Consider the following 115343-nt stretch of genomic DNA (forward strand, 5'->3'; position numbering starts at 1 on the left):
TGCAGGGCATGGCAGGACGGTTGAACAGCTTTGCCGGCTTCCTGCTTCTCGTCTTCATCTTCCTGATGCTGGGCCTTTTGGAAGTGGACGACTTCAACAAGCGTCTCACCTCTCCCCGCGCCCAGCCCTATGGCAAGACGATCCTGCTCTGCAACCGCATCATCGGCGCCAAACTGCGGCGCTATATGCTGGTGCGCACCTTCGCCAGTGTCCTCACGGGCCTCATCGTCTGGTTGTTTGCGCTGGGTGCAGGTCTGGAACTGGCGACTGCCTGGGGCGCTATCGCCTTCTCCTTCAACTATATTCCGGTGCTGGGTCCGCTCTTTGCGACGACCTTGCCGACGCTGTTCGCCATCGTGCAGTTCGACTCCTGGCAATTCGCCCTGGTGGTGTTTCTCAGCCTCAATGTCATCCAGTTCGTGATCGGCAGTTATCTGGAACCCCGACTGGCCGGTGCATCACTGTCAATCTCGCCATTCGCGGTCATATTCGCCGTGTTTTTCTGGAGCTTCATGTGGGGCATTGCAGGCGCGTTCATCGGCGTTCCGATCCTGATCGCCGTCATTGTCTTTTGCGCAGCATCGCCCTCTACCACGTGGATTGCCGCGCTGATGTCGAACGAAGAGCCGCTTCTCTGGGACGAGCCGTCCGACGACCTGACCGAAAATCCGAAAGCATCGGCTGAAACAGGACCAAGTTGAACGTGCCTAAACAGCATTCGATGCTATTGTAATTTACCATTCCGGTAACTGAGGAGGAACCGTTATGTTTCGGCTGGGACAAAAATATCAATCCTTCGTCCATGGCTCCGGCTGCTCCTGCTTCAGCCCGGCCTTGCAACAGGTCTCCCGCCGGTTGGACAGTTTTTCACGTCGCTCCTTCCTTACCGGGCTGGGGGCAACCGCCATCGCTGCCGCCACCCCGAGGAAACTCCACGCCCAGACGACCAGTGCATCACCCAAGGTTCTGTTTCGGCAGGTCAGCCTGTTTGACGGCAAGTCGGACAGCCTGCGCGCCGATGTCCAGATACTCGTCGAAGGCAACAAGATCGTCGCGGTGGACACCACGAACAGCACCCCTCCTGAAGGCGCAGCAGTGGTGAATTGCGGCGGGCGCGTTCTGATGCCGGGCCTGATCGACGCGCATTGGCACACTCTCTATGCAGCCGTTCCTTTGAATGTGCTTTTGACCGGCGATCCCGCAGGCATATTCGCCTCGTCCACGGCCGAAGCCGAACGCACACTTGAGCGCGGCTTTACAACGGTGCGCGACATGGGCGGGCCAGTTTTCACATTCAAACAGGCGATTGATAACGGCATTATTCCGGGGCCGCGCATTTATCCCTCCGGCGCGATGATCACCACGACGGGTGGACATGGCGATCTTAGAATGCCTTTCGAGGTTCCACGCGGCGGAAACGAACTCAGCCTCGGCGAAAAGATCGGCGGCGCGGCCATCGTGGACGATGCGGGCAGCCTCAAGATGCGGGTGCGCGAGCAATTGATGCAAGGCGCGTCGCAGATCAAGCTGGTCGGCGGCGGCGGTGTTTCATCACCGCGCAGCCCGCTCGATATGTCCACTTTCGACGAAAGCGAAATCCGCGCCGCCAATGACGTGGCGCGCGACTGGAACACCTATATGACAGTGCACGCCTATGCGCCGCATACCGTGCAGCGCTCGCTGAATGTCGGTGTGGGTTGTATTGAACATGCGCATTTGATGGATGATGAAACCGCGCGGATGTTTGTCGACAAGAATGTCTGGCTCAGCACGCAGCCGTTCATGAGCGCGGCTGATACGGGGACCCTGACCGGCCCTTCAGCCGAAAGGGCCGAGCAACTATTTGCCGCGACGCCGCATATGTACGAACTCATTCGCAAACACGGGATCAAGACCGCCTGGGGTTCGGACATTTTGTTTTCACCCCAGCTGGCTCCGCGGCAGAGTTTCATGCTCACCCATCTCAGCCAGTGGTATTCCAATGCCGAGGCGCTGCGCATGGCAACGTCCGGCAATGCGGCGCTCCTCACCCTTTCCAACCTGCGCAACCCCTATCCGGGCAAGCTGGGCGTGATTGAAAAGGACGCGCTTGCAGATATTCTGGTTTTGAACGCCAATCCGCTTGAAGATATCCACGTGCTGGAAAAGCCCGCCGAAAGTTTGGCTGTTATCATGAAGGATGGGCGCATCCAAAAGAACACGCTCTGACGGGTGGTAGACAAACCATCACTGGTGCATGAAACAAGGGCGATGTCTGGGCTCTGCTTTTCGCGCTTCAAGCCACGACCAATGGCGATTATTTAGACGAATGCCTATTTTATAATCATATCTGCCGTCAGCGCCTGTTGAATCGCCTCCTTCCTTGGCGCCCTTCATTGACTTGCGGAATCTCGCTTCGAGTTTTGACCATTTAATAAATTTCGTCTTTTCAAAGCCTTACCCCCTAGCCCCGGTCAAAAATCGCCCGCACTGTGAAACTGGCATGACGTTTGCATATAAACAGGCAGAAGCAGGGAAGAGCATATTGATGGTGGCTGCCCCTACTGAGTTGGTTCAATACCCATCATAAAAGAGACTAGGCGATGACAAAGTATAAGCTCGAGTACATTTGGCTTGACGGTTACACTCCGACACCGAACCTGCGTGGCAAGACACAGGTCAAGGAATTCGATGCGTTCCCGACGCTCGAGCAACTGCCGCTCTGGGGCTTTGACGGTTCGTCGACGATGCAGGCCGAAGGCCGCAGCTCCGATTGCGTTCTGAAGCCAGTCGCCATCTATCCGGATCCGGCCCGTACGAACGGCGTGCTTGTAATGTGCGAAGTCATGATGCCCGATGGCGTCACGCCGCATCCATCGAACAGCCGCGCAACCGTTCTTGAAGACGACGACGCGTGGTTTGGCTTCGAACAGGAATATTTCCTCTATAAGAATGGTCGTCCGTTGGGCTTCCCCGAACAGGGCTTCCCTGCCCCGCAGGGCCCGTATTACTGTGGCGTCGGCTCCAGCAATGTCGGCCCGGTCGCTCGAAAGATCGTTGAGGAACATCTCGACCTGTGCCTTGCTGCCGGCATCAACCACGAAGGCATCAATGCCGAGGTGGCCAAGGGTCAGTGGGAATTCCAGATTTTCGGCAAGGGTTCCAAGAACGCCGCTGACCAGATCTGGATGGCGCGCTATCTGCTGCTTCGCCTTTGCGAACAGTATGAAATCGATATCGAATTCCATTGCAAGCCGCTGGGCGACACCGACTGGAACGGCTCGGGCATGCATTGCAACTTCTCGACCAAGTTCATGCGCGAAGTCGGCGGCAAGGATTATTTCGAAGCGCTGATGGCGCAATTCGACAAGAACCTGCAGGACCACATCGACGTTTATGGCCCGGACAACCATCTGCGTCTGACCGGCAAGCACGAGACGGCTCCGTGGAACAAGTTCTCCTACGGCGTTGCCGACCGTGGCGCTTCGATCCGCGTGCCGCATTCGTTCGTCAAGAATGGCTATAAGGGCTATCTTGAAGATCGCCGCCCGAACTCACAGGGCTGCCCATACCAGATCGCCTCCCAGGTGCTGAAGACCATTTCCGAAGTTCCGACCTCGGAAGATGAAGCGCTAGCCGCTTAATTTTTAGGCAGACAGTGCTCGAATTGATTGGCCGGGGCGCAAACCCCGGCCATTTTTTTAAAGCCCGAACATCGCAATCGCTCTATCGCAGGTGATGTACCGCCTGCAATCCATAGACCGGCGTATCGATGCCTTCCATGCGGGCTTTCAATTGCAGCGATAAATATTGCGAATAATGCCGCGATTGATGCAGATTGCCCCCATGGAACCACAGCGCTTCCTGCTGCGTCGGCTTCCACATATTGCGCTGTTCGCCTTCCCATGGACCCGGATCCTTGGGCGTTTCCGACCCAAGACCCCAAACCTTGCCGACCTTATTCGCCGTTTCCTGATTGATGATATCCGCGACCCAGCCATTCATCGAACCGTAGCCCGTCGCATAGACGATCAGATCGGCAGGCAGTTCGGTTCCATTGGCAAGCCGTACGGAATTTTCGGTGATTTCCTCGATCTGTCCCGATGCCAGCTTGATCTTGCCGTCGATGATGAGTTGCGAAGCGCCGATATCGATATAATAGCCGGAGCCGCGCCGCAGATATTTGAGGAACAGGCCCGAACCGTCCGAGCCGAAATCGAGCTGGAAGCCAACCTTTTCAAGCGCAGCATAAAAATCAGCATCAATCTCGCGGATCTTGTCATAGATCGGCTTCTGGAACTCATGCATGATGCGATAAGGCAGCGAGGCGAAAATCAAGTCGGCCTTGGCGGTGGTTACGCCGTTTTGCACCGCCTCTTCCGAGTAAAGCGCGCCGAGCCCATGCTTCATCAGGGGTTCCGAGCGCACAATATGTGTCGATGACCGCTGCACCATGGTGACATCCACACCCGCCTCGCAAAGGGCTGCGCAAATATCATGCGCCGAATTGTTCGACCCGATGACGACGACCTTCTTGCCCTTGTAACCGTCTGGCCCCGGGTGGCGGGATGAATGCTGCTGTTCGCCCTTGAAGCGTTCCTGGCCTTTGACGTTTGGAATATTCGCCTTGCCCGACATGCCGGTTGCGAAAACCAGCTGCTTTGGGCGCAGGATAATTTCCTCGCCGTCGCGGTCCACGACGACCGACCATTCCTTCTTGTCTTCGTTCCATTTCGCGGACTTGACCGTGGAACGCGTCCAGTAATTCAGCTCCATCACTTTGGTATAGAATTCCAGCCAGTCGCCAATCTTGTCCTTAGGCGCAAAAACCGGCCAGTTTTTCGGAAAGTCAATATAGGGTAGGTGGTCATACCAGACCGGATCGTGCAGGCAGAGCGACTTGTAGCGCTTGCGCCATGAATCGCCCGGCCGTTCGTTGCGTTCCACGATGATCGTCGGCACACCAAGCTGGCGCAGGCGCGCGCCGAGCGCAATGCCGCCCTGCCCGCCGCCGATCACCAGCACATAGGGCTGCTTTTCATAACCGAGCGTGCGGGCTTCCTCCTCGCGCTCTTCCTTCCAGGTCTTGGCGCCAAGGTCGTGGCCATGCTTCGCGCCCAGCGGTCGGGTGAAGCCTGTTTTTTCCTCATGACCCTTCAATTCCGACATGACGGTGAGAAGGGTCCATATCTTGCCACCCTTCAGCCGAATGAGACCGTAGCCGCGCGCAACCTCCGTCTCGAAGGATATCCAGCTTTCGGTGACGCCATCGGCTTCCGTCGCTGTTTCACCGGCGGCCACCAGCCATTTGGTCGGCTTCACCAGCTGCAATTGCGATTGCAGCATGTCATGCACCTGATCGTGCCCTTCCACTGTCTTAATGTTCCAGGTGAAGGCAACCAGATCGCGCCAATAACAATCATCGGCAAACATCGAAACCGCTTCGTCGATCCGCCCGCCTTCCAGCGCTGCGCCGAACTTGTCGAGAAGGGCCTGCACGCGCACTGTCGGTGTTTTCTCAAGCATTGCAATTTCCTCCCATGGATGTGGATAGCGGACTTCTCCCAAGGCCCGTCAGGGAAGGATATGCAAGCGGCGTGCCAGATGGCTTGCAATCGCCAATATATTGTTTTTGCTTTATTTTATTGGAAATAAAAATCGTAGCCGCAACCGATGCAACAGCTATCGTGCAACAGGTGTTGCACCTGTTGCAGCATTAATGTGTCGGCTTCAGGCGGCGGTGAATCGTAGAACGATTGACGCCTAGTTTTCGCGCCAGCGCGGAAATATTGTTGCCGCACTCGTCAAGCTGACGGCGCAAAACCTGCTGATCGGCGCGGCCATTTTCCGCTGCTGTCATGGCGTGAAAATGTTCAGGCAGGCAGTCGGTGGTAATTGTGGCGCCTGTTGCAACCGCCGCTGCAACACGCAACGTATTGTCCAGCTCGCGCAGATTTCCCGGCCAGCCATAGGCGGCAAGCGCCTTTCGCGCAGCGCGATCAATCTTGATCGTCTCGCCCTCTTCTTCGCCAATACGGCGCAAAAGATGATCGACCAGATTGTCGAAATCCTGTCTCTGTCGCAGCGACGGCAGGGTCAGCGTTGCGGCATTGAGCCGATAGAGCAGATCTTCGCGAAAACGGCCTTCGGCGGCAAGCGCAGCCAGATCGCGGTGCGACGCCGACAAAAGCCGGAACCTGACCGGCTTCGGTTTCAGCGCGCCTACCGGCTGGATTTCGTTTTCAGAAAGCACCCGCAGCAACCGGCTTTGAAGGGCGAGCGGCATGTCGCCAATCTCGTCCAGAAACAACGTGCCGCCATTAGCCGCCTCGATAAGCCCGGTCTTCCCCTTCTGCATCGCGCCGGTGAAAGCGCCGGGGACATAGCCAAACAATTCGGATTCGATCAGCTGTTCAGGTATGGCCGCACAATTGACCGCAACGAAAGGACCGGGCTTGGCGGTGCTGTCATGGATGGCTCGCGCCAGATATTCCTTGCCGCTGCCGGTTTCACCCTTGATGAGGATCGGCAGACGACGATCCGCCAGTTTGGCGGCACGGGCCTGTAGTGCCTCCATGGCCGGGTCGCCAAAGCTCAACTGGCGCAGCGCCGCAGGCAGCCGAACCGATGCGCTGCTGGTGGCAGGCGCGCGAAAACTGCTAACCGGCGCAATGGCGCTCGCAAAAAGCGCCAGACCATTGCGCGCCCGGAGCAGGCGCTCGCCATTGGGCCGTCCGCGCATCAGGGCGGGAAGCTGGTCGATATCGATATCGAAGACGCTGGAGATGGGTTTCCCGATGAAGTGCTTCGTCGAGACCGTGCTGAGATTCATGCCGCGCGCAACAGCGCCGAAACCACCATGCGTCATGCCGGTAATCACGCCGTTGCCATCAATCGTCATTGCGGCATCAGGATCAACGTCCAGAAAATCCGGCAATCGCGCCAGACGCAGAACCCAATCCTCGCGCGCCCGGGTCATCAGATTGGCAAGCTCGATCCGCCGCGCCGTCGAAGCGACCAGATGCAGCGCCAGCTGCTGGCTGGCCTTCGCGGTCGGCGAGCGCAATTGCGAAATATCGAGCACCGCCGACAGATCGCCGAACGTATCGAAAATGGGCGCTGCTGTGCAGGTCAGGCCGATATGGGAGGCGTCGAAATGGTCGTCCTGATGGATGATCACCGGCTTGCCGGAAACCATGCAGGCCCCGACGGCGCAGGTTCCCGCCCTGTCTTCCGACCATTCTGATCCGAGATAAAGTCCCGCCTTGCGCAGCTGGTTGTCGAAAGTGGGGTCGCCCATGAACTCGACGGTAACGCCACGCGCATCCGACAGCAGCAGAACATAGCTTTGATCGGCAACCTGTCTGAACAGCGCTTCGAGGCCGGTGCGCCCGATGCGGATAAGTTCTTCCGACTGCTCGCGATGTTCCCGCAGCAGTGTGTCGGGTACAATATAGGCTTCCTGCGTTTGAGCAGGATTCAACCGATAATCATTGAGGCAGCGCAGCCAGGATTGAATGACAGGGCGATCACGATCCGAGGCCCCGCCCATGGCGACGCGCTCAATCTCCTTGATGTGCGACAGTGTCGACACCATGACCATCCTCCTCCTCCTGAATGCTGGCACAAGACGGGAAGGCGTTCAAGCGAATAGAGCGTCAACCGATGGACGCCGCATTCGGTTCGATTCCGATCAGGTGGAAAGCAAGTAAGCGGGCAAGGTTCAGGCGGGGCCAAGCATGATGTTGGTCTCGCTTTTGCTGACGCCCTGAAGCGAGCGGATCGTCGAAATCACCTCGTTGAGTTCCGAAATCGTCGCCACTTCCAGCTCGGCAATCACATCCCACATGCCATTGGTGTTGAACAGACCGGTCAGCCCCGGCACGCGCTTGATCGCGCTGATTGTCGATTTGAGCGATGAGCCTGACATTTCGATCAGCATGAAAGCCCTGATCTGGTCCTTGCCGATATCGTCGCGCACACGGACCGTAAAGCCCTTGATGTCGCCATTGGCCACCATGCGGTCGAGCCGCTTCTGGGCCGTCGCACGCGCCACACCAAGAAGCTCGGCCAGCTGCGGCACCGATGCGCGGCCGTTGATGCGCAATTCCGTAATCAGTCTCTTGTCAAGCTCGTCCATACTCCCCTCTTTCTTTTTCGTAATCATCCCTGCCTATATCGGCAGTAATTTATAAAAATAATCACTTTATGTTCTTTTTTGTCAATCTGATTGCAGATATTCATTTTCGGCAAGGGGATTGCCCAGGTGGTTTCCAGACGTCGATCGCGATGGAAACACATGACCAATCCCGGCTTGGACCGGTCACAAGGTCACGAAAACAAGCGAATGCACATGGCGATTTCACGGTCCCGCTATCCGGGGCTTCAAATGGGGAACTGACCTACATGAATACCGCGAAATTTTTCTCCACGGCGCTTCTGGCGCTCGGTCTTACCTTTTCCATGAATGCGGCCAAGGCCGACGATCTGGAAAAGATCCAGAAGGCCGGCAAGATGTCCATTGCCCTGTCCGGCGTTTTCCCTCCTTTCAGCTTTGTGGATGAATCCAACAAGGTCGTCGGCTTCGACGTCGATGTCGGCTCTGAAATCGCACACCGTCTGAAGGTCGAGCCGGAAATCGTCACCACGGCATGGGACGGCATCATCGCCGGTCTGGTCACGGGGCGCTACGACACCATCGTCGGTTCGATGGGCATCACCGAAGAACGCAAGAAGGCCATTGCCTTTGTCGGCCCTTACTACCGTTCGGGTCTGGCGCTGTTCGTCCGCAAGGACGACGCTGCCACCTCGCTCAAGGAATTTGAAGGCAAGACCATCGGCGTGACGCTTGGCGAAACCTCTGAAAAGTGGGTCCGCGAACAGGGCAAATACGACGTTCGCACCTATAAGGGCCTGCCGGAAATGCTGCTCGACCTCGGCTCGGGCCGCATTGATGCGGTTGTCGCCGACGACGTGCCGGTTCTGGTCGCCATCACGAAAAGCAATGCGCCGATCAAGCAGGTCAAGGACGACCAGCTGCCGCGCTACGACATCGGCATTGCCGTGCGCAAGAACAATCCGGAACTTGCTGCCGCCATGCAGAAGGCTCTGGACGACATGATGGCCGACGGCACCTACAAGGCCATTTCCGAAAAGTGGATTGGTGCGGATATCCGCTAATCCCCCTCCCGAAGCGGGCTGCGTCATAGCAGCCCGCCGCCGACCCTTCCACGGGGAAGAAAGGTTGAAGGATGGATATCGCACTTATCGAGCGGATTTTTCCCTTCATTGTTCAGTCTGCCTGGGTCACCGTCCAGCTGACTATCGTATCGCTGCTGATCGGTCTGGTCGTCGCAGCCGTTCTGGTCATTGCCCGCTTTTCACGATTCAAGCCGTTCCGCTGGTTCGCCACAGGCTATGTCAGCATCATGCGCGGCACGCCGCTGCTGGTTCAGCTTTTCCTGGTCTTCTTCGGCGGCCCACAATTCGGTCTGGAATTCAGCCCGTTCATGGCCGGTGTGATCACCATGGGCTTCAACATCGGAGCCTATATGTCGGAAGGCATACGCGGTGCCATTCTGGCCGTGGACAAGGGCCAGAACGAAGCAGCCCGCAGCATCGGCTTTGGACGCTTCAACACGATGCGGCTTTTCATTCTGCCGCAGGCGGCACCCTTGATGATCCGTTCGCTCGGAGTCAACACGATCATCCTCACCAAGAGCACCGCGCTTGTCTCGACAATCGGGGTTGTTGAACTGACCTATACCGCACAGCGTTTCGTGACATCGACATACAAGCCCTTCGAAGTCTTCACCGTTGCCGGTATCGCCTACATCGTCATCATAGCCATCATTTCGATGATCGTTCGCGGCATTGAGACCTTCTTCAACGCTGACAGGAGGGCCGAAGCATGAGTCTCGATTTCACGGTCGTACCTTCCTATCTGGAGCTCCTCTTCATCGGTCTGCTCTGGACAGTGCTGATTACGGTTCTCGCAGGCGTCATCAGCGTGGTGCTGGGCGTTGTGATCGCTCTGGTGACGCTGCATGCGCCGAAGATCATAAGCCTGCCGGTGCGCGGCATCGTGTTCCTGTTCATGGGAACGCCGCTGCTGCTCCAGCTCTACCTTCTCTATTATGGCCTGTCGCAGATCGGCATCATGGTTCCGGCCTTCTGGACCGGCGTGTTCGGCCTTGGCATGCATTATGCCGCCTATAATGCCGATATTTTCCGCGCCTCGCTGCAAGCTGTGGACAATGGCCAGATGGAAGCGGCCCGGTCGCTTGGCTTCAGCCGGGGCATGGCGCTACGCTATTTCATCATTCCGCAGGCGATCCTGACCGCGCTGCCGCAGGTGGGCAATAACAGCATCATCCTGCTCAAGGATACCGCCGTGCTCTCGGTCCTCGGCATCACAGAACTGGTTTTGAATGCGCAGCGCGCCATCAGCGAAACCTATAGACCCTTCGAATTCTATTTCGTCGCCGCCGTGCTCTATTACGCCGTCAATCTTCTGATGGAATGGGCATTGAGCAAAGCGGCCAAGAAAGCGGATGCTATCCGATGAACACACAGACACCCATGATCGAATTGCGCCAGATCAGGAAATCCTATGGCGACCATGAAGTTCTCAAGGGCATCGACCTGACGGTTGCGCGGGGGAAGATCGTCTCCATCATCGGCCCCAGCGGGTCGGGAAAAAGCACGCTTCTACGCTCCATCAACATGCTGGAAGAAACCTCGGGCGGTGAAATCTGGCTCGATGGCAATCAGGTGAACAAGCCGCTCAAGGGCCACGCCTTCGAAAAACACATCAACCATATCCGTCAGGAAATGGGCATGGTTTTCCAGCAATTTAACCTGTTCCCGCATCTTACGGTTCTGCAAAACATCATGATCGGGCCAATGCGGCTCAAGCATTTGCCGCGCGCCGAAGCGCTTGACCGCGCCAACGCTCTGCTGGCCAAGGTCGGGCTGGTGGACAAGGGCAATGCCTATCCGGCCCGCCTGTCGGGCGGCCAGAAGCAGCGTGTGGCGATTGCACGCGCACTCGCCATGCAGCCCAAGGTCATGCTGTTCGACGAGGCCACATCGGCACTCGACCCAGAGCTGGTGGAAGAGGTCAATCAGGTGATGAAGCAGCTCGCCAGCGAGCACATGACGATGCTGATCGTGACCCACGAAATGCGCTTCGCCGCTGAAGTATCCGACCATGTGATGTTCATGGATGGCGGCGTGGTGGTCGAGCAGGGTCCGCCGGACCAGATGTTGTCCAATCCGAAAGAGGAACGGACCCGCGCTTTCCTGCGAAAGCATCTTTCGCACTAGAGCGCGTTTCGATCTGATTGGTTCAGATCGGCGCTCTAATTCTTTGTTTTAACGCGCATCTTTCCCGAAAACCGTTTCACACTTTTCGGGATGTGCTCTGAATACGGAGACTACTCAATGACTGCGAATGTTTCAAACGGCCTGCAAGGCGCCGTAACGATGGCGCACAACCATATCGATGCGCAGCATGTCGAAGAGCTGGCTCTTCGCATGGTCAGCTGGCGCAGCGAAACGGGTACGCCCGGCGAGGCGGAATTTTCTGGCCGCTTTGTCGAATTGCTCAAGGAAATTCCCTATTTCCAGCAGAACCCGGCAAATATCCGCACGGTTGCCAGCCATGGCGATCCGCTGACCCACAATGTGGTGGCACTCGTTCGTGGCAAGGGTCGCGAGACGGTGGCGCTTGCCGGTCATTTCGACACGGTTGCGACCGATAATTATCACGAGTTGAAGTCGCTCTCCTGCGACAGCGTCAATCTGAAAGATGCGCTGATCAAGGACCTCGGCAAGCGCTCACGCTCGCAGCAGGAAGAGCGCGCGCTGGAAGACCTCCTGAGCGGCGACTTCCTCCCCGGTCGTGGTCTGCTGGATATGAAGAGCGGTATTGCCGCCGGTATTGCCTGCCTTGAGCGCTTTGCGGCAGACCCCGACCGCAGCGGCAATATGATCCTGATCGTCACACCGGACGAAGAGCGCGAGAGCCGCGGCATGCGGTCGATGCGCAATGCGCTACCGGAGATTGCGCGGGACTTCGACCTCGATATTTCGTCGGCTATCAATCTCGATGTAACCTCCGATCAGGGTGATGGCAGCGAAGGCCGCGCCGTCTATGCTGGAACCATCGGCAAGCTCCTGCCTTTTGCGCTCGTCATCGGTTGCAGCTCCCATGCCAGCTACCCCTATGAGGGTGTCAGCGCGCAGGCCATGGCGGCAGGCATTCTCACCCGCTTTGAAGGCAATGCCGATCTTGCCGACCGCGACGACAACGATATTTCCCCGCCGCCCATCTGTCTTGAGGCAAAGGATTTGCGCGACGGCTATGAAGTCACGACGCCGGAACGTTTCTGGATCGCGCTCAACTGGCTCTATCACGGCATGACCGCTGAAGAGCTGTTCAAACGCTTTCAGGATGAAGTGCGCACGGGAGCCGTCGATGCGGTCGCACGCTTCGCAGCACAGGCCGAAGCCTATGGCAAGCTGGTCGGCAAGCGTGCCGGGGCGACCCCGCCTGAACCGAAGCTTTTGACCTTCACAGAGCTGCGCGCCATGGCGGCTGAGATTGCAGGCGACGACTTTGAACGTCTCTATGACGAACAGGAACAGCGCCTTTCCGGCATCGATAACCCGCTTTCCGTCAGCCGCCAGCTGACCGAATGGCTGGTGGGCGTTGCCCATCTCGCCGGACCGGCGATTGTCGTCGGCTTTGCCGGGCTGCACTATCCGGCGAGCCATCTTGACGACACCAAAACCAATGACCGCCTTTTCAGAGAGGCCATTGACGAAACGATCAAGGTCTTTGCGGCCTTCCCCGATCAGAGCCTTGTCTGGAAGCCGCATTTCCAGGGCATTTCCGATATGAGTTTTCTCGGTCAGGCAACGCTTGGACAGGATATCGTGTCGCAGAACACGCCGGTGTCGCGCCTCGTCGATCACCCAGCCGCCAACGCACTGCGTTTCCCGGTGGTCAATATCGGCCCATGGGGCCGCGAGTTCCACCAGAAGCTGGAGCGCGTCCACGCGCCCTACGCCTTCGAGGTTCTGCCGCAGATCGTTTCGATGATCGCCGAAAAATTCCTCGCGGCAAAGACTGGAAACAGCGCCCGCTGAATAAAGGTTCACTCCCATGACCAATGAAAAGCTGAATATCGTTCCCTTTGTCAGCGTCGATCACATGATGAAGCTGGTTCTGACGGTGGGTGTCGAAACCTTCCTCAAGGAACTGGCCGTGGTGATCGAAGAAGATTTTCGCCGCTGGGAACAGTTCGACAAGACGCCGCGCGTCGCCTCCCATTCCAAGGAAGGCGTCATCGAGCTGATGCCGACCAGCGACGGCACGCTTTATGGCTTCAAATATGTAAACGGCCATCCGAAGAACACTCGCGCGGGCCGTCAGACCGTGACGGCCTTTGGTGTCCTTTCCGATGTGGACAGCGGCTATCCGCTGCTTCTGACCGAGATGACCATTCTGACCGCCTTGCGCACCGCCGCCACCTCGGCAGTGGCCGCCAAGCATCTCGCCCGACCGGATTCCAAAACGCTGACGATCATCGGCAACGGCGCGCAGAGCGAATTTCAGGCGCTGGCCTTCAAGGCGCTGCTCGGCATCGACAATCTTCGCCTGTTCGACATCGACCGCTCGGCGAGCGAGCGTTGCGCCGCCAATCTGGCCGACAAGGGCTTTTCGGTCACGATCTGCGCATCGTCGCAGGAGGCCGTCGAAGGTGCGGATATCATCACCACCGTCACCGCCGACAAGCAATATGCCACCATTTTGAGCGACAACATGGTCGGCCCCGGCGTGCATATCAATGCGGTCGGCGGTGATTGCCCCGGCAAGACCGAGCTGAACAAGGAAATTCTCCTGCGCTCGGATATTTTTGTCGAGTATCCGCCGCAGACCCGCATCGAAGGCGAAATCCAGCAATTGCCGGAGGATTATCCGGTCAAGGAATTGTGGGAAGTCATCGCCGGTAAGGCTCAGGGCAGAACATCGGATCGGGCGATCACGCTGTTCGACAGCGTCGGCTTTGCAACCGAAGATTTTTCGGCTCTGCGCTATGTCTTCAGCAAGCTGGAAGAAACCGGTCTCTACGCTGAACTGGACATGCTTGCAGACCCCGATGAGCCGCGCGACCTTTACGGTATGCTGCTCAGATGCGAGCAGGCATTGGAAGCCGCATAAGACTTTGCCGGGATAGTTCGGCCCAACACGTGCTGTTGGGCCTGTTGTTGACGCTGCAATGTGATATCACCATCGGCATGTAACAGTGCCGGTATAGTTGGATATCCATGATCGTCTGAACGATGCAGCAATTGGCCAGAAAAATATCTGCGGAAATAGGCTGGGGTATTCCAAGCTCGATCATCCTGCATTTGTTGCTGGCCTTTGTTCTGCTCGTCCGCCTGCCGCAATTGCCGACAACGCCGGAACAAAGCGTCAAGGTAGAACTTGTTCCACCGCCCCCACCCGCCGAAGAAACGCCGAAACAGGACCAGAGCCAGCCAGTCCCGGCTGAGCAGCAGGCACAGGCCCAGAAGCTTGCCTTTGAATCCGCTTCCAGCGACCCGAAAGACGATACGCCGGAGCAATCAGACGTTCCGCCCGCAGCAGTCGAGACGAAGGAAGAGCAGCAGCCGGAAGAGGCGCAGCCCGATGCCCAGTCCGCAACTGCGCAGGACGCATACTTGGCCGCAGCCCCGGCTGTTGAGAACCCGCCTGTTCCCCAGCCAAAACCCAACCAGCAAAAGCCAGCCGCCAAGGCCGCATCGGAAGAGCCGGGGAAAAACTTCAAACAGGCGCGCAGACTTTATTCAAAGGACGCCCTGTCCGACCCGCGTGTGAAACAGGCGCTCGGCAAGCTGTCGCCGACCGATCGTGTCATCCAGATTTGCAGTATCGAAGCGCTGGAACAAATCCGCCATCAGCAACCGGGCGCTTTCCCCGACATGCTGGCGCGTGCTGGCGGTTCGGTTTCAAGCACCGGCCTGACGGTCAGCAACGGTGCGTTTCGCAGCCGCGCCCAATGGTATGGCGTGGACTTCAAATGCCAGGTCAATGCCGAGGCCATGTCGATCCAGTCGTTCAGCTATGCCATCGGCCATGCCATCCCTGAAAGCGAATGGGGCGAACGGCAACTGCCGAGAGACTAGAGCCGTTCCAGCATAAGTGCGTAGCGGCTGGAAATGCCCTAATAGACTTCCGGAACATACATTTCAGACGGGGTTTGGTGACGCACATAATCGTCATGACGCACGCGTTCGGGCAATTGAATGGCTGACTTCGGCACATCCTCGTAGGGTATCTGGGACAGGAGATGCGCGATGCAGTTGAGGCGCGCCTTCTTCTTGTCGACGGCCTCGACGACCCACCATGGTGCTTCCGCAATATGGGTGCGATGCAGCATTTCTTCCTTGGCCTTGGTGTAATCTTCCCAATGCACGCGGCTTTCGAGGTCCATCGGCGAAAGCTTCCACTGCTTCAGCGGATCGTGGATACGCATGTTGAAGCGGAATTCCTGCTCCTCGTCGGTGATCGAGAACCAGTATTTGATGAGAATGATCCCGGAGTGCACCAGCATGCGTTCAAACTCGGGAACGGAGCGGAAAAACTCTTCCAGTTCGTCCTTGGTGCAAAAGCCCATCACGCGCTCGACACCGGCGCGATTATACCAGGAGCGGTCAAACAAAACCATTTCACCAGCGGTCGGCAAATGCGGCACGTAGCGCTGGAAATACCACTGATTGCGCTCGCGTTCGGTCGGTGCGGGGAGCGCGACGACACGGCAGACGCGTGGATTGAGGCGCTGGGTCACGCGCTTGATCGCGCCGCCCTTGCCTGCCGAATCGCGGCCTTCGAACAGCACCACGACCTTGAGCTTCTTGTGCTGTACCCAGTCCTGAAGCTTCACCAGCTCATGCTGGAGACGAAACAATTCGCGGAAGTAAACGCGGCGTTCAAGCGTCTGCTCGGCGGGGCCGGACATGCCTTCGGCGACCAACGCGTCAAGGCGCTCTTCCTCGATCTGCATTTCCAGCTCTTCATCAAAACTATCGGCGATTTCCGCCTTGATACGGTCCAGATGGCTGTTCTCGAACATGTTCACACCATAAGCTGAAGATTATCCCCCGGAGCAGCGACTCCGCATAATTACACGGAATACTAGAAGTCCCTCATGACGGTTTCGTGACGTAATCTGGTCGGCAAGTGTTAACAAAAGCAATCGCGAGCGGTGTTGCGGGCTTTGCAATTTTTGCGGGCAAGATGGATAGAAATATTTTGACGCCTACGTAAAAAAATAAGCTTTCGTTGAAACCCGTTTGATAGCATTCTCCCGCAGATGCGAACCAGCGGGATCGTTCAATGATTGCAAAACCTTCCTACCGTTTCCTCCGCTCTGGACGAAGCGTCATATTCGGAACCAAGGCTGCTTTTGCATTCTGCATGTCGGCAATGACCTTTCTCGTTCCAGCCCATGCCGATTCGCGCAATGTGGTTCCGGTTGCGGTGATGAAGGTCGCGGCAAGCGATTATCAGCCCAAATTGACGCTTTCCGGCGCGATCGAAGCCCGTTCGCTGGTCAACACCTCTTTCCGGCTTAGCGGGCAGGTTGTGGAGCGCAAGACCGAGATCGGCCAGCATGTTGATCAGGGAGAGCTGATCGCCCGTATTGACGACGCCGAACAACAGGCAAATTTGCATGTCGCATTGGCCTCGAAGGATGCAGCGGAAGCACAGCTCGTGCAGGCGGATGCCAATTTCAAACGCCAGAAGGCGCTGCTCGCTCAAGGCTTCACGACCCGCAGCACCTATGATCAGGCGAACCAGACCCTGCAAACCGCGCAAAGTGCGCTTTCGAGCGCCGAAAGCCAGCTGAGCGACGCGCGCGATCAGCTGTCCTATACCGAGCTGCGCGCGCCGGTTTCCGGTGTTGTGACAGCGCGCAACATCGAGGCGGGTCAGGTGATACAAGCCGCCCAGACGGCATTTTCCATTGCCGAAGACGGACCCCGCGATGCTGTCTTCGACGTACAGGAAACGCTGGTCAATCATGCCAAGGACGGCATGGGCGTGACGATCTCGCTGCTGTCGGACGCCACAGTGGTTGCCGAAGGACAAATTCGTGAAATCTCCCCCGTCGTCGACGCCCAGACCGGGACGGTCCGGGTCAAGGTCGGCATCGCCAAAACCCCGTCGCAAATGGCGCTGGGCGCAACCGTTACCGGAACAGTGCATATGGACAGCCGCCAGGTGATCGTTTTGCCATGGAGCGCCATGACCTCCGATGCCGGACGCGCCGCCGTGTGGCGTGTGGATGGCGACACCCATGTTGCAACGCTGGTGCCAATCACCGTGCTTTCCTATGAGAAGGAACGGGTGATCGTTGATAGCGGCCTCAATGTCGGTGAACTGATCGTCACGAAAGGCGCACAGATGCTGCGGTCGGGCGAGCCGACCGAAATCATGCAGACGCAGGAAGGGGCGGTTGCGCAATGACGCGAGATATCCGAAAGCCCGTTGCCCTCCCCCTGATGCACGTCGCGGTGCTGATGACGACGCTTGTTCTCGCAGCCTGCGGCAAGAGCGATGAAGGCGACGCCAAGGCCGAACCCATACGCCCGGTTCTCTACATGGTTGTTGAACCACGACCCGCCACGCAGGCCGGGTTTGCCGGTACGATTGAGCCGCGCTACTCGACCGACCTCGCCTTCCGCGTACTCGGGCGCATCATCAGCCGTCCGGTACAGGTGGGCGATCTGGTGCAGAAGGGCGAGACCGTCGCAACGCTCGACCCAGCGACGCTCGATCTGGCGATCCAGTCGGCCAAGGCCGATCTCGCAAGCGCTGAGGCGCAATTTGCCAATGCTTCTGCCAGCGAGGAAAGGCAGCGCATTTTGCTGCAAGGCAACAATGTATCCCAGGCTGATTACGACGCCGCCAGACAGGCGCGCGATAGTGCCGACGCCAATCTGGAAAAGGCCCGCGCCGGGCTGAAAAAGGCGCAGGACCAGCGTAGTTACGCCGTGCTGCGCCCCGACTATAACGGTGTCATCTCGGCAACCAATGCCGAGGTTGGACAGGTGGTCGCCGCCGGTCAGGCCGTGATGACGGTGGCGCGCCCCGACATTCGTGAAGCGGTGGTCGATATTCCAGACAGCATGACCCAGTATTTTGCACCGGGCGCGGCCTTCAATGTGCAGCTTCAGGCTGATCCGTCGGTGACGGGAACCGGCACTGTGCGGGAAGTTGCGCCGCAGGCGGATGCGCAGACACGCAGCCGCCGGGTGAGGATTGCCCTCGACAATCCGCCCGAAGGCTTCCGTCTGGGCGCGACCATTCGGGCGGCGCTGGCCACGCCGGAGAAAAATCTGGTGCGGCTGCCGATCCAGGCGCTGCGCGAAGAAAACGGCAAGACAAGCATCTGGATTATCGACCCCGACAAGCAGACCGTCTCGCTGCACGATGTTGAGGTCATCGCGCGACAGGGCGGCAATTTCGTCGCCGGTGGCGTCGATGTCGGCAGCTATGTGGCGATTGCCGGCGTACATGAGTTGAAAGAAGGACAGAAAGTCCGTCTGGACCAGAAAGGAACTGGCCTGTGAAAAAGGGATTCAATCTGTCCGACTGGGCTTTGAACCACAGATCGCTGGTCTGGTATTTCATGCTCGTGTTCCTGGTCGCGGGCTTCGTATCCTATCTCGATCTCGGTCGCGAAGAAGATCCGGAATTCACCGTCAAGACGATGGTGGTGCAGGCCAACTGGCCGGGCGCGTCCGTTGAAGAAACGCTCAATCAGGTGACCGACCGCATCGAGAAGAAGCTCGAGGAACTTGATACGCTCGATTACACGCGCAGCGTCACCACTGCGGGCCAGTCGGTCGTCTTCGTCTTCCTCAAGGACACGGTGCGTAAACGACAGGTCACCGACGCCTGGAACGAAGTCCGCCATATGCTGGACGACATCAAGCCGGACCTGCCGAGCGGCGTTTACGGGCCTTATTACAACGATAAGTTCGGCGATGTTTTCGGCAATATCTTCGCCTTCACCGCCGACGGCCTGTCGATGCGGCAGTTGCGGGACTATGCCGAAGACGTACGCGCAAAGATTTTGACGCTGCCCAATGCCGGTAAGGTCGAGCTGATCGGCGCGCAGGACGAGGCGATCTATCTCGAATTTTCGACGCGGCAAGTAGCAGCACTTGGTCTCGACCAGCAGGCCGTGCTTCAGGCCTTGCAGGACCAGAACGCGATCACGCCATCCGGCGTCGTTCAGGCGGGGCCGGAACGCATCAGCGTTCGCGTCAGCGGCCAGTTCAATTCCGAAGCCGATCTGCGCGCCGTCAATCTGCGCGTCAATGACCGGTTCTTCCGCCTGTCCGATGTCGCGACCATCACGCGCGGCTATATCGATCCGCCAACATCCATCTTCCGCGTCAATGGCGCCGATTCCATCGGGCTTGGCATCGGTATGAAGCCGAACGGCAATCTGCTCGAATTTGGCGCTGCGCTCGACAAGATGATGCAGCAGGTGACGGCGGAACTCCCCGTCGGTGTCAAGGTGATGAAGGTCGCCGACCAGCCGCATGTCGTGAAGGAAGCCGTGTCCGGCTTTACAAGCGCGCTGTTTGAAGCTGTGGTCATCGTGCTTGCGGTCAGCTTTGTGAGCCTTGGCCTGCGCGCCGGTTTCGTGGTGTCGCTCTCGATCCCGCTTGTGCTTGCCATCACCTTCCTGTCGATGTCGCTTCTCGATATTTCGCTGCAACGCGTGTCGCTCGGCGCACTCATCATCGCGCTCGGCCTTCTGGTGGACGATGCCATGATTGCGGTCGAAATGATGGTGGCGCGGCTGGAGTTCGGCGATCCGATCAACAAGGCCGCCACTTACGTCTATTCGCATACGGCTTTTCCGATGCTGACGGGCACGCTTGTGACCATTGCAGGCTTTATTCCCATCGGCCTCAATTCCAGCCAGGCGGGTGAATATACCTTCACGCTCTTCGTGGTGATCGCGGTCTCGCTGGTGGTTTCATGGATTGTCGCGGTGCTGTTTGCACCGCTGCTCGGCGTCACCTTCCTGCCCAAGAAAATGAAGCCCCATGCGGAAAAGCGCAGCCGCTTCTTTGAGGCCTTTTCCAAGGCGCTGTTGCTGGCGATGCGCTATCGCTGGGTGACCATCATCACCACGATCCTTCTGTTCGCCGTGTCCGTTTTCGGGATGCGCTTCATCGAACAGCAGTTCTTCCCGCAATCGGATCGTCCCGAACTGGTTCTCGACTGGACCTTGCCGCAGAACAGCTCCATCGCCGAAACGCGCGCGCAGATGGAGCGTTTCGAAGAAACAATGCTGAAAGGCAATCCCGATATCGAGCATTGGAGCACCTATGTCGGGCAAAGTGCGATCCGCTTCATTCTTTCCTTCGACGTGCAGCCGAACAATCCCTATTTCGGCCAGATGGTGATCGTCGCCAAGGACGTCGAAGCACGTGACCGCTTGAAGGCCAAGTTCGATGAGGTCTTCCGCAAGGATTATGTCGGCACCGACGTCTATGTGAAATTCCTGGAGCTTGGACCGCCGGTCGGCCGCCCTGTGCAATACCGCATTTCCGGCCCCGATATTCAGAAACTGCGCGGTCTGGCGCAGGATTTTGCTGGTATTCTCAGTGCCGACCAACGGCTGGGCGTGGTCAATTACAACTGGAACGAACCCGGTCGCGTGATCCGTGTCGATGTCATGCAGGACAAGGCCCGCAAGCTTGGCATTTCGTCCAAGGATATTGCCACGACGCTGAATGGCGTCGTCGGCGGCATTACCATCACGCAGGTGCGGGATTCGATCTATCTGATCGATGTCGTCGTGCGCGCGCAAAAGCATGAGCGCGATTCCATCGACACCTTGCAGAGCCTGCAAATTGCGACCGGCAACGGCACCTCGGTGCCGCTCGCGTCCATCGCCAATTTCCGTTACGAGCTTGAGCAGCCCGTCATCTACAGGCGGTCGCGCATCCCGACGATCACGGTGGCGGCAGGCATCATCGACAAGACGATGCCGGATACGATCGTGAAAGACCTCGGCCCCGCGATCAAGGCTTTCGCCGACAAGCTACCGGCTGGCTATTATATCCAGACGGCTGGTACGGTTGAGGAAAGCGGCAAGAGCCAGGGACCGATTGCCGCCGTCGTTCCGCTGATGCTGTTCGTGATGGCGACCGTGCTGATGCTGCAATTGCAGAGTTTTCAGCGCCTGTTCCTCGTCGTTGCGGTTGCGCCGCTTGGATTGATCGGTGTGGTTGCCGCACTTTTACCAAGCGGCAAGCCGCTTGGTTTCGTCGCCATTCTGGGCGTGCTGGCGCTGATCGGCATCCTGATCCGAAACTCGGTCATCCTGATCGTGCAGATCGAGGAACATATCACCGAAGGCATGAAACCATGGGATGCGGTGATGATCGCCAGCCAGCATCGTATGCGCCCGATTGCACTGACGGCGGCGGCGGCAAGCCTTGCGCTTATCCCCATCGCGCGTGAAGTGTTCTGGGGGCCGATGGCCTATGCGATGATGGGCGGCATCATTGCAGGCACGGCGATCACGCTCCTGTTCCTGCCAGCGCTTTATGTGGCCTGGTTCCGCATCAAGGAGCCGGACTCAGAAGAAACGCCCGCGCCACAACATTGATATTGCAACGAAATCACTCTGGAGCGGGCTTCCGCTCCAGACTGCAACCACGCCTCACAAAATTTTTATACGCCGCCCTTGAACGGGACAAAAACATACACATTTGAAGAAGGCAGCGCCGGGCCCCTCTGGTCATGGTATTCCGCTATGGCGATGTCGGGGCTGCTCCACTTGTTCAAATGGAGATGGTCCGGCGATGGATTCGCTTATTTTAGCCCTTTCGGGCGATTTTCTCGGCACACCTGTCTATTTCTGGGCGGCATTCATCACAATCGTCGTGGGTTTGCTGGTTTTCGATCTCGGCATTCTGCATCGTGACGAACATGAAATCGGCGCCCAGGAGAGCCTGCTTCTTTATGGCTTCTATGTCCTGATCGCTCTGGCTTTCGGCGGCTGGGTCTGGTGGGAACGCGGCGCACAGGCGGGTCTGGAATTCTATACCGGCTATCTGATCGAGCAGAGCCTCGCGATGGACAATATGTTCGTCATCGCAACGATCTTCGGCTTTCTCGCCATCCCCCGCCTTTACCAGCACCGCGTGCTTTTCTGGGGTATTCTAGGCGTCATCGCCTTCCGCGCAGTTCTGATCGGACTGGGCGCGGCGCTGGTGCATGAGTTCAACTGGATCCTGTTCCTGTTCGGCGCTTTCCTCGTCTTCACCGGCTTCAAGATGTTCCGCCATCAGGATGAGACGCCCGATATCGAGCAGAACGCGGTTTTCAAGTTCCTGCGCAAGCGCTTCAACATCACCAGCGAAGTGCATGGACGCCATTTCACCATTAAGAAGCCACACCCGAAAACCGGCAAGCTCGTCACCTGGCTGACGCCGCTCGCGGTCGCTCTGATCATGGTTGAAACCGTCGACCTGATCTTTGCTGTCGACTCCGTCCCCGCCGTGTTTGCCGTCACGCAGGATACGTTTATCGTCTACACCTCCAACATCTTCGCCGTGCTTGGCCTGCGTGCGCTCTATTTCGCACTCGCCGCCGCCATGAACCGCTTCCGTTATCTTCAGATATCGCTGGCGATCATTCTGGTGCTGATCGGTATCAAGATTTTCCTGGTGCCGCTGGGTGTGCATATCAACACGCTGCTGTCGCTGGTGGTTACACTCGGCATTCTTGCAAGCGGTGTCCTCTACTCGCTTTACAAGACCCGCAACGAGCCGGATATGAGCGTCGAAGAGCTGGTCGCGCAACAGCATAAGGAAGGCTGATCGCAAGCTCCCTTTCCTCAAGACAAAGCTCCCGGACTTCTTCAAGTCCGGGGGTTTTCATTTCGGGCAGAGGATCAGGCTGCGAGATAGTTTTTCAGGAAGGCGCGCGTCCGATCCTGCTGCGGGTTGCGCAGCACGTCTGCGGGTGCACCTTCTTCAACCACAACGCCGCCATCCATGAAGACGATCCTGTCGGCAACCTCACCGGCAAAGCGCATTTCATGCGTCACGATCAGCATCGTCATGTGTTCAGCGGCAAGCTGCTTCATGACGGCATTCACTTCATCGACCAGTTCCGGATCGAGCGCCGAGGTCGCCTCGTCGAAAAGCATCACTTTCGGCTGCATGGCTAAGGCGCGTGCAATGGCGACGCGCTGTTTCTGGCCACCGGACAGGCGCGACGGGTAGACGTCCACCTTGCTGGCGAGCCCCACCTTGTTGAGCAGTTCCAACGCCAGTTCGCGGGCCGCCGATTTGGACATGCCCTTCAGCTTTGTCGGTCCCAGGGTGATGTTTTCCAGCACCGTCAAATGCGGAAACAGATTGAAGTGCTGAAACACCATGCCCATCTGCTGACGCACGGAATTGATGTGCTTTTCAAAAGCCTGCCCGTTGAGCGGCTGGTTGACCTGCACCCCGTCGAGCCAGACCTCGCCGCCATTCAGCGTCTCCAGATGATTGATGGAGCGCAGCAACGTGCTCTTGCCTGAACCGCTCGGGCCGATGATCGCAATGATCTGGCCGCGCGATACCGAAAGATTTATCCCTTTCAGAACCTCCAGCGCGCCATAGGCTTTGCGGGCGCCCTTCACTTCAACCATAGGCTTCAAGGCGCTCATCGCGTAACCTCCACTTTTCTTTCGATATGCCGCAGTCCCGCTTCCATGACGAGATTGACCACGTAATAAAGTGCGGCGGCAGTTAGATAGAACTCAAACGGGCTATAGGTTTCACTGATGGCGATCTGCGCGCTGTGAACCAGTTCGGCGATGCCGATGATCGACACCAGCGACGTGTCTTTCAACAGCACGATCATATTGTTGCCAATGGGCGGGATGGTGTTGCGGATGGCCTGCGGAATGATCACATAGCGCAGCGTCTGCCCCTGGCTAAGCCCGATGGACCGCGCACCTTCGGTTTGACCGGGATCGACCGAGACGATGCCTGCGCGGAACACATCCGCATTATAGACCGCAAAATGCAGGCTCAAACCGAGAATGCCCGCAAACAGGGCCGGAATGTCGATCCCGATCTGCACCAGACCGTAATAAATGAGATAGAGCTGCAAAAGCAGCGGCGTCCCCATGAAGAGCCACATGAAGAAGCGCACCGGATAGGCGAACAGGGCTGGCGCATAAAGCACGACCAGCGCAAAGGCGATGCCGAGGATAAAGCTCAGCGCGCTGGACGCGACCGCGAGAACGAAAGTCCACCACAGTCCCGTCAGAAGCAGATCGGTATAGGGAGCGACGATACTAAAATCGAGAGCTGGCATTGCGTCCTCCCTCAGCGTGCAGCGAAGCGCTTGTCGAGCAGATCGACAATGGACGCCACTACATAGACAATGATCATGTAGATGACCGCAGCAACCGCGAAAATCTCGAACGGTTTGTAGGTTGAGCTGATGAAACGTTGCGCCGTATAGGTGAGTTCAACCACCGAAATCGTCGACACCAGCGCCGACCCCTTGACCAGAGCAACGGCATTCACGCCGAGCGGGCGGATCATCAGGCGCGCGGCCTGCGGCAGAATGATGAGGCGCAGCGTCTGGCCGCGGCCAAAGCCGATTGAGCGGGCGGCTTCGTCCTGTCCCCGGTCAACGCTTGCAATCGCGCCGCGAATGGACTCGGCCATGTAAGCACCAATATTGAGCCCCAGACCAATGACGCCCGCCGCATAAGGCTCCAGTTCCAGACCGATCTGCGGGCCGCCGAAATAAAGCACGAACAGCTGCACGAGACAGGGCGTTCCACGGAAGATACTGACATAGGCGCCAGACAGAAAACGCAGAACAAAGCTGTTTGAAAGACGCCCGACAACCAGAATGCCCGCAATGACGAATCCCAACACAAGCGCGAGCACGGAAATCTGCACAGTTACCCATGCCGCCTCCAGAAAAAACGGGAGGACGTGCCGCATTAACGCAAGATCCATAGAAATACTCCGGAAGATCGCAATATACCGGCCCGGACAAACCGGGCCGGATTAAAAGCCAGCTTAGCGAATGTCGCTGCCGATCCACTGCATCGAGATCTTCTCGTAGCCGCCATCGGCGAGCATGTCGTCGAGCGCCTTCTGCATGGCTGCCTTGAGTTCCGGATTGTTCTTGCGAATGGCAATGCCGAGCGCCTCGCGACCGCCTTCAATATCCGGCGTGTCGAGGATGCGAACCTTCTGGCCGGTTTCCTTGACGGCGATCTTCACCGGAATGCTGTCCATGACAAGCGCATCGATGCGGCCTGCATCGAGATCGATCAGCATTTCGGGCAAGCCTTTATAGGTGCGCACATTGAGGTCGCCTTGCGCCTTGGCCCATTTCTCATGGGCGTCACCCATGGTCACGCCAACGGTCTTGCCATTGAGGTCTTCAAGCTTCTGGATGGGGGCGTCTTCCTTGACCACAACGGTGCGGCCCGCATGGTAATAGGGTCCCACAAAGTCGACAGCTTTTTCACGCTCCGGAGTGATGGTCATGGAGGCAACAACAGCGTCATATTTCTTCGCCAGAAGACCGGCGATGATACCGTCAAACGGCGTGGTCACGAGCTTGACCTTCACGCCCAGACGATTGGCGATTTCCGTTCCAATCGAAGCATCGAAGCCAACCACCTGGTTATCGGCATTGGTGAAGCTGAAGGGCGGATAGGCACCGCTCATCGCGACGCGTAACTCACCGCTTTCCTTCAGCTTTTCCAGCTCATCAGCCTGGGCTGGCATTGCTGAAAATGTGGCGGCGAGTGCTACGGCCGCAGCCGCAAACATGGTCTTGAACTTGCTATTCATGGCCTTCTGGTTTCCTCTGGATTGGTCTTATTGTTAGGCTTATGGTTTGCCATCAACCCTCATCGACAGAGCTTCGCACAGGCCTTGTTTTCAAGCATCCTGCAATATGACTGCCAGCCCGCCACATTGCCGGAATTGACCGGCATATTGTCGGCGGTCAAAGTGCGAATTTAAAAGAAAAGGCCGCACTCCCACCCGGCGAACCGGATCGGAATGCGGCCATGAAAGTCGGCCCTGATGTTGGGGCTTTACTTCAACGCAGCCTCGAAACTGTCGGCCAGAATGCTGAGCAGATGATCGGCATTGGCGCGGCTGAACACCATGGACGGGCGCATCTTCAACACGTTGTCATGCGGGCCTTCTGTCCCCATCAGGATGCCCCGTTCGCGGGCGCCGTCATTGATCTTGCGGGCCAGCGCCGTGGCCGGAGCCTTGGTCTTGCGATCCGTCACAAGCTCGATACCGAGGAACAGTCCCTGACCGCGAACATCGCCGATGATATCGAAGCGCTCTTGCATCTTGCGGAAACCCTCGATGAGATAATTGCCGACATTCAGCGCATTCTCGCGCAGCCTGTCACGCTCAATCACGTCGATGACTGCAAGACCAGCGGCACAAGACACCGGATTGCCGCCGAAGGTGTTGAAATATTCCATGCCGTTATTGAAGCTGTCTGCAACTTCGCGCGTGGTCACCACAGCCGACATCGGATGGCCATTGCCAATCGGCTTGCCCATGGTGACGATATCCGGCACCACATCCTGCATTTCAAACGCCCACCAATGGCTGCCGACGCGACCGAAACCGACCTGCACTTCGTCGGCAACGCAAAGTCCGCCTTCCGCCCGAACCATGGCATAGACTTCTCTGAGATAGCCTTCCGGCAGGAACACCTGACCGGCGACGCTCGGAATGGATTCCGCAAAGAAGAAAGCCGGCGCACGACCCTGCTTGCGCATAGTGTCGATTTGTTCGGCGACGCTTTCGGCAAAGCGCTTGCCATGTTCCTCCAGCGGCCAGTCTTCCGGCGCGTGATAGCTGTCGGGAATGACCGCCTCATAGACGTGATCCGGTCGTCCCTTGCCGCCTTTCCGCTTGTACTTGTAGGGGCTGAGATCAATCAGTTCCTGCGTGGTGCCGTGATAGGCCCAGTCGAGAACGATGGCTTCCTTGCGCCCCGTATGATTGCGCGCCATGCGCAGCATCAGGCTGTTTGCTTCGCTGCCCGAGCAGGCAAAGGACGCGACCGTCAGCCCTTCCGGCAAGGTCGCCGTCAGCCGTTCGGCATAAGCGACGATATTGTCATGCAGATAGCGCGTATTGGTATTGAGCAGCGCCGCCTGACGGGCGATGGCTTCCACGACTTCCGGATGAGCATGGCCCAGATGGCAGACATTGTTGAAGCAATCGAGATAGGCGCGACCGTAATTGTCGATCAGCCACACACCGTCGCCGCGCACGAACTTGATCGGCTCCGAATAGGAAATCGACAGGTTCGGCAGCAGGATTTCCTTGCGCTTGGCGATGATTTCGGCCCGGCTGCGCCCGTCCTGATGAAAGGTCTCCGGCGGAATGCCGGCCAGCGCCGCCACATCCGGGAAGACATCGGCCCACACGTCGAGATAGGCAGCTTCGCCGACGCCCAGAATTTCGGTCGCCGTCAGATTGATATCCGTCGTCATTTCGAAATGCAGATGCGGAGTCCATCCGCCATTCTCGTGAATATCGCCCATATGGCCGACGAGATCACCAGCCTGCAGCCTCTGACCCGGCTTGAGACGACCAAGCGCCTCATGCGCCATATGCCCCCACAGGGTCACGAAAGGCGGACAGCCTTCCGGGCGATGCTCAAGCTTGACCAGCCCGCCATAGCCGAGCGGTTCGCGTTCGATTTCAACGCTGACGACGGTTGCGGCCAGCGGCGTGTAAAGCGGCGTCCCGGCAGGCATGAACAGATCAACGCCCAGATGATGGATGCGGCGCTGCCCCTCGATGAAACGCGACTCAAACGCCGTGTCGGTATAGACCGTCCGCTTTTCGCCCCAAGGGCCGATACCAAGCTGAACGTTGTTTTCCGCGCAGAAATTATCCCACCATTCCGTCGCTTGCCCGGCGCGCTGTTCAGCGGAAGCAATTGTCATGAAATGGGTGGCATCGCCATAAGGCACCAGCGCCTTGGTCATGGTTGCCGGTGCCGGATGCACGATCGGCGCAAAGGTCTTGCTGTTATCGGCAATCCATTTGCGGACCGCGCCCGCGCCCTCAATGGCGTCGAAACCGCAGGCCTTACGCAAAATAGCGGTGGCAAAACGCGGGTTCATGGCGTCCATCTTTTCCAGAAGACGCCAGGCCGGTGCCTCGCTGATCGCCAGATATGGATTGTCATCCGTCTTGTCGTGGCGCGAAGCCGAGAAGGTGACGCTGGTGACGAGACGCATAGCGATGAGATCGAACAGAACGTCGAGTTCTTCCGCCTTGAGCGGGTATTTTTCGTGGAAACCGGCTGCCAGCGCTGCCGCCGCACCGATGGGATCTTCCATGTCGAGGATGGAATAGGCGCAGGCAATGGCGACTTCGGCAATCAGAACGGTGTGAGCCGCATCGCCGAAATCGATCAGTCCGGCAATCTGTTCATGGTCGCTCTTGCTGACCAGCACATTCCAGTCATTCGCATCATTGTGGATGACCTGCCCGCGCAGACGCGACAGTTTCGGCGCGACATGGTTCTCAAAACGCACAATGAAGCGCTCGAGCAGCGCACGCCTGTCGGCATCGCCAACGAAATGCAGGCGCGTCCGCGCTCGGGCCGCATGGCGCAGATCCCAATCGAGATCGCGCACGGCGCCCGGATGAATGAAGCCCTGCAAGGCATGGTCCAATTCACCCAGCGAACGACCGAGATTACGCATCAGTTCGAAGGTGCGTTTAACTTCCGCGAGTGGAATACCCGGAAGCCAGCCCACCAGCCGCATGGCATGGCGCTCGCCGCCGGTGGCCACAGCCGATGCAAGCAAATCACCCGCAAGGCTGGCTTTCAATTCTGGCACGGCAAGCTTCGCATCGGCGCTGGCCAGATGGTGCAGAAGTGCTGTCTGGAACTCGCTTTCGACCTGCGGCTCGCTGGCATTGACAATCTTCAAGATCCAGTCGGCGTCCGTTCCGGTCTCCAGACGAAAATTGCGATCGCGTTCGCTGTCGAGCGGCGATGCCGTCGCGGTGACGCCAAAGACTTCAATGGCCAGTTTCTCGGCATCGGTTGCGGAAAACTGCGGGTTCGGATGGGAGAGATCGGTCATAGACGGTGCGTTTCCAGTTTACATTTCTTATCGGAAGCTTGGCATGCAATAGGTTTTGGGGCATCAAGTATCCTGTCGGAAGAACCGGCACTTTGTCGGAATGGACCGGCATATGTCCGGTCATGCGTATAGGGTAACGATGCGGGAACTTGATGCGAAAGATCGCGAAATACTGGCAATTCTGTCCAAGGAAGCGCGCATCGCGCTGAAGACGCTGGCCGGTCGTATCGGCCTGTCCCGCAGTGCGACCAGCGAACGCGTCACAAATCTCGAGCGCAGCGGCGTTATTCGCGGTTATCGCGCAGATATTGGCGAAATCGATACCAATTTCATCCGCGCCATTTTGCTGGTGAGCCTGAAACGCACGCCCGCCCTGGCGCTTCTCGACATATTGGCGCAACATGCGGAAGTCCGCCGCGTCTCGTCGGTAAGCGGGCAGCTCGATCTGGTTGTCGAGCTGGAAGCGGCAACAATCGACGACCTTAACCGCGTGCGCGACCTCGTTGCCGCTCATGATATCGTGGACGACATCACCACCGCCTTCGTGCTGCGGCGCGATATCGACCGCGAAGTCCGATAGCATCCTCAGATAGCCGGCGAGACCTTCCGCTCCTGTTTAGCGCTGATAAATATCCGCGCGGGTTTGCGGCACAGCCGAAATGCCGCGTTTGCGCTTCGAGGCAAGCGTCTGGTTGATCTGCACCGTGCCGCGCTCAAACGCCAAGGCGCATCCTGCGAGATAGAGTATCCAGAGCCGCGCCCGCGGATAACCGACCTCGGCAACAGCCTTGTCGAAATTGGCATGAAGCCGTTCCGCCCACAGGCGGCAGGTGCGCCCATAGTGCTCGCGGAGATTTTCCACGTCATGCACCTCGAAGCCATGGCCTTCGAGATTCTCGACCGTCATGCCCAGATGATCCAGCTCGCCGCCGGGAAAGATATATTTCACCAGCGCCAGATGTTCCGCACTTTTGCGGTTGAAGCTCTTCTTGTTCTTCTTCATCCGGCGGGTAATGGCGTGATGCATATAGAGCCCGCCGGGCCGCAGCAGACGCCGCACCGCGTTGAAATAGGTGTCGTAATTGGCAATACCGACATGTTCGAACATGCCGATGGAGGCGATCTTGTCGAACTCCTGATCAAGCTCGGTATAGGACTTGATGTGAATGGTGATCTTGTCTTCCAGCCCGGCGGCCTTGATCCTTTGTCGGGCGAGCGCCGTCTGCGCTTCCGACAGAGAAACGCCGGTTCCGATCACGCCGTAATTCTGAACGGCATGGATCAAAAGCGCGCCCCAACCGCAGCCAATATCCAGAAAACGGTCGCCCGGTTTCAGGCGCAGCTTGCGGCAGATCAGATCCAGCTTGTCGTGCTGCGCCTGATCCAGACTGTTCTGCCAGTCGGTGAAATAGGCGCAGGTATAGACCATGCGTTCATCGAGAAACAGCTGGTAGAACTCGTTCGACACATCGTAATGATGGGTGATCGCTTCCTTGTTCGAGCCGCTGACGAAAGGAGACTTGCCGTCGATATTCGCCTGATCCTTGGCCTTTCCGGCAAAGAGCAGCGACGGAATGCCTTTCAGCAATTGCCATTTCGGCAGCGCCTTGATGCGCTCCTTGAGATGGCCGTCGAGCTTTGTTTCGGCGACATCGAAGATAGTTCCGTTTTCGATATCGACCGCGCCGGAGGTCCAGAGGCTGATGAGCGTGTCGTAATTCGGCTTCAGTACCACCTGACGCACGACCGACGGGTCCTTGATCGCGATCGTCGGCCCCTCGAAAGCGCCGATCTGGGTGCCGTCCCACAGTCTGACATTCAGCTGTGGTCGAATGGTTTCAACGATGGTCCGAATGGTACGCGCCGCACCGGTCTCTGCTGCCATGCAATGTCTCCCAATCTGGACATCGATTCGCTATAAAAAATTACCGTAATCTCTCCGATTGGAGAAAGCATCAGCAATACCGATCTGCTGCGCAGCGCGATACAAGTTACCGTGAACGCACAGCTTTTCAGCGTGCGGTCTGGCTACGATGAATATCCTGCGGCCGGATTTTTGCAAGCGCCGACACCAGAACGCCGGTGATGACAGCCTTGATAACATCGCCCGGAACGAAGATCGCCAAAAGCTTGACCGCTTCAAGGAAAGGCTTTGCGAGGATCAGCGACATGCCGATGGCGCCGAACAGATAGAGCACCAGGATGCAGCCCAGCACCGCGCCGAGAAAGGTCGACACGCCGAGATTGGCGATGGGTGCACGCTCGATGAAAAGGCCCGTGACATAAACCGCCGGTATCCAGCCGAGCAAAAAGCCCACCGTCGGGCCGGAGAAAACGCCAAGACCGCCGCGACCGACCGCCAGAACCGGCAAGCCGATTGCGACAAGCAAGATGACCAGCGCCACAGCGGCAACGCCGCGTTTTGGCCCCAGCACGGCCCCGGCAAGCATGACGCCCAGATTTTGCGCGGTAATCGGCACGCCGAAGCCAAGCGTGACAGCCGGCAAAAATCCCAATGCGCAGATCAGCGCTGCAAACAGGGCCACATGGGCGACATTTCTTTCCATAGGGGGAGCCTTTATTTGAGAGTTCCGCCGCGAGCACGCAATGCTTCGGCAACATGATCGGCATCGTCGAGCGCCGCCAGCGACAGCGGCAGCACCAGTTGCCAGCCCGGACGCCTGCGCGAGCGGGCGCGCCATGCTTCAACGAGCTGCCCAGCCCTGACAATCAACACCGGCGTAAAGCGTATCACCAGCGGGATGGCCGTTTCGAGAATTTGTGTCGGTAGGCCGAGGCGACGCAAAGGCGCGTTCAGAAACCGCAGCAAATGCACGAAATCTTCAAGCGGCGTCGTCATCGTCACCAGATTGGCGAGCGCAATCATCGTGACCACCCGCACCGTGATCTCCACCCCTTCGAGCGCGGTATAGAAAGCCAGATGCCAGAGAAAAATCACCGCAACAAAGGGCAGCACCGGCCGCATGGCCTGCAAGCCCGCGCGAAAGAATACGCGCCCCGGAAGGGCATAAAGCACTAGGCAGATCACCAATGCGCCAAGCTGGAACCAGACCGGCTTGACCATGAAAAGCGTCGTGGTGGCGATGCAAAGCGCTGCCACCTTGGCCGCCACCGGCCATTGATGCGCGCGCGTTTTAACGGGAGAGGTGAGAGAGATCATCGCTCTTGCCCTGAAGGATCATTTCTTCAACATAGCGGGTCAGCACGGTTTGCGCATCCCCGGCTTCCCGGATCTGGCCCTGATCGATCCAGAACACTTCATCATAACCGTGCAAATCTTCCGGGTGATGGGAAATGTGCAGAAGGCGCGCCTCGCCGCCATTCAGATAACGCGACAGCTGATGCCGTGTCGGGATATCGAGACCGGCAAAGGGTTCATCCAGAACAATCAGCGCGGGGCGCATGGCGACCACCGCCATCATGCAGACGAGATGTTTTTGCCCTTGCGACAGCGACTGGATGGCAGCATCCGCCCAATGGTCCTTGCCGAAATCGCCCAGCACTTTTGTCGCCATCGCCCTTGCATCGGCCTTGTTCGCGCCCTGCTGGCGCAGACCGAAAGCAATTTCCTCGATGACAGTTGGAAAGATGATCTGGTGTTCGGGGTTTTGAAACAGGATGCCGACGGTAGAAAGCGCGGCCTTACGGTCTTCGTAAATATCGTTGCCCGCAATACGGATCGCACCGTCCGTGGGCTTCAGCAGCCCCGCCAGAAGTCGCGCCAGCGTGCTCTTGCCGGAACCGTTTCTGCCGACAATACCCATTCTGCGCGCATTGGAGTGAAGCGAAACACCGTGCAGGATTGGCCGCCCGGCTACCGCATAACCGACGCCGTCGACAGCAATGAATGGTGCAGATGCGCCATTATCCGGCATGGTTCAACAAATCCTGCTTCGCGTCTTGTTCTGACATTTCTGCAAACCGTTGGAGGCTTTGACCAGAAGCCGGGGCTGATTGCAACCATGCAGACAAACCTATTACGCCGGGGGCGTAGAAGGACTGCACCGTCATTCCCCAAACAGGCGTATCGGTTCATCCATTTTCACTGTTTCCCGACGCGGAAAAATTGGTTAATGTCCGGTAAATTGCGCCGATCTTGCGGCGACCCAACGCAGTTGGCGTTGGATGGGGGAGAAAATGAAAAATGCAACGCAGCTCGATGAAAAAGCCTAAAGAGGCAAAAGCGGAATCGCGCGTCCGCATATCTGCGCGAAACAATGGATCAACGAAGCGACCGATCTGGATCGACCGGCTGACCGCTTCGGAGTTGACGCTCTTCGCTTGCTCATGCGCTGTCGGCACGGTGCTTGTTTTGAGTCAGGTACTCCAGTTCTGAGAGAACCCTTAGAACCTGCCACTTTATGGAAAAGGCGGGACCGATAGATCCCGCCTCTTATTTTATCAGGCTGCCAGCGAAGCCATATCGATCACGAAGCGATAGCGCACGTCGCTTTTCAGAACGCGCTCATAAGCCTCGTTGATATCCTGAATATTGATCATCTCGATTTCCGAGACGATGTTGTGCTCGCCGCAGAAATCCAGCATTTCCTGGGTTTCCTTGATCGAACCGATCATCGAACCGGCAAGGCTCTTGCGACCGGGGATGAGCGAGAAGGCATGGACCGGCACCATATGTTCCGGCGCGCCGACATTCACCATGGTTCCATTGACCTTCAGCAGACTCAGATAGGCATTCCAGTCGATGGCGACGCCAACCGTGCAGATGATCAGATCGAAGCTGCCCGCCAGCTTTTCGAAAGTTGAAGCATCGCTGGTGGCGTAATATTCCTTCGCGCCCAGCTTGAGACCATCATCCTTTTTCGACAGCGATTGGCTGAGCACCGTGACATGCGCGCCCATCGCATTGGCGAGCTTGACGCCCATATGGCCAAGGCCGCCCATGCCGACGATGGCAACGCGCTTTCCGGGACCGGCATTCCAGTGGCGGAGCGGCGAATAAAGCGTGATGCCAGCGCAAAGCAGCGGGGCCGAGGCATTGAGCGGAAGATTGTCTGGAATGGAAAGCACATAGCCTTCCCGCACGACGATCTGGTCGGAATAGCCGCCCTGGGTGCGTGCCTTTCCTTCTGCGTCGTCGCAGTTATAAGTCTGGATCAGGCCCGGCAGATATTGTTCGTTATCAACGTCGCGTGATGCACAACCCACGCAGGAATCCACGAAGCAGCCGACGCCAACCTTGTCGCCAACCTTGAACTTGGTCACCTTGTCGCCGACAGCAGTGACGATGCCCGCGATTTCATGGCCTGGAACGATTGGATAAACGGCGTTTTTCCATTCGTTGCGAACCGTGTGAATGTCGGAATGACACACACCACAGTACTGGATCGCGATGACCACATCGTCGGCATTGGGTTCACGGCGTTCAAACGTGAACGGCGCCAGCGGCTGATCCGCGTCCGTTGCAGCATAACCTCTTGCAATAGCCATAATAAACTCCGTTTTTCAGGGGAAAACTGGGGAAGGATGAGATGATTGACTATGCCTTGAACCCGAGAAAAGAGGGTAGACCGATCCTGCAAGCTTCTTGCACAATCCTGCAAATCTGAACCGCATGACCTGCCCTGCCTCTTGGTTTCGATTTCGGAACTGGATAAACAGGGCCCTGCCGGATCGTTGACCAGCCGAGGTGCCCATGAACTTACCTGTCGATGCATATAGGGAGCTCGCGTCGCTCGCCAAGCGCTTCATCGAAACCGATGGCGAATGCAGAACCGCGATCGATGGCCTTTCCCTGAGCAGACGTTCGACGCCAAGTGTTCCTTGCCACAGCAGCTATCGCCCGTGTCTCGCCATGGTTCTTCAGGGCTCCAAGTCGCTTCGCCTGGGGTCGGCCACGATCAACTATGCACGGGGAGAATATCTGGTCACCTCGCTCGACCTGCCGGTAACCTGGCGGGTGGTCGAAGCCAGCGCGGAAGCGCCGCATCTTTGCCTGTCGCTCGCCATCGACAGTGAAAAGCTGGTCGATCTGCTTGGCCGCAGTGACATCCGCAGGGGCATTTCCCAATCGGAAAACCAGTGGGGCATCAGCGTCAACACGGCGCCGGCAGGGTTGGTGGACGCAGTGATGAGGCTTTTGCGCCTCCTCGACAGCCCGGAAGATATTCCGGTCATGGCGCCGCTGATCGAACAGGAAATCCTTTATCGCCTGCTGACGGGCCCAAGCGGCGACCGTCTGATCAATATCGCCACGGTTGATAGTCAGGCCAACCGAATTGCGCGCGCCATCGGGTGGCTGCGCCAGCATTTTGCCCTGCCCTTACGCATCGAGCAACTGGCTGAATATGTGAATATGAGCCCCTCGTCGTTTCACCACCATTTCAAGTCGATCACGGCCATGACGCCGATCCAGTATCAAAAGCAGCTGCGCCTCAGCGAAGCGCGCCGGCTCATGCTGGTCGAAAGGCTGGATGCAGGCACAGCGGGTCATCGCGTGGGTTATCAAAGCCCTTCGCAGTTCAGCCGCGAATATAGCCGTCTCTATGGCAATCCCCCGGTTCGCGATATCGAGGCCGCGTAATCACAGCGCGAAATTTGTTCAAACTTCCTCACCGTGGGCAGGCTTTGCTTGCTGTTGCTGTCACCTTCCCTATTTATAGCGTGACCGATTGAGACATGCATGATGGTGACGATGATGAATACAGGTGCCCAAGGCTTCACAAAGTCGGAACGAAGCTTTTCCATTCCGGCCAATGAAGTCGAACGGCTTGAAAGCGTTCGCAGCCTTGTCTCTCTGTCGAGCATCGGCTTACCTGAACTCGACACCCTGGTTGGTCTCGTCAAGGATGCCTTTGGGGCCAGCACCTCTGCCCTCAACATCATCGATCAGGACTGGCAGCGCGTCGCTGCCAGCGCCGGACAGCAGGTGGATAGCTGTCCGCGCGAGATGACCGCATGCACATTTGTCGTGGAAAGCGGGAAAAGCTTTGTGGTCGAAGACATGGTTGAAGACCGTTTTTTCTGCACCATGCCCTATGTTACCGGCGAACCGCTTTTCCGGTTCTATGCCGGTGCGCCGGTTTCAGTCGATGCAGGCCTGACAGTTGGCTCGCTTTGCATTCTCGACGACAAGCCCCGGCAGATTTCTGAAAGCGAATTGGCCAAGCTTGAAGATTTTGCCAGTATCGCAAGCGGCCTCCTGCGCCTGCAAAAGACAAACAAGTTTCTCAACGACGATTCCCTTGCCCTCAAACGTCTGGCGCTCACCGACCGTCTGACAAAACTCTATAATCGGGGCGCGCTCAAGGAAATTGGCATTCCGATGATTGAGGATGCACTGAAGAACGGCAAATCGGTCGGCGCTCTGCTGATCGACCTCGACCGCTTCAAGGCCGTGAACGATACGCATGGACATATTATGGGGGACGCACTGCTAATCGAGGCCGCGCGGCGTCTGCGCACTGCCCTTGGTGCCGGCGACCTGCCGGTACGGGTCGGCGGCGACGAATTCGCCGTCATCCTGCCCGCATTGGACAGCCCGGACGACATTGAACCCGTTGCCGCAAGGATCGTGGACGCGTTCCGCGAACCCTTCATCATTCGCGGCATCGTTCTGGATATTTCTGCCAGTATCGGCGCCGTCGTTGCGCCACGCGACGGTCTTACACCCCAGGATCTGGCGCGCAATGCCGACATCGCTCTCTATGAAGCCAAAGGCAAAGGACGCAATTGCTACAGCATTTTTGGCGCAGCAAACTGACCTGAGCTGCCCAGCAGTTAAAAAACTGCAGCCGATCAATGGTGATCGGCTGCAGTTTTTTCATTTGAAGTTTTTTATTCGAAAAACTGGTTGCGTGGGCGCGGCAACCCGAGATGATCGCGCAGGGTAGAACCCTCATAGTCGCTGCGGAAGATGTTGCGTCGCTGCAATTCCGGCACCAGCTTTTCCACCACATCGTCCAGTCCCTGCGGCACAAACGGAAACACCACGGTAAAGCCATCGCAACCGGCCTCATCCAGCCATTGTTGCATCTCGTCGGCGACACTTTCCGGCGTTCCCACGAAAGCGAGACCCGAATAGCCGCCATAGCGTTGGGCAAGCTGGCGCACCGTCAGGTTTTCTTCGCGTGCCAGCTTCAACACCTGTTCCTGGCTCGACTTGCTGGCATTGGTGTCAGGAAGTTCCGGCAGATAGGAATCCGGATCAAGGCCGGATACATCGTGCCCGATGGCAATCGACAGCGACGCGATGGCGCTGTCGTAATGCACGAGACTGTCGAGTTTTGCGCGTTTTTCCTTCGCGTCTTCAATTGTCTCACCGATCACGATGAAGGCGGCAGGCAATATTTTGAGATGGTCCGGGTCTCGCCCAGCGGCTGCAACGCGGCCTTTGAGGTCGGCATAGAGCTTCTTGGCATCGGACAAGCCGCGCGGCGCACAGAAGACAACTTCGGCTGTCTCTGCGGCGAGCTGTCGTCCCGGTTCCGACTGGCCCGCCTGCACGATCACGGGCCAACCCTGCACCGGGCGCGCAATGTTGAGCGGCCCGCGCACATGGAAGTCGTCACCCTTGTGGTCAAGGACATGCATCCGTGACGGGTCGAAATAGATGCCGGATTGCTGATCGCGCAAAAATGCGTCATCGGCAAAGCTGTCCCACAATCCCGTCACGACATCGAAAAATTCCCGCGCCCGCTTGTAGCGCTCGCCGTGAACGAGGTGTTCCTCTTGGCCGAAATTAAGCGCCGCATCCGGGTTGGCGGTTGTGACGATGTTCCACGCCGCGCGTCCCTGACTTATATGATCGAGCGAGGCAAAGCGCCGGGCAATGTGATAAGGCTCGTCGAAGGTTGTGGAGGCCGTTGCCGCCAGACCGATCTTGTCCGTCACCGCCGCCAGCGCCGACAGCAAGGTGAACGGTTCAAAAGACGTGACGGTGTGGCTGCGCTTCAGCGCCTCTTCCGGCATGTTGAGCACGGCCAGATGGTCGGCCATGAAGAAAGCGTCAAACTTGGCGGCTTCAAGCTTCAGCGCAAAAGACTTTAGATGGTGGAAATTGAAATTGGCGTCGGGATAGGCTCCCGGATATCGCCACGCGCCGGTGTGCAGGCTGACGGGGCGCATAAAGGCGGTGAGATGCAACTGTCGTGTCATTCAATCATTCCCGAAGCAGTTTCGAGCCCCAATTTTAAGGGGCTTGATCCCACAACGGCAAGCACGACCTGTTTCCACCGACCGGCGCAATTGCGCAACATTTTGTTATCGGGAGGGGCGCTGGTAGCAAACGCGACCTGATCGCCTTTATCTGAAAAGAAAGCGCAAAAAAGCCCGCCCCGATTTCCCGGGACGAGCTTATGATCAACAACCTGATCTTATTTTTCGATGGTGCGGTTCCAGCGGCTGTTGAGCTGCTGGCGACCTTCATTGACAGCGTCCCAATCGAGCGTGTTTGCGGTTTGCATATAACCGCGGAACGCGTCGAGCTTGGCCTGTGCTTCCGGCGAACCGGCCTTGGCCTTCTGGTTCGACGGAATGACATTGCCATGGTCGAGCGCCTTGCTCTGCGCATCGGCGGACAGCAGATAATGCGCCAGCTTCTGGCTCAGTTCCGGCTCGCTATTGCCCGCCAGTACGCATTCGGTCACGGCGAGAACGACCGAACCTTCCTTCGGCTGCGCATATTCAACCGGAATGCCCTTGTCCTTCAGGTTGTTCACGCCCGTTGGCGTCAGCGGGAAGATTGCGGCCTCGCCGGTCTGGACCATTTCCGAAATCTTGGCCGAAGACGGGATATATTCCAGAACATTCTTGCCGATCATGTCGGGGAACTTCTCGAAGCCCGGCTCAAGGTTCTTGTCGTCGCCGCCCTGAATGCGGTTGAACATCAGGAATGCGTGCAGACCGAATGTCGAAGCGGAAGCCGACTGGAATACGACGGCATTGGCGTATTTTTCGTCAGCGAAGTCCATCCAGGAGGTCGGCGCGGCCCAACCCTTTTCGTCGAAGAGCTTCTTGTTATAAGCAATGCCGGTCATGCCCATATCGACGCCGATGGCCATATCATCCTTGATGCGGGCGGCCGGCTGGATATCGGCCAGAACCGGATCGTCAGAGATTTTCTGGCACAGGCCGCCATTGATGGCGCGGACCATCACACCGTCGTCAAGCAGCATGACATGCATCTGCGGCTTGTCCTTCTGGGCGGTGGCCTTGGCGAGAATATCCGCCGACGTGCCCGGTACGACGACGACCTTGACATCATTGGCTTTTTCGAATTCCGGCAGGACGTGCTCGGTATAAGCCTTTTCCATGTTGCCGCCATTCATGCCGATATAGAGCGTCTTCGTTTCTGCCGATGCGGCGGAAGCGAAAGCGACCGACAGGCCAAGCGCGGCTGCAACGGTTTTCGTAATCCGGTTGGTATTCATGCTACTCCCCTTTGTGGTTTGAGGTTGGATTGTATTCCCGCGCGAAACGGCCGATGGCGAAAGCGCTGATCGGCGTTTTCGTTTCTCCGTTCACGGCGAAATCGGCCAGTACGGCTCCGACCCCCGGCCCGGTCTGAAAACCGGCGCCGCAGAAACCGAAGGCGTGATAGAGATTGTTGACCCGGCTGCTTGGCCCGATCACCGGATTTCCATCCGGCATTTCGGCTTCAGTGCCAGACCAGAAGCGGATAACCTGGGCATTTTTCAGGTGCGGAAAAAGTTCGATGGCGCGCAACATCACCGATGACGCAGCATTGACCGACGGACGCGAAAAATCCGGGTTCTCAAGCGGTGTGCCGCGCCCGCCACCCATCACATAATTTCCACGCGTCACCTGGCGGCCATAAAAGCCGCCGCCCTCTTCGCCAAGGCTCATGGGCAGGCGAAGCGGCATCGGCTCGGTCACGACCATGGATGGGGAAACGCGCTTCAACGGAACGGGCTCGCCGAAAGATGCCGCAAAACGGTCAGACCACGCACCGGCGCAGTTGAAGAGCAGGCGCGAGCGGATTTCAATGTCTGCCCCAGCAAGAATGGCAAAACCGTCGCCGGTCGCCTGCACGTCGTGCACCGCTGTATTTTCCAGCACCGTCACGCCCTCGGCCTTGGCGGCGCGTGCAAAAGCAGGGGACACAAGACGCGGATTAGCATGGCCATCATCGGCGCAAAGCGAGGCACCGGCCACATTTCCGGGAAGCCACGGAAACCTGTCCTTGACAGCATTGCCGCCGATCAGTTCCACCTCAAGACCCAATGGGCGAACTGTCGCCGCATAGGCTTCAAGACTTGAGAAATGTTCCTCGGTGCGCGCCAGTTTCAAATGGCCGCTGCGGATATATTCACCGTCAATGCCGATCAGCTCCGGCAGCCGCGCCCATATCTCATGCGCACGCTGGGACAAGGCGATCTGCTCGGGCGCGCGGCCCTGCCTGCGCACACCGCCATAATTGACGCCGCTTGCCTGCGCACCGCAAAAGCCCTTATCGAGCAGGATGACCGACAGGCCGGCCTGACGCATGAAAAGCGCTGCCGAACCGCCGACAATGCCGCCGCCAATGATGACCGCATCGGCCTGAAGACGTTTTGTCATGACGAAACGTCCTTTCTGGCCGCAGCGCCAAAACCCAGCGGAATCGGCTTGACCGGCGCCTGGGCGCGAATGCGTCCGCCATCAGCGGGTGACTTGTCGCGCATGGAAGCCAGAAGTTCCGCTGCCGCTGCCGAACACATACGGCCCTGACAGCGCCCCATCCCAACCCGGCTCAAGGCCTTGAGGCGGTTGATTTCCTGCGTGTCGCCTGCGTCGATCACATCCCGCGCTTCGCCAAGGCTGATCTCTTCGCAACGGCAAAGCGTGACATCGCCTGCCACCGTCTGGAACCAGTCGAGCGGAAACGGAAATGCCTTTTCGACAATCAGGCGTTCGCGATAAATACCATCAAGTTTGCGTATGAGACGCTGTTCGGTTCCGTTATCGAATGGCAATCCAAGATCGCGAAGAAGCGCGATAGCGGCCAGCTGACCACGAATTTCGGCGGCATCTGCACCGGCGATACCAGCACCATCACCAGCGACATAGACGCCGATGCGGCTGGTGCGGCCAAGCTTGTCCGTCATCGGCAACCAGGCGCGGTCGCGGTCCTCGAAGCGGAAATCGCAACCGGCAAGATCGGCAAGCTGCGTTTCCGGACGGAGTGCAAAGCCATAGGCCAGCGCATCGCAGGCAACTTCACGCTCGCGCTTGCCCGTGTGATAACGCAGACATTCCACATGGTCGTCGCCCAGCACGCAATCGGGCCGAACATCATAGTGGATCGGAACGCCCGCCAGTTTCAGGCGCAGGCCGTAATAGGCCCCAAGCGCCACAATGCGCGGCGCGTGCAGCGCCAGATGCGCGAGGTGAAACTTGGCAGTAAAAGGCGCCGTATCCAGAACAGCCGCCACCTTGGCGCCGGCATGGTGATATTGCCAAGCCACCAGATAAAGCAGTGGGCCGGAACCCATGAACACGACGCGTTCGCCAACGGTACAGCCCTGCGCCTTGAGCGCGGTCTGAGATGCCCCGAGCGTATAGACGCCGGGCTTCGTCCAGCCCTTGAAGGGAAGCACACGATCCGTTGCGCCGGTTGCAAGAATAAGATGGCTATAGGGCAGCTGATCATGCACGCCATCGGTCAGGAGATCGAGATGATCGCCATCGTTCCGCGAAATATTCCAGACCAGCGTTTCCGGGCGATAATCGATGGAGCCGCGCAACGTGTCGAAAGTCGTGTGCAGCGCTTCGGCCTTGTGGGCCTCGGAACCATAACGGCTGCGATAGCTGCGCCCGTCATCTATCGGCGGACGGCGATAAATCTGCCCGCCGGAGCGTACGCCTTCGTCCAGCACGACGGGTCTGAGACCAGCCTTGACGAGAATTTCAGCGGCGCGAATGCCCGCAGGCCCAGCGCCGACAATGACAGGGGCCGAAACCGCGCTCATGTCGCAGGCTCCGTCACAAATGCCATGCCGTCTTCCAGCAATGTTGTGCAGGCGCGTAGCCTGCGCCCTTCCGCCGTCATGACATGGCAGTCCTGACAAGCGCCGATCAGGCAGAAACCTGCGCGCGGTTCGCCGGTGAATTCGGTATGACGCAGCTTTCCCTGCACCGACAGAATGGCAGTCAACACGGTGTCGCCACGGCGTCCCTCGCAAGGCACGCCGTCAAGCGAGAAGCCGAGCGGCTGTTCGGCCAGCCGATACCGTCTGCGGAACTGGGCCGCCGAAGGTGAAACCGGGATCGTCATGATCGGATCAGCCCTTGCCTACCAGAAGACGGTCGAGACCGAACATGCGGTCAATGATGATCATGGTGACGGTGGCGACAAGGATCATCAAAGCGGAGACCGCAGCCATCATCGGATCGATGGATTCGCTGGCATACATATACATGCGAACCGGCAGCGTGACCGTCGACGGCGACGTGACGAAGATCGACATGGTCAGCTCATCAAAGGAATTGATGAAGGCGAGCAACCAGCCGCCCGACAGACCCGGCAGCAACAGCGGCAAGGTGATGCGGCGGAACACTGTCCACTCACCGGCACCGAGCGTGCGCGCGGCATTTTCCGCATTGCGGTCCATACTGCCGAGCGAAGCGAGAATGAGGCGCAGCGCATAAGGCGTGATCACAATGGAGTGCGCGGCAACGAGCCAGATGAACGAGCCCGTGAAGCCCATCAGGGAAAACAGGCGCAGGAATGCGACGCCCAGCACCAGATGCGGAATGATCAGCGGCGACAGAAACAGCGCATTGAGCGCATCGCGGCCACGGAAATTATATTGCGCAATGGCAAGCCCGGACGGCACCGCCAGCAATGTGGAGATCGTGGCCGAGAAGAAGGCGAGCTTCACGCTGTTATAGAACGACGTCATAAAGTCGTTATGCTCGAACACAGCCTTGAACCAGCGCAAGGAGAGGCCGTTCCACGGCATGGTCAGCGTGTTTTCCGGGGTGAAAGCCACCAGACACACCACCAGCATCGGCGCCAGCATAAAAATGACGACCAGCGTGTGGAAGAAAAGGGCGAAAGGACCGTTCTTGACCATGGTGCTTACCCCAGTTTCTTCTTGGCCTGCCCTTCGAGCAGGCGGTTATAGGCGATCATGATGATGAGATTGGCCACAAGAACGATGATGGCGATGGCTGCACCCAGCGGCCAGTTCAGCTCGATCAGGAATTCGTCATAGACAACGGTTGCCGCCATCTTGAGACGGCGTCCACCAAGCAGACCCGGAATGGCAAACGAGCTTGCCGACAAAGCGAATACGATGAGGCTGCCCGAAAGAATGCCGAGCACCGCCTGCGGAAACACCACGCGGCGCAATGCCGTCAGGCGCGATGCGCCAAGCGTGAGCGCGGCCGCTTCAACTGACGGGTCGAGCTTTTGCAGCACGGTCCAGACCGGGATCACCATGAAGGGCAGCATGATATGCACCAGACCGATCACAATGGCGGTCTCGCTATAGAGGATCTGCGTCGTCGGCAGGCCGACCAGTTGCAGCAGGCTGTTCGCCAGACCATTGCGTCCGAGAAGCATGCTCCAGCCGAAGGTGCGCACCACAACCGAAACCAGAAGCGGCCCGATGATCACCAGCAGAAAGATGGAGCGCCATGGCTTGCGCATATTGGAGAGAATATAGGCTTCCGGCACGCCAATCAGCACCGTGATGACGGTCGTGATGAGCGCGAGCTTGAGCGTCCGCCAGAAGATCGACAGGTAATAAGGGTCTTTGAGAACCTGCGCGTAATTGGCAAGCGAGTAGACGTTCTCGATGCCCTTATCATAGCTGTAACTGTTGAACGACAGCAGGATCGTCAGCCCCAGCGGCAAAAGCACCAGGGCGAAGAAAAGCAGCGTCGACGGCCCGGCCAGGAAAAGCGGCATCAGATTGCGCGCTTCCTTCGGAGCTGCGGATGTATCCTCTGAGATCACCGAAGCCATGCTCAGTTCACCCCAGCGGTGAGGACGCGGCAATCTTCATGGTTCCAATGGAGGCCGACCTGTGTGCCTTCGGCGGGCGGCGGGTTGCCGAGATTGGGTAACGACACCGAAAGCTGGCCCGCCGCTGTGTTGATGCCGAGCAACCACTGGCTGCCCATGAAATAGCGCGTTGCGACCTCGCCGGCGATATGGCCCTCGCCGTCATTCACAAGCTGCACTTTTTCGGGGCGGATAAACACCGAGACATCGCCGGAAAGCTTGGTTTCGCCTGCCGGGAAGCGGATCGCCGTGCCCGCAAGCGCGATCATCTCACCTTCGGCGCGCGCCTTGAGGAAGTTGGACTTGCCGACAAAATTGGAAATGAAATGGTTGTGCGGATGCTCATAGAGCTTGTAGGGCGCATCGACCTGCGTGATGAGACCCTTTTCCATGACCACGATGCGATCGCTGATCGACAGGGCTTCGGCCTGATCGTGAGTGACCATGATGGTGGTGATGCCGACGGTGCGCTGAATGCGGCGCAGCTCGAACTGCATTTCCTCGCGCAGCTGCGCATCAAGATTCGAGAGCGGCTCGTCCAAAAGCAGCACCGGCGGATTGATGACCAGCGCGCGGGCAATCGCTACACGCTGGCGCTGACCGCCCGACATCTCACGCGGATAGCGATCCGCCAAAGCACCAAGATGCACCAGTCCCAGCACATCGCGCACGCGCTTTTCGCGCTCGGCCTTCGCCACATTGCGCATTTCAAGACCGAAGCTGACATTCTGTGCCACCGTCATATGCGGAAACAGGGCATAGCTCTGGAAGACGACACCAAGTTCGCGCTTGGCAGGAGCCAGCCGGGTAATATCGCGACCGTCAAGCGTGATCGAACCGGCGGTCGGGGGCACCAGCCCGGCGATCATCTGTAAGGTCGTGGTCTTGCCGCAGCCGGAGGGGCCGAGCAGCGAAATGAACTCGCCCTTTTCAATCGTCAGATTGAATTTATCGACAGCCGCGAACTTGCCGTAATGGCGGGAAATTCCGGAAAGGGTCAAAAAGCTCATTGCGTCTCCCTCTCGGCGTGACTTCCGCATAAATTGGGCGGGGGAGCGAAAGCGCCGTGATGTTGTCTCACGTCGCCTCTTTGCAGGGCTGGCTGGCGGGGCGGTCATATGCTCGGTTGCGCAGCAACATAGTATTGGCCAGCCGTTTTCGCGGCTGCATCGTTCCCTGAACAACGCCTGAAGCAAAACCGCCGATCCGTTTGCAACACCATTTCGGTGCCTTTGCCGGACCTTCCCATTGGCGACGCTTTCAGATGGCAGAAAAAGTTCCACGATTACAATTTATAATTTTCAAATCCGGAAGAAATTATATACATCTTTCAAAATACAGAATTTGGAAGCAGTTTTATGGATGATATATCAGAGAATTCGAAATCTGGCGCCGCTCTCAACTCAAGTCTGGTGAAGGCAATCCATATTTTGAAAGGTCTGGCCGCCAGCGCTGAGGACGGTGTGCGCCTGATCGATCTGGCCCGTGATCTCGAATTGAGCCAGCCATCCACCCATCGTCTGCTGAAGACATTGATTGCCGAAAACCTTGTCGAACAGATCGCCGACAAGAAGGCCTATCGCCTGTCACTCGAGTTTTTCGCCATGGCGGCGCAGGCCCGGCAACGCGACGGGATACTCAATATCGCGCGCCCGTCGCTTCTACGGCTGTCGACCACGTTCAACGATACGGTTTTCCTGCTGGTGCGCAGCAATTTCGATGCCGTGTGCCTTGATCGTGTCGAGGGACCGTTCCCAATCCGCTCCTATACCGGCGATATTGGCGGCAAGGTTCCGCTGGGCATCGGCCAGGGCAGTCTCGCCATTCTCGCCTTCCTGCCGGAAGAAGAGCGCGAGGCGATCATCCGCTTCAATATGCCCCGCATTCTGGACAAGTCCACCATCGACGAGGTCGATCTGCGTATCCTGATCGATGATGTGCGCAAGACAGGTGCTGCAACCTTCAACTTCAATATGATTGATGGCATGGCCGGTGTCGGCGTGCCCATTCTCGATCATAGCGGCGAAGCGGTCGCGGCTTTCAGCGTCGGCACGCTGGCCTCACGCCTGTCCGAACAGCGGCTGCAAACCGTCGTGGAACTGCTCCGCCGGGAAGCGGCAATCATCTCCCACAAGATCAGTCCGTTCGATCCGAGCCTGCGCCAGCCCAATCAGGCGCTGGCCAATCGCAGATAGCCGATACAGGCCTTACTGCGCGCGGCGCACGGTTTCGGACGGAAGATAGCCGAAGCGCTGGCGATAATCGGCTGAGAACAGGCCCATATGGTTGAAAGCCCAGGCCATGGCGATACGCGTAATATCGCCGGGTCCGGCATATCCCCGGGCAAGTTCCGCATGGACCTTGTCCAGCCGCATATTCTTGAACACGCCGAGCGGCGTATTGCCCCGAACACTGCGGAAGGTGCGGTGCAAGGTGCGGGCACTGGTGCCCGTTGCGTCGACCAGCTCCTGCAAGGTCAGTTGCTTGTCGAGATTGTCGAGCATGAATTTTTCAGCACGCTGGACATAGCTCGGCACCGCGCTCATCAACGGTCTTGCGCGCGGCTGCGTATCGAGCGCCGCCGCAAGCGACGCCATCAAACTGTCTTCCAGCCGCTCCGACAGTCCGCCATGGAAGAAGGCTTCCTTGTCCTTCTCGATCTCGTTCATCACGAAATGCGCCAGATGATAGAAGGCATGGCCGACCGGCGTATCAAACGACACGACCCGCTTGTTATGGGTAAACTGCTCGATAAATTCCTTACCGCCCAGAATATCGATCTGGGTATCGTTCAGGCTGAAGATCAGCATGCGCGTGGACGGGTGAAACTCGAGATCGATGGCCGAATGCGCATCGACAAGCTGGGCATTCAAGCCCGACTGATACAACAGTTCGTCACCGCGCCGGTCGCGTGAAACGAAGATGCCCTGCAACGGAACCTGCAACAAGGTCATATCGTTATGCGCGTCCACCTCGATGCGGGCATGACCGCCAATGCGGATCGCCGTCAGGCCGAAGGGCCGCATGCGCCCGTGAGCAACTTCCGTGCGATAGGTCCGGCTGGATTTCTTCGAGATGCGGCAAGGCCGGAGCAGGCCGGACATGGTGTTCTGGAACGAATCGATGGACGGCGAAAGCCGGTGCATATAGCTCGTAGTCGGCATCACGATATTCCCCGTATCTCATTTAGAGAGCATTTTATTTTAAGATTAAAGTATCACGCTGTGCCCAGAGCGCAAGCATCGCGATAATTTTGCTCGAAAGCATGTTTCTGGCGGTTTCCTGTTAGGCATGGCGTTTTGGTGATAGACAGCATCGTTCCCGCTTTTATCGTTGGTCCCAGGCGCCGTAGAGCAGCCACGAAAAAGGGAACCGCGAATGAAAGCGATAATCGTCGGAGGAGGCATTGGCGGCCTCACCATGGCACTGATGCTGCATGCACGGGGCATCGACTGCCAGATTTTCGAAGCAGCACCTGAAGTTCGCGAATTGGGCGTTGGCATCAATGTGCTACCGCACGCCATCCGCGAACTGGCCGAGATTGGTCTACTGCCCGCTCTCGACGCCACCGGCATCCGCACCCGTGAACTGATTTACGCCACACGGCAGGGTCAGGAAATCTGGCGCGAACCGCGCGGCGTGGATGCAGGCTATGATGTGCCGCAGTTTTCCATTCATCGCGGCTATTTGCAGAAACTGCTTTATGACGCCGTGATCGAACGTCTCGGCCCAGACGCCATCGTCGCCAACCAGCGCTGCGTCGGCTATGCCCAGAGCGAAGGTTCGGCGACGGTGCATTTCGCCGAAGGATCGAAGATCGCCTCGGCAACCGGCGACATTGTCATCGGCGCAGACGGTATTCACTCCGTCATCCGGCATCAGATGTTCCCGAACGAAGCCGGGCTCAAATGGAACGGCGTCATGATGTGGCGCGGTGCGGTGGAAAGCGACCCATTCCTTGACGGTCGCACCATGATTGTTGCGGGCGGCTTTACCTACAAGCTGGTGCTTTATCCGATAGCCAGGGGCACCACGCCCGGCAAAATCCTTAACAACTGGGTCGTCACCTATCGTCCGGGCGCCGACGGATCGCCTGCGCCGAAGCGCGAGGACTGGAGCCGTCGCGGCACGCATGAAGAGCTGATGCCGCATGTCGAGAAGTTCGGCATCAATGTCGTGGATCTCGCCGCTTTGGTGCGCGCCACCGACACATTCTTCGAATATCCGATGTGCGACCGCGATCCCGCCCGTTGGTGGACCGATGGCCGCGTGGCGCTGATCGGCGACGCCGCCCATCCGATGTATCCGGTCGGATCGAATGGCGCGAGCCAGGCCATCATCGACGCCCGCACGCTGGCCGATCATCTGGCCGCCGCCGAACACGGTCGCGCAGCGCTTGCCGCCTATCAGGCCATCCGCCTGCCCGCGACTGCGGAAATCGTCCGGCTCAACCGGCTGGGCGGTCCCGAAGGCGTCATCGATGAGGTCGAACGGCGCGCACCGTCCGGTGTTGTCGATCTGGATGGCGTTATCAGCTTTGCCGAGCGCGAGGCAATCGTTCGCGGCTATGCCGCAAAGGCTGGCTTTTCAACACAGCAGGTCAACCGGGAAGTGACCCGGGCGACCGCCTGAAAACTTGCATCGGTAATATTGTAAAGGGGAATCAAAGTGACTGATCTTCCAGCTGGCGTGACCAAATCCGGCTCCTCCGTGGACAGTGTTGTCTGGCACATTCTGGGCCAGACCTATGTGCCCAAGCATGTCTGCGAAAGCTCCATGTCGTGGCACGCAACCTTCCCTCCCGGCACCTTCGTTCCGCCGCATATCCACACCACGCAGGAAGAATTCATCTATGTGCTGGAAGGCCGCTTCGACCTGCTGCTCGACGGCAAGGAAGCCGTTGCTGAGGCTGGCGATCTCGTCTGCCTGCCGCGCAACGTGTCGCACGGCATTTTCAACAAGACCGAACAGCCGGTGAAATGCGTTTTCTGGGTTTCGCCGACCGCAAAACTCTGGGACCTGTTCGTTCGCATCAACAATGTCGGTGATCCGGCTGAAATAGTTCGCGTTGCACCGGCTCATGAGGTTGAATTTTTGCCCGCGCCAGCAGAATAATGCATCCACCCGGCAGAGGTATGGGAGTACATCTGCCGGGTAACAAGCATTTCCGGCATCGGACAATGCGAAAGAATAAGAAAACAAAGCAAAAATCTGCAATCGAGGTGGAACAATGAAAATTTCGACGAAAGCGGCCTTGGCGCTGCTCGCCGCAACCATGCTAACCGGAACCGCGCAGGCCGAAGACGGCAAGATCAAGATCGGTTTGATCTATACGCTCAGCGGACCATCGGCTTTGCTGGGCGAACAATCCCGCGACGGCTTCCTGCTTGCCATGGAGAAGCTGGGCAACAAGCTCGGCGGCCTCGATGCGGAAATCATCATCCAGGACGATGAACAGAAGCCGGATATCGGCGTCAACAAGGTTCAGCAGATGATCCAGCGCGACAAGGTGGATTTCGTCATCGGGCCGATTTTCTCCAACGTGCTCAACGCCATCGTCAAGCCGGCAACCGAATCCGGCGCATTCCTGATCTCGACCAATGCGGGCACGTCCAATCTGGCTGGCAAGGACTGCAACGCCAATCTGTTCGTCACCTCCTATCAGAACGACCAGATGCATGAAGTTTCCGGCAAATATGCCGAAAAGCAGAATTACCAGCGCGTGTTCCTGATTGCCCCGAACTATCAGGCAGGCAAGGACGCGCTCGCCGGTTTCAAGCATTCCTACAAGAACGAAGTCGCGCAGGAAATCTATGTGCCGCTCGGCCAGCTGGATTATTCGGCGGAACTGGCCCAGATCGCCGCTGAACAGCCGGATGCGGTCTATGCCTTCCTGCCCGGCGGCATGGGTGTGAATTTCGTCAAGCAATATCGTCAGGCCGGTCTTGAAGGCACGCCGTTCCTCTCCGCATTCACCGTGGACGAGACGACCCTGCCCGCGCAGCAGGATGCGGCGGTCGGCTTCTTCGCCGGTTCGAACTGGGCGCCGGATCTCGATTCAGCACCCGCCAAGGAATTCGCCGCCGCCTATGAAGCCAAGTTCAAGCGCATTCCGGCGACCTTTGCCGTGCAGGCCTATGACGCAGCCATGCTGATCGATGCGGCGGTCAAGCAGGTCAATGGCAATATCGCCGACAAGGACGCCTTGCGCGCGGCCATGAAGGAGGCGAAATTCACCTCGCCGCGCGGTGAGTTCAGCTTTGGCGACAACCACTTTCCGATCCAGAATTTCTACCTGACCAAAGTCGTCAAGCGCGACGACGGCCAGTTCGCCACGTCCTATGTTGAAACGGTCTTCAACGACTACAAGGACAATTACGCCGCGCAATGCAAGATGTAACCCGGTGGAAGAAGGGCGCTCCGATGAGCCCAGTCTTCTCAATTTCCAAGTCTGAAACAGGTCACGCCAGCCCGTCTGGCGTGAACCGGGCTTCAGTACAACGAGTTCCGGACATCCCCCATGCTCAATCTTTTTCTGCTGCAGTCCCTTAACGGGATTCAGTTCGGTATTTTGCTCTTTCTCGTCGCCGCCGGGCTAACGCTGATCTTCGGCGTCATGGACCTGATCAATCTGGCGCATGGCGTGCTTTACATGGTCGGTGCCTATCTGACGGCGAGTTTCACTGCCATGACCGGCAGTTTCTTCTACGGCATCCTGATCGCCCTCCCCGTCACGCTCGTGATCGGCATCGTGCTGGAAGTGCTGGTCTTTCGACGATTATACGAACGCAGCCATCTCGATCAGGTTCTGGCAACCTTCGGACTGATCCTGATTGTGAATGAACTGGTCAAGATCATCTGGGGTGCAGCGCCGCTCAGCGTGCCGATGCCGGAATCGCTCTCCGGTTCCATCCAGCTTTTTGGAAATCTGCGTTATCCCGTCTATCGCCTGCTGATCATCGGGGCTGGCCTTCTGACGGCGGCAGGTCTCTATGTCCTCGTCAATCACACGCGCATCGGCATGTTGCTGCGCGCCGGGGCAACCAATGGCGACATGGTTTCGGCGCTTGGCATCAATATCCGCCGCCTGTTCATGGTGGTGTTCGGATTGGGCGCAATGCTTGCCGGTTTTGCCGGCGGCATGGTCTCCCCCATCCTCTCGGTCGATCCGGGCATGGGGGATTCCATCCTGATCCTCACCTTCGTCGTCATCGTGATCGGCGGCGTCGGTTCCGTGCGCGGCGCTTTTGTTGCGGCCATTGCCGTGGGTCTTGTCGATACGCTGGGCCGCACCTTCGGGCCGATGCTGCTTCGCAATCTGCTTGATCCTGCCGCCGCCTCCCAGATGGGCCGCACGCTGGTGCCGATGCTCACCTATATTCTGATGGCAGCCGTGCTCTATTTCCGCCCGACCGGTCTCTTCCCGGCACAGGGAGGAACGCGATGAGCGAGATTACCCATAACAGCGCCCGCGATACCGCCATGCCGGAAAAGGTCAAAAACCGACCGTCGCCTTTGCTGGATGCAGGCCCGTGGCTGGTCTTCGCCGCCTTTGCAATCGTTCCGCTTCTCGCGTCCGCTCTCGGCGACAGCTTTCTTCTGGTGATCGTCACCCGCATCATGATCTTTGCGCTGGCAGCGCTTTCGCTCAACTTCATCATGGGTTACGGCGCGCTCGTTTCCTTTGGCCATGCCGCCTATATCGGGATCGGCGCTTACGCGGTCGGCATCCTCTCCAGCTATGGCATCGACGATCTGATCCTGCAGCTGCTCGCGGCCATTATTGCCGCAGCGCTCTTCGCGCTCGTCACCGGCTATATTTCGCTTCGAACCAGCGGCGTCTATTTCATCATGATCACGCTGGCCTTCGGACAAATGGCCTTCTTCTTCATGGTTTCCCTGTCGGCCTTTGGCGGCGACGACGGCATGACGCTGTCCACACGCTCGACGTTGTTCGGCAATACGCTGCTTTCCAGCAATCTGGTGCTGTTCTATTTCGTGCTGGCGCTGCTAGTCGGCGCGTTTCTCACCTTCCGTATGCTGGTGCATTCACGGTTCGGTCGCGTGCTGCGCGGAACGCGGGATAATCCGGTGCGCATGCGCGCCATCGGCTTCTCGCCCTTCTCGTTTCAGCTCACCGCCTATGTCATCGCCGGTGTGGCGGCGGCGATTGCCGGTGTGCTGCTGGCCAACCAGATCCAGTTCGTTTCGCCTGCCTTCATGAGCTGGCAGCGCTCCGGCGAGCTGATCGTCATGGTGGTGCTGGGCGGCATGGGCACGCTGATCGGCCCAGTCCTCGGCGCAACCGCCTTCATCGTGCTGGAAGAAGTATTGGCGCATTTCTCCGAGCACTGGAAACTCGGTCTCGGTCTTTTCCTCGTTCTCGTCGTGCTTTTCAGCCGCGATGGCATCGGCGGGCTGATCCGCAAGCTGCGTGGAGGTTCCGATGTCGGATGAACTTCTTCAGGTCCATGACCTGCACAAGAGCTTCGGCGCGCTCAAGGTTACGGACGGCGTCAATCTTACCGTCAAACGTGGCGAAATTCACGCGCTGATCGGCCCGAACGGCGCAGGCAAGACGACGCTGATCCACCAGCTTTCGGGCAATCTGAAAAGCGATCGTGGCTCGGTCGTCTTTGATGGTCGCGACATTTCCAGTCTCGCCATGCCCGCGCGTGTTCACTTGGGCCTTGCGCGCTCGTTCCAGATAACCTCGGTTCTGGAAGGTTTCAGCGTGCTGGAAAACGTTGCGCTGGCCGTTCAGGCGCGGTCCGGTTCAAGCTTCCGCTTCTTTCAGGCGGCAAGCAAGGAAGCCGGGATCAACGAACAAGCCATGGCAGCACTTGCCCGGGTGCGGCTGGACGACCGCGCCCATCGCCGGGTGGGGGCGCTGTCGCATGGCGAAAAGCGTCAGCTTGAGATTGCCATCGCGCTCGCCACAGAGGCGCAGATGCTGTTGCTCGATGAGCCGCTGGCTGGCACCAGCCACGAGGAATCCGTGGTGCTTGTCGAGCTGATGCGCTCCTTGCGACAGACCCATACGCTGGTTCTGATCGAGCATGACATGGATGCGGTTTTCTCGCTGGCCGATCAGGTGAGCGTGCTTGTCTACGGGCGCGTCATCGCATCGGGAACACCCGCCGCCGTGCGCTCCGACCAGGACGTGCGCGCCGCCTATCTCGGCGAAGAGGAGGCTGCATGATGCTGAAAGTCGAAGGACTGCAGAACGCCTATGGCCAGTCCCGCATTCTCTTTGGCATCGACTTTGAAGTCGGAGCGGGAGAGGTCGTTACGATCCTCGGCAGAAACGGCATGGGCAAGACGACAACCATCAAGTCGATCTTCGGCTTGCTGCCGCCCAAGGGCGGCAAGGTTTTCGTCAATGGCCATGACGTGACCGGCAAACCGCCCCACGCAATTGCCCGCGAGGGGCTGGGTCTGGTGCCGGAAGGACGGCAGATATTTCCAACGCTTAGCGTTGAGGAAAACCTGTTGGCCACCCGGCGCTCGGATGCCCGCTCGTCCAAATGGACGCTGGAGAGCATCTATCGGATGTTCCCGCGCCTGAAGGAGCGGCGGCGCAACATGGGCAACCAGCTTTCCGGCGGCGAGCAGCAGATGCTGGCGGTTGGCCGCGCCCTGATGACCAATCCGAAAATGGTGGTGCTGGACGAGGCGACGGAAGGCCTGTCGCCGCTGATGCGCGAAGAAATCTGGTCCTGCCTGCGCAACATCAAGGATGAGGGCGAGGCGATCCTCGTCATCGACAAGAATGTCGATGCGCTGGCGCGCTTTGCCGACCGTCACGTGGTCATCGAGAAAGGCCGTGTGGTGTGGAGCGGCGACAACGCCGCCCTTCTGAACACCCCCGACATCAAGGAACGTTACTTGCACGTTTGAACCTGCAGGCAAACGCAAATTACTGGCATTGACAGGAGACGAGCATGCACCCCAGCGCTCATGTGGACACATTCGTTCTGGATAATCTCCCGGCTGCGGAACTTCTACCGGATATCATCAATCTCGAAGAGCTCGGCTACCCGGAACAGCTGAACGCGACCTATGAACTGGTGGATGCGCATCTGGCGAACGTCAAAGGCGACCGGATTGCCTTGCAGGCGCCGGGCGTGCGCTGGACCTATCGCGATCTTGCCGCCATGATCAACAGAATCGCCAATGTGCTGACTGACAAGCTCGGCATGAAAACCGGCAATCGCGTCATGATCCGTTCGGGCAACAACCCGACCAAGATTGCGCTTTATCTGGCGATCATCAAGGCAGGCGGTGTCGTCGTCGCGACCATGCCGCTGTTGCGCGCCCGCGAGCTGGTCCAGATCATCGACAAGGCCGAAATCAGCATCGCCTTTTGCGATCACGCGCTGATTGGCGAAATGCAAAATGCGATGGCGCAGACCAGTTTCGTCAAGACACTGGTGACCTGGGAAGGCAATGCAGGCGGCGAGCTTGGCGCCTTGTTGGCCGATGCATCCAGCGATTTCGCGGCAGTGGCGACACGGGCGGATGATCCGTGCCTGCTCGGCTTCACATCGGGCACCACCGGATTGCCGAAGGCGACGATCCATTTCCATCGCGACCTGCTGATCGTCTGCGACTGCTATGCGCATCACATTTTGGACGCGACAGAAGACGACATCTTCATCGGCTCGCCGCCGCTCGCTTTCACATTCGGTCTTGGCGGGCTGGTTCTGTTTCCCTTCAGGATCGGCGCTTCCACGGTGCTTCCGGCAAAAACCGCGCCGCATGATCTGGCGCTCGCAATCGGCGAATATAAGCCGACTGTCTGTTTCACCGCGCCAACCGCTTATCGCGCCATGCTTTCGAAGATCGATCAGTATGATCTTTCCTCGCTGCGCAAATGTGTTTCAGCCGGTGAAGCCCTGCCGCTCCCCACTTTCGAAGCATGGAAGCGCGCGACCGGGCTTTCGCTGTCAGACGGCATCGGTGCAACGGAAATGCTGCATATCTTCATCTCCGCGCCCGAAAACGATATTCGCCCCGGCGCGACCGGCAAGCCTGTCCCCGGCTATGAAGCGCGTGTGATTGACGACAACGGGCAGGAATGCCCGCCCGGCACGCCCGGACGCCTCGCCGTTCGCGGGCCGCTCGGCTGCAAATATCTGGCAGACCCGCGCCAGACCAAATATGTCGAGAACGGCTGGAACATCACCGGCGATACCTATGTCATGGATGAGGACGGCTATTTCTGGTATCAGGCGCGCAATGATGACATGATCGTTTCCGCGGGATACAATATTGCCGGACCGGAGGTCGAAGCCAGCCTGCTCGCGCATCCCGCCGTGGCGGAATGCGGTGTGGTGGCGGCGCCGGATGAGGAACGCGGCTGCGTCGTGAAGGCCTATGTGGTGCTGAACGAGGGCTACAATGGCGATGCGAGTTTGCAGGAAACATTGCAACGCCATGTCAAAAGCGAACTCGCACCTTATAAATATCCGCGCCTGATATGCTGGGTTTCCAGCCTGCCCAAGACGGAATCCGGAAAATTGCAGCGCTCCGCCCTGCGTGCGCAGGCAGCAAGCGAAGCCCGCGCCTGACGCGGCTTCACGCAGGAAACACGCAGGAGAATTCAGTGCTTCAAGACTTCGATACCGCCTATGACAATATGAAGGCCATCAGCGGTTCCGCCAGCTATCCGCCGCGCTGGACGGAACTGGCCTCCAGCTTTCGCAAGAAAATGCGCGATCAGGGTCGTTTGATACCCGACATCGCCTATGCCGAGGGTTCGCGCAACCATTACGACCTCTTCCTGCCGCAAGGGACGGCCAAGGGTACGCTCGTCTATGTTCATGGCGGCTATTGGAAGGGGCTGGACAAAAGCTTCTGGTCGCATCTGGCGCAAGGCGCTCTTAAACGCGGCTATCGCGTGGCCATGCCAAGCTATACGCTTTGCCCGGAAACGCGCATTTCAGGCATCACGCTGGAAATCGGCCGCTTCATCGACCGACTGGCTGAAGAAGTGGACGGCGAGATCGCCTTGACCGGGCATTCAGCCGGAGGCCATCTGGTGAGCCGCATGGCGTGCGAAAACGCACCCATTGCGGCGGCAACGACCGAGCGGATCAGGCGGGTGCTTTCCATCAGCGGGCTGCACGATCTGCGCCCGCTTCTCAAAACCGCAATGAACGATATTTTCCAGATGGATGCGGCGGAAGCCGTCGCGGAAAGCGCCGCTCTCCAGCACCCGCGCGCGGAGATTGCTGTCCATTGCTGCGTCGGGGGCGGTGAACTGATGGAATTCAGGCGTCAAAATGCACTGCTGGCAAACATCTGGTACGGATCCGGAATCGAGACCAGCGCCTGGGAAATTGACGGCACGCATCATTGCAACGTGATCGATACGCTGTGCGATCCCGAAAGCCGCGCTGTTAAATTCCTCTGCCCCTGATACCAAGCTGCGATCTGATGGTCGGAGTGGACGCGAAGGTCGATGCGATTGTCGCTTTAGGCTCGCTTTTCACTGGCATCTTTGCGCAACCGATATTAACACCGATGAGAGTGCGTAGCACGACATTTGCAACCATGATCGATGACGAGGGAATTCATGGAGGAACGCTTCTCGGGTACGGTTCTGGCTTCCGAGCATCAGGAGGAGAACCCCGCGCGTTCGCTGGGCGAGATCGGCCTGAACAGTTTTGCGCCCTACCTGATGAACCGCCTGATGGCCCGCTATAACGCAAATCTTGCGGAAGCCCTCAAAGACCGCCAGATCACGACGGTCAAATTGCGCACGCTCGCCGTGCTGAGTGTCACGCCTTCGGCCACGATCAACGAGCTGGCGGTCTTTACCGTCACCGAACAATCGACGATGAGCCGCACGCTCGATTCGCTTGAAGAACAGGGTTATATCCGCCGTCAGGCGCGTGCCGAAGATATGCGCATCCGCGATATTTCGATGACCGAAGAAGGACGCAACATCTTCAACGAAGCATGGCCGACTATGTATGACCTGCTGTTGCAGTTGTTTGAGGGTATTGATGAGGACGAGCACCGCGCCTTTGTCGGCACCTTGCAGAAAATGCTGCGCAATATCCGTAAAAACGAACTTTGAAATTATGCTGAATAAAAAGCCGATCCGCTTTTGAGAGCGGATCGGCTTTTTTGTTGCTTGGAGCATTTCCAGCAAAGTGCGTAGCGGTTTGCGTAGGATAATGCGTAAAAACAAATAGATAGAGCGGTTCCACGATTCCGTTTTAACCGGAACCGCTCTAGTCCGTCGAGCGTGACGGGATCAGCGCGGTCGCCACAGCTGCCAAAGCGGCGACGATAGCAAAGATGTAGAAGTTCCACTGCGGGCCAACATTGAGGCTTGCGATCAAGCCGCCCAGAAGCGGACCCGACAGCGCACCAATGCGCGAGAAGCTTAGCGCCCAGCCAGTTCCGGCGGAGCGGATCGAGGAATCGAGCCGCTGCGCCAGGAAGCCTGTGAGAACCAGCGATGCCGACACGGTGCCGAAACCTGCAATTGCCACAAACACATAGTTCATCAGCAGCGAGCCCTTGAAGGCAAGAGCTACAATGCCAAGCGCACCCAGCGCATAGGAACAGGCGACCGTGCGGCGCACGCCGAAACGGTCCGCCCAGGTGCCAAGCACAATACCGCCGATTGCCGAGCTGAGACTGAAGACTGCGAGGAACAGCAGGCTGTTGCCGAGATCATAGCCGTTCTTACGCATGATCTGCGGCAGCCACTGCGCGAGACCATAGACCAGCAGCAACCCCATAAAGAGCGCGATCCAGAAGCAGGCGGTTTCAAACGCCTTTTTCGGGGAGAAGATTTCACTGAACACCGTGCGCCAGCCAACCTTGCCATGCTTGCGGACAATCGCCGCCGGAACGCCGACGCCCATGCGCTGCGCCGTCTTGCGCGCCGCATCATGCTTGCCGCGCTGGACCAGCGATTCCACGCTTTCCGGCAGGAATGCGAGGAAGATCGGAACGAACAGCAACGGCACCGCGCCAATCAAAACGATGGTGCGCCAGCCATGCGCTTCAAGAAAGCCGCGACCGCACAGCGCTGCGGCAAGCAACCCCATCGAATAGCCCGAATACATGAGACCGTAATTGAAGCTCTTCTTCTTGACCGGGGAATATTCCACGGTCAGCGCGGCGGCGACCGGAATAATCCCGCCAAGACCGATGCCCGAAATGAACCGGCTCAATCCGAAGATGAACGCGGACGGCGCCATGGCGCTGACGATCATGCACAGCGAGAACAGGGTGATGCAGGCGATGAACAGCGGTTTGCGTCCATGAAGCTCGCTCAGCGTGCCTGCAAGAATGCCGCCGATCAGCATGCCGATCACCGTATAGCTTCCGATGGCGCCAAGCTCTATCGGCGTCAGTTGCCAGACCGGATCGACCGACAAAGCGGGCAGAATGGCTCCGATGACACCGACATCATAGCCTTCCGCGAAAATTGCAAGCCAGCACAGGCCGACGACGAGCAGGCTTTTGGCTGCCGATATTTCCTTTCCGGCAATAGCCGGCGCGACTACGCTCTGGGCTTGAGACATAGCTTTCCCCTTTTCTTTGAAAGTACGGCGCGCGTCCTCGTGCACGCCGACGTTTCATGTCGAACATGTCGATTCCGGCATCTTTGCGATGCGCTGCGCTCTTTGATCAGAGCGTCGCGATTGTCTTCAGCGCGCCATCGAGCGCGATACCCTGTTCGTCCAGCAGGGCAGCTTGCCGCAGACGCCGCAGCCAAGCCGCGCCATCATCCCGCTCGCTTAGAACAGGCAAAGCGGATAGGACGCGGTCGAATTTCGACAGACCACGCGAATGCGTATCGGAATAGCCCTTGACCAGACGGCGGCAGCCAAGAACCTCGACCGCGAGATCATAGCTCTTGGGCAAGGCGGCCAATGCCTTCGCCAGCCAGGCTTCACGATGTTCAACCTCACGCTGATGGCGCAAGCTGCCGCGCCGGAAACGACGCAGGCCGGACACGACATAAAGCCCGGTGAACCAGAACAGCGTTCCCGTATTAACCCGGCGCCCCTTGCTGATGCGCTTGTCGAGCCACGCAAAGAGCTTCGGGCGATTTTCGATCCATGCGCCGATGCCTTTCGGCAAGGTGCCGCACACTTCTTCCATGCGCGGATGCATATATTCGGTCGTATAGGCGATCTGGTCTTTCTTGAGACCGATTTCCTTGCGAACCCGCTCGAAGCGCGAGCCGCGCACCTTGATCTCGGCCACCCGGACCACATCGTCATAGGCCATGGCGACAGCGACATATTTTGCCGCCTGTTCGGTGAAGGCAAAGCCATGCGCCGCACCGCCATTATCGCGATCGGCCTTGAGCATTGCGGCGCAACGGGTCAGATATTCATCCGCATAGGCGGGGTCCTGAAACTCGGTCAGTTTCTTGATGCCCGCAAAGAGAATCGCATGGCACCCGCCGGGAAATTCATTACGAATGCGTTTGATAAGTGCGTCCAGCGCTGGATGATCGGCCCGCTCTGGCAAAGGATCCAGCCGCTTTGCGGGCGTTGCCGCCAGCTTGTCATTCGCGCCGCCAAGCGCCCGCTGATAGGCAGCTTCAAAGGCTCTGAGACTTGCCTCGATGCCCTTGCCGCCAGACTTGATGGTCGCTTCAAAAGCCGCCTTGTCGAAAGGCAAAGCGCCGGAAGCCGCAAGCGCGCCGAACAGAGCCGATGACACCACACTGCCACTTTTGGTAGCCAGCGCTTCCATGTCGAAAGCAATGGTCTTGCGGGCGGCAAAGGCCGTCGCGTCCTCTACAACCACCGGATTGCCGGTGCCGTCGCCCGGCTTTTCCTTTTCGCCCACCGCGAAGGAACGATGGGTGGAGGTGATGAGCAAGGTCTTGTCCGGCGTCACGAGGCCGCGCAGCACCGAGCGCCCCGCTTCCATCAGTTCAGCCGCGATGACGATATCGACGTCACCGGGCGTCGGCATCAGCGACAGAATAGGCTTCGCACCCTCTCGGGCCCGCAATAGCTCAAGATAATAAATCGTTGCGCCGGTTCTCTGCGCCACGCCGGGCACGGAAGTTGTCTGCGCGACAAAGCCATTGTTTTCCGCCAGCGCCACAACCCAGTCGGCCAGAACGCCGCCGCCCTGACCGCCCATGGCGAGGATGGCAATCGACAGAGGCTTGTCCTGCGAAAGAAGAGCGGACGGCGATGCGTTCAATGTAGACATGGCCTGTTCCTCAATCCGCAAAGACAATGCGCGACGCGCGGCGGCGCTTTTGCAGCCAGCCAATGACACCGGAGCGCAGGCGATGCACGAACTTGTCCCAACCCGTCGGATTGTGGATGACATCGGCGCGATAGAAAGACGGGCACAGAACAGCCGCTTCCGAAACCTCACCGCAATTGCCGCAGCCGACGCAGGAATTGTCGATGGCCGCGACCGGATCGTCCTTCAGCGGATCGTCGGTATGCTTCACCGAAAGCGAAGGGCAACCCGACAGACGAATGCAGGCGTGATCGCCGGTGCACACATCCTCATCGACACCGAACCGCTGCTTGACCATCCGCTTGCCGTCCTTGACGGCCTTGGCGAATTGCGGCTTCACGCGGCGCTGCTTGTTGAGCATGCATTCCGACGACGCCACGATGATCTTCGGGCCTTTTTCTTCCGTCGTCAGCGCTTCCTTCAGCGTGTCGCGCATCTTTGCAACGTCATAGGTGTGGTCAATCTGGCGAACCCAGCCCGCGCCAATTCCCTTGACCGCATCGACGATGGAATTGTTGGTCTTGCGGCGCGGATTGATCGCTCTGGAGGACATGACGTCCTGACCGCCCGTCGCCGACGAATAATAATTGTCGACCACGAGGATGACGCCATCCTGCTTGTTGAAGACCGCGTTGCCGACCGAAGTGGCAAGGCCGTTGTGCCAGAAGCCGCCATCGCCCATCACCGAAATGGAGCGCTTGCCCGCAGGCACGTTGAAAGCGGAAGCCGAGGCCGGACCAAGGCCGTAACCCATGGTGGTGCCGCCGATATTGAACGGCGGCAGAATGGAAAAGAGGTGGCAGCCGATGTCGGCAGACACGTGATGCTCGCCCAGCTCCTTTTCCACCAGCTTCATGGCGGCGAAGATCGGGCGCTCCGGGCAACCGGTGCAGAAACCGGCGGGGCGCGGCGGCACCACTTCCGCCAGCGCCTTGACGCGCGTATCGGCCAGGACCGGCGATGGATCGGGCAGCGGCGGGCGGTTGCCGAGCAATTGCGGCGCATGCGCATCGAAGAATGCCGTCAGGCCTTTCAAAAGCACAGGCGTTGTGTATTCGCCGCCGAGCGGCAGCATATCCTTGCCGGACAGTTTTGTCTGGATATCGCGGCGGCGCAGCAGCGTATGCAGCGCCTGCTCGATATATTCAGGCGCGCCTTCCTCCAGCATCACCACAGCTTTTTTGCCCGCAACGAAGTCGATGACTTCATCGTCTATCATCGGATAGGCGACATTCATCACATAGAGAGGAACCCGGCTTTCGCCGTAAACATCGGCCAGCCCCATTTGCTGCAAGGCGCGCATAGCGCTGTTGTAAAGCCCGCCTTGCAGGATGATGCCGACATCGCCCTCTTGCGGGCCGAAATATTCATTGAGACGATTGGCTTTGACGAACTCGACGGCTGCGGGCCAGCGCTTCTCCAGCTTTTCCTTCTCGTGCAGGAAAGATGCAGGCGGCAGGACGATGCGATTGACGTCGCGTCTCGGATTTTCCAGCGCTTCGGCCAGCGTGTGGGCGGGCCGCTTGTTATCCTTCGCCACAAACTGACCATGCACATGGCAGCTGCGGATACCCACCTGCAACATGACCGGCGTGTTGGAGGCTTCCGACAGTTCGAAGCCTTTTTCAACGGCTTCCACGATCGAAGGCAGATTGGGGCGCGGCGTCAAAAGCCACATTTGCGATTTCATCGCATAGGCGTGGCTGCGCTCCTGCATGATGGAGGAGCCTTCACCGTAATCCTCACCGATGATGACCAGCGCGCCGCCGGTCACACCGCCCGAGGCGAGATTGGACAAGGCATCGGAGGCGACATTGGTGCCAGCCGTCGATTTCCAGGTGACGGCGCCGCGCACCGGATACATCACGGAAGCGGAAAGCATCGCCGCAGCCGCGGCTTCCGATGCGGACGATTCGAAATGGACGCCCAGATCCTCCATCACGTCCTTCGCATCGGCGAGAACGTCCATGAGGTGGGAAATCGGCGAGCCCTGATAGCCGCCGACATAGGAAACGCCCGATTGCAGCAGCGCCTTGGTGATGGCGAGAATGCCTTCACCGCTGAAAATATCGCCTTCGCCGAGCTTCAGATCCTCGACCTCACGGGCGAATGAGCGCTCCGCCATAACAATTCCCCTTTTCCGTTCGCCGGAATATCAATTCATTTGCATCAGCATATTTTCCAATTCTAAACCGTGTCAATAGCGCTTTTCGGAACGATTATAATTATTGCATTTGCATATTTCTGTTTGGGCGCTTTTTTCTGCACCCGGAGGCAATGCCGCAAAGACTATGATTTTTTTGCTTGACGCGCCAGAACTCCCGATCATATTTTAAGCTTAAAATAATTAACCGGCTCCGTTCGGCAAATATCGGTCGGCAGCAAATCGGAAAGGGAACTCGACATGCGTATCGTGTGTATTGGAGGAGGTCCGGCCGGCCTTTATTTCGGCCTTCTGATGAAGAAGCTTCATCCCGAACATGACATTACGGTCGTGGAGCGCAACCGCCCTTACGACACGTTCGGCTGGGGCGTCGTGTTTTCCGACGCGACCATGGAATCCATGAAGGTCTGGGACCCGGAAAGTGCGGCCGAAATTCAGGACGCCTTCAATCACTGGGACGATATCGAGGTACTGTTCAAGGGCACGCGCCAGCGCACCAGCGGTCATGGCTTTGTCGGCATCGGGCGCAAGCGCCTGCTCAATATTCTTCAGGCGCGCTGTGAAGCGCTGGGCGTGAAGCTTCAGTTTGAAACCGACGTGGAAAGCGATCTCGATTTTCCCGACGCCGATCTCATCATCGCTTCGGACGGCCTGAACTCCCGCATTCGCAATCGCTATGAAGACGTGTTCGAGCCCGATCTGATCGTGCGACCCAATCGCTATATCTGGCTCGGCACGGAAAAGCTGTTCGACGCCTTTACCTTCGACTTTCGCAAGACCGATCACGGCTGGTTCCAGGCGCATATCTACAAGTTCGACGACAAGACCTCGACCTTCATCATCGAAACCACCGAGGAAGCCTATCTGGCGCATGGACTGGACCAGATGGACCAGACGGCCTCCATCGATTTCTGCGAGAAGCTTTTCGCGGAAACGCTGGAAGGCGCGCCGCTGATGACCAATGCGCGCCATTTGCGCGGCTCGGCCTGGCTGAACTTCAACCGCCTGATTTGCGGAAAATGGAGCCACTTCAACGGCAATTCCCATGTGGTTCTGATGGGTGACGCAGCCCATACCGCGCATTTCGCCATCGGCTCGGGCACCAAACTTGCCATCGATGACGCGATTGAACTGGCCAACCAGTTCCAGAAGCTTGGTCACGGCAAGGAAGGCATTCCTGAAGTCCTGCATGCCTATGAGGAAATCCGCCGGGTCGATGTCGCACGCATTCAAAACGCCGCGCGCAACGCCATGGAATGGTTCGAGGTCGTCGGCCAACGTTATGCCGACACGCTGGAGCCGGAACAATTCATGTATTCCATGCTGACGCGTTCACAGCGCATCAGCCACGAAAATCTGCGCCTGCGCGACAAGAACTGGCTCGAAGGCTATGAGCGCTGGTTTGCCCGCAAGCAAGGGTTGAACGTGACGGAAGACGAGCGTTGCCTGCCGCCGATGTTCACGCCCTATAAGCTGCGCGGCGTGACGCTGCCAAACCGCATCGTCGTATCGCCAATGGCCATGTATTCCGCAACCGACGGCCTGATCGACGATTTCCATATGGTGCATCTCGGCAGCCGCGCCATGGGCGGCGCGGGGCTGGTCTTTGCCGAAATGACCTGCGTATCACCTGACGCGCGGATCACGCCCGGCTGTCTCGGCATCTGGAACGATGCGCAGGCCGAAGGCTGGAAACGCGTTGTGGAGTTTATTCACAGCAACAGCAATGCCAAGGTTGGCATGCAGATCGGCCATGCCGGACGCAAAGGCGCAACCAAGCTTGCATGGGAAGGGATCGACCAGCCGCTGGAAGAGGGTTCATGGCCGCTTCTGTCTGCTTCCGCCCTGCCCTATCTCAAGCACAGCCAGACGCCGAAGGCGATGGACCGCGCAGACATGGACCGGGTGAAAGCGGACTTTGTCGCCGCCACCAAACGCGCCGCAGAAGCGGGCGTCGATTGGCTGGAGCTGCATTGTGCGCATGGCTATCTTCTGTCGAGCTTCCTCTCGCCGCTCACCAACCGGCGCGAGGATGAATATGGCGGCAGTTATGAAAACCGCGCGCGCTATCCGCTGGAAGTCTTCCACGCGATCCGCGAAGTCTGGCCGCAGGACAAGCCGATCTCGGTTCGTCTTTCCTGTCACGACTGGTTTGAAGGCGGCAACACGCCGGAAGATGCAGCGATCTTTGCCGACATGTTCAAGGCCGCAGGCGCGGATCTGATCGACTGTTCGTCCGGTCAGGTCTGGAAGGAAGAAAAGCCGGTTTATGGCCGCCTGTTCCAGACCCCGTTCTCCGACAAGATCCGCAACGAAATCCACATTCCGACCATTGCCGTCGGTGCGATTTCGGAAGCTGATCATGCCAATTCGATCATCGCCGCCGGGCGCGCCGATCTCTGCGCCGTGGCCCGACCGCATCTTGCCGATCCGGCATGGGCGCTGCATGAGGCGGCGAAAATCGGCATCAACTCCATCGCGTGGCCGAAGCAATATCGCTCCGCCAAATATCAGTATGAAGCCAATCTCGCCCGCGCCGCAGCTGCGCCGCAAGGCGCGAAGTAACGGGAGATCGCGATGAACGATGCCGCTATTGGCCTTGCCCTTTCCGGCAAGCATGCGCTGGTCACCGGCGCCGGTAGCGGCATCGGCGCCGCTATCGCCGCTGGCCTTGCGCGCGCCGGGGCCAATGTGACCCTGGCGGGCCGCCGCCGCGAACCGCTGGAAGCAACCGCCGCCCTGTTGGACTGGCAGCGATGCTTCATTGCCGACGGTTTCGACGTGACCAACCGCGAAGCCATTGAAACGGGCCTTAACGGCGCGCGTGCCGCATTCGGGCCTGTCAGCATTCTTATCAACAATGCCGGAGAAGCGCCGAGCGCACCTTTCGAGAAAACCAGCCTCGACATGTGGAGCCGCGTTCTCAATGTCGATCTGACCGGCGTCTTCAATGTGACCCAGGCGGCCCTTGATGACATCAAGGCGGGCGGCAAAGGCGGGCGCATCATCAATATCGCCTCGACGGCGGGCCTGAGCGGTTATGCTTATGTTTCGGCCTATTGCGCCGCAAAGCATGGCGTTGTCGGGCTGACCCGCGCGCTGGCGCTGGAATTGGCCCGCAAAGGTGTGACCGTCAACGCCGTTTGCCCCGGTTTCACCGATACGCCGATCATTTCCCGCTCGATTGCGGCCATTGTCGCCAAGACCGGACGGTCGGAGGAAGATGTTCTCGCAGAATTCGTCAAGGCGAACCCGCAGGGACGCCTGATACAGCCGGAGGAAGTGGCTGAAACCGTGCTGTGGCTCACATCGCCCGGCGCGCAATCGATAACTGGACAGGCGATTGCAATCGCCGGTGGGGAGGTAATGGCAGGATGAATAACGGCACCGTTTCGATGGCGAGCAATCTGAAGCCTTTCAAGGACTATCAGGCCACGCATTTTCTATGGCAGACAAGCGAAGACGGTCGCGTTGCAACGCTGACCCTGAACCGCCCGGACCGCAAAAATCCGCTGACATTCGAAAGCTATGCCGAGCTTCGCGACCTGTTTCGCAATCTCGTCTATGCCTCCGACGTGCGCACCATCGTGCTGACGGGCGCTGGCGGCAACTTCTCGTCGGGCGGCGATGTGTTCGAAATCATCGAACCGCTGACCCATATGACGATGCCCGACCTTCTGGCTTTCACGCGCATGACTGGCGATGTCGTCAAGGCCATGCGTAAATGCCCGCAGCAGATCATTGCCGCCGTTGACGGCATTTGCGCAGGCGCTGGCGCTATTCTGGCCATGGCTTCGGATTTGCGCATCGCAACACCGGAAGCAAAGACGGCCTTCCTTTTCACCCGCGTCGGCCTTGCAGGTGCCGATATGGGCGCATGCGGCATTCTCCCGCGACTGATCGGTCAGGGCCGCGCATCGGAACTGCTTTATACCGGACGCTTCATGAGCGCTGACGAAGGCGAGCGCTGGGGCTTCTTCAACGCGCTGCATCCGCAGGGCGATCTGCTCGGCAAGGCCGAAGCGCTGGCGCGCAACATTGCCGACGGTCCATGGTTCGCGCATGGCATGACCAAAACCATGCTCAATCAGGAATGGGCGATGGGCATTGAAGAGCTGGTGGAATCGGAAGCACAGGCGCAGGCCATCTGCATGGCGACGCAGGATTTCCGTCGCGCCTTTGAGGCTTTCGCCGCCAAGCAGAAGCCCGTTTTCGAGGGGAACTGACGATGGATCGTTCCGCAGCCCTGCCATTGACCCGAGAACATCTCGACTGGCCGTTTTTTGACAAAACCCACACCGACTGGGCCGCGAAGCTCGATGCCTTCGCAGCGAGCTCGGCGCTGGCCGCTGTCGATCACAGCGACACGGACAATGCCTGCCGCGCTTTGGTGAAAGCGCTGGGCCAAGCCGGGCTGCTTGAAGCGGCTGTCAGCCTGACCGGCGGCGAAGGCATCGATTCCCGCAAGCTTTGCATCGCCCGCGAGACACTGGCCTATCATGACGGTCTGGCCGATTTCGCTTTTGCCATGCAGGGCCTCGGCACCGGCGCAATCAGCCTGACCGCATCAGACGAACTCAAACAGGCCGTATTGCCGAAAGTGGCAAGCGGCGAATGGATTTCGGCCTTTGCCCTGTCGGAAAAACTGGCGGGGTCCGATGTGGCGGCAATGAGCTGCGCCGCCCGGGCCGATGGCGACCATTATGTGCTCGACGGTGAAAAGACCTGGATTTCCAATGGCGGCATCGCCGATGTCTACACCGTCTTTGCCCGCACCGGCGAAGCGCCCGGCACGCGCGGCATTTCGGCCTTTGTCGTGTTTGCCACCGATCCCGGCTTTTCCATCGCGGAGCGCATCGATGTGATCGCGCCGCATCCGCTGGCGACGATCCGCTTCGACAATTGCCGCATCCCGGCCTCGCGTCGTCTCGGCGCGCCGGGCGAAGGCTTTAAGATCGCCATGCGCACGCTCGATATTTTCCGCGCATCGGTTGCGGCAGCGGCACTTGGCTTTGCACGCCGTGCAGCCAGCGAAGCGCTGTCTCATGCGCGGTCGCGCCCGATGTTCGGCGGCGCATTGGCCGACTTGCAGCTGACGCAGGCCACGCTTGGCGACATGGCGACCGATATCGACGCCGCAGCGCTTTTGACCTATCGCGCAGCATGGCGGCGCGACGTTCAAAAGCTGAACACAACCAAGGAAGCCGCAATGGCCAAGATGGTTGCGACGGAAAACGCCCAGCAAACCATCGACAAGGCCGTGCAGATGTTTGGCGGTCGCGGTGTAAAAAGCGGCGAAATCGTCGAGCGGCTTTATCGCGAGATACGCGCACTTCGCATCTATGAAGGCGCAACGGAAGTGCAGAAACTCATTATCGCGCGCGAACTACTGAAGGCAAATTAAAGCCCGTCACCGCGCGCATTTTCTGGAGACACAACATGCATAAGACACTTCAGCCGCAAGGCTGGGCTCGCCCCATCGGATATGCCAATGGCGTTGAAGCCCGCGGGCGCACCGTCTATATCGGCGGCCAGATCGGCTGGAACGAACAGCAACAGTTCGAGACCGACGATTTCGTCGAGCAGACCGAGCAGACATTGAAGAACATCGTCGCCATTCTGGCGGAAGCAGGCGGCAGGCCGGAACATATCGCCTCCATGACCTGGTATTTCACCGACAAGGTTGAATATACCGCCAATCTAAAAGGCATCGGTCGCGCCTATCGCGATGTGATCGGCAAGCACTTCCCAGCCATGGCGGCAGTGCAGGTGGTCGCGCTGGTCGAAGACCGGGCCAAGATCGAAATACAGGCTTTTGCCGTTATACCGGACTGAGACCACCATGGCCGATAGACGCGAATTCTCCCCCGCTGTGACAGGTACGGTTGTCGATGGCATTCTTGTCGTCACGGTCGACACCCCGCCGGTCAATGCCACCTCCGCCGAAGTGCGCAAAGGTTTTGCCGCAGCCATTCGCCATGCTTCGGAAGATGCGGCGATCCGTGCGACCGTGCTGAGCGGCGCAGGCAAGATCTTCATCGGCGGGGCGGATATTCGCGAATTCGGCAAGCCGCCGGTTGAGCCGACATTGCCGGATGTGATCACGATCATCGAAAGCGCGGACAAGCCCGTGGTGGCCGCGATCAACGGCCCCGCTTTGGGCGGCGGGCTTGAGGTTTCGCTTGCGGCTCACGCGCGGATCGCATCGACCAGCGCCTCCTTTGCCTTGCCGGAAGTCAAGCTTGGGATCGTGCCCGGCGCTGGCGGCACGCAGCGCCTGCCCCGACTGATCGGGCCGCTCGCAGCACTCGATATGATCGCCACCGGACGCCAGATTGCCCCGGAAGAAGCGCTGCAACTGGGCCTGATCGACCACGTTTCGAGCGGCGATCTTGTGGCCGAGGCCATCAAGCTCGCCGATACGCTGGTCGGCAAGCCGTTGCGCCGGACCCGCGATCTGCTTGTCACCGCGCCCGATGCAGCCGCCTTCGAACAGGCCAAGGTGAAAATACTGAAGAAATCCCGCGGCGCGACCGCCCCCGGCGAAGCGGCACGGCTCGTTCAGCTCTCGACAACGACCGCGATTGCCGAAGGTGTGGCCGAAGAACGCGCGACCTTCATCCGCCTGCGCGACAGCGCGGAAGCAGCCGCCCTGCGGCATCTGTTCTTTGCCGAACGCTCGGCTGGAAAAGTGGAAGGTATTGAGGCGAAGCCTCGGACGCTTTCCACCATCGGTATTGCCGGAACCGGCCTGATGGGGTCGGGCATCGCAGTCGCCTGTCTTGCCGCTGGCTACAAGGTCATCGGCTATGAAACGACTGCGGAAGTAGCCGCCAAGGGCCATGCGCGGATCAGCGACATGATCCAGAAGGCCGTCGATGCGGGCAGGCTTTCCACCGAAGCCGCAGATGCGCAACGCACGAAGCTCTCCGTCAGCGCCGACATGGCCGCACTGGCCGGTGCCGATCTCGTCATCGAAGCCGTCTTCGATGACTTCACCGTCAAAGCATCGCTGTTCCGCGAGCTTGACGCCTTGCTGCCTGCGGCAACCATTCTCGCGACCAATACGAGCTATCTCAATCCGGATGAGCTCGCCGCCGTGACAAGCCGTGCTGACCGGGTGCTAGGCCTGCATTTCTTCTCGCCCGCCAATATCATGCGGCTTCTGGAAGTGGTGCGCTGTGCGGAAACGTCCGACGAGACGCTTGCAACCGGCATCGCCTTTGCCCGCAAGATCAAGAAGCTGCCCATCGTCACCGGCGTCTGCGAAGGCTTCATCGGCAACCGTATGTTTTCGGCCTATCGCACGGAAGCCGAGAAAATGCTGGCCGAAGGCGCTTATCCCGAAGATATCGATCGCGCCATGGAAGCCTATGGCTTTCCGATGGGACTCTTCGCGGTTTACGACATGGCCGGTCTGGAAATTGCCTGGGCGCGGCGCAAGCGAGCGGCGGCAAGCCGCGACCCGAACCTTCCCTATTTCGACGTTGCCGACAAATTATGCGAAGCTGGGCGTTTTGGCCGCAAGGCCGGTCTCGGCTGGTATCGCTATGTGGATGGCGTTCGCGCCAGCGACGCCGACGTCCACGCGCTGATCGACGATTACCGCGCACGCCACGCCATTGTTCCCCGCGGTTTCAGCGATGAAGCGATCATGCAGCGCCTTCTCGCCGCCATGGCGCATGAGGGGCAAGCTCTGCTTGAAGAAGGCATTGCGCGCCATTCCGACGATATCGATCTGGTTCTGGTGAACGGATACGGCTTCCCGTCAATCAAGGGCGGCCCCATGTTTGTCACACGCGATCAGGCGCAATAAAAACCCAGCAGGCGGGAGACGGCTTATTCGTCTTCCGCGCCAGAAAGATGGTTTCGCACCGACTTCTTCAGCGGATCAAGATCGGCCAGCAAAGTCTGGATGATATCGTGATCGACATCGGCCATCATTTCCCGCAACCAGCCTTCATGGGCGCTGGCCATCTGGCTGAACACCGAAATGCCCTGCTCCGTCAGACGGGCAACCGTGACGCGGCGATCGGCGCCCGGCGTCTCGCGCTTGACCAGACCTTCGGTCTCCAGCCGCTCCACCAGTCCGGTGACATTGCCGTTGGTTACCATCGTGCGGCGCGACAGCTCCCCCAGCCGCAAGCCTTCCGGCTCGCGATAAAGCTGCGCCAGCAGATCGAATTGCGGCAGTGTCGCCCCGAATTCATTGCGCAGACGCCGCCGGATTTCCTGCGAGATCAGCCTGGTCGTGGACAACATGCGCAGCCAGAGACGCAGTTCCGGCTTTTCGCTTTCATGATCGTCGCTGACTATGATCTCGAAATCCACCGACACGCCCATTTCCTTTGTTCAAAGCACGCTGGTCAGGCTCAGGAATCGAGCCATAATCCGTGTTTTAAGAATCGCGTTTGCCGAAAAATATTTCAAGCCTTAAATAAATTGTCCGAAAGCTCCTGCGAAAGACCGCGGAACACTTCTTCTCCGCGCAAAAAACGGCCTCACCGGCGCATTATTTCTAAATGCATATATTTCCTGTCGTGATGCCCGATAACGCCTTTGAAAGGAAAGCCCGACTAAAAAAGATTTCACGGCAATTTGTGATGTTTATCGGCCCTTCTGAACCGCTTAAATACTTGCAAAGTCATATTTTATTGCATAGCTTTCCACTCAAGGCTCGAAGAAGCCGCTGCACAAATCCGCAGTTCCACCCGCATCGGGTCGGGCGCGGCATAAACGAGGGAAGTTATGAAAGAGGCATCCGTTCTCAGCACTCTTGCATCCGCATTGGTATCGCAATCAATCAAGGTCGTGGATATTACCGCGCCGCTCGGGCCCGATACGCCGGTGCTTTATCTGCCGCCGCAATTCGGCAAGAACACTCCGAAGGTGAAGATCCACGAGATCAGCAAATATAACCAGGACGGTCCGTTCTGGGCTTGGAATTGGATCGAGCTGGGCGAACATACCGGAACCCATTTCGACGCGCCGAGCCATTGGGTCACCGGCAAGGATCATTCCAACAACACGACCGACACCATCCCGCCGCAGAACTTCGTTGCGCCGGTCAATGTGATCGACCGCTCCGCCGAGGCAACCGCCAACCCGGATTATCTCCTCACGGTGGAAAGCATCCAGGAGTGGGAAGCCGAGCATGGCGAGATTGAAGCTGGCTCGTGGGTGATCCTGCGCACCGACTGGTACAAGCGCAATGGTTCCACCGAAACATTCCTGAATGCTGACGAGAATGGCCCGCATTCGCCCGGACCAACAGCGGAAGCAATCCGTTATCTTCTTTCCAAGGGCATCATCGGCTGGGGCCAGGAAACGGTCGGCACCGATGCCGGTTCGGCAGGCGGCATGACCCCGCCCTTCCCCGCGCATCACCTGCTGCATGAAGCCAACCGCTACGGCCTTGCAAGCCTGAGCAATCTCGACCAGCTTCCTGCAAAGGGTGCGATCCTGATCGCCGCACCGTTGAAGTTCGTCGCTGGCACGGGATCGCCCGTGCGCGCATTGGCACTCGTACAGGGCTAAAGCTTCCAGCTATAGGCCAATAATAGAGCGGCTCCGTTGTTCCGGTCGGAAACAGGAACCGCTCCAAAGATTAAGAGCCTGAATCAAAAAGCGGCATGTGTGTGCAAAAATGGTGATTTTCGAGTACCGGAGCGGAGCGTACTTAAGGTACGTGAGCACCGGAAGCCTCGCATAATGCCGAAAAGTTGCAGACTTTTCGGTTCATATTATGCGACAGCAAATCTCAAAGCGCCATTTGCAGCCACACAGGGCGACTTTTGGAACGGGCTCTAAGACTGCCGTTCCAGATAAGGCAGCTCACGCGGCTGGATCGTGCTGGCCAGCGTATTGATGCGCAGCATGGCGCGTTCGTGCGAGATTTGCAGATGATGCACGAGCGCGCGTTGTGCTCCGGCCAGATTGTCGGACTGAAGACACGTCACGATCTCGAGATGCTCCGGCAAAAACGGTTCCGACGCGAAAAGCCCCGATGTCCACTGATACAGGAAATGATGCGCGACGAGCAGGGTCTGCGGCAGCCTTATCGCCTCCAGCAAAGATGCACTGTCGCAATGGCCGAGAAGCTCGACATGCAGTTCCTGTTCCAGCCGGTCCAGTGTTTCGCCCGTAACCAATGGGGCGGCTACCGCTTCATCGAGATTGCGGCGAACCCTTTCCAAAAATCCCTCAGGCAGTCGGGGCAGCGCTTTTTCAAGCGCCAGCGGCTCAAGCACCCATCGCAGCTCGAACAGATCGTGGATGTGTTTGTCGGTGAGCGCCGGTGCAAACCAGCGCCCGCGCTCGTCCTTCCGGATGACGCCGCGCTGCTGTAACCGGGCCATGACATCTTGCGCCACCGTGCGGCTGACACCATAATGCTTTGCCAATGCCAGCGCATTGACGCGCCAACCGTCCAGCGATGTGCGGGCGAAAATCTCGCTTTCGATTTCCGTATAAATGAGTTGCCAGCTGGGCAGGAACTGCATGCGGCCGTCCGCGCTTCTTCTGACATGGGGATCGCCGTTGGAACAATCCGCTCCGTTGGCCGCCGCTTCTACGGCAATGGCATAACCACGCCCCTCCGCCTTGCGAATGAGGCCGCGCTGCGCGAGTTCGACCAGCGCCTGTCGCGCCGGAACCCGGCTGATGCCAAACAGTTCCGCCACCCAGCTTTCCGTCAGTCGTCTATCTTTCGGGATAGCACCATTGGCAATATCCGCCGCCAGACTGTCACGTGCGCGCTGATAGAGTTTGGGTGCGATATTCCGCGTCATGTCATTTGCCTCCCCTGAATGCGTCCGGCTTCTTGTTATTTTGTCCGGTTTATCCCGATACCCACAGGCACGGTTTCTCCTATGTCGGAATCGATAAGCCTGTATACAACCCATTGAGTCCAATATGGTTTGCGGACTGCCATTTATCCTCGAGAACGTCTGGCGGATGCTCCCGTAAAGGGGGGCTTATCCCGCTAATATATCTCGGATTGCGTCTCCCAAAAAATTCGTATAGTGCATGCACAATACATTATGGCCGGAGGAGTTTCACAGTGCAACAGGCAGTTGACCAGGCTGCGTTTTCGCTTGCCTCGCTAGATCGGTTCTGCCGCGAGGTTTTTTCCGCATGCGGTGCGGATGATGCAACCGCTGACGCGGCAACGCGCGCGATGATGCATGGCACACGCTACGGCGTGGACAGCCACGGCGTTCGCCTGCTTGCGCATTATGTGACGGCGCTTGAGGGCGGTCGTGTCAACAAGACGCCGAAGCTGAAGGCCGTCCGCAGCTTTGGCGCCATCGAAACGCTCGACGCCGACGATGCCCATGGCGCGCTGGCGGCCTATACCGCGATGGATCGCGCCATTGCGCTCTCCGAGCAGTTCGGCATCGGCGCAGTCGCCATTCGCAACAGCTCGCACTTTGCCGCCGCCGGGGCCTACGCGCTTGAGGCAGCGCGGCAGGGCCGAATTGGTCTTGCGGTCTGCAATTCCGACAGTTTCGTGCGCCTTCACGATGGCGCAATGCGGTTCCACGGCACCAATCCGATTTCGGTCGGCGTGCCGACTACGGACGATAATCCGTGGCTACTCGATATGGCCACAAGCTCGATCCCCTATAACCGCGTGCTGCTCTATCGCAGCCTCGGCGTCGAGCTGCCGCAGGGCGTTGCTTCCGATCTCAACGGTGTGGATACGCGCGATGCGGAAGCGGTCGAAATGCTGGCGCCCCTTGGCGGCGAATTCGGCTTCAAGGGCGCAGCCCTTGCCGGTGTTGCGGAAATTCTCAGTGCCGTTCTGACCGGTATGAAACTCAGCTTCGATATTGCTCCGATGGGCGGTCCGGATTTTTCCACGCCGCGCGGCATGGGCGCTTTCGTCCTGGCGATCAAGCCGGAAGCCTTTATCGAGCGCGATGTCTTCGATGCGGGCATGACCCGATATCTCGAAACATTGCGCAATTCGCCAGCTCGCGAAGGCTGCACTGTGATGGCTGCAGGCGACCGCGAATGGCGCGTTGCTGAAGAGCGCGAGCAGAGTGGCGTCACCATCGATCCGGTGACGTGGCAATCATTCGGCGAAATGGCTGAAAAATACCGTGTGGCCTTGCCCGCCTGAATAAGACGGTCATAGCACATAAACAAACCCGTCAGGGCGGTTACAGCAATGCAATCGCTCTGAACATCATTCGAACTGCGACGACATATCCCGGGAGGATATTGGGAATGAACACTTCAAACAAGGCGCCATTCGGCGCCAGCCGCTTCCGGTATTTCATACTTTTCATGTGTTTTATCGGCATCGCGATCAATTATCTCGATCGCGCGAATATGAGCGTGGCGCTGCCCTTCATCGATTCCGAACTGGGCCTGAACCTCACCAACACCCAGAAGGGCCTCATCCTTGGCGCCTTCTTCTGGGCCTATGACGGCATGATGCTGTTTGCAGGCTGGATTACCGACAAGCTGGGAGCGCGCAAGAGCTTCTCGCTCGCCGCCATCTGGTGGTCGGTCTTCACCGCCGTCACCCCGCTCGCCAACAGCTTCTGGTCTTTCTTCACCGTCCGTTTCTTCCTCGGCGCTGGTGAAGCCCCTGCCTATCCGGCAGCGACCAAGGCGGCTTCGCGCTGGTTCCCGAGAAGCGAACGCGCTTTCGCAACCGCTGTGATTGATTCCGGTTCGCGCGTCGGCACGGTTCTGGCCCTGCCGATCGTCACCGCGATCATCGCATTCGCGACCTGGCATTATTCCTTCATCATCCTGGGTGCTGTCGGTATCGTCTGGGCGTTCTTCTGGTATGTCACCTATCGCGATCCGTCCGAACATCCGCGCGCCAACGATCTGGAACGCCAGTACATCATCCAGAACGGTGCCCGCACCGACGATAATGACAGCGAAGAAGCCCAGAAGATACGTTGGGCCGACCTGTTCCGTTATCGCACCGTCTGGGGCATGATGCTCGGCTTCTTCTGCCTGAACTTCGTCATCTACTTCTTCCTGACCTGGTTCCCGACCTATCTGAAGACCGCACGCGGCCTGAACCTCGCTGAACTTGGCCTCTATGGCATGATCCCCGGCCTTGCCGCCGTCGTCACCGCCTGGATCGCTGGCCTTCTGGCCGACCGCGCCATCCGCAACGGCGCCAATGTTACCACGGTTCGCAAGATCGTCATGGTCGGCGGCATGCTGGGCGGCGCAGCCATTCTCCCGGCGGCACTGGTTGAATCGCTCTATGCAGCTTTGTTCTTCCTGGCGATTTCCTATAGCAGCCTTGCGGTTGCAGCGACCGCGATCTGGTCCCTGCCAGCCGACGTTGCACCAAGCTCGCGCCACGTGGCTTCGATCGGCGGCATCCAGAATTTTGCGTCGAACATTGCCGGCATCATCAGCCCGTTCCTGTTCGGCTTTCTGCTGGATCAGTTCGGCGGCAGCTATACGCCGTCGTTCCTGATGGCCGCCATCATGGCCGTTGTCGGTGCATGCTCCTATGCATTCATCGTCGGTCGTGCGGAGCCTCTGCCGATCCTCCCTCCCCGCTCGTAAGTCTATCATCGAGCGCTGACCAAAAAAGCCCCCATCCGGATGATCCGGATGGGGGCTTTTCTTTTCCAGATATCACGAACCGGCATTGATCTGGCTCGCGCTCAGTAAGGGGATGCCGCATTCAGCCACGACAGCGGTGATGATATGGCAGCGGAACCAAGCGCCCAAGCAAGGATTGTACCGATAACGGCCGGGTATATGGAGCACCCTCAAGCGCCGGACAAATCCAAAAGGTGATATAGGAGCGACTGCCTGCCGAGCCTATAGTCCTCGACTTGACCGAATTCGACGCAATTCGGCGCTGCTGGCAGCGAACCTTTCATCCAGCTGCGCACCAGCTTTGATCCGGACCTAACTGAGCGTTCAAGCCGTACAGCCTGGTTCGACGGTGCACCAACCGGACAAAAACGGGTCGTTTCGACTACGGAATGGAAAACTTCAAAATATAGAGAATAAATGATAATTTATCGCATACGAAAGCTAAAACGCCATTAGGTTTCCCTAGCGCGACTCTCTCAAAACCGTTTTTCTAAGGCGATTTTTACCGTTAAGGCGGGCTCGCCGCTCTCAAAAAGAATCTGCCTAACGATACTTTGATCGTAACGCGAAGAAGTTAAAAAATCTACTGCATCCAACGCTGAAATCACAAAAAACATCATTCGTTGCCAATTCAACCCCGGCTGGGCCGGTCGCTCTTAGACATTAAGCGGTTCTTCCCCGACAGGTTTGCGCATTTGACTAATGACCCCTGTCGGCACTGTTGATTTCACTTTCGCTCCGAGGCAAGACGTATCTGGAAAGATACGAGCCGGACAACCGGGCGCAAAGCGCTCGTGACGATTCGGAACGCCCATCCATCACCCAAAAAGCGTGGAGGATGACAATAAATGACTCCACCTTCTGTGAGCAGCATGCTGCAAACAATGATAGACTGCCGTCTAATCTCGATAAAATCATTTAAAAACAAATCGATAAATGAATTCGATTCGGAAAGATAAAATTCTTTGTAATTTTTAAATGCCTGCTAACCCTTTGTTAATTCGGGCAGCTCTTGCGATACTAAAAGAATCGGACATAATGACGGTATTTAGGCGGTATTAGTTCCGATGCCGTCATTAGGGATCCCAACGTAATGAATATCGCAAATTCAACAGCGGCATTGTCGTTTGACGACATGATATTGACGCAGGGGAGAGAAATCTCCCGCAAGCTCAATCTGCTGCGCCATGAAAACTTCCCACCAGACGCGCGGAAAAATCTGCGTCAGTTTTCCATGGCCGAAGCTGCATATTTCCTTGGCGTTTCACCCAGCAATCTGAAGAAACTACATCTCGAAGGCAAGGGCGTCGAGCCGACCATTTTGACAGGTGGACGCCGTGCTTACAGCGTAGACCAGTTGCATGAACTGCGTTTGTGGCTCGACCAGAACGGTCGCGCTGAAGTGAAGCGCTATGTTCCGCACCGCCGGGCCCATGAAAAGCTCCAGGTCATCGGGGTCGTCAATTTCAAGGGCGGCTCAGGCAAGACCACGACGGCGGCGCATCTTGCACAGCATCTCGCCTTGACCGGCCATCGTGTGCTGGCCATCGATCTCGATCCGCAGGCCTCTTTGTCGGCACTGCACGGTATCCAGCCAGAGCTCGATGAATTCCCGTCGCTCTATGAAGCCATTCGTTACGATTCCGAAAAGAAGCCCATCCGCGATGTCATTCGCCGGACGAACTTCCCCGGTCTCGACATTATACCGGCGATGCTGGAACTGCAGGAGTATGAATATGATACGCCTTTGGCCATGCAGAATGGCGGCGAGGGCAAGATGTTCTGGAACCGCATCGCCACGGCCTTGGCCGAGGTCGACGATTCCTACGACGTCGTCGTGATCGACTGCCCTCCCCAGCTTGGCTATCTGACGCTGACGGCACTGTCCGCCGCAACATCGGTGCTGATTACGGTTCATCCGCAGATGCTCGACCTTATGTCGATGTCGCAGTTCCTGCTGATGCTAGGCGATATTCTGAAAACCGTTCGTCAGGCTGGCGGTGCAGTACAGCTCGACTGGTTCCGCTATCTGATTACCCGTTATGAACCGACTGACGTGCCCCAGGCGCAGATGGTGGGTTTCATGCAGAGCATGCTGGCCTCTCACATGCTCAAGCATCAGATGCTGAAATCGACGGCCATATCGGATGCCGGCCTGACCAAACAAACGCTTTACGAAGTCGAACGTTCATCCATGAACCGCGGCACTTATGATCGCGCGATGGAAGCCATGGAAGCGGTCAATTCTGAGATCCGCGGCCTTATCCACGAAGCATGGGGACGTTAGACTGCCGTCTAAAACGGCAAATACGCAATAAAATCAGGTCTCTGACCGGTTTGAGGAATAGAGAATGGCACGAAAGAACATCTTTGATAGCGTGATGCGGAACGAACCGGTGGCGGAACAGCCTTCCCAGCCGGTCGATGCCATATCGCGCCGGTTCGGCGCTGCCAAGTCGCTTTCCGCTTCGATTGATGAGCTCGCTAAACAGGCTTCACAAAGGCTTGATGGCGAAACCGTCGTGGAGCTTGACCCGTCCAGTCTCGATGCGTCTTTCGTGGCCGACCGCCTGCCTGAAGCAGACGATCAGGAGTATCGGGAGCTTCTCGAAGCCATTCGTGAGCGAGGTCAGGACAGCCCTATTCTGGTTCGCCCGCATCCTGAGACCAGCGACCGTTATATGATCGTCTTTGGTCATCGCCGTGCTCGGGTTGCACGCGAACTAGGCCTGAAGGTTAAAGCGGTTATCAAGCCGCTTGCCGATCTCGAGCATGTTTTGAGCCAGGGCCAGGAAAACTCGGCTCGCGCCAATCTGAGTTTCATCGAGCGTGTGCTGTTCGCAGCACGTCTGGAAGCGCTTGGTTTCGAGCGGGAAGCCATACGGGCCGCTTTGACTATCGACTATCAAACTCTGTCAAAGATGCTGACCATCCCGAAAGCGATACCAGAGGCCATTCTTCTGGCCATCGGTCCTGCCAAGGGCATTGGTCGTGACCGCTGGCTCGAACTGCGTAAGCTGATCGAGATTCCCGGTAAACAAGGCGCTGCAGAAGAACTGATGGCAACGGATGCTTTCAATGCAGCAACTTCGGCTGAACGCTTCGAACAGCTTTATGGTTATCTGAAGGGCGCCCGTCAGAAGAAGTCTGTCACCAAGGCGGCCTTGCGCCCCGGTGCGACATGGACGGCTGCGGACAAGTCCGTCAGCGCCACAATCAAGCAGAACGGCAAATCTGCAACGCTGGCGCTCGGTGCAGCCAATGGCCCACGATTTGCCGAATGGCTCTCACGCAATCTGGATACGCTCTATGCGTCGTTCCAGAATGACGAGAAGTAACAAGCATTCGGATTGGAAAGCGGTTATCGCAGCCCAGTCCAGTATCTGAGTACGATTATCTGCGTATCTGTATCGCGTAATTGAGAGCATTTTCAGCCAAAGTCCGAAACGGCTTTGCATCGAGAAAATGTTCCCACAAAGAGATGAGCCGTTTCGACGATCCCGTTGGAAGAGTGCTCGAAGGAAAAGGAACGAGATAGCAAAAGAAAAAGGCCCCCAAACGTCGCCGTGTGGAAGCCCTTCTCATTGGTTTAGCAGCTAGAGAATCGCAAATCCACGAATCACTGTCAAGTGTCTTAAGCGTCTTTTCGGCGGGTGGATTTCTTTTGCCTTGTGGAAGGTGAAAGAAAATGGAGATGCATTTGGCTTCGACGCCGTTTGGCAGTCGACCGATGACGGCTGCCTTGTTGGCAGCGCAACGCAATGCCCGACAAATGCCGCAAGACCTCACCGTCGATAAGTGGCAGCTGCATCGTTGGCTGTGTGAAGCAAAGACGACCTATGGCCTTAATGATCGCTCGCTGGCGGTTCTGTCAGCATTGCTGTCCTTTCATCCGGATAATCAGCTCAAGGCCAATGACGGCATGATCGTCTTTCCGTCCAACAAGCAGTTGGCGCTGCGTGCCCATGGCATGGCAGACGCTACATTGCGGCGTCATCTTGGCGCGCTGGTCGATGCCGGTTTCATCACCCGCCAGGACAGCCCGAACGGCAAACGCTATGCACGCCGCGCCAAAAGCGGCGAGTTGCAGATTGCATTTGGCTTTTCGCTCGCTCCCTTATTGTTGCGCGCGGATGAACTTAAGGCTTCAGCCGAACAGGTGAGGGCAGATAAGGCAGCATTGCGCGGTCAGCGCGAACGTTTGACGTTGCTGCGTCGCGATATCACCAAGCTGATTGAATTTGCCATGGCCGAGAAGCTTTCCGGCGATTGGTTGGCGATCAACCAGCGCTTTCGGACCATTGTCGATACCATTCCGCGTCGTGCGGAACGCGATGAGCTGGCTCTGTTGGTCACTGCGATGGAAACACTTTCGGATGAAATCGATAAGCTTCTGAATATGCATCAAAATACAGAAAATCTGAGCGGCAATGAGTCTCAAAATGAGCGGCAGCAAATTGAATCGAATCCAGATTCCTTTTTTGAAAAGGACAGCATTTCACAAATCGACCAGCGCCAGATCATAATCGATAACGCACAGAGCGAACCGACGATCTCGCTCGATATGGTCCTTCGAGCTTGCCCGGAGATCGAAGCTTATTCACCGAGCCCTATCCTGCAATGGCATGGATTGGTGGATGCAGCCGAGACTATACGCTGTTTCCTCGGGATCGACGCAAAGCTCTATGATTTGGCTAAAAAGACGCTCGGAAACTATAATACGGCCATCGCAATTGCCTATATTCTGCAGCGTTATGATCAGATTCGATCCGCTGGAGGATATCTGCGTATATTGACAGAAAAGGCTGCGGACAGTGGCTTCTCGATCAAGCCGATGATGTTGGCCGCGCTGAATGCACAACGTCGCGCTCATTAGGCAGTAACAGCAAATTTATCGAATATACCGTTTCGCAGAGACCAAAAAGGAGAGTAATCGATACCGAAAGTGCTTAGTGCTACGCAAGAAAAGGAAACAAAGGAAGATATTATATGTTCCTAATATTTCAACAACTTGCGTTTGGAAGCACGATAGGTTTGATCAATGTTGTTCTGCATGCTTTGGCGACGATCGTGGTGATCAAGACGACGCGGCTTATTCATAAATCATTGCAGAAATACGCTATGCTGGCGCTGATCTCGACAATGTCGGTTGCCGCATCAGTTTTGCTGGCAACACAGGTCATCGAAATCATTATATGGTCGGTATCTTACAACATGGTTCTCGCCATACCCGCTGGGGCAGACGCACTTTATTTCGCGTTCGTGAATTTTACCTCATTGGGATATGGGGATATAGTTCCGCTCGAACGCTGGCATCTCATGGGTCCGATGACCGCAATGAATGGTGTTTTGCTGTTCGGCTGGTCAACAGCAGTACTCTTTCAGGTCCTGACTTTCGCGTTACAAAACCAGAAGACGACGAGCTTTGTCCCAAGACTGGCCACCGATGAGAACGCCCAATAGCCAAGTCCAAGTAGGGCCGATCATCCGACAAACGTAGTATTTAAGAAGCGGAGTATCCGTGCAGTGAATTTGACTATCGATTTCATCAAATATGTTTCTATCGTCTTCATCGGTCTTCTGCCGATCATGAACCCGCTCACCACTATTCCGCTTTATATGGCTTTGACCAAGCGGATGAGCAAAGAGAACAGACGCAGACAAGCCATAAAGGCCTGCCTCTACGCATTCTCCATCCTGACGGCTTTTCTTCTGCTGGGACAGGGGATCATCGCGCTGTTCAATATATCGCTGCCCGGCATTCGGGTTGCGGGCGGCATTATCATCATGATCCTAGCGCTTCGAATGATCTTTTCCGGCGAGGACACGTCTTCGGAAGTCAATGTCGAGCCTTCCGAGATCAAGAAGGCTGAGATTGATTATTCCTTTTCGCCACTTGCCATGCCCAGTCTTGCGGGTCCGGGATCGATTGCCGTGGTGATGAGCTTCGGGTCACAGATACCTGCTGAACATCCGATCATCGGCCACATCATCGTTATAGTCGCCATCCTGTTAACGGTCGGCATCGCTTACGCAGCGCTATCGTCGGCGACGTTCATCGAGAAAGTGCTTGGCGAACATGGTATGCAGGCGATCACCAAGATCATGGGCTTTCTCCTGACCTGCATTGCCGTGCAGTTTCTGGCCTCCGGCGTCCACGATTTCTATATCGAGTTCGCCAAACTGTAAGCGTTCGTCTCATTCCATGGCGATGCTGTGATCGACTTCCTGCGCGATCTTCGGCTTGCGGAGCAAAAGAACGAGCGGCATCGCCATAAGCGACATCAGCATTAGCAGCTTGAAGTCATCGATATAGGAGATGATTGTCGCCTGTTGCGTGATGATATTGTCCAGAAGCGCGCGTCCGGTGGCAGTGGTCGGATTGAGATATTGCGAAACAATTGCGCCATCGAAATGATGATTGAACGGCGTGACATAGGCGCTGATATCCGCGTGATTGGCCTGAACATTTTCTGTCAGCAGGGCCGCTACAATCGATATGCCGACGCTTGATCCAATATTGCGCGAGAGATTGTACAAGCCAGTGCCGTCGCCGCGCAGATGCGTGGGGAGGGTGGAAAAGGCAATCGTGGTGAGCGGCACGAACAGGAAGCCAAGACCCGCACCCTGAATGAACCCGACCCGCACAATGGTCCATTGAGAAATATTGGGCGTCCAGCCGGTCATTTCATACATGGCCCAGGCCGTCAGTCCGAGACCGGTCAAAAGCAGATAGCGTGAATCGACACGGCCAATCAGTTTGCCGACCAGAAACATGCAGGCCATGGTTCCCATGCCGCGCGGGCCCATCACGATACCGGCGGTGGTCACCGGATAGCCCATCAAGGTCTGAAGATAAGGCGTCATCAGCGCCAGCGACGCCAGATAGGTCACGCCGATGATGAAGATGAAGAGCATGCTTACCGAGAAATTGCGGTCCAGAAACAGCTGCGGTTTGACGAAAGAATTCTCTGCCGTGAATGTATGCACCACAAGCAGATAGAGTGCCGCTGCACAAACCAGTGACTCGATGACGATTTCGCTCGATGAAAACCAGTCCATCTGCTCGCCGCGATCGAGAAACAATTGCAGTGAGGCAATGGCTAGACTGAGCAGACCGAAGCCGGTCCAGTCCAATCGCGCCGTCCGATCTATCTTCGTTTCAGACACGAAGACCATGATCCCCGCAAAAGCCAGCGCACCAATCGGCACATTGATATAGAAAACCCAGCGCCAGCTCATATTATCGGTGAGCCAGCCGCCAATGACCGGTCCGAGAACCGGGCCAACCATCACCGAAACGCCGAAAAGCGCCATGGCGGAGCCACGTTCTTCCAGCGTGTAGATATCGAGCAGAATGCCTTGCGACAGCGGCACCAGTGAAGCGCCGAACAGGCCCTGCAAAAGTCGGAAACCGACGATCTGCGGCAAGGATTGCGCGAGGCCGCACAGGACGGAGGCCAGAACGAAGCCCGCAATGGCTGCCAGCAACACGCGCTTGCGACCGAATTTGGCGGCGAGAAAGCCCGATGGTGGCGTCATGATCGCGGCCGCCACGATATAGGAGGTCAGCACCCAGTTGATCTGGTCGGCGCTTGCCGAAACGCTGCCCTGAATATAGGGCAGGGCGACATTGGCAATCGTCGTATCCAGCGCCTGCATGATGACCGCGAGAATGACGCAAGCGGTGATCGCGCCGCGATGTGCGACGATGGACGCGCCGGAAATGGCGACGTTAGACATGGTTTCCACCGCCGAAAAGATTGGTAATGAAGCGCGGCAGGCCGCGCGCGTGGCCGGTATCGACTTCAACATTGACGCTCATGCCGACACGCAGTGGCGGTTGGCCGTTCTTGTTGTCGATGCTGACACGCATGGGGATGCGCTGCACGACCTTGACCCAGTTGCCGGACGTGTTCTGCGCTGGCAGCAGCGAGAAGCTGGAGCCGGAAGCCGGGCTGATGCTGGCGACTTTGCCCTCCCAACGCGCATCGGGATAGGTATCGACCGAAATCGTCACAGGCTGGCCAGGTTCAATCCCGGTCAGTTCGGTTTCCTTCGGATTGGCGGTGATCCAGAGATGATCGGACGAAACCAGCGAAAATGCCTGTTGCGCGGCTTGCAGATAAGAGCCGACCTGCAGGCTGTTCACATTGGTGACAATGCCATCGAAGGGGGCGCGAATGGTGGCGTCATCAAGCTGGCGCTGGGCTTCATCCAGCTTGGCTTTGGCCTGCAGATAAAGCGGGTTCTGTTCCACCGGCTGGTCGGCATTGCCGCCGAGCTGGGCAAGCGCCGACTGAGCCTGCGCCTTGGCCACGGCAACCTTCTGCTGCGCAGCATCGAGATCGTGCTTTGCCTGATCGAGTGTCGCGCGCGACGACGCGCTGGTCGCCACGAGATCCTGCTGCCGCTTGAAAGTGGCCTGATAGAAAGGCAGATCGGCCTCGGCCTGTGTGATTTCGGCAAGCGATTGCTGGTAGCCGGCCTGTAGCGCCAAAATCTGATTGCGCACATGGCCGAGTTCGGCCTGCGCGCCTTCAAGCGCAATGGCAAAGGAATCCGGCTTCAGGCGGAACAGCACCTGTCCGGCTTTGACCAGCTCGTTTTCATGCACGTCGATACCGGCGACAAGCCCCGAAACATCGGTCGAGATGCCCACCATATCGGCCTGCACATAGGCATTGTCGGTCGAAACGTAGCGCCCGCCGGTGACATAGAAATAGCCGCCGACCACAAGCGCCAGCGGCAGAAGCGAAAACATCATGCGGCGGCGCTTCAACCGGCGGCGTGCGGCGATGTCGCTTGCGCCGGGCTTTGGGGTCGTGTGGATGGCGCTTTGCGGCTGCGCGGACGGAGCAGTGCTTTCGGCGTGGGTTTCTCGACGTGCTTCAGGCTCATCCCGTTCGATCGTGGCGGGATGTTTTACGATATTGGACGTGTCAGTCATGCTCTGTATCTTCGTTGACGATTTCGGGACTTGCGGGAGACCGGCAAGCCCGGGAGAGATTGTCTTTCATCGACAGGAGGGTCTGGATCAGCTGTTCCTGCTCCGCCTGCGAAACACCTTCAAGCGCCTCGGCCCGCGTTTCGCCGCCGAGTTCGCGCATATCTTCCAGAAGCGGCTTTGCCGCCTCGCAAATGTAAATCAGATGCGCACGCCGATCGGTCGGGTGGGGTCGCCTTTCGACAAATCCCTGTTCGACAAGCCGGTCGAGAATGCGCGTGAGGGTTATAGCCTCCACGTCCAGCAGATCCGCCAGACTGCGTTGCATGATCCCGTCATTCTTCGAGAGGAATGCCAGCGTTTGCCACTGTGCCCGTGTCAGGCCAGTCCCGCGTGCGCGCTGCTCAAAACGTTTGCGAAGAAGGCGGGCCACATCATGCAACAGAAAACCGAGAACGCGGGTGTCCGCCACTTGTATGCCCACTTATTTATAAGCTACCTTATTATTTGTAGCTTATGACAAGTGCCTTGAATATGGCAAGTGAATTGGATCGCTGGTGGAAGCCAACGATTTCACAATCACGTGACACCTTGTTGGATGCGGGCCTTGCCGGTCAGCGCGCTGGTTGCGGCGTGACGGCTTCCAGCCACTTCGCGCGATAGGCGGCATGGACACTGCCGGAAGCGCCATCGTCCGGCTGATAGATTCTGCCGTGCTTTTCCTTTGGGGTTGCACCTGCCAGAAGCCCTGCACCGGTGGCCGTACCGGTTGATCCGGCAATGGCCTCAACCGCGCGGCCTGAAAAATTCGCCAATGTTTTCAGATAAATAGCATTATCGGAAAAAGGACCCTCGACCACAATGGGCCCCTTCGCGCCCAGCAGGCTAAGGCAGCTTTCCGTCATGAGCGCGGCATAGATGCAGGCGGCAGCGTAGCGTTCGGCATCGCTTGGCTGATCCGCATTGCGCCAGCGCAGATGCGTGTCGGGGAAAGGGCCGCAGCCCGGAACGGCTGAGGGCAGGGCCATGATGCTGCGATGCAAAACCTGCGCGGCAAGCGCGTCATATTCAGAAGGCGAGGGCTTTTGCAGCCCTTCGGTCATCAGATCGAATTCGCGCCCGCCCATATAGCGCGCCGAAGGCACGGCCCGCCCATAGGCATCGACATTGGCGAGCGTATCGCGCTTCGGGTCCAGCTGGTCGAGATTGCCGCCCACGGCAAAGCTCACCACCCATGTGCCCGTCGAAACCACGGAAAATGAGCCTTTGCGATCCATCAGATGTGCGAGCAGCGATGCGTTGGAATCGTGAATGCCGCAATGCACCGGAACGGGGGAGGGTAGTCCGATTTCTGTCGCGATCTTCGGCAGCAATGGCCCAAGCGCATCGAAGGCGGAGCGCAGCGGCGGGAATTTTTCGCGAATATCCAGCCGGTCGACAAGCGCCGAAAAAGCCGATTGTTTCGGCAACCACAAATCCGTGTGGCAACCGAGCGACGTCACTTCCGATGTGGCAATGCCGGTCAGACGCCAGGCCCAATATTGCGGGTAGGTGAATATGAAATGGGTGCGCGCGAAATCGGCTGGAAAGACCGTCTTCAGATAGTGGAGCTGCGCGCCGAGATTGAGCCCAAGCGACAGCGTCGGCGAAAACGTATCGCGAAAATCCGGCTTGATGGCCGCATAGGCGGCGCGGATTTCGGCCGGATATTCAAGTTCATAGTCGAGAACCGGCATGGCCAGCGTGCCGTCTGCAGCGACAAGGGCGGCCGACGCGCCATGCGTGGTGATGGAAATGGCATCGAAGCCCGGCTCCCGCGCAAATTCCGACAGGCTTGCCAGAAAGAAGCGCCACAACGCCTCAATGTCATAATGCGGGTAGGGGCCGTCGCGCTGAACGGTGTTCGGCATGCGGCGCGCTGCAATTTCCTCACCGCCTGCCGCATCGATCACGACGACTTTGGCATTGGTCTTGCCGATATCGAGAATGGCAATGTTTTTCATGGGCGCTTCATGACATGTGAAACACGGGCTTGAGATCGACCGAAACCGGAGAATTATCGGCGTTCGTGGCCATGATGTCGGCCATATGCGCCCACCATTTCTTCATGACGGGATGGTCGGGCAGGGCCGCCATGCCGTGACCGGCGCTGCGCGTCAGCACGCCAAACAGGCTATTGGTTTCTTCATCGAGATAGATGGCATAGTCCGACACGCCCGCCGCGTGCAGAAGTTCGACCAGTTCGGGCCAGATCTCATCATGACGGCGGCGATATTCCGCTTCCATGCCGGGATTGAGCTTCATGCGAAATGCATAGCGTTCGGTGGTCATGCCACGCGCTTCCCCTTGAACTGCCGGATCAGGATCGGCAGCGAAATGGTGACGATCAGCAGGAGGCCGATGAAGATCGACATGACGATGCCCGGCACATTGAGAAGGCCTAGCCCGAAGGTCACGAGGCCCATCACGAAAGCCGCTATCACCACGCCGACGATTGTGCCCGATCCGCCGAGAATCGATACGCCGCCGAGCACGACCATGGTGACGATTTCCAGTTCCCAGCCTTGCGCGATGGAGGGGCGTGTGGAGCCGAGGCGCGACGTCAGGCAGACGGCGGCGATGCCGCTCATGACGCCGGTCATCAGGAAGAGGATGAATTTGGTTTTCTCGACCGGAATGCCGGAAAAGCGCGCCGCGAATTCATTATTGCCGATGGCATAGACGCGGCGTCCAAAGCTCGTGGCGTGCAGGAGCACGCCAAACAGCACGGCGAACAGAACGAACAGCGCGAATTCGAACGAAAAGACCCAGAACACATAGCCCTGTCCGAAATAAGCAAAGCTTTCCGGATAGCCGCCAAAGGCCTGATCGCCGAGCACAATATAGGAAATGCCGCGGAAAAGGCTCATCGTGCCGATGGTCACGACGATGGATGGCAGTTTCAGCCCGGCCACCAGCCCGCCATTGATCGCGCCGCAGACCAGGCCGGTGCCGATGCCGATGGCGACCAGACCCGGCGTGCCAACACCAGCCTGCGCCGCCGCGCCCATGGCGGTCGAGGAAAGCGCAATGATGGCGGCGACGGAAAGGTCGATTTCGCCGGAAATGATCAGAAGCGTCATCGCGAAGGCGATCAGCGCCTTTTCCGTAAAGTTGAACGTGGCGTCAGAGAGGTTCCACGCATCGAGGAAATAGGGCGAGGCGAAGGAATTCGCGATGAAGATCGCAATCGCCACGCCAAGCAGCAGCATTTCCCAACTGGCGAAGATGCGCGAGAAGGGCGTTCCGAGGCGATCGGGAATATGACGGCGCTGGTCGTTCATACCGGTCTCGCTCATGCCGCAACCTCCTCATAAGTCTTCGCGGCCTTGTCGCGCAGGATGATGCGTCCGCGCCGCTTTTCCTGCCGCGCATTGAAGATCACCGCCAGAATGATCACGGAACCGGAGATCGCCATTTGCCAGAAGGGCGATATGTCGATGACCGGCAAAGCGTTCTTGATGACACCGAGAAACAGCGCGCCCAGAACCGCACCGGCAACTGTGCCGATGCCACCGAGCGTCGAGATACCGCCGATGACGCAGGCCGCAACGCTGTCAAGTTCAAAACCATTGGCGATATCGACATAGGCGACGGCATAGCGCGAGACCCAGAGATAGCCGCACAGACCGGCAAGCGCACCCGACAGCACAAAGGCGAAGAAGCGTGTGCGGCCAACATCAATGCCGGTATAGACGGCGGCGGTCGGATTGCCGCCGGAGGCATAAAGGGCGCGCCCGAAGAATGTCCGCGTCAGCAGCACATAGACAAGCGCCACGATCAGGATCGCCGTCCAGCCCAAGAGCGGCAGGCCGAGAAAAGGCGTGCGTGGCGTGTTGAGGAAGGGCGCTGTCATCTGATGCGCATTCACCCAGGCGCCGCCGGACAGCACAAAGGCCATGCCACGATAGATGGTGAGCGTGCCAAGCGTGACGACAATCGCCGGAATATTGAGTTTCCAGACGAGAATGCCGTTGATCGCGCCCAAAACTGCACCGATGCCGATGGCAAGCACGATCAGCAGCACCAGAGGCAGGCCCGGATAGGTGGCGTTGAGCATTGCCACGGCCATGCCGGTAAAGGCGAGATTGGCAGCAACCGACAGATCGATGGATTTGGTCAGGATCACAGCCATCTGTCCAAGCGCGATGATGATCAGGATGGACGTGTCGTTGAATATGCCCGCCAGATTGCCAACGCTGGCAAAGCCCGGCGCGCGGCTTGCAAACAGGCCCACCAGAAGCGCGATGATGATGAGGAGCAGGAGTTCCCGCTGTTTCAGCACTTGTTTCATGATCTACTCCGCAGCCTGCTCAGCATTGCCTGTGGCGGCGCGCACCAGCACTTCCGCATCAAGGCTGGCGCGTTCGAAAACGCCTTCCATCAGGCCCTCGCGCATGACCATCACACGGTCCGACATGCCGATGATTTCCGGCAGCTCCGACGAGATCATGATGATGCTGAGCCCCTCGGCGGCCAATTCGCTGATAAAGGCATGAACCGCAGCCTTGGAGCCGATATCGATGCCCTTGGTCGGCTCGTCGAGAATGATGACCTTCGGATTGGTGGCGAGCCACTTGCCAATCACGACCTTCTGCTGATTGCCGCCGGATAGCGTCCCCACCGGTACGGAAAGCGCGGCGGCACGCAGGTCGAAGCGCTCGGCATATTTGCGCGCCAGCGCCAGTTCTTCCGCCATGCGCAGAAAACCATTGCGCGAGGTGCGGGCAAGCGACGGCAGCGAAACATTCTGAAAGATCGGCAGTTGCAGCACCGCGCCGTGGCGTCCGCGTTCTTCCGGCACATAGACGATGCCATGCGCCACCGCATCGCCGGGGCGGCGGATGCTGATCTCGCGATCTTCAAGCGTCACACGGCCACGGGATGGCTTGGTGATACCGAACAGCGATTGTGCGAATTCCGAGCGCCCGGCGCCGACAAGGCCGTAAACACCAAGGATTTCCCCCTTGCGCAGCTCGAAGGAAATGTCGCGAAATTCGGTCGGGTGCGAATAGTTTTCAACCTTCAACACCGGCTTGCCGATGGTGACATCCTGCTTGGGGAAGGCCTGATCGACAGACCGCCCGACCATCATGCGCACGATATCGTTCTGCCGCGTATCGGCGAGCGTGCCGTGCCCAACGGCGTGCCCGTCGCGGAAAACCGCATAATTATCGGCGATTTCGTAAACCTCATCGAATTTGTGGCTGATGAACAGGATGGCTTTGCCCTGCGCCTTCAGGCGCGCCACGATGCGAAACAGGTCGTCCACTTCCTTGCGCGACAAGGCTGCGGTCGGCTCGTCCATGATGACGATGCGCGAATCCACCGACAGCGCGCGGGCAATGGCCACCAGATGGCGCTGGGCGATGGAGAGTTCCTTGAGTTTTATCCGGGCATCGACCGTCGTTTCCAGCGAGGATAACAGCGCCTGCGAGCGGGCATAGACGGCCTTCCAGTTGACGAAGCCGAATTTCGTGCGCGGCGCATGGCCGAGATAGATGTTTTCGCCCACCGACAATTCGTCGAACAGCACAGTTTCCTGATGAATGGCCGTGACGCCTTGATCGGTCGCATCCTGTGCGGTTGCCAGATGCACCGGCTTGCCGTCGATGCGGATTTCGCCTTCGTCGGGCTGGTAGATGCCGGTGAGGATTTTCACGAGCGTGGACTTGCCCGCGCCGTTCTCGCCGATCAGCGCCGTCACCTTGCCGGGATAGAGCGCGATATTGACATCATCAAGCGCACGCACACCGGGAAATGTCTTGGCAATGCCGCGCATTTCCAGAATGGGCTGGTCCGTAGCGGCAAGCGTCGGCTCCGCGCCGGATTGAAAGGCTGCATTCATCGCAGATACCTGAAATCGGGTTTGGAAAACGATAGGCGGCATTGGATTTGCATATCCAATGCCACTTTTCGGGATGCGCTTTCCGATCAGAAGACCTTGGAGAACTGGTCGATGTTCTTCTCGTCATAGACGAAAGGATCGCTCATCGCGGCTTCGCCGTTTTCGCCGATCGTGATCTTGCCCATGCGTCCGGCGTCGATTTCGGAACCCGGCTTGCCATCGGCATCACCCTTGACGAGGTGATAGGCGATCTGGGTTGCGGAATAGCCGAGATCGATCGGATTCCAGATGGCGAATTCCTTGGTCGCGCCCGACTTGATGGCGCCAGCCATTTCAGACGGCAGGCCAAGGCCCGTCACATAGACATCGCCGATCTTGCCGGCATCCTTCACGGCCTGCGAAGCGGCCAGAACGCCCACGGTGGTCGGCGCCACGATGACCTTCACGTTCGGGTTCGACTTCAACAGGCCCTGCGCTTCACGATAGCTCTTGTCGGCAAGGTCGTCGCCATAGACGGTGGTGACGAGATTGAGGCCGGGGAAGTCCTTGAGCTGCTTCTTCATCTCGGCAATCCAGATATTCTGGTTGGTCGAGGTGGTGGTGGCGGACAGGATCGCGAAATCGCCCTTGCCGCCCGGCAGGTGGTCGGCGGCAAGCTTCAGGCACATCTTGCCGATCAGCTCGTTGGACGATGGGTTCAGATGAACGATACGGCCAGCCGGAGCGACGCCCGAATCCCAAGAGATCACCTTGATGCCGCGTTGGGCTGCCTTTTTCAGCGCTGGTACAACCGCATCCGGGTCGTTGGCGGAAATGGCGATGGCGTTGACGCCCTGGGCAATCAGCGAATTGATGACTTCAATCTGGCCTTCGGCGGTCGTGGTGGTCGGGCCGGTATAGATGACCTCGACGCCGCCGAGTTCCTTTGCGGCTTCCTGCGCGCCCTTGTTGGCGGCTTCAAAGAAGCCGTTGCCGAGCGACTTCGCAACGAGCGCGATCTTGATGTCGGCGGCCTGTGCCTGACTTGCCATGAAGGCGACAGCCAGTGCGGTACCAAGCGCGAGTTTCTTGAAAAGCTTCATGTCTCGTTCCTCCCAGTATAAAGACATAGTTTGACAACGATCCCGGCATTGGCCGGGATGCTAATGGAATTGGCTCAGGCAACCTCGGCGGAATCCCCCTGTTCGCCACCCTTGCCGGCATTTGCGGAAACCTGCGCTACAATCAGCCGGATACCCGCATTTTCGACCATCCGCCGCGCCTCATCGGAAATACCGTCATCGGTGATCAGCGTGCTGACACGGTCGAGCGGGCAAAGAATAAGGCTGGAACGGCGGGTGAATTTCGATGAATCGACCATCAGGACGAGCTCGTCCGCCTGGCCCATCAGTTTCTGTTCGCTCTGGATGATCAGCGCGTCGGATTCCATCACGCCGAGCGGGCTGACACCCTGGCAGCCCATGAACATGCGCCGACCGTAAAAATTACGGATGACGTCATTGTCGAAAGGCGAAAGGATCAGGCTCTGGTCGCGATAAATCGCGCCGCCGGGCACGATCACGGTGCTTTTCGACTGCCGCAACAGATGTTCTGCAATGGCGAAGGAATTGGTCAGCACCTGAAGGCGGCGCGCGGTCAGATAATGCACCATCTGGAATGTCGTGGAGCCGCCATTGATGATGATGCTGTCGCCTTCATCGCAAAGCGACACGGCTTCGCGGGCGATGGCGCGCTTGCGATCGCCATTTTCGGATTCCGAAACCTTGAACGGACGCCCCGCCAGACTGCCAAACTGCGGCGGATGGATGGCTTCCGCCCCGCCGCGCACGCGCTTGATACGGCCCTGCATATGCAACGATGCGATATCGCGCCGAAGGGTCGCTTCCGACGCCTCCGTCAATTCCACCAGATCCTGAATGGTGATCACCGGCTTTTCCTGAACAGCGCTCAGGATGATGCGGTGGCGCTCTCTTTCGTGCATGGCTCCTCCTGTCTCCATCTATTCTCATATTGCGACCGTCTGTCAATCACAAACAATCAATAATTCGCACATGCGTAAAATATTTGATCGGTTATGATTGTTTGTGATTGACAGTATTTCGTTTCATGCGTCATATCTGCCGCCAACATGATCGCTCGCGCATGGGAAGGATATGCGCGTCGCGATGGGCCAAAAGACTTATCCAAAAGATTTGGCATAACTGACTTGGGAGGATGACATGGTGGTCAGCAATCGGCTGCTCGATAATCGCTGGGACGACGCCAAGGCGGCAACGCTGGATGAGCCGGGAAAGCTGCTTTACCGCTCCAATCTGCTCGGGTCAGACAAGCGCATTACCAATTACGGCGGCGGCAACACCTCTGCGAAGGTCGAGGAAATCGATCCGCTGACCGGCGAAAAGGTGCAGGTTCTCTGGGTCAAGGGCTCGGGCGGCGATGTCGGCACCATCAAGCTCGATGGTTTTGCCACGCTTTATCAGCACAAGCTCGATGCGCTGAAGAGCATCTATAAGGGCGTCGAGGATGAAGACCGCATGGTCGGCTTCCTGCCGCACTGCACCTTCAACCTCAATCCGCGCGCCGCATCCATCGATACGCCGCTGCATGGTTTCGTCGCTTTCAGCCATGTCGATCACATGCATCCCGATGCGATCATTGCGATTGCCGCGTCGAAAAATTCCCGCGAACTGACGGCGGAAATTTTCGGTGACGATATTGGCTGGCTGCCATGGCGTCGTCCGGGTTTCCAACTCGGTCTCGACCTTGAGGCCTTCGTGAAGGCCAATCCAAAGGCCAAGGGCGTTGTCCTTGAAAGTCATGGGCTTTTCACCTGGGCCAATGATGCGAAGACCTGTTACGAAACCACGCTCGCCATCATCAACAAGGCCATTGAATGGTTGGACCAGAAGACGGCAGGCAAACCCGCTTTCGGCGGTGCTGTCACGCAAAGTCTGGCGGCTTCCGAGCGTCGCGCCATCGCCGCGCGGCTGATGCCGGAAATTCGCGGTCTTATCGGCAAGGAAGAGCGCAAGCTCGGTCATTTCGACGATCAGGATGCGGTGCTGGAATTCGTGAATGCGAAGGAACTGCGCCCGCTGGCCGCTTTGGGCACATCCTGCCCGGATCATTTTTTGCGCACCAAGATCCGCCCGCTGGTCGTCAATTTCGATCCGGCCAAGCCGGATGTCGATGCCATCGTTGCCGGGCTTGAGGATGCGCTGGAAGCCTATCGCGCCGATTACAAGCGCTATTATGAGGCCTGCAAGCACGACAATTCGCCCAAGATGCGCGATCCCAATCCGGTGATTTTCCTGATCCCCGGCGTCGGCATGTTGTCCTTTGCCCGCGACAAGGCGACGGCGCGCATCGCTGGCGAATTCTACGTCAATGCGATCAATGTCATGCGCGGCGCGTCAGCCGTGTCCGAATATCAGGGCCTGCCGGAACAGGAAGCCTTCGACATCGAATATTGGCTGCTTGAGGAAGCCAAGCTGCAGCGCATGCCGAAGCCGAAAAGCTTGGCCGGGCGCATCGCGCTCATCACCGGTGGGGCTGGCGGCATCGGCTATGCCACCGCCGAGCGGCTGGCGGGCGAGGGGGCCTGCGTGGTTCTGGCGGATATTGACGCAGAATCGCTCAAATCCGCTCACGCCAATCTGTCGAAACGCTTTGGCGCCGATCAGGTCCGCAGCGTTGAGTTGAACGTGACCGACGAAAAGGGTGTCGCAAACGCCTTTGTCGAGGCAAGTGTCGAGCTCGGCGGCATCGACATTCTGGTGTCCAATGCGGGCATCGCCTCGTCGGCCCCGGTCGAAGCGACCGAATTGTCGATGTGGAACCGCAATATCGACATTCTGGCAACCGGCTATTTCCTCGTGTCGCGGGAGGCGTTCCGTCTGTTCCGCCGCCAGAAGATCGGCGGCAATGTGGTGTTCGTCGCTTCCAAGAATGGTCTGGCCGCGTCGCCCAACGCATCCGCCTATTGCACGGCCAAGGCTGCTGAAATTCATCTGGCCCGCTGTCTGGCGCTGGAAGGTGCAGATGCCGGCATTCGCGTCAATGTGGTCAATCCGGATGCGGTTTTGCGCGGCTCCAAGATCTGGGACGGCGAATGGCGCGAACAGCGTGCTGCATCCTCCAAGATCGACGTTTCGGAACTGGAGGAGCATTATCGCAAGCGGTCGCTGCTGAAGCTCAATGTTCTGCCAGAAGATATCGCCGAAGCGATTTATTTTCTTGCCAGCGACGCTTCGGCAAAATCCACCGGCAACATCATCAATGTCGATGCCGGGAACCAGCAGAGTTTCCCACGTTGACCCTATAATCTGGAATGTTCTGGGAGGAACCATGTCCGATCAACGTATTTCGGCGGATTTCATCGCCGAGCATAATTCCGGTTTCGAAAAGGTGCTGAATAGCGATTATCAGGCGCTGGGTACGCAGCTGGCGCGTCGCGGCATCGAGATCGACACCATCACCGACAAGGTGGCAAGCTATTTCGTCGCCGTGCCTTCCTGGGGCACCGGTACGGGCGGGACCCGCTTCGGGCGCTTTCCCGGTGGCGGCGAGCCGCGTGGCATTTTCGACAAGCTGGACGATTGCGCCGTTATCAACGAGCTTTCGCGCGCAACGCCGAATGTCTCGCTGCATATTCCATGGGACAAGGCGGACCCGAAGAAGTTGAAAGCCCATGCGGCAGCGCTGGGCCTTGGCTTTGACGCCATGAATTCCAACACGTTTTCGGACGCTGCCGATCAGAAACTGTCCTACAAATACGGATCGCTTACTCATGTCGATGCGGCGGTGCGGGCGCAGGCGGTCGAGCATAATCTCGAATGTATCGAAATCGGCAATGCCATCGGCTCCAAGGCGCTGACGGTTTGGCTTGGCGATGGGTCCAACTTCCCCGGCCAGCAGAATTTTACCCGCGCCTTCGAGCGTTACCTCGCTTCCATGGGCGAAATCTACAAGGCTTTGCCCGACGACTGGCGTCTGTTCTCCGAGCACAAAATGTATGAACCGGCCTTCTATTCGACGGTGGTTCAGGACTGGGGCACAAATTATCTCATCGCCTCGACGCTTGGGCCCAAGGCGCAGTGTCTGGTTGATCTGGGCCATCACGCGCCCAACACCAATATCGAGATGATCGTGGCGCGGCTCATCCAGTTCGGCAAGCTCGGGGGTTTCCATTTCAACGACAGCAAATACGGCGATGATGATCTCGATGCTGGTTCCATCGATCCCTATCGCCTGTTTCTGGTGTTCAACGAGTTGGTGGATGGGGAGTATCGGGGCGTGAAGGATTTTAACCCGGCGCATATGATCGATCAGTCGCACAATGTGACGGATCCGCTGGAAAGCCTTATTTCGTCGGCAAATGAAATCCGCCGCGCTTATGCGCAGGCGCTGCTGGTGGACCGCGAGGCGCTGGAAACCTATCAACAGGAAAACGACGCGCTGATGGCGTCGGACACGCTGAAACGCGCCTATCGTACCGATGTTGAACCGATACTGGCTGAAGCCCGCCGCCGCACTGGCGGGGCGATTGAACCGATTGCCGCCTATCGCGCCAGCGGCTACCGCCAGAAGGTCGCAGCCGAACGTCCGGAAAGCAAAAGCGACAGCGGCGCTTTCAACTAACGAACCTTAGATATGCGCCGACGAAACTCCGTCGGCGCTGGTCTTTTATACCCGACCGTAAATATCGTCGAAACGCACGATATCGTCTTCGCCGAGATATTCGCCGCTCTGCACTTCGATCAGCACAAGCGGCAGTATGCCCGGATTTTCCAGACGGTGCTTGAAGCCGCAGGGAATATAGGTGGACTGGTTGTTGGTCAGCAGAATTTCCCGGTCGCCATTGGTGACCTTTGCGGTGCCGGACACAACGATCCAGTGTTCGGAGCGGTGATGATGGGCCTGAAGACTCAAGCGTCGTCCGGGCTTCACTTCAATGCGCTTGATCTTGAAGCCGTCGCCTTCTTCCAGCACGGTATAGGTGCCCCATGGACGATGGGCGGTGCGGTGCAGCTTGGCGGCTTCATGGCCGTCGGCACGCAGGCGGTTGAAAACCTTGCGCACATCCTGCGCCTTGTCGCGATGGGCGACGAGCAGCGCGTCCGGCGTATCGACGACCAGAAGGTCATGCACGCCGACAAGACTGACCAGCCTTGTTTCCGACAGGACAAAACTGTTGGTCGTGTCTTCCAGAACGGTTTCGCCACGCAGGCGGTTTCCGTCCGGGTCCGGGTTTATCAGGTCGGCCATAGCCGCCCAGGACCCGATATCCGACCAGCCGCAGGAAACCGGAATGCAGGCGATATTGTCGGCCTTCTCCATGATGGCATAATCGATGGATATGGCCGGTGTCGCGGCAAATTCGTCCTTTGGAATCTCGATGGTCTTGGTGTCGCCATTGACGCCGCGGCGCGCATTTTCAAGCGAAGCCTGCACACCGTTGAAAATCTCCGGCGCGTAAGCGCGCATCGCTTCCAGCATGGTTCTCGCGGTAAAGCAGAACATGCCCGAATTCCAGAAATAGCGTCCGCTCTCGACATAGGCCTGCGCGGTTTCAGCATCGGGCTTTTCGACAAAGCGCAGCACGTCCACGCCGTCCGCCTCAATATAGCCAAAACCCGTTTCCGGATGATCCGGCACAATGCCGAATGTCACGATGCGACCGGTTTCGGCAAGCTGCCGCGCCTTTTGAACCGCTTCCGCAAAGGCGGGTTCGTCTTCGATCAGGTGGTCGGCAGGCATGACCAGTAGCGTTGCGTCCGGGCCGTAGGTCGCGGCGGCATGCATGGCCGCCAGCGCCACCGCAGGCGCGGTATCGCGACCCAGCGGCTCCAGCAGAAACGCATTATCGGTCTTGGGCGCCTTGGCGTCCGCATAGGCGTCGAGCGTCAGAAACAGAAAATCGCGATTGGTGACGGTCAGGATATGATCGACGCCTTCAAGGCGCGCCGCCCGGTTATAGGTCTTGCCGATCAAGGTGCTGCCGTCGGGCAGTTCGATGAAGGGTTTCGGGTGGGCATCGCGCGAAAGCGGCCAGAGCCTTGAACCGGAACCGCCGCTGATGATGACAGGAATAAAGCTCATTGCTCAGGCATCCTTTGTTGCGTTGCGGGCGATATCGAGGCCCATGGCCAGAAGTTTAACGGCCTGGTTTTCATTGGCAGCTTCCACATAGCAGCGTAATTCCGGCGCATTGCCGGAAGCGCGATAGTGGACGGCATTGCCGGAATGGAAGAACAGTTTGACGCCGTCAATGGCTTCAGACCGGATGATCGCATCATCTGCCGGAAACAGCGCCTTGCGCTCGGCCTCATCCTTGAGGATGGCGAGAAACGCGCCGCTCTTTTCCTGCGCCACGTTTTGCAGGCGGTCGCTGAGCGCGATGCGAAAATTGAAAGCCGCGCCGATATCTGCAAGCGGCTTGCCCTGCTCTTTGATCATGCTCAGGCAGGCGAGGATCGGCAGCAGCGCATCGCGGGTCGGCAGTGCGGAAAGCGTGTGGCCATTGCGGGTGCTGTCGCTGCCCAAAAGCACGCCGCCATTGGCTTCGAAGCCGACGACAATCTTTGCGCCCTCGGCCTTGGCGCGTGCCATGCCTTCGATGACATAAGGAGAACCGACGCGGGTTCTGACAACGCGGTCGAAACGCCCGCATTCTTCCAGCGCCGCATTGGAGGTCACTGGCGTGACGATGGTATCCGCGCCGATCCAGTTTGCGGTGATCGCGCCGACGAGATCGCCGCGCACGAACTGGCCCCGCGCATCGGCAATCAAAGGCCGGTCCGCATCCCCATCCGTGGAAACGATGGCATCAAGGCGGTTTTCCTTGGCCCACTGGTCGAGCAGCCGGATATCTTCCGGGCGCAATGCCTCGGTATCGACCGGCACGAAAACATCGGAGCGACCAAGGGCGAGGGTTTCCGCGCCAAGCGTGGTCAGGATATCCGTTATAACATCGCGAGCGACAGACGAGTGCTGATAGACGCCGACGCGCAGGCCCTTGAGAGCGCCGCGGCCCAGATAATCGATATAACGTTTCGCATAGGCGCTGGTCGCGGCATCGCTTTGCGCGATGTTTCTGGAATGCCTTGCCGTCAGATCTGCGGGCAGGGCGGCATAGGTCGCGCTGATCGCCTCCTCATCGCTCTTGTCGATTTCGCCATCGGCGCGATAGAATTTCAGGCCATTGCGGTCATCGGGGATATGGCTTCCCGTCACCATGATGGAGGGCGCCTGTTTCGCCATGGCGTGGAAGCTGAGCGCCGGGGTGGGCAGCACACCGCAATTCACCGGCGTGAAGCCAGCGTCTTCTATGGCCGCCATGCAAAGGGCGGCAATGTCAGGGCTGGATGGGCGAAGGTCACGTCCGACGAAGACCGCCGCTCCATTTTTCAGCTTGCCGCTTTCGGCGAGCATCCGCACAAAGGCGAGCGAATAGGCGTAGGCGGGCAAGCCGTTCAGCTCATCCGCCAATCCCCTGAGACCGCTGGTGCCGAATTTAAGGGAACTGCCACTCATGCCTTCATTCTGCCTTCTTGCGAAACCGCACCATCGGAGATGGCCAGATATCTTATAATCTTATTCCGATACAGGACCGATCCCCTCAATGGTGCAAGATATGCATCCTATTGCGGGTGATAATCCTTATAGGCGGGCAAATTCAAATCGTTAAGGCTATCTGCGTTAACGACCGCCCGCGCGACAGCATCTGCCATGACGGTTGCGGCGATTGCGCCGATGGCGGTCACGTCCGCTTCCACATCCTTGGCCTTGCCGGTCGAGAGTGCGAAAATCGTATCGCCGTCCCACATGGTGTGGATCGGGTTGATGGTGCGCGCAAAGCCGTCATGCGCCATGCCTGCGATCTTCTTCAGCTCCGCCTTGTTGAACGGCACATTGGTGGCAATCGCCCCGATGGTCGTGTTGGCCCCGCCGGATTTGACCACGCCATGGCCTTGCATGATGGCCTGCATCGTATCGCGGAAACCTTTGCCGTCTTCGCTGCGCGCACCGGCCAGGATCTGGCGCGAGTTGGGCGCATAGACATCACCGACCGCATTGACGGCGACGATTGCGCCGACCACGATTTCCGTGCCGGGCACCTTGTAGCTTGCCGTGCCGAGGCCACCCTTCATGGCGAAATCCTTGCCGAACATCTTGCCGACCGTCGCGCCAGCGCCAGCGCCGATATTGCCTTCGCCGGAAGCTTCCGCCTTGGCCGCCTTGCAGGCGAGATAACCGGCTTCCTCATCGGGGCGGATTGAAAAATCGCCGACGCCGAGATCCATCAGGATCGCTGCGGGCACGATGGGCACCACGCCGTTGCCGATCTTGAAGCCGAGCTTGTTTTCTTCCAGATAGCGCATCACGCCGGTTGCGGCGCTGAGGCCATAGGCGCTGCCGCCGGACAGGAGAATAGCCTGCACCTGCTGCACATAATTGATGGGATCGAGAAGGTCCGTCTCGCGGGTGCCGGGTGCGGAGCCGCGCACATCGACGCCTGCCGAGGCGCCTTCTTCACACAAAAGGACGGTGCAACCGGTCGGGCGCTTGGTCAATGTGTGATGGCCAAGCTTGATCCCCGGCACATCCGAAATGCTTCCGCCCATAAGTTCCAGCATGCTCTTTCCTCCCGTGCTCGCTGCTGCTGCCGCGCTGACGACAAAGGGCATTGCTCCCAGCCCCGCAAGCGATTTGCCGAATGTTCTGCGATCCATAAACAGTTTTCTCCTCCATTGAACGCTTTATTCCGAAAGCGCATTCTTTTCCCGTGCGCGCCGCTGGCGCAGCACATCCGCCACGAAGTTGCGCGACAGGGCGTGGTAGAGCGGCTCATTGGAGATGAGCCGCGCCGTACCGTAACCGAGCATCGAGGCGCACATCAGCGGAATGACATTGTTATGATTGCCGGTCATTTCCAGAATGATGACGAATGCCGTCATTGGGGCCTGAACGACGCCGGCAAAATAACCGGCCATGCCCAGTACGGCGGCAAGGCTCGCGCTGGTGCCGAGCACAAGGCCGATGCTGCTGCCAAGCCCTGCGCCGACCGAGAGCGATGGGGCGAAAATGCCGCCCGGAATGCCCGATATCATCGAGAGCAGACCGGCGACGAATTTTTCAACGAAGTAGAAGGGCGGCAAGGCTGCGCCTTCGACCGCGCCGCGCGCCTGATCATAGCCGGTGCCAAAAGTCGCGCCGCCCGAAGCGATGCCGATGAGCGCGACCAGCAGCCCGCAAATACCGGCAAGCAACACCGCGTTGCGCAGCGGAACCTTCTGCACATGGCGGCGCACGCGACGTCCGAGATCGAGCGCCAATGCGCTGAATGCCGCACCGAAAGCGCCGCCGATCACGCCGCAGGCGACAACCAGAACCCAGTCCTTGCTGGTCGTGGCCGTAACGGTGGTCATGCCGAAATAATTGTAGTTGCCGACGAGACCAAGCGAGGCGAGACCGGCCAGAATGACCGCCGAAAGCACCAGCCCGTTAGTGCGCGCCGCATAAGCGCGGCCCATTTCCTCAATCGCGAAGACAATCCCGGCCAGCGGCGTGTTGAAGGCTGCGGCGATACCGGCCGCCGATCCGGCGAGGATAAGCCCGCGCGCCTGTTCCATGCCGCCAATCCGCGCCGATTGCAGCATGATCGACGCGCCGATCTGCACCGTTGGGCCTTCGCGCCCGATGGATGCGCCACAGAACAGGCCCGCGACGGTGAGCACGATCTTGCCGATGGCAATCCGGATCGACAGAAGCATTGAGCGATCCTGATGATCGTCGAGATACCGCGCCGCGATAGCTTGGGGAATACCGCTGCCACCGGAATTTGGAAACCAGGCGATGGCGATCCACGAACAGGCCATGAAGCCGAGCGGCGTGATGACAAGCGGCAGCCATGCGCGCCAGAAACTGCCGCCGGTGCCGTCTGTCAATGCCTTGAACCAGTTTTGCGCGATGTCGGCGGCTTCTGCAAAGCCGACGCTGATAATCCCGATGGCAAGCGCGCCGCACCAGAAAACGAGCCGTGGTTTCCAGAGCCGTGGCGACATCCACATCACTCTGGACCGGCGGATCAACCGAACGCGCTTATACGACTTTCGCATTATCTCCCCTCGGGATGGGTACCAGTCCTCTGCGGTCTACCACGCTAATTCTTAGCGGTAACTGAAACTTGTAAGCAAAAGGCTTTCCATTTGGTCATAACCGTGTTACCAGCCGGTGCCAATTCAACCAAGTAAACCCTGATTGTCGCTGCTCCCGGACATTTCCCGGAGAGGCGGCTTTTCTTATTCAAAGGAATTGGCAATGGCAAAAATCGTGGAATCGCCCACCGGCGCTCTCGCTCTCACATTCGACGATGTGCTCCTGCAGCCGGGCCATTCCGAAGTCATGCCGGGTCAGGTCGATCTGCGCACCCGTATCGCCAAGGATATCGAACTCAACCTGCCGCTTCTTTCCGCCGCCATGGACACGGTGACGGAATCGCGTCTTGCCATCGCCATGGCGCAGGCGGGCGGCATCGGCGTCATCCACCGCAATCTCACGCCGGAACGTCAGGCCGAAGAAGTGCGTCAGGTCAAGAAGTTCGAATCCGGCATGGTCGTCAATCCGGTCACCATCGGCCCGGATGCAACGCTCGCCGATGCGCAGGCGCTGATGAAGGCGCATGGCATTTCCGGTATTCCGGTCGTTGAAAACGCCACCAAGGGTCCGGGCCGTCTCGTCGGCATCCTGACCAACCGCGACGTGCGTTTCGCCTCCGATCCGGCGCAGAAGATCTACGAGCTGATGACCCGCGAAAACCTCATTACGGTGCGCGAGACTGTCAATCAGGACGAAGCCAAGCGTCTTCTGCACGCCCATCGTATCGAAAAGCTGCTTGTCGTTGACGACAAGGGCCGTTGCGTCGGTCTCGTTACCGTCAAGGATATCGAAAAGTCGCAGCTCAATCCGAACGCCGCCAAGGACGCGCAGGGCCGCCTGCGCGCCGCTGCCGCCACGAGCGTTGGCGAAGACGGTTATGAACGCGCTGAACGCCTGATCGAAGCGGGCGTCGATCTTCTGGTCGTCGATACGGCGCATGGTCATTCGCAGCGCGTTCTCGACGCCGTCGCACGCATCAAGAAGGCCTATCCGAATGTCGCCATTCTGGCTGGCAATGTCGCCACAGCAGCCGGCACGCAGGCATTGATCGATGCCGGCGCGGATGCCGTCAAAGTCGGTATCGGACCGGGCTCGATCTGCACCACGCGTATCGTTGCAGGCGTTGGCGTGCCGCAGCTCTCCGCAATCATGTCAGCGGTGGAAGCAGCCCACAAGCAGAACATTCCGGTTATTGCCGATGGCGGCATCAAGTTCTCGGGCGATTTCGCCAAGGCGCTTGCCGCCGGTGCTGTCGCCGCCATGGCGGGTTCGCTTCTGGCCGGTACGGAAGAAAGCCCCGGCGAGGTCTATCTGCATCAGGGCCGTTCGTTCAAATCCTATCGCGGCATGGGCTCGGTCGGCGCCATGGCGCGCGGTTCGGCAGACCGTTACTTCCAGGCGGAAGTGCGCGACGAGCTGAAGCTCGTGCCGGAAGGCATCGAGGGGCAGGTGGCTTACAAGGGGCCGATTTCGGCTGTGCTGCACCAGCTTGCCGGTGGCCTGCGCGCCTCGATGGGCTATGTCGGCGCGAAGACGCTGGAAGAGTTCCGCGAAAAGGCAACCTTCGTGCGCATTTCCAATGCGGGCCTGCGTGAAAGCCATTCGCATGGCGTCGCCATCACCCGTGAAAGCCCGAACTATCCGGGCGGCATGTAAGATAAATTCGCTTCAATTGAAGCCGATGAAAGCCGGAGCCTCGCGCTCCGGCTTTTGTTTTGATTTGGCGATTGCCTTTTGCCTGCAAGGAAGGCTATGCCGTGGAAGTACATTCATAAGGAGAAGCAATGCGGCTTGGTGGACGCCTGCAGGCGGCAATCGAGGTTCTGGGCGATATCGAAGCGGGCAAACGCCCGGCTTCCGATGTGCTGAAGGACTGGGGTTCCGCTCATCGTTTCGCAGGCGCGGGCGACCGCGCGGTGATCGGCAACATCGTCTATGACGCACTGCGCCGCAAACTCTCCATCGCATGGCGCATGGATGCCGACGATGCGCGCGCGCTGGCCTTTGGCGCTTTGCTGGCCGATGGCGGCATGGATATCGCAGCCATCGATGCGGCGCTCTATGGCGACAAGTTCGCGCCTGAAACGCTGGAACAGGCACGCCGTATCGCCTGGGAAAGCCGCGATAGCGCTGCCGCGCCCGATTATGTTCAGGCCGATGTGCCGGAATGGTGCGCCGCGTCGCTTCAGGAGCTTTTCGGGGAACGCTGGGTGGAAGAAGGCAAGGCGCTTGCCACGCGCCCGCCTGTCGATCTGCGCGTCAACAGCCTGAAGGCAAAGCCGGAACAAACGCTCGCAGCACTGGAAAAAGCAGGTGCGGCTCCCGCGCCATTTCTGGCGCAGGCATTGCGCATTCCGCCGATTGAAGCGCTGGGCCGTCACCCGAATGTGCAGGGCGAACAGGCCTTTCTCGATGGCTGGTTCGAAGTGCAGGATCTGGGCTCGCAGCTCGCCGCACTTTTTGCAGGCGCCAAGCCCGGCGAACAGGTTCTCGATTATTGCGCCGGTGCGGGCGGCAAGACGCTGGCGCTCGCGGCAGCCATGCAGAACAAAGGTCAGGTGCACGCTTATGATGCGGAGCGTGCGCGCCTATCGCCCATGCATGAGCGCTTGCAGCGCGCTGGCGTGCGCAACGCGCAGGTGCATGGCAATCTGGATGCGCTTGACCCGCTCACCGGCCATATGGACCTTGTGCTGACCGATGCGCCTTGCACGGGCTCCGGCACCTGGCGGCGCAGGCCGGACGCGAAATGGCGTCTCAACGACCAGCAGCTCGAACGCCGGGTTCAGGATCAACAGGAAGTGCTGGAAGCGGCCAAGCATTATGTGACGCCGGGCGGACGTCTGGCCTATGTCACCTGTTCACTCTTTGCAGAAGAAAACACGCGGCAGATCACGCGCTTTCTGGCCGACAATCCCGATTTCACGGAAATGCCCGCAGAGCCGCTGTGGCAATCGGTCGTGACGGATGCGAAGGGCTCGGAACCGGTATTTCCGTCGCATGGCAGTGTGTTTTCGCCATTGTCCACTGGCACGGACGGGTTTTATGTGAGTGTCATGAAGAAAGCGAACTAAGACGACGGGGAATAAATGTCAGCGCATCGCATAGCCGAACCGGATTTCAAGGAACGCGTCGAGGAAAGTTTCGGGCGGCAGGCCGCCATGAAACTGATCGGCGCAGAACTGACGCGATGCGAACCCGGTATTGTTGAGGTGGAAATGCCGTTCCGCGAGGAACTCACCCAGCAGCACGGCATTCTGCACGCGGGCATGATTTCCGCCGCGCTCGATTCTGCCTGCGGCTACGCGGCGCTGACACTGATGCCTGCCGATGCGGCGGTGCTGACCATCGAATTCAAGGTCAATCTGCTGGCGCCCGGCAAGGGCGAACGCTTCCTGTTTCGCGGCGAGGTCACCAAGCCCGGCCGCACGATCATGGTCAGCGACGGGCAGGCCTTTGCCGTAACCGATACGGAAGTTCGTCTCATCGCCACCATGACAGGCACGATGATGGTCGTGCAGGATCGCAAGGGTTTGCAAGGATAGGGCTTACAGGGATGTTGAAGACCGTTGCCGGACGACGCCTGCTTTATGTCATGGCTGCCGACGCCGAATATGGGCGTCATCTGGCCAAGCTCTTCGATCCGCTGATGATCGGCGTCGGGCCGGTTGAGGCAGCGATCAACCTGTCTCGCGCATTGTTCCGCATGGAACAGGGCGGCGAGCAGCCCGATCTGGTGGTCTCGCTCGGCTCGGCGGGCTCCGCGAAATTGCCGCAGGCCGAAGTGTTTCAGGTCTCGTCGGTTTCCTATCGTGACATGGATGCTTCGCCACTCGGTTTCGAGAAAGGGCTGACGCCGTTTCTCGATCTGCCGAAAATGATCAATCTGCCATTTCAGGTGGAAGGTGTCGCCAGCGCCACGCTATCGACCGGCGGCAATGTCGTTTCCGGCAAGGTCTATGAGACCATCGACGCGGATATGGTGGATATGGAAACATTCGCCTGCCTGCGCGCCTGCCAGATTCATGGCGTGCCGCTCTATGGTCTGCGCGGCATTTCCGACGGTGCGGACGAGCTGCATCATGTCGGCGACTGGACGCAATATCTGCATATCATCGACGAGAAAATGGCCGTTGCGGTGGAAGAACTGGAAGCGGCAATAGCCGCCGGACTTTTGCCGCCTCCTGACAATGGTGTGTCAGGATAGGCCCCATTCCTGTCACTGCGCTGTTGAGGGAAGCGCATATAATCCGTATACGCCCTACATAAACATTGCATCCGCACCAGTTTTTAAATAGATGCTGCACATGAGCACTACGGCACATCCTGACACAATCCTGATCATCGACTTTGGCAGCCAGGTCACGCAGCTGATTGCGCGGCGTGTACGCGAAGCCAATGTCTATTGCGAAATCGTTCCGTTCCAGTCTGCGGAAGAGGCATTCCAGCGGCTGAAGCCGAAAGGCGTCATCCTCTCGGGCAGCCCACATTCGACGACCGATATCGGCTCGCCGCGCGCGCCGCAGGCGGTCTTCGACCAAGGCATTCCGGTTCTCGGCATCTGCTATGGCGAACAGACCATGTGCGCCCAGCTGGGCGGCAAGGTTGAAAGCGGCCATGACCGCGAATTCGGTCGCGCCTTCCTCGACGTGCAGGAAGACAGCCCGCTTTTCGCCGGTATCTGGGCCAAGGGCACCCGCCATCAGGTCTGGATGAGCCATGGCGACCGCGTCACCTCGCTCCCGGACGGTTTCACCATCATCGGCACCTCGCCGAACGCACCTTTCGCGGCCATCGCCGATGAGAAGCGCAAATATTATGGCGTGCAGTTCCATCCGGAAGTGGTGCATACGCCGGATGGCGCGAAGCTGTTGCAGAATTTCGTTCATCGCATCGTCGGCGTGAAGCCGGGTTGGACGATGGGCGCCTATCGCGAACAGGCCGTCGAGGCGATCCGCAAGCAGGTTGGCAGCGGCAAGGTTATCTGCGCGCTTTCCGGCGGCGTGGATTCGTCCGTTGCAGCCCTTCTGGCGCATGAAGCCATTGGCGACCAGCTGACCTGCATTCTCGTCGATCACGGTCTGATGCGCAAAAACGAGGCGCAACAGGTCGTGGAAATGTTCCGCGAACATTATAACCTTCCGCTGATCCTCGTGGACGCATCCGACCGCTTCATCGGCGCGCTGGAAGGCGAAAGCGATCCGGAAAAGAAGCGCAAGACGATTGGCCGTCTCTTCATCGAAGTGTTCGAAGAAGAAGCCAAGAAGCTCGGCGGCGCGGATTTCCTTGTGCAGGGCACGCTTTATCCGGACGTCATCGAAAGCGTTTCGTTCACCGGCGGTCCTTCGGTCACGATCAAGTCGCACCACAATGTGGGCGGTCTGCCCGAGCGCATGAAGATGCAGCTTGTCGAACCGCTGCGCGAATTGTTCAAGGACGAGGTTCGCCTGCTCGGCAAGGAACTCGGCCTGCCTGACAGCTTCATTGGTCGCCACCCGTTCCCGGGTCCGGGCCTTGCCATCCGTTGCCCGGGCGGCATTACCCGCGAGAAGCTGGAAATCCTGCGCGAAGCCGATGCGATCTATCTCGACGAAATCCGCAAGGCTGGCCTCTACGATGCCATCTGGCAGGCTTTCGCCGTTCTGCTGCCAGTGCAGACCGTCGGCGTGATGGGCGATGGCCGCACTTACGAATTCGTCTGCGCATTGCGCGCGGTCACTTCGGTGGACGGCATGACGGCGGATTTCTACCATTACGATATGAACTTCCTTGGCAATGCGGCCACCCGCATCATCAACGAAGTCCGCGGCATCAATCGCGTCGTCTACGACGTGACCTCGAAGCCGCCCGGCACCATCGAGTGGGAATAATCTCGCAAGAGTTTAAAAACAAAACCGCCGGAGTTCAAAACTCCGGCGGTTTTGTTTTGATGGGGTCACAACGTCCAGATCAGGGATATTGCGCGCCGGTCACGGTGAGATAAACTGCATAAAGCGACTTCGTGGCGGCGATGAACAGGCGGTTGCGGCGCGGACCGCCGAAGGTCACATTGGCCACCGTCTGCGGCGTCTTGATCTTGCCGAGAAGTGTACCTTCCGGCGAGAAGCAATGCACGCCATCGCCCGCGCTGGTCCACAGATTGCCATCCGTATCGAAGCGGAAGCCGTCCGGCAGGCCGTTATCGATAGTGCAGAACACACTGCCGCCCGTCAGGCGCTTGCCGCCATCCACAACGTCGAAGACGCGGATGTGGCGCGGTGCGTTCTCGTCGTGGCTATAGGCGCTGTCGGCGACATAGAGCTTTGTTTCATCCGGCGAGAAAGCAAGGCCGTTCGGCTGGTGGAAATCGGTGACGACAGCGTCGATTTCGCGGGTCTTCGGGTCGAGGCGGTAGACATTGCGCGTCGGCTGTTCCGGGTCTGCCTTGTAGCCTTCATAATCTGCCATAATGCCATAGGTCGGATCAGTGAACCACACGGTCCCGTCCGAGCGCACGATGACATCGTTTGGCGCGTTCAGCTTTTTGCCCTGATAGCTGTCGGCCAGCACGGTGATGCTGCCATCCGGTTCCGTGCGGGTGACGCGACGACCGCCATGCTCGCAGGTGACGAGGCGGCCCTCGCGGTCGCGCGTATTGCCGTTGGAGAAATTGGACGGGCTGCGGAACACCGAAACGCCGCCGCCGGTTTCGCCTTCAATTTCGCTTCCCGGGACCCAGCGCAGGATGCGCTGGTTCGGGATATCGCTCCACAGGAGGCAGTTCAGATCGTTGAACCAGACCGGGCCTTCCGCCCAGCGGCAGCCGCTGTACAGCTCGTCCAGATCGGCGCTCGGCACGATCATCTGCTTGAAACGTTCGTCGTGGATTTCGTAGATCGAAACAGTCTGAGACAAGGAAAATACTCCGAGAAATTTTATCGCTCTGCCCGGCGGCTGCTGGCGAGGAAGATCACCGCGATGATGGTGAGGCCAGTCAGCACGAGGCGAACACCGGCGCCAAAGCCGTAGGTGTTGAGCATCGAGACTATGAGGAACATGAAGAGCGCGGCACCCCAAATACCGGGGATGTTGGAATCGCCGCCCGCAACCGCCGTACCGCCGATGATGACGACCGCAATCGACATCAGCAAATATTCCGCGCCCATGTTCAGCGCCGCGCCGCCCGAGAAACAGGCAAGCAGGAAGCCGCAGAGCGAAGCCAGCACCGCGCAGAGCAGATAGGTGACGAAGCGTGTGCCATCGACCGGAACGCCTGCCATGCGGGCTGCGAAGGGGTTCTGGCCGATTGCCGAAATCCAGCGCCCATAGATGCTCTTTTTCAAAAGCACCCAGCCGATCAGCGACAGGATCAGCGCCACGATGGCGACATTGGGAATGCCGAGCGTGGAGGATGTGGTGAACTGCGCAAGGCTTTCCGGCGGTTTCACGCGCAGGCCGCGATTGCTCCAGATGGCGGTAGACTGGATCAGGAAGCTCATCGACAAAGTGGCGATGATGGGCGGAATGCGCAGAAGCTTGATCAGCGCGTAGTTGCAGATGCCGATGGCAAGGCCGATCAGCAGCGCGACGGCAAGCCCTGCCAGCACCATGCCGTCCTGCGTATCCATGAGCTTCAGCGCCAGCGTGGCGGCGAGCGTCATGTTGGCCGGGACCGAAAGGTCGATATTGCCGGGTCCGAGCGTGATGACGAACATCTGGCCAAGCCCGACGATCACCGAAAAGGATGCGAAGGTGAAGGCTGCATGGGAAAGCCCGTGCGCGCCGGCACCTCCGGTGAAGAGGATGGTAATGATCCACACCGCGGCGGTCGCGATAAACGACCATATCCACGGACGGCTGGTGAGAACAGACATGGCGTTCATTGCTTTTTCTCCCTCTTTTCGAGGCGATTGAGGAAGAGGCGCAATGCCAGCACCACAATGAGAATGCCGCCCTGTGCGCCGATCTGCCAGTCCGGCGAAATGCGCATGAAGGAGAGGAACGAGCCCGCAAGGGTTAGCGTCAGCGCGCCGATGACGGCGCCGATGGGCGAGACGCGCCCGCCGACGAATTCACCGCCGCCCAGAATGACGCCCGCGATGGACAGAAGCGTATAACGTAACGCGATATTGGCATCCGCCGAGGTGGTGAGGCCGACAAGCGCAATCCCGGCCAGCACGGCGAAGAAGGCGGCCAGCGCATAGGTCGCAGCGCGGATGGCGGTAACCGACCAGCCGGCGCGCACGATGGAGCGCGTATTGCCGCCCGCACCGCGCATCAGCACGCCGAAAGTCGAGCGCATGACGATGAAATGCGTGACGATGGCAATCACGATGCTGGCGGCGATCGCCATGGGCAAGAAAGGCGGCTTTGCCGTCATGAGGGAGCGTGCCCAATCCGGGGCCTGTCCGCCGGGCGAGGGCAACAGCAGCACGGCGAAGCCGCCCCAGACGAAGCTCATGCCGAGCGTGACGACGATGGAAGGCAGATTGCGCAGATGGATGATCGCGCCCAGCGCCGCGTAAGCTGCAATTGCGGCTGCGAGGATCAGCACACCGATGAGGGGAGCCGTGTTAAGCCAGGTCGCCGCAACGCAGACGACGAAGCTCACAAAGGTTCCCATCGAAAGGTCGAGATCGTTGACGGCCATGATCAGCATCTGCGCAATGGTCGCGAGCGCGATGGGCACTGCCAGATTGAACAGCAGGTTCAGCCCCGTATAGCTCATGGCGCGCGGCTGCATGTAGAAGACGGCGGCGAGGAGCAGCACCAGCGAGAATACCGGCGTCAGCAGGCGGATGGAGGAAGAGGAAAGGCGCATTATTCGTGACCTCCCTCAAAGGATGCTGCAAGCACGTTCTTTTCCGTAATGTCTTCGCCGGTCAGTTCCGCGACGATGGCACCGTCGCGGAAAACATAGACACGGTCACAAAGTTCGATTTCATCCATTTCGGTGGAGTACCAGACGAAGGTGCGTCCGTTTTCGGCCTCATGACGCAGGATTTCATAGACTTCCTGCTTGGTGCCGACATCGACGCCGCGCATCGGGTCGTCCATCAAAATGGCATTGGCGCTGGTCGCCAGCGCGCGGGCAAAAAGCACCTTCTGCTGGTTGCCGCCCGATAGGGACAGGATGCGGTTGCCCATATCCGGCGTGCGGATCTGGATGCGGTCTTTCCACTGGCTGCCAAGCGCGTCTTCGCGTTTCTGGTCAACGAGCTTTGCCGACGACAGCCGGTCCAGCGAGCCGATAGTGAGATTGTGCAGAATGCTCCACAGCGGGAAAGTGCCGTTGAGGCTGCGGTCGCCCGCCACGAAGGCGATTTCGCAATTGCGGGCCGGAACCCAGTTCGGCCGCCGCGCATAATAAAGGTCGAGCAGCATCCTGGTCTGTCCGTGTCCGGCAAGACCCGCGAGGCCGATGACTTCTCCCTTGAACGCCTGAAACGGCTTGATGTCGCTGGCGCGCTTGGCGAATGACAGAACGGGCGTGCCGCTCGCATCGGTCTTTGCAACGCGGCGCGCGGTCTTTTCGCGCTCGACGCTGCCCATGGCTTCGACGAGGCTGCGATTGGTGAAATCCTTTGCCGCGCGATTGGCGACCACCTTGCCGTCCTTCATCACGACGATGCGGTCAGAGGTCGTGAGAATTTCGCCCAGCATGTGCGAAATCAGGATGACGGAGCCGCCGGTGCCGACGAAACGGCGCACATAGGCCATCAGCTGCGCGGCAATGCCAGCGTCGAGCGAGGAGGTCGGTTCGTCCAGAATGACGAGCTTGGGCGCGGTGCCGGGCGCGGTGAAGTTGATGGCGATTTCCACCATCTGCCGTTCGGCGATGGAAAGCTCGTCAATGGTGGCAGAGCAGTCGATCTTGTGACCGGGGAAAATCTCGTCAAGCTTCTTGGCGATCAGTTCGACGGCCTTACCGCGCCAGTTCGCGCCGGTGAGGTCGCGCTGCATGATGCGGACATTTTCGGCAATGGTGAGGTTTGGAAACAGCGACAATTCCTGAAACACGCAGCGCACGCCGTGCTTGCGCGCCATCGCCACGCCGTTTTCCCGGCCGGGCGCTGGTTCGCCGTGATAGGAAATGCTGCCCTCATGCGGGGAAAGCCCGCCATTGATGACATTGACGATGGTGGATTTGCCAGCGCCATTATGGCCGACCAGCCCCACGCATTCGCCTTCGCGGATCACGAGTTCAGCGCCATCCAGTGCTTTTACCGCACCGAACTGCACGCGAATATTGCGCGCGGCGACGACCTCCTGTTTCTCAGCTGTTTCTGTCATACACTCAACTAACGATTGGACGTTTCCGGCGAAGCCAGCAAAGGGCGCGGGCTGTCGGAAAGGCGTCAAAGTAAGGGACAAAGAAGGGGCGAGGATGAGCTCGCCCCTCATGTTGCAGGACGATCCGCTTAGAGCGCCGATCTGATTGGATCAGATCGGCGCTCTAACCGTTTTTTATAACGCGCATCTTTTCCGAAAACCGTTTCACACTTTTCGGGATGCGCTTTATTTCGCGGCGTCGATGACCTTCTGCGCGTCTTCCAGCGAATATTCGACATTGGCGACACCACCCTTCTGGGTGTTGGCAAGATCCTTGTCGAGCGATTCCTGGCTGACGCTGAGGAACGGAACCACGAGGTCCTTCTTCACATCCTTGCCGTCGAGAATCTGCTGCGCGACCCAGAAAGCCAGCGTGGACACGCCCGGTGCAATCGAAACCGACATGGTTTCATAGCCATTGGCGTCTTTCTGCTGCTTCCACCACTGCAGCTCGTCTTCACGGTTGCCCATGATGATGGTTGGCGTTTCGCGCTTGGCGGCAGCAAAAGCCTGTGCCGCGCCATAACCGTCGCCGCCCTGCGTTACGACCGCATCGATTTTCGGCAGGCTCGGCAGGATGCCAGCGACGGCGCGCTGCGCAACGTCGGCAGCCCAGTCACCGTTGACGGAACCGACGATCTTGAACTTCGGATGCTTCTTCACGCCTTCTTCGATACCGGCATGAATATTGTCATCGACCGAAACACCGGCGAGGCCGCGGATTTCAAGCAGGTTGCCGCCATCCGGGTAACGCTTTGCGAGATAATCGATCTGGCCTTCGCCCATCGCCTTGAAATCGACCGCGATGCGCCATGCGCAAGGCTCGGTCACGATGCCGTCGAAGGAAACGACGGTGATGCCCGCGTCGCAGGCTTCCTTGACGGCGCCGTTCAGGGCGGTCGGCGAAGCGGCGTTGATGACGATGGCGTCATAGCCCTGCAGGATCATGTTCTGGATCTGGGCTGCCTGTTCCGTCGCCTGATTTTCAGCGGTCGTGAACGGGTCTGCGGCAGCCACCACGCCAGCCTTCACGGCTTCCTTGGTGATCTTGTCCCAGCTTTGCAGCATGGCCTGACGCCAGGAATTGCCTGCATAGTTGTTCGAGAATGCAATCTTCTTCGATGAAGTGTCGGCGAGCGCGCTGCCCGCCGCAAGAACGCCTGCCAATGCAGCAGACGCAAAAAGGATTTTCCCAAGCTTCATTCTTTCCTCCCGGTTGCAAATATTCCGCCCCGCAGCGCCCCGGCGCTTCGGTTCGTTGAAATTGAGTATGGTGCGAAACCTCCCGCACCGCCGCTCCTCAACGGCACCAACCGCAATTGACGTGATTTCCACTCTTGTCTTGCGGGCAATTTTCTGGTGAAGCGAAGATGAAAGAAGCGGCGCGGTCTGTGAAGGCCGAATGCAGCAACTGAGCTGCGGGTTTCCGCAGCAAAATTGCGGTTTCCCGCAAGACGCGCCAAGGAGGGCGCGTCGTATTATAGGAGCCTGTTCCAAAAGTCGCCCTGTGTGGCTGCAAATGGCAATTTGAGAATTGCATTCGCATAATCTGAACCGAAAAGTCTGCAACTTTTCGGGATTATGCGAGGCTTCCGGTGCTCACGGACCCAAAAGTACGCTCCGCTCCGGTACTCGAAAATCACCATTTTCGCACACACATGTCGTTTTTTGATTCAGGCTCTAAGTCTCATAAAGATGAGCGTAACTTGCGTTTGGAGGAGAAACGCTTGGCCGAACTCGCGCCCAGACAGCAGGATAGCAAGCACGATCACCGGCAGGCCGAAAGCCTTCTGGATCACTATCTGAATATTTCCCGGCTTCTGGCGGGGCAGCTCGATTTCGATTCCATCATTCAGGCGGTGGCGGCAGAGATCGCCTGCATCCTGCCTTATGACCATCTCGACGTCTGCATCAAGATGCTGGATGGCAAGTTCCACATTGCCTATGAGGCCGGTATAGCGACCGCCTGGAGCCGCAATCCGCCAGCGCTTCTGTCCGGCAGTCCGATCCGTAGTCTGCTCTCCGGGGAGGCGGGCTACCTCCTGACTGACGATGCGCGCACCGATCCGCGCTTTCATTTCGAAGGTTCCTTCTCCAGCCCGATCATCGAGCACGATCTCAAGGGTCGCGTCCATGTTCCGCTCAAGGCGCAGGGCGATATTATCGGCGCGTTGAGCTGCTCCAGCTTGACGCCTGCCTGCTATTCCATGCGCGATGTAGAGAATGCGCAGTCGATTGCCGATCTTCTGGCACCTTATTTTTTCGCCATCCGTGCCGCCGAGCAGGCCAAGCGCTCTGCCATCGTGGAAGCGGAAGCCCGCGCCCGCGAGGAGGGCTTGCGATCCGGCGCGCTGAAACTGACCGAGGCGCTGGAAACCGAACGGCACCGCATCGGCATGGATCTGCACGACCAGACGCTGGCCGATCTCACCCGGCTTGCCCGCCACGTCGAGCGGCTCACCCGCGCACCGGATCTTTCCGGCGAACAGCTTGAGCCGTTGTTTCGCGGCCTCCAGCATTGCATGCGCGATCTGCGGCAAATCATCGAGGAGGCGAAGCCCTCCATTCTCCAGCTGTTCGGTTTCGTGCAGGCCACGGAAAACCATCTCGACCGTTCGGTGCGCGACAGCGATGCGGCGATTGAATGGACGCTGGACGACCAGAGCGACGGCATGGCCGACCGGCTGGAAGAAACGGTTGCAACATCGCTGTTTCGCATCGTTCAGGAGGCGATCAACAATGTCATCCGTCATGCCCATGCCAGCGAATTGCGGGTGAAGCTGAGCGACCGGGGCGGGCGGCTTCTGGTGGAAGTGATCGATAATGGCATCGGC

At 58.5% G+C, this 115343-nt stretch carries 98 protein-coding genes (2 of these 98 cut by a window edge); 50 read left to right on the top strand and 48 right to left on the bottom strand.

Annotated features, from left to right (window positions below; genetic code table 11):
- The 3 genes from JAU75_RS11590 to JAU75_RS11600 form a co-directional block, all read left to right on the top strand.
- On the top strand, nt 1-701 hold the 3' portion of the coding sequence (locus tag JAU75_RS11590; protein ID WP_199056825.1) for an AI-2E family transporter. Its footprint begins 385 nt before the window's first position; the window shows 701 of its 1086 coding nt (coding positions 386-1086); its start codon lies beyond the left edge, outside the window; the stop codon is at nt 699-701.
- A 64-nt stretch (nt 702-765) separates the two neighbouring features.
- Nucleotides 766-2208: an amidohydrolase family protein gene (locus tag JAU75_RS11595; protein ID WP_199056672.1), complete on the top strand. Its 1443-nt coding sequence runs from the start codon at nt 766-768 to the stop codon at nt 2206-2208.
- A 374-nt stretch (nt 2209-2582) separates the two neighbouring features.
- Complete coding sequence (locus JAU75_RS11600) at nt 2583-3623, top strand: glutamine synthetase beta-grasp domain-containing protein (RefSeq protein ID WP_199056673.1); 1041 nt, start codon at nt 2583-2585, stop codon at nt 3621-3623.
- Nucleotides 3624-3705: 82 nt separating this feature from the next.
- On the opposite strand, the gene JAU75_RS11605 is transcribed toward JAU75_RS11600, so the two are convergent.
- The 3 genes from JAU75_RS11605 to JAU75_RS11615 all read right to left on the bottom strand — a co-directional run bounded on the left by JAU75_RS11605 (nt 3706) and on the right by JAU75_RS11615 (nt 8119).
- Nucleotides 3706-5505 carry an NAD(P)/FAD-dependent oxidoreductase gene (locus JAU75_RS11605; protein WP_199056674.1) on the bottom strand — a complete coding sequence of 600 codons (1800 nt, stop codon included), beginning with the start codon at nt 5503-5505 and terminating at the stop codon, nt 3706-3708.
- Between the two features lie 190 nt (nt 5506-5695).
- On the bottom strand, nt 5696-7576 hold the full coding sequence (locus tag JAU75_RS11610; protein ID WP_199056675.1) for a sigma-54-dependent Fis family transcriptional regulator: 1881 nt from the start codon (nt 7574-7576) through the stop codon (nt 5696-5698).
- Between the two features lie 126 nt (nt 7577-7702).
- Entirely contained in the window at nt 7703-8119 is a 417-nt protein-coding gene (locus tag JAU75_RS11615; protein ID WP_138786149.1) for an Lrp/AsnC family transcriptional regulator, read from the bottom strand.
- Nucleotides 8120-8385: 266 nt separating this feature from the next.
- Between JAU75_RS11615 and JAU75_RS11620 the strand changes: the two genes are divergently transcribed.
- The 7 genes from JAU75_RS11620 to JAU75_RS11650 all read left to right on the top strand — a co-directional run bounded on the left by JAU75_RS11620 (nt 8386) and on the right by JAU75_RS11650 (nt 15177).
- Nucleotides 8386-9159 (top strand): ABC transporter substrate-binding protein, encoded by a 774-nt coding sequence (locus tag JAU75_RS11620; protein ID WP_199056676.1) that lies wholly within the window; start codon nt 8386-8388, stop codon nt 9157-9159.
- A 71-nt stretch (nt 9160-9230) separates the two neighbouring features.
- Complete coding sequence (locus JAU75_RS11625; protein ID WP_199056677.1) at nt 9231-9893, top strand: amino acid ABC transporter permease; 663 nt, start codon at nt 9231-9233, stop codon at nt 9891-9893.
- Nucleotides 9890-10546 (top strand): amino acid ABC transporter permease, encoded by a 657-nt coding sequence (locus JAU75_RS11630; RefSeq protein WP_199056678.1) that lies wholly within the window; start codon nt 9890-9892, stop codon nt 10544-10546. Before JAU75_RS11625 ends, JAU75_RS11630 begins: the two co-directional genes overlap by 4 nt.
- Nucleotides 10543-11307, top strand: a complete 765-nt coding sequence (locus JAU75_RS11635) for an amino acid ABC transporter ATP-binding protein (RefSeq protein WP_371836159.1) — start codon at nt 10543-10545, stop codon at nt 11305-11307. Before JAU75_RS11630 ends, JAU75_RS11635 begins: the two co-directional genes overlap by 4 nt.
- A 117-nt stretch (nt 11308-11424) precedes the next feature.
- Nucleotides 11425-13134 carry a M20/M25/M40 family metallo-hydrolase gene (locus JAU75_RS11640; RefSeq protein WP_199056679.1) on the top strand — a complete coding sequence of 570 codons (1710 nt, stop codon included), beginning with the start codon at nt 11425-11427 and terminating at the stop codon, nt 13132-13134.
- A gap of 16 nt (nt 13135-13150) precedes the next feature.
- Nucleotides 13151-14209: an ornithine cyclodeaminase gene (locus JAU75_RS11645; RefSeq protein WP_199056680.1), complete on the top strand. Its 1059-nt coding sequence runs from the start codon at nt 13151-13153 to the stop codon at nt 14207-14209.
- Between the two features lie 122 nt (nt 14210-14331).
- Entirely contained in the window at nt 14332-15177 is an 846-nt protein-coding gene (locus tag JAU75_RS11650) for a DUF930 domain-containing protein (protein WP_199056681.1), read from the top strand.
- A gap of 38 nt (nt 15178-15215) precedes the next feature.
- Here JAU75_RS11650 and ppk2 read toward each other — a convergent pair whose 3' ends face one another.
- On the bottom strand, nt 15216-16124 hold the full coding sequence (gene ppk2, locus JAU75_RS11655) for a polyphosphate kinase 2 (protein WP_199056682.1): 909 nt from the start codon (nt 16122-16124) through the stop codon (nt 15216-15218).
- A 344-nt stretch (nt 16125-16468) separates the two neighbouring features.
- Here ppk2 and JAU75_RS11660 point away from each other — a divergent pair, with 344 nt between their 5' ends.
- The 4 genes from JAU75_RS11660 to JAU75_RS11675 all read left to right on the top strand — a co-directional run bounded on the left by JAU75_RS11660 (nt 16469) and on the right by JAU75_RS11675 (nt 22911).
- Nucleotides 16469-17521 (top strand): efflux RND transporter periplasmic adaptor subunit, encoded by a 1053-nt coding sequence (locus JAU75_RS11660; protein WP_371836165.1) that lies wholly within the window; start codon nt 16469-16471, stop codon nt 17519-17521.
- A gap of 35 nt (nt 17522-17556) precedes the next feature.
- Nucleotides 17557-18627 carry an efflux RND transporter periplasmic adaptor subunit gene (locus JAU75_RS11665; protein ID WP_199056827.1) on the top strand — a complete coding sequence of 357 codons (1071 nt, stop codon included), beginning with the start codon at nt 17557-17559 and terminating at the stop codon, nt 18625-18627.
- Nucleotides 18624-21695 carry an efflux RND transporter permease subunit gene (locus tag JAU75_RS11670; protein ID WP_199056684.1) on the top strand — a complete coding sequence of 1024 codons (3072 nt, stop codon included), beginning with the start codon at nt 18624-18626 and terminating at the stop codon, nt 21693-21695. The genes JAU75_RS11665 and JAU75_RS11670 overlap by 4 nt, the downstream gene beginning before the upstream one ends.
- A 196-nt stretch (nt 21696-21891) precedes the next feature.
- A complete protein-coding gene (locus JAU75_RS11675; RefSeq protein ID WP_199056685.1) occupies nt 21892-22911 on the top strand; it encodes a TerC family protein in 1020 nt (339 codons plus the stop codon).
- Nucleotides 22912-22985: 74 nt separating this feature from the next.
- On the opposite strand, the gene JAU75_RS11680 is transcribed toward JAU75_RS11675, so the two are convergent.
- The 5 genes from JAU75_RS11680 to JAU75_RS11700 form a co-directional block, all read right to left on the bottom strand.
- A complete protein-coding gene (locus JAU75_RS11680; protein WP_371836160.1) occupies nt 22986-23750 on the bottom strand; it encodes an amino acid ABC transporter ATP-binding protein in 765 nt (254 codons plus the stop codon).
- On the bottom strand, nt 23747-24406 hold the full coding sequence (locus JAU75_RS11685) for an amino acid ABC transporter permease (RefSeq protein ID WP_199056686.1): 660 nt from the start codon (nt 24404-24406) through the stop codon (nt 23747-23749). Before JAU75_RS11685 ends, JAU75_RS11680 begins: the two co-directional genes overlap by 4 nt.
- 11 nt (nt 24407-24417) lie before the next feature.
- Entirely contained in the window at nt 24418-25065 is a 648-nt protein-coding gene (locus tag JAU75_RS11690) for an amino acid ABC transporter permease (protein ID WP_199056687.1), read from the bottom strand.
- Nucleotides 25066-25128: 63 nt separating this feature from the next.
- Nucleotides 25129-25914, bottom strand: coding sequence for an ABC transporter substrate-binding protein (locus JAU75_RS11695; protein WP_199056688.1), 786 nt, complete (start codon nt 25912-25914; stop codon nt 25129-25131).
- A gap of 248 nt (nt 25915-26162) precedes the next feature.
- The gene (locus JAU75_RS11700; protein ID WP_199056689.1) at nt 26163-29210 is read right to left on the bottom strand and encodes an aminotransferase class III-fold pyridoxal phosphate-dependent enzyme; all 3048 of its coding nucleotides are present in this window, start codon (nt 29208-29210) and stop codon (nt 26163-26165) included.
- A 139-nt stretch (nt 29211-29349) separates the two neighbouring features.
- Here JAU75_RS11700 and JAU75_RS11705 point away from each other — a divergent pair, with 139 nt between their 5' ends.
- A complete protein-coding gene (locus tag JAU75_RS11705) occupies nt 29350-29790 on the top strand; it encodes an Lrp/AsnC family transcriptional regulator (protein WP_078338226.1) in 441 nt (146 codons plus the stop codon).
- A gap of 36 nt (nt 29791-29826) precedes the next feature.
- On the opposite strand, the gene JAU75_RS11710 is transcribed toward JAU75_RS11705, so the two are convergent.
- From JAU75_RS11710 to JAU75_RS11735, 6 genes are all read right to left on the bottom strand, one after another.
- Nucleotides 29827-31095, bottom strand: a complete 1269-nt coding sequence (locus tag JAU75_RS11710; RefSeq protein WP_199056690.1) for a cyclopropane-fatty-acyl-phospholipid synthase family protein — start codon at nt 31093-31095, stop codon at nt 29827-29829.
- 127 nt (nt 31096-31222) lie between these two features.
- Nucleotides 31223-31777 carry a biotin transporter BioY gene (locus tag JAU75_RS11715; protein WP_199056691.1) on the bottom strand — a complete coding sequence of 185 codons (555 nt, stop codon included), beginning with the start codon at nt 31775-31777 and terminating at the stop codon, nt 31223-31225.
- 11 nt (nt 31778-31788) lie between these two features.
- Nucleotides 31789-32391 carry an energy-coupling factor transporter transmembrane component T gene (locus tag JAU75_RS11720; RefSeq protein ID WP_199056692.1) on the bottom strand — a complete coding sequence of 201 codons (603 nt, stop codon included), beginning with the start codon at nt 32389-32391 and terminating at the stop codon, nt 31789-31791.
- Nucleotides 32366-33106: an ABC transporter ATP-binding protein gene (locus JAU75_RS11725; RefSeq protein ID WP_199056693.1), complete on the bottom strand. Its 741-nt coding sequence runs from the start codon at nt 33104-33106 to the stop codon at nt 32366-32368. The genes JAU75_RS11720 and JAU75_RS11725 overlap by 26 nt, the downstream gene beginning before the upstream one ends.
- A gap of 157 nt (nt 33107-33263) precedes the next feature.
- The gene (locus tag JAU75_RS11730; protein WP_199056694.1) at nt 33264-33533 is read right to left on the bottom strand and encodes a hypothetical protein; all 270 of its coding nucleotides are present in this window, start codon (nt 33531-33533) and stop codon (nt 33264-33266) included.
- A 99-nt stretch (nt 33534-33632) separates the two neighbouring features.
- The gene (locus JAU75_RS11735; protein WP_199056695.1) at nt 33633-34679 is read right to left on the bottom strand and encodes an NAD(P)-dependent alcohol dehydrogenase; all 1047 of its coding nucleotides are present in this window, start codon (nt 34677-34679) and stop codon (nt 33633-33635) included.
- A gap of 205 nt (nt 34680-34884) precedes the next feature.
- Between JAU75_RS11735 and JAU75_RS11740 the strand changes: the two genes are divergently transcribed.
- Together JAU75_RS11740 and JAU75_RS11745 are read left to right on the top strand one after the other, a co-directional pair.
- On the top strand, nt 34885-35772 hold the full coding sequence (locus JAU75_RS11740) for an AraC family transcriptional regulator (protein WP_199056696.1): 888 nt from the start codon (nt 34885-34887) through the stop codon (nt 35770-35772).
- 111 nt (nt 35773-35883) lie between these two features.
- Nucleotides 35884-36951 carry a sensor domain-containing diguanylate cyclase gene (locus tag JAU75_RS11745; protein WP_247880458.1) on the top strand — a complete coding sequence of 356 codons (1068 nt, stop codon included), beginning with the start codon at nt 35884-35886 and terminating at the stop codon, nt 36949-36951.
- Between the two features lie 74 nt (nt 36952-37025).
- On the opposite strand, the gene JAU75_RS11750 is transcribed toward JAU75_RS11745, so the two are convergent.
- The 8 genes from JAU75_RS11750 to JAU75_RS11785 all read right to left on the bottom strand — a co-directional run bounded on the left by JAU75_RS11750 (nt 37026) and on the right by JAU75_RS11785 (nt 45212).
- Nucleotides 37026-38345 (bottom strand): LLM class flavin-dependent oxidoreductase, encoded by a 1320-nt coding sequence (locus JAU75_RS11750; protein ID WP_199056698.1) that lies wholly within the window; start codon nt 38343-38345, stop codon nt 37026-37028.
- Nucleotides 38346-38563: 218 nt separating this feature from the next.
- On the bottom strand, nt 38564-39619 hold the full coding sequence (locus tag JAU75_RS11755) for an ABC transporter substrate-binding protein (RefSeq protein ID WP_199056699.1): 1056 nt from the start codon (nt 39617-39619) through the stop codon (nt 38564-38566).
- Between the two features lies 1 nt (nt 39620).
- A complete protein-coding gene (locus tag JAU75_RS11760; protein ID WP_199056700.1) occupies nt 39621-40769 on the bottom strand; it encodes an FAD-dependent oxidoreductase in 1149 nt (382 codons plus the stop codon).
- Nucleotides 40766-42160 carry an NAD(P)/FAD-dependent oxidoreductase gene (locus JAU75_RS11765; RefSeq protein ID WP_199056701.1) on the bottom strand — a complete coding sequence of 465 codons (1395 nt, stop codon included), beginning with the start codon at nt 42158-42160 and terminating at the stop codon, nt 40766-40768. The genes JAU75_RS11760 and JAU75_RS11765 overlap by 4 nt, the downstream gene beginning before the upstream one ends.
- On the bottom strand, nt 42157-42465 hold the full coding sequence (locus tag JAU75_RS11770) for a (2Fe-2S)-binding protein (protein ID WP_199056702.1): 309 nt from the start codon (nt 42463-42465) through the stop codon (nt 42157-42159). The genes JAU75_RS11765 and JAU75_RS11770 overlap by 4 nt, the downstream gene beginning before the upstream one ends.
- Nucleotides 42466-42472: 7 nt before the next feature.
- The gene (locus tag JAU75_RS11775) at nt 42473-43267 is read right to left on the bottom strand and encodes an ABC transporter permease (protein WP_199056703.1); all 795 of its coding nucleotides are present in this window, start codon (nt 43265-43267) and stop codon (nt 42473-42475) included.
- A 5-nt stretch (nt 43268-43272) separates the two neighbouring features.
- Entirely contained in the window at nt 43273-44163 is an 891-nt protein-coding gene (locus tag JAU75_RS11780) for an ABC transporter permease (RefSeq protein ID WP_199056704.1), read from the bottom strand.
- Nucleotides 44164-44165: 2 nt separating this feature from the next.
- The gene (locus JAU75_RS11785) at nt 44166-45212 is read right to left on the bottom strand and encodes an ABC transporter ATP-binding protein (RefSeq protein ID WP_199056705.1); all 1047 of its coding nucleotides are present in this window, start codon (nt 45210-45212) and stop codon (nt 44166-44168) included.
- A gap of 348 nt (nt 45213-45560) precedes the next feature.
- Here JAU75_RS11785 and JAU75_RS11790 point away from each other — a divergent pair, with 348 nt between their 5' ends.
- Nucleotides 45561-46397 (top strand): IclR family transcriptional regulator, encoded by an 837-nt coding sequence (locus JAU75_RS11790; protein WP_199056706.1) that lies wholly within the window; start codon nt 45561-45563, stop codon nt 46395-46397.
- Between the two features lie 12 nt (nt 46398-46409).
- Here JAU75_RS11790 and JAU75_RS11795 read toward each other — a convergent pair whose 3' ends face one another.
- Nucleotides 46410-47366: an AraC family transcriptional regulator gene (locus tag JAU75_RS11795; protein ID WP_199056707.1), complete on the bottom strand. Its 957-nt coding sequence runs from the start codon at nt 47364-47366 to the stop codon at nt 46410-46412.
- A gap of 214 nt (nt 47367-47580) precedes the next feature.
- Between JAU75_RS11795 and JAU75_RS11800 the strand changes: the two genes are divergently transcribed.
- From JAU75_RS11800 to JAU75_RS11845, 10 genes are all read left to right on the top strand, one after another.
- On the top strand, nt 47581-48834 hold the full coding sequence (locus JAU75_RS11800) for a flavin-dependent oxidoreductase (protein WP_199056708.1): 1254 nt from the start codon (nt 47581-47583) through the stop codon (nt 48832-48834).
- A 36-nt stretch (nt 48835-48870) separates the two neighbouring features.
- A complete protein-coding gene (locus tag JAU75_RS11805; protein WP_199056709.1) occupies nt 48871-49317 on the top strand; it encodes a cupin domain-containing protein in 447 nt (148 codons plus the stop codon).
- A 115-nt stretch (nt 49318-49432) separates the two neighbouring features.
- Nucleotides 49433-50602: an ABC transporter substrate-binding protein gene (locus JAU75_RS11810; protein WP_199056710.1), complete on the top strand. Its 1170-nt coding sequence runs from the start codon at nt 49433-49435 to the stop codon at nt 50600-50602.
- A gap of 120 nt (nt 50603-50722) precedes the next feature.
- On the top strand, nt 50723-51649 hold the full coding sequence (locus JAU75_RS11815) for a branched-chain amino acid ABC transporter permease (protein ID WP_199056711.1): 927 nt from the start codon (nt 50723-50725) through the stop codon (nt 51647-51649).
- Nucleotides 51646-52659, top strand: coding sequence for a branched-chain amino acid ABC transporter permease (locus JAU75_RS11820; protein WP_199056712.1), 1014 nt, complete (start codon nt 51646-51648; stop codon nt 52657-52659). Before JAU75_RS11815 ends, JAU75_RS11820 begins: the two co-directional genes overlap by 4 nt.
- A complete protein-coding gene (locus JAU75_RS11825) occupies nt 52649-53404 on the top strand; it encodes an ABC transporter ATP-binding protein (RefSeq protein WP_199056713.1) in 756 nt (251 codons plus the stop codon). The genes JAU75_RS11820 and JAU75_RS11825 overlap by 11 nt, the downstream gene beginning before the upstream one ends.
- Nucleotides 53404-54102 carry an ABC transporter ATP-binding protein gene (locus JAU75_RS11830; protein ID WP_105544357.1) on the top strand — a complete coding sequence of 233 codons (699 nt, stop codon included), beginning with the start codon at nt 53404-53406 and terminating at the stop codon, nt 54100-54102. Before JAU75_RS11825 ends, JAU75_RS11830 begins: the two co-directional genes overlap by 1 nt.
- Nucleotides 54103-54146: 44 nt before the next feature.
- The gene (locus JAU75_RS11835; RefSeq protein ID WP_199056714.1) at nt 54147-55775 is read left to right on the top strand and encodes a benzoate-CoA ligase family protein; all 1629 of its coding nucleotides are present in this window, start codon (nt 54147-54149) and stop codon (nt 55773-55775) included.
- Nucleotides 55776-55810: 35 nt separating this feature from the next.
- Nucleotides 55811-56626: an alpha/beta hydrolase gene (locus JAU75_RS11840; protein WP_199056715.1), complete on the top strand. Its 816-nt coding sequence runs from the start codon at nt 55811-55813 to the stop codon at nt 56624-56626.
- Nucleotides 56627-56782: 156 nt separating this feature from the next.
- A complete protein-coding gene (locus JAU75_RS11845; protein WP_199056716.1) occupies nt 56783-57289 on the top strand; it encodes a MarR family transcriptional regulator in 507 nt (168 codons plus the stop codon).
- Between the two features lie 157 nt (nt 57290-57446).
- Here the strand turns inward: JAU75_RS11845 and JAU75_RS11850 are convergent, their stop codons facing one another.
- The 3 genes from JAU75_RS11850 to JAU75_RS11860 all read right to left on the bottom strand — a co-directional run bounded on the left by JAU75_RS11850 (nt 57447) and on the right by JAU75_RS11860 (nt 62575).
- The gene (locus JAU75_RS11850; protein WP_199056717.1) at nt 57447-58754 is read right to left on the bottom strand and encodes an MFS transporter; all 1308 of its coding nucleotides are present in this window, start codon (nt 58752-58754) and stop codon (nt 57447-57449) included.
- A 106-nt stretch (nt 58755-58860) separates the two neighbouring features.
- On the bottom strand, nt 58861-60411 hold the full coding sequence (locus tag JAU75_RS11855; protein ID WP_199056718.1) for an indolepyruvate oxidoreductase subunit beta family protein: 1551 nt from the start codon (nt 60409-60411) through the stop codon (nt 58861-58863).
- Nucleotides 60412-60421: 10 nt separating this feature from the next.
- On the bottom strand, nt 60422-62575 hold the full coding sequence (locus JAU75_RS11860) for an indolepyruvate ferredoxin oxidoreductase subunit alpha (RefSeq protein WP_199056719.1): 2154 nt from the start codon (nt 62573-62575) through the stop codon (nt 60422-60424).
- Nucleotides 62576-62854: 279 nt separating this feature from the next.
- On the opposite strand from JAU75_RS11860, the gene JAU75_RS11865 reads away from it, so the two are divergent.
- From JAU75_RS11865 to JAU75_RS11890, 6 genes are read left to right on the top strand one after another with little or no spacing between them, the layout of a single operon-like run.
- Nucleotides 62855-65179 carry a bifunctional salicylyl-CoA 5-hydroxylase/oxidoreductase gene (locus tag JAU75_RS11865; RefSeq protein WP_199056720.1) on the top strand — a complete coding sequence of 775 codons (2325 nt, stop codon included), beginning with the start codon at nt 62855-62857 and terminating at the stop codon, nt 65177-65179.
- Between the two features lie 12 nt (nt 65180-65191).
- Nucleotides 65192-65992, top strand: coding sequence for an SDR family NAD(P)-dependent oxidoreductase (locus JAU75_RS11870; protein WP_199056721.1), 801 nt, complete (start codon nt 65192-65194; stop codon nt 65990-65992).
- Nucleotides 65989-66840 (top strand): enoyl-CoA hydratase family protein, encoded by an 852-nt coding sequence (locus JAU75_RS11875; protein ID WP_199056722.1) that lies wholly within the window; start codon nt 65989-65991, stop codon nt 66838-66840. The genes JAU75_RS11870 and JAU75_RS11875 overlap by 4 nt, the downstream gene beginning before the upstream one ends.
- A 2-nt stretch (nt 66841-66842) precedes the next feature.
- Complete coding sequence (locus JAU75_RS11880; RefSeq protein WP_199056723.1) at nt 66843-68018, top strand: acyl-CoA dehydrogenase family protein; 1176 nt, start codon at nt 66843-66845, stop codon at nt 68016-68018.
- Nucleotides 68019-68053: 35 nt separating this feature from the next.
- Nucleotides 68054-68449, top strand: coding sequence for a RidA family protein (locus JAU75_RS11885; protein WP_078338190.1), 396 nt, complete (start codon nt 68054-68056; stop codon nt 68447-68449).
- Between the two features lie 7 nt (nt 68450-68456).
- Nucleotides 68457-70430 carry a 3-hydroxyacyl-CoA dehydrogenase NAD-binding domain-containing protein gene (locus JAU75_RS11890; RefSeq protein WP_199056724.1) on the top strand — a complete coding sequence of 658 codons (1974 nt, stop codon included), beginning with the start codon at nt 68457-68459 and terminating at the stop codon, nt 70428-70430.
- Between the two features lie 23 nt (nt 70431-70453).
- Here the strand turns inward: JAU75_RS11890 and JAU75_RS11895 are convergent, their stop codons facing one another.
- Entirely contained in the window at nt 70454-70957 is a 504-nt protein-coding gene (locus JAU75_RS11895; protein ID WP_371836161.1) for a MarR family winged helix-turn-helix transcriptional regulator, read from the bottom strand.
- A 405-nt stretch (nt 70958-71362) separates the two neighbouring features.
- On the opposite strand from JAU75_RS11895, the gene JAU75_RS11900 reads away from it, so the two are divergent.
- The gene (locus JAU75_RS11900) at nt 71363-72151 is read left to right on the top strand and encodes a cyclase family protein (protein ID WP_199056725.1); all 789 of its coding nucleotides are present in this window, start codon (nt 71363-71365) and stop codon (nt 72149-72151) included.
- Nucleotides 72152-72420: 269 nt separating this feature from the next.
- Here JAU75_RS11900 and JAU75_RS11905 read toward each other — a convergent pair whose 3' ends face one another.
- The gene (locus JAU75_RS11905; RefSeq protein ID WP_199056726.1) at nt 72421-73404 is read right to left on the bottom strand and encodes a GntR family transcriptional regulator; all 984 of its coding nucleotides are present in this window, start codon (nt 73402-73404) and stop codon (nt 72421-72423) included.
- A gap of 272 nt (nt 73405-73676) precedes the next feature.
- Here JAU75_RS11905 and JAU75_RS11910 point away from each other — a divergent pair, with 272 nt between their 5' ends.
- The 7 genes from JAU75_RS11910 to JAU75_RS11940 all read left to right on the top strand — a co-directional run bounded on the left by JAU75_RS11910 (nt 73677) and on the right by JAU75_RS11940 (nt 82393).
- Nucleotides 73677-74741: an Ldh family oxidoreductase gene (locus tag JAU75_RS11910; protein WP_199056727.1), complete on the top strand. Its 1065-nt coding sequence runs from the start codon at nt 73677-73679 to the stop codon at nt 74739-74741.
- 107 nt (nt 74742-74848) lie between these two features.
- A complete protein-coding gene (locus JAU75_RS11915; RefSeq protein ID WP_199056728.1) occupies nt 74849-76165 on the top strand; it encodes an MFS transporter in 1317 nt (438 codons plus the stop codon).
- 1132 nt (nt 76166-77297) lie between these two features.
- Nucleotides 77298-78491 carry a plasmid partitioning protein RepA gene (repA, locus tag JAU75_RS11920; protein ID WP_199056729.1) on the top strand — a complete coding sequence of 398 codons (1194 nt, stop codon included), beginning with the start codon at nt 77298-77300 and terminating at the stop codon, nt 78489-78491.
- Between the two features lie 64 nt (nt 78492-78555).
- Nucleotides 78556-79542: a plasmid partitioning protein RepB gene (gene repB / locus JAU75_RS11925; protein WP_247880459.1), complete on the top strand. Its 987-nt coding sequence runs from the start codon at nt 78556-78558 to the stop codon at nt 79540-79542.
- Between the two features lie 350 nt (nt 79543-79892).
- Nucleotides 79893-81080 carry a plasmid replication protein RepC gene (gene repC, locus JAU75_RS11930; protein ID WP_199056730.1) on the top strand — a complete coding sequence of 396 codons (1188 nt, stop codon included), beginning with the start codon at nt 79893-79895 and terminating at the stop codon, nt 81078-81080.
- Nucleotides 81081-81193: 113 nt separating this feature from the next.
- The gene (locus JAU75_RS11935) at nt 81194-81667 is read left to right on the top strand and encodes a potassium channel family protein (protein WP_199056731.1); all 474 of its coding nucleotides are present in this window, start codon (nt 81194-81196) and stop codon (nt 81665-81667) included.
- Between the two features lie 63 nt (nt 81668-81730).
- Nucleotides 81731-82393 (top strand): MarC family NAAT transporter, encoded by a 663-nt coding sequence (locus JAU75_RS11940; RefSeq protein ID WP_199056732.1) that lies wholly within the window; start codon nt 81731-81733, stop codon nt 82391-82393.
- 9 nt (nt 82394-82402) lie between these two features.
- Here the strand turns inward: JAU75_RS11940 and JAU75_RS11945 are convergent, their stop codons facing one another.
- The 10 genes from JAU75_RS11945 to JAU75_RS11990 all read right to left on the bottom strand — a co-directional run bounded on the left by JAU75_RS11945 (nt 82403) and on the right by JAU75_RS11990 (nt 93019).
- On the bottom strand, nt 82403-83947 hold the full coding sequence (locus tag JAU75_RS11945; protein ID WP_199056733.1) for a DHA2 family efflux MFS transporter permease subunit: 1545 nt from the start codon (nt 83945-83947) through the stop codon (nt 82403-82405).
- A complete protein-coding gene (locus JAU75_RS11950; RefSeq protein ID WP_199056734.1) occupies nt 83940-85154 on the bottom strand; it encodes an HlyD family secretion protein in 1215 nt (404 codons plus the stop codon). The genes JAU75_RS11945 and JAU75_RS11950 overlap by 8 nt, the downstream gene beginning before the upstream one ends.
- The gene (locus tag JAU75_RS11955; RefSeq protein WP_199056735.1) at nt 85147-85623 is read right to left on the bottom strand and encodes a MarR family transcriptional regulator; all 477 of its coding nucleotides are present in this window, start codon (nt 85621-85623) and stop codon (nt 85147-85149) included. Before JAU75_RS11955 ends, JAU75_RS11950 begins: the two co-directional genes overlap by 8 nt.
- Before the next feature lie 142 nt (nt 85624-85765).
- A complete protein-coding gene (locus tag JAU75_RS11960) occupies nt 85766-87154 on the bottom strand; it encodes an FGGY-family carbohydrate kinase (protein WP_199056736.1) in 1389 nt (462 codons plus the stop codon).
- Between the two features lie 7 nt (nt 87155-87161).
- A complete protein-coding gene (gene rhaM / locus JAU75_RS11965; RefSeq protein WP_199056737.1) occupies nt 87162-87482 on the bottom strand; it encodes an L-rhamnose mutarotase in 321 nt (106 codons plus the stop codon).
- Nucleotides 87479-88489 (bottom strand): ABC transporter permease, encoded by a 1011-nt coding sequence (locus JAU75_RS11970; protein ID WP_247880460.1) that lies wholly within the window; start codon nt 88487-88489, stop codon nt 87479-87481. The genes rhaM and JAU75_RS11970 overlap by 4 nt, the downstream gene beginning before the upstream one ends.
- Nucleotides 88486-89484, bottom strand: coding sequence for an ABC transporter permease (locus tag JAU75_RS11975; RefSeq protein WP_199056738.1), 999 nt, complete (start codon nt 89482-89484; stop codon nt 88486-88488). The genes JAU75_RS11970 and JAU75_RS11975 overlap by 4 nt, the downstream gene beginning before the upstream one ends.
- 3 nt (nt 89485-89487) lie before the next feature.
- A complete protein-coding gene (locus JAU75_RS11980) occupies nt 89488-91038 on the bottom strand; it encodes a sugar ABC transporter ATP-binding protein (protein ID WP_199056739.1) in 1551 nt (516 codons plus the stop codon).
- 86 nt (nt 91039-91124) lie between these two features.
- Nucleotides 91125-92120, bottom strand: a complete 996-nt coding sequence (gene rhaS, locus JAU75_RS11985; RefSeq protein WP_199056740.1) for a rhamnose ABC transporter substrate-binding protein — start codon at nt 92118-92120, stop codon at nt 91125-91127.
- 74 nt (nt 92121-92194) lie between these two features.
- Nucleotides 92195-93019 (bottom strand): DeoR/GlpR family DNA-binding transcription regulator, encoded by an 825-nt coding sequence (locus JAU75_RS11990; RefSeq protein ID WP_199056741.1) that lies wholly within the window; start codon nt 93017-93019, stop codon nt 92195-92197.
- 238 nt (nt 93020-93257) lie between these two features.
- On the opposite strand from JAU75_RS11990, the gene JAU75_RS11995 reads away from it, so the two are divergent.
- The gene (locus tag JAU75_RS11995; protein ID WP_199056742.1) at nt 93258-95354 is read left to right on the top strand and encodes a bifunctional rhamnulose-1-phosphate aldolase/short-chain dehydrogenase; all 2097 of its coding nucleotides are present in this window, start codon (nt 93258-93260) and stop codon (nt 95352-95354) included.
- Nucleotides 95355-95385: 31 nt separating this feature from the next.
- Nucleotides 95386-96678, top strand: a complete 1293-nt coding sequence (rhaI, locus tag JAU75_RS12000) for an L-rhamnose catabolism isomerase (protein ID WP_199056743.1) — start codon at nt 95386-95388, stop codon at nt 96676-96678.
- 45 nt (nt 96679-96723) lie between these two features.
- On the opposite strand, the gene JAU75_RS12005 is transcribed toward rhaI, so the two are convergent.
- The 4 genes from JAU75_RS12005 to JAU75_RS12020 all read right to left on the bottom strand — a co-directional run bounded on the left by JAU75_RS12005 (nt 96724) and on the right by JAU75_RS12020 (nt 102158).
- Nucleotides 96724-98139, bottom strand: coding sequence for a mannose-1-phosphate guanylyltransferase/mannose-6-phosphate isomerase (locus JAU75_RS12005; protein ID WP_199056744.1), 1416 nt, complete (start codon nt 98137-98139; stop codon nt 96724-96726).
- 3 nt (nt 98140-98142) lie between these two features.
- Complete coding sequence (locus JAU75_RS12010; protein ID WP_199056745.1) at nt 98143-99573, bottom strand: phosphomannomutase; 1431 nt, start codon at nt 99571-99573, stop codon at nt 98143-98145.
- A 107-nt stretch (nt 99574-99680) separates the two neighbouring features.
- Nucleotides 99681-100772, bottom strand: coding sequence for a P1 family peptidase (locus JAU75_RS12015; protein ID WP_199056746.1), 1092 nt, complete (start codon nt 100770-100772; stop codon nt 99681-99683).
- Nucleotides 100773-100799: 27 nt separating this feature from the next.
- Nucleotides 100800-102158 carry a chloride channel protein gene (locus JAU75_RS12020; protein ID WP_199056747.1) on the bottom strand — a complete coding sequence of 453 codons (1359 nt, stop codon included), beginning with the start codon at nt 102156-102158 and terminating at the stop codon, nt 100800-100802.
- A 202-nt stretch (nt 102159-102360) separates the two neighbouring features.
- Between JAU75_RS12020 and guaB the strand changes: the two genes are divergently transcribed.
- The 5 genes from guaB to guaA all read left to right on the top strand — a co-directional run bounded on the left by guaB (nt 102361) and on the right by guaA (nt 108068).
- Nucleotides 102361-103854: an IMP dehydrogenase gene (gene guaB / locus JAU75_RS12025; protein ID WP_199056748.1), complete on the top strand. Its 1494-nt coding sequence runs from the start codon at nt 102361-102363 to the stop codon at nt 103852-103854.
- A gap of 128 nt (nt 103855-103982) precedes the next feature.
- On the top strand, nt 103983-105272 hold the full coding sequence (locus JAU75_RS12030) for an RsmB/NOP family class I SAM-dependent RNA methyltransferase (RefSeq protein WP_199056749.1): 1290 nt from the start codon (nt 103983-103985) through the stop codon (nt 105270-105272).
- Between the two features lie 15 nt (nt 105273-105287).
- Nucleotides 105288-105743, top strand: coding sequence for a PaaI family thioesterase (locus JAU75_RS12035; protein ID WP_109367928.1), 456 nt, complete (start codon nt 105288-105290; stop codon nt 105741-105743).
- Nucleotides 105744-105754: 11 nt separating this feature from the next.
- The gene (locus JAU75_RS12040) at nt 105755-106405 is read left to right on the top strand and encodes a 5'-methylthioadenosine/S-adenosylhomocysteine nucleosidase (RefSeq protein ID WP_199056750.1); all 651 of its coding nucleotides are present in this window, start codon (nt 105755-105757) and stop codon (nt 106403-106405) included.
- A 100-nt stretch (nt 106406-106505) separates the two neighbouring features.
- Nucleotides 106506-108068, top strand: coding sequence for a glutamine-hydrolyzing GMP synthase (guaA, locus tag JAU75_RS12045; protein WP_199056751.1), 1563 nt, complete (start codon nt 106506-106508; stop codon nt 108066-108068).
- Between the two features lie 79 nt (nt 108069-108147).
- On the opposite strand, the gene JAU75_RS12050 is transcribed toward guaA, so the two are convergent.
- The 5 genes from JAU75_RS12050 to JAU75_RS12070 all read right to left on the bottom strand — a co-directional run bounded on the left by JAU75_RS12050 (nt 108148) and on the right by JAU75_RS12070 (nt 113712).
- The gene (locus JAU75_RS12050; RefSeq protein ID WP_199056831.1) at nt 108148-109041 is read right to left on the bottom strand and encodes an SMP-30/gluconolactonase/LRE family protein; all 894 of its coding nucleotides are present in this window, start codon (nt 109039-109041) and stop codon (nt 108148-108150) included.
- Between the two features lie 71 nt (nt 109042-109112).
- Nucleotides 109113-110060: an ABC transporter permease gene (locus JAU75_RS12055; RefSeq protein WP_199056752.1), complete on the bottom strand. Its 948-nt coding sequence runs from the start codon at nt 110058-110060 to the stop codon at nt 109113-109115.
- The gene (locus tag JAU75_RS12060; RefSeq protein WP_199056753.1) at nt 110057-110998 is read right to left on the bottom strand and encodes an ABC transporter permease; all 942 of its coding nucleotides are present in this window, start codon (nt 110996-110998) and stop codon (nt 110057-110059) included. Before JAU75_RS12060 ends, JAU75_RS12055 begins: the two co-directional genes overlap by 4 nt.
- On the bottom strand, nt 110998-112470 hold the full coding sequence (locus JAU75_RS12065) for a sugar ABC transporter ATP-binding protein (RefSeq protein WP_199056754.1): 1473 nt from the start codon (nt 112468-112470) through the stop codon (nt 110998-111000). The genes JAU75_RS12060 and JAU75_RS12065 overlap by 1 nt, the downstream gene beginning before the upstream one ends.
- A 225-nt stretch (nt 112471-112695) precedes the next feature.
- Nucleotides 112696-113712 (bottom strand): ABC transporter substrate-binding protein, encoded by a 1017-nt coding sequence (locus JAU75_RS12070; protein ID WP_199056755.1) that lies wholly within the window; start codon nt 113710-113712, stop codon nt 112696-112698.
- Nucleotides 113713-114236: 524 nt separating this feature from the next.
- Here JAU75_RS12070 and JAU75_RS12075 point away from each other — a divergent pair.
- A protein-coding gene (locus tag JAU75_RS12075; protein ID WP_371836162.1) for a GAF domain-containing sensor histidine kinase crosses the window boundary here: on the top strand, nt 114237-115343 show its 5' portion. The gene runs 222 nt beyond the window's last position; 1107 of the gene's 1329 nt are visible here — the first part of the coding sequence; its start codon is at nt 114237-114239; its stop codon lies beyond the right edge, outside the window.

Origin of the sequence: Ochrobactrum sp. Q0168 (assembly GCF_016427605.1) — a bacterium.
Taxonomy (GTDB): domain Bacteria; phylum Pseudomonadota; class Alphaproteobacteria; order Rhizobiales; family Rhizobiaceae; genus Brucella.

What these genes read in the sequence shown, in the direction of transcription:
- JAU75_RS11595 (WP_199056672.1), top strand. Translation starts at nt 766, where the DNA reads ATGTTTCGGCTGGGACAAAAATATCAATCCTTCGTCCATGGCTCCGGC.
- JAU75_RS11600 (WP_199056673.1), top strand. Translation starts at nt 2,583, where the DNA reads ATGACAAAGTATAAGCTCGAGTACATTTGGCTTGACGGTTACACTCCG.
- JAU75_RS11605 (WP_199056674.1), bottom strand. Translation starts at nt 5,505, where the DNA reads ATGCTTGAGAAAACACCGACAGTGCGCGTGCAGGCCCTTCTCGACAAG.
- JAU75_RS11610 (WP_199056675.1), bottom strand. Translation starts at nt 7,576, where the DNA reads ATGGTGTCGACACTGTCGCACATCAAGGAGATTGAGCGCGTCGCCATG.
- JAU75_RS11615 (WP_138786149.1), bottom strand. Translation starts at nt 8,119, where the DNA reads ATGGACGAGCTTGACAAGAGACTGATTACGGAATTGCGCATCAACGGC.
- JAU75_RS11620 (WP_199056676.1), top strand. Translation starts at nt 8,386, where the DNA reads ATGAATACCGCGAAATTTTTCTCCACGGCGCTTCTGGCGCTCGGTCTT.
- JAU75_RS11625 (WP_199056677.1), top strand. Translation starts at nt 9,231, where the DNA reads ATGGATATCGCACTTATCGAGCGGATTTTTCCCTTCATTGTTCAGTCT.
- JAU75_RS11630 (WP_199056678.1), top strand. Translation starts at nt 9,890, where the DNA reads ATGAGTCTCGATTTCACGGTCGTACCTTCCTATCTGGAGCTCCTCTTC.
- JAU75_RS11635 (WP_371836159.1), top strand. Translation starts at nt 10,543, where the DNA reads ATGAACACACAGACACCCATGATCGAATTGCGCCAGATCAGGAAATCC.
- JAU75_RS11640 (WP_199056679.1), top strand. Translation starts at nt 11,425, where the DNA reads ATGACTGCGAATGTTTCAAACGGCCTGCAAGGCGCCGTAACGATGGCG.
- JAU75_RS11645 (WP_199056680.1), top strand. Translation starts at nt 13,151, where the DNA reads ATGACCAATGAAAAGCTGAATATCGTTCCCTTTGTCAGCGTCGATCAC.
- JAU75_RS11650 (WP_199056681.1), top strand. Translation starts at nt 14,332, where the DNA reads ATGCAGCAATTGGCCAGAAAAATATCTGCGGAAATAGGCTGGGGTATT.
- ppk2 (WP_199056682.1), bottom strand. Translation starts at nt 16,124, where the DNA reads ATGTTCGAGAACAGCCATCTGGACCGTATCAAGGCGGAAATCGCCGAT.
- JAU75_RS11660 (WP_371836165.1), top strand. Translation starts at nt 16,469, where the DNA reads ATGTCGGCAATGACCTTTCTCGTTCCAGCCCATGCCGATTCGCGCAAT.
- JAU75_RS11665 (WP_199056827.1), top strand. Translation starts at nt 17,557, where the DNA reads ATGCACGTCGCGGTGCTGATGACGACGCTTGTTCTCGCAGCCTGCGGC.
- JAU75_RS11675 (WP_199056685.1), top strand. Translation starts at nt 21,892, where the DNA reads ATGGATTCGCTTATTTTAGCCCTTTCGGGCGATTTTCTCGGCACACCT.
- JAU75_RS11680 (WP_371836160.1), bottom strand. Translation starts at nt 23,750, where the DNA reads ATGAGCGCCTTGAAGCCTATGGTTGAAGTGAAGGGCGCCCGCAAAGCC.
- JAU75_RS11685 (WP_199056686.1), bottom strand. Translation starts at nt 24,406, where the DNA reads ATGCCAGCTCTCGATTTTAGTATCGTCGCTCCCTATACCGATCTGCTT.
- JAU75_RS11690 (WP_199056687.1), bottom strand. Translation starts at nt 25,065, where the DNA reads ATGGATCTTGCGTTAATGCGGCACGTCCTCCCGTTTTTTCTGGAGGCG.
- JAU75_RS11695 (WP_199056688.1), bottom strand. Translation starts at nt 25,914, where the DNA reads ATGAATAGCAAGTTCAAGACCATGTTTGCGGCTGCGGCCGTAGCACTC.
- JAU75_RS11700 (WP_199056689.1), bottom strand. Translation starts at nt 29,210, where the DNA reads ATGACCGATCTCTCCCATCCGAACCCGCAGTTTTCCGCAACCGATGCC.
- JAU75_RS11705 (WP_078338226.1), top strand. Translation starts at nt 29,350, where the DNA reads ATGCGGGAACTTGATGCGAAAGATCGCGAAATACTGGCAATTCTGTCC.
- JAU75_RS11710 (WP_199056690.1), bottom strand. Translation starts at nt 31,095, where the DNA reads ATGGCAGCAGAGACCGGTGCGGCGCGTACCATTCGGACCATCGTTGAA.
- JAU75_RS11715 (WP_199056691.1), bottom strand. Translation starts at nt 31,777, where the DNA reads ATGGAAAGAAATGTCGCCCATGTGGCCCTGTTTGCAGCGCTGATCTGC.
- JAU75_RS11720 (WP_199056692.1), bottom strand. Translation starts at nt 32,391, where the DNA reads ATGATCTCTCTCACCTCTCCCGTTAAAACGCGCGCGCATCAATGGCCG.
- JAU75_RS11725 (WP_199056693.1), bottom strand. Translation starts at nt 33,106, where the DNA reads ATGCCGGATAATGGCGCATCTGCACCATTCATTGCTGTCGACGGCGTC.
- JAU75_RS11735 (WP_199056695.1), bottom strand. Translation starts at nt 34,679, where the DNA reads ATGGCTATTGCAAGAGGTTATGCTGCAACGGACGCGGATCAGCCGCTG.
- JAU75_RS11740 (WP_199056696.1), top strand. Translation starts at nt 34,885, where the DNA reads ATGAACTTACCTGTCGATGCATATAGGGAGCTCGCGTCGCTCGCCAAG.
- JAU75_RS11745 (WP_247880458.1), top strand. Translation starts at nt 35,884, where the DNA reads ATGATGAATACAGGTGCCCAAGGCTTCACAAAGTCGGAACGAAGCTTT.
- JAU75_RS11750 (WP_199056698.1), bottom strand. Translation starts at nt 38,345, where the DNA reads ATGACACGACAGTTGCATCTCACCGCCTTTATGCGCCCCGTCAGCCTG.
- JAU75_RS11755 (WP_199056699.1), bottom strand. Translation starts at nt 39,619, where the DNA reads ATGAATACCAACCGGATTACGAAAACCGTTGCAGCCGCGCTTGGCCTG.
- JAU75_RS11760 (WP_199056700.1), bottom strand. Translation starts at nt 40,769, where the DNA reads ATGACAAAACGTCTTCAGGCCGATGCGGTCATCATTGGCGGCGGCATT.
- JAU75_RS11765 (WP_199056701.1), bottom strand. Translation starts at nt 42,160, where the DNA reads ATGAGCGCGGTTTCGGCCCCTGTCATTGTCGGCGCTGGGCCTGCGGGC.
- JAU75_RS11770 (WP_199056702.1), bottom strand. Translation starts at nt 42,465, where the DNA reads ATGACGATCCCGGTTTCACCTTCGGCGGCCCAGTTCCGCAGACGGTAT.
- JAU75_RS11775 (WP_199056703.1), bottom strand. Translation starts at nt 43,267, where the DNA reads ATGGTCAAGAACGGTCCTTTCGCCCTTTTCTTCCACACGCTGGTCGTC.
- JAU75_RS11780 (WP_199056704.1), bottom strand. Translation starts at nt 44,163, where the DNA reads ATGGCTTCGGTGATCTCAGAGGATACATCCGCAGCTCCGAAGGAAGCG.
- JAU75_RS11785 (WP_199056705.1), bottom strand. Translation starts at nt 45,212, where the DNA reads ATGAGCTTTTTGACCCTTTCCGGAATTTCCCGCCATTACGGCAAGTTC.
- JAU75_RS11790 (WP_199056706.1), top strand. Translation starts at nt 45,561, where the DNA reads ATGGATGATATATCAGAGAATTCGAAATCTGGCGCCGCTCTCAACTCA.
- JAU75_RS11795 (WP_199056707.1), bottom strand. Translation starts at nt 47,366, where the DNA reads ATGCCGACTACGAGCTATATGCACCGGCTTTCGCCGTCCATCGATTCG.
- JAU75_RS11800 (WP_199056708.1), top strand. Translation starts at nt 47,581, where the DNA reads ATGAAAGCGATAATCGTCGGAGGAGGCATTGGCGGCCTCACCATGGCA.
- JAU75_RS11810 (WP_199056710.1), top strand. Translation starts at nt 49,433, where the DNA reads ATGAAAATTTCGACGAAAGCGGCCTTGGCGCTGCTCGCCGCAACCATG.
- JAU75_RS11815 (WP_199056711.1), top strand. Translation starts at nt 50,723, where the DNA reads ATGCTCAATCTTTTTCTGCTGCAGTCCCTTAACGGGATTCAGTTCGGT.
- JAU75_RS11820 (WP_199056712.1), top strand. Translation starts at nt 51,646, where the DNA reads ATGAGCGAGATTACCCATAACAGCGCCCGCGATACCGCCATGCCGGAA.
- JAU75_RS11825 (WP_199056713.1), top strand. Translation starts at nt 52,649, where the DNA reads ATGTCGGATGAACTTCTTCAGGTCCATGACCTGCACAAGAGCTTCGGC.
- JAU75_RS11830 (WP_105544357.1), top strand. Translation starts at nt 53,404, where the DNA reads ATGCTGAAAGTCGAAGGACTGCAGAACGCCTATGGCCAGTCCCGCATT.
- JAU75_RS11835 (WP_199056714.1), top strand. Translation starts at nt 54,147, where the DNA reads ATGCACCCCAGCGCTCATGTGGACACATTCGTTCTGGATAATCTCCCG.
- JAU75_RS11845 (WP_199056716.1), top strand. Translation starts at nt 56,783, where the DNA reads ATGGAGGAACGCTTCTCGGGTACGGTTCTGGCTTCCGAGCATCAGGAG.
- JAU75_RS11850 (WP_199056717.1), bottom strand. Translation starts at nt 58,754, where the DNA reads ATGTCTCAAGCCCAGAGCGTAGTCGCGCCGGCTATTGCCGGAAAGGAA.
- JAU75_RS11855 (WP_199056718.1), bottom strand. Translation starts at nt 60,411, where the DNA reads ATGTCTACATTGAACGCATCGCCGTCCGCTCTTCTTTCGCAGGACAAG.
- JAU75_RS11860 (WP_199056719.1), bottom strand. Translation starts at nt 62,575, where the DNA reads ATGGCGGAGCGCTCATTCGCCCGTGAGGTCGAGGATCTGAAGCTCGGC.
- JAU75_RS11865 (WP_199056720.1), top strand. Translation starts at nt 62,855, where the DNA reads ATGCGTATCGTGTGTATTGGAGGAGGTCCGGCCGGCCTTTATTTCGGC.
- JAU75_RS11870 (WP_199056721.1), top strand. Translation starts at nt 65,192, where the DNA reads ATGAACGATGCCGCTATTGGCCTTGCCCTTTCCGGCAAGCATGCGCTG.
- JAU75_RS11875 (WP_199056722.1), top strand. Translation starts at nt 65,989, where the DNA reads ATGAATAACGGCACCGTTTCGATGGCGAGCAATCTGAAGCCTTTCAAG.
- JAU75_RS11880 (WP_199056723.1), top strand. Translation starts at nt 66,843, where the DNA reads ATGGATCGTTCCGCAGCCCTGCCATTGACCCGAGAACATCTCGACTGG.
- JAU75_RS11885 (WP_078338190.1), top strand. Translation starts at nt 68,054, where the DNA reads ATGCATAAGACACTTCAGCCGCAAGGCTGGGCTCGCCCCATCGGATAT.
- JAU75_RS11890 (WP_199056724.1), top strand. Translation starts at nt 68,457, where the DNA reads ATGGCCGATAGACGCGAATTCTCCCCCGCTGTGACAGGTACGGTTGTC.
- JAU75_RS11895 (WP_371836161.1), bottom strand. Translation starts at nt 70,957, where the DNA reads ATGGGCGTGTCGGTGGATTTCGAGATCATAGTCAGCGACGATCATGAA.
- JAU75_RS11900 (WP_199056725.1), top strand. Translation starts at nt 71,363, where the DNA reads ATGAAAGAGGCATCCGTTCTCAGCACTCTTGCATCCGCATTGGTATCG.
- JAU75_RS11905 (WP_199056726.1), bottom strand. Translation starts at nt 73,404, where the DNA reads ATGACGCGGAATATCGCACCCAAACTCTATCAGCGCGCACGTGACAGT.
- JAU75_RS11915 (WP_199056728.1), top strand. Translation starts at nt 74,849, where the DNA reads ATGAACACTTCAAACAAGGCGCCATTCGGCGCCAGCCGCTTCCGGTAT.
- repA (WP_199056729.1), top strand. Translation starts at nt 77,298, where the DNA reads ATGAATATCGCAAATTCAACAGCGGCATTGTCGTTTGACGACATGATA.
- repB (WP_247880459.1), top strand. Translation starts at nt 78,556, where the DNA reads ATGGCACGAAAGAACATCTTTGATAGCGTGATGCGGAACGAACCGGTG.
- repC (WP_199056730.1), top strand. Translation starts at nt 79,893, where the DNA reads ATGGAGATGCATTTGGCTTCGACGCCGTTTGGCAGTCGACCGATGACG.
- JAU75_RS11935 (WP_199056731.1), top strand. Translation starts at nt 81,194, where the DNA reads ATGTTCCTAATATTTCAACAACTTGCGTTTGGAAGCACGATAGGTTTG.
- JAU75_RS11945 (WP_199056733.1), bottom strand. Translation starts at nt 83,947, where the DNA reads ATGTCTAACGTCGCCATTTCCGGCGCGTCCATCGTCGCACATCGCGGC.
- JAU75_RS11950 (WP_199056734.1), bottom strand. Translation starts at nt 85,154, where the DNA reads ATGACTGACACGTCCAATATCGTAAAACATCCCGCCACGATCGAACGG.
- JAU75_RS11960 (WP_199056736.1), bottom strand. Translation starts at nt 87,154, where the DNA reads ATGAAAAACATTGCCATTCTCGATATCGGCAAGACCAATGCCAAAGTC.
- rhaM (WP_199056737.1), bottom strand. Translation starts at nt 87,482, where the DNA reads ATGACCACCGAACGCTATGCATTTCGCATGAAGCTCAATCCCGGCATG.
- JAU75_RS11970 (WP_247880460.1), bottom strand. Translation starts at nt 88,489, where the DNA reads ATGAGCGAGACCGGTATGAACGACCAGCGCCGTCATATTCCCGATCGC.
- JAU75_RS11975 (WP_199056738.1), bottom strand. Translation starts at nt 89,484, where the DNA reads ATGAAACAAGTGCTGAAACAGCGGGAACTCCTGCTCCTCATCATCATC.
- JAU75_RS11980 (WP_199056739.1), bottom strand. Translation starts at nt 91,038, where the DNA reads ATGAATGCAGCCTTTCAATCCGGCGCGGAGCCGACGCTTGCCGCTACG.
- rhaS (WP_199056740.1), bottom strand. Translation starts at nt 92,120, where the DNA reads ATGAAGCTTTTCAAGAAACTCGCGCTTGGTACCGCACTGGCTGTCGCC.
- JAU75_RS11990 (WP_199056741.1), bottom strand. Translation starts at nt 93,019, where the DNA reads ATGCACGAAAGAGAGCGCCACCGCATCATCCTGAGCGCTGTTCAGGAA.
- JAU75_RS11995 (WP_199056742.1), top strand. Translation starts at nt 93,258, where the DNA reads ATGGTGGTCAGCAATCGGCTGCTCGATAATCGCTGGGACGACGCCAAG.
- rhaI (WP_199056743.1), top strand. Translation starts at nt 95,386, where the DNA reads ATGTCCGATCAACGTATTTCGGCGGATTTCATCGCCGAGCATAATTCC.
- JAU75_RS12005 (WP_199056744.1), bottom strand. Translation starts at nt 98,139, where the DNA reads ATGAGCTTTATTCCTGTCATCATCAGCGGCGGTTCCGGTTCAAGGCTC.
- JAU75_RS12010 (WP_199056745.1), bottom strand. Translation starts at nt 99,573, where the DNA reads ATGAGTGGCAGTTCCCTTAAATTCGGCACCAGCGGTCTCAGGGGATTG.
- JAU75_RS12015 (WP_199056746.1), bottom strand. Translation starts at nt 100,772, where the DNA reads ATGGATCGCAGAACATTCGGCAAATCGCTTGCGGGGCTGGGAGCAATG.
- JAU75_RS12020 (WP_199056747.1), bottom strand. Translation starts at nt 102,158, where the DNA reads ATGCGAAAGTCGTATAAGCGCGTTCGGTTGATCCGCCGGTCCAGAGTG.
- guaB (WP_199056748.1), top strand. Translation starts at nt 102,361, where the DNA reads ATGGCAAAAATCGTGGAATCGCCCACCGGCGCTCTCGCTCTCACATTC.
- JAU75_RS12030 (WP_199056749.1), top strand. Translation starts at nt 103,983, where the DNA reads ATGCGGCTTGGTGGACGCCTGCAGGCGGCAATCGAGGTTCTGGGCGAT.
- JAU75_RS12035 (WP_109367928.1), top strand. Translation starts at nt 105,288, where the DNA reads ATGTCAGCGCATCGCATAGCCGAACCGGATTTCAAGGAACGCGTCGAG.
- JAU75_RS12040 (WP_199056750.1), top strand. Translation starts at nt 105,755, where the DNA reads ATGTTGAAGACCGTTGCCGGACGACGCCTGCTTTATGTCATGGCTGCC.
- guaA (WP_199056751.1), top strand. Translation starts at nt 106,506, where the DNA reads ATGAGCACTACGGCACATCCTGACACAATCCTGATCATCGACTTTGGC.
- JAU75_RS12050 (WP_199056831.1), bottom strand. Translation starts at nt 109,041, where the DNA reads ATGATCGTGCCGAGCGCCGATCTGGACGAGCTGTACAGCGGCTGCCGC.
- JAU75_RS12055 (WP_199056752.1), bottom strand. Translation starts at nt 110,060, where the DNA reads ATGAACGCCATGTCTGTTCTCACCAGCCGTCCGTGGATATGGTCGTTT.
- JAU75_RS12060 (WP_199056753.1), bottom strand. Translation starts at nt 110,998, where the DNA reads ATGCGCCTTTCCTCTTCCTCCATCCGCCTGCTGACGCCGGTATTCTCG.
- JAU75_RS12065 (WP_199056754.1), bottom strand. Translation starts at nt 112,470, where the DNA reads ATGACAGAAACAGCTGAGAAACAGGAGGTCGTCGCCGCGCGCAATATT.
- JAU75_RS12070 (WP_199056755.1), bottom strand. Translation starts at nt 113,712, where the DNA reads ATGAAGCTTGGGAAAATCCTTTTTGCGTCTGCTGCATTGGCAGGCGTT.